The organism is Streptomyces sp. NBC_01267 (assembly GCF_036241575.1).
GTDB lineage: Bacteria > Actinomycetota > Actinomycetes > Streptomycetales > Streptomycetaceae > Streptomyces.
The window spans coordinates 913,819-1,007,500 of the sequence record NZ_CP108455.1 but is presented as its reverse complement, the minus strand read 5'-3'; the positions used below and the strand labels follow the sequence as shown (position 1 = coordinate 1,007,500).

Below are 93,682 nucleotides of genomic sequence, written 5' to 3'. Positions count from 1 at the left end.
GACCTAAGGCGAGGCCGACAGGCGTAGTCGATGGACAACCGGTTGATATTCCGGTACCCGCTTTGAAACGCCCAATACTGAATCAGACGATGCTAAGGCCGTGAAGCCGTCCTGGATCCTTCGGGTGAAGGGGAGTGGTGGAGCCGTCGGACCAGATCTGTACTAGGTAAGCGATGGGGTGACGCAGGAAGGTAGTCCAGCCCGGGCGGTGGTTGTCCCGGGGTAAGGGTGTAGGACGTTACGTAGGCAAATCCGCGTAACACATAGTCTGAGACCTGATGCCGAGCCGATTGTGGTGAAGTGGATGATCCTATGCTGTCGAGAAAAGCCTCTAGCGAGTTTCATGGCGGCCCGTACCCTAAACCGACTCAGGTGGTCAGGTAGAGAATACCGAGGCGTTCGGGTGAACTATGGTTAAGGAACTCGGCAAAATGCCCCCGTAACTTCGGGAGAAGGGGGGCCATTCTTGGTGATCCGATTTACTCGGTGAGCTGGGGGTGGCCGCAGAGACCAGCGAGAAGCGACTGTTTACTAAAAACACAGGTCCGTGCGAAGCCGTAAGGCGATGTATACGGACTGACGCCTGCCCGGTGCTGGAACGTTAAGGGGACCGGTTAGTCACATTTCGGTGTGGCGAAGCTGAGAACTTAAGCGCCAGTAAACGGCGGTGGTAACTATAACCATCCTAAGGTAGCGAAATTCCTTGTCGGGTAAGTTCCGACCTGCACGAATGGCGTAACGACTTCTCGACTGTCTCAACCATAGGCCCGGTGAAATTGCACTACGAGTAAAGATGCTCGTTTCGCGCAGAAGGACGGAAAGACCCCGGGACCTTTACTATAGTTTGATATTGGTGTTCGGTTCGGCTTGTGTAGGATAGGTGGGAGACTTTGAAGCGGTCACGCCAGTGATTGTGGAGTCGTCGTTGAAATACCACTCTGGTCGTGCTGGATGTCTAACCTCGGTCCGTGATCCGGATCAGGGACAGTGTCTGATGGGTAGTTTAACTGGGGCGGTTGCCTCCTAAAGAGTAACGGAGGCGCCCAAAGGTTCCCTCAGCCTGGTTGGCAATCAGGTGTTGAGTGTAAGTGCACAAGGGAGCTTGACTGTGAGACCGACGGGTCGAGCAGGGACGAAAGTCGGGACTAGTGATCCGGCAGTGGCTTGTGGAAGCGCTGTCGCTCAACGGATAAAAGGTACCCCGGGGATAACAGGCTGATCTTCCCCAAGAGTCCATATCGACGGGATGGTTTGGCACCTCGATGTCGGCTCGTCGCATCCTGGGGCTGGAGTCGGTCCCAAGGGTTGGGCTGTTCGCCCATTAAAGCGGTACGCGAGCTGGGTTTAGAACGTCGTGAGACAGTTCGGTCCCTATCCTCTGTGCGCGTAGGAATATTGAGAAGGGCTGTCCCTAGTACGAGAGGACCGGGACGGACGAACCTCTGGTGTGCCAGTTGTCCTGCCAAGGGCATGGCTGGTTGGCTACGTTCGGAAAGGATAACCGCTGAAAGCATCTAAGCGGGAAGCCTGCTTCGAGATGAGTATTCCCACCCCCTTTGAGGGGTTAAGGCTCCCAGTAGACGACTGGGTTGATAGGCCAGATGTGGAAGCCCGGTAACGGGTGGAGCTGACTGGTACTAATAGGCCGAGGGCTTGTCCTCAGTTGCTCGCGTCCACTGTGTTAGTTCTGAAATAACGAACGGCCGTGTTGTTATCCGGTGTTGGTTAATTTCATAGTGTTTCGGTGGTCATAGCGTTAGGGAAACGCCCGGTTACATTCCGAACCCGGAAGCTAAGCCTTTCAGCGCCGATGGTACTGCAGGGGGGACCCTGTGGGAGAGTAGGACGCCGCCGAACAATTTTTAGCCTCAACCCCCGGACTTTGTCCGGGGGTTGAGGCATTTTTGCGTTCAGGCGCTGTTCCTTCAGCAGTCGACCCCTGTGCCCGGCCGGCCGCGGCTGAGGGTAAGGTCAGGGGGCATCGTTCGTACGTTCCTCACAGGAGGCCCCCGGGTGGAGGTCCAGGAGACCCGTGTTCAGACGGACCGGGTACTCACCATCCCCAATATTCTCAGCATGGCTCGCCTGGTTGGCGTCCCCATCTTCCTGTGGCTGATTCTCCGTCCCGAGTTCGGTGGGCCCAAGAGCGATGGCTGGGCATTGTTGGTGCTCATGCTCAGTGGTGTGAGCGATTATCTCGACGGCAAGCTTGCCCGCCGGTGGAACCAGATCAGCAACCTGGGACGGCTGCTCGATCCAGCCGCGGACCGTCTCTTCATTCTCTCCACTCTGGTCGGCCTGACCTGGCGGGAGATCCTGCCGATTTGGTTGACGGCGGCACTATTGGCCCGTGAACTCATGCTGCTGGTCATGGTGGGAATCCTGCGCAGACACGGCTATCCGCCGCCCCAGGTGAACTTTCTGGGCAAGGCGGCTACGTTCAACTTGATGTATGCGTTCCCGTTGCTCTTGCTCAGCGACGGAAGCGGTTGGCTCAACACTCTTGCGTCTGTTTTCGGATGGGCGTTCGCAGGATGGGGTACAACACTCTATTGGTGGGCAGGAATCCTGTATGTGGTACAGGTCCGCCGGATCGTGAAGGCGGACGTAGCAGCCGATTGAACTCGTCGATGCGCGCCGTGCAGCGTGGCCGGACTGCGTATGACGCCCGAGTGTCCTCACCGGACGGGTGAAGTCGGCTGGACTGTCGTCTCTTCAAGGAGGGCGCCCCGACATGAAGGCCGTCGTGATGGCTGGCGGCGAAGGCACTCGCCTTCGCCCAATGACCTCAAGCATGCCCAAGCCGCTCCTGCCCGTGGTCAACCGACCGATCATGGAGCATGTGCTGCGTCTACTGAAGCGGCATGGGCTCAGCGAGACCGTCGTCACCGTGCAGTTCCTCGCCTCACTCGTGAAGAACTACTTCGGCGACGGCGAGGAGCTCGGCATGGAGCTCACGTACGCCAACGAGGAGAAGCCCCTCGGCACCGCCGGAAGCGTCAAGAACGCCGAAGAGGCGCTGAAGGACGATACTTTTCTGGTCATCTCCGGTGACGCGCTGACCGACTTCGACCTGACGGATCTCATCAATTTCCACAAGGAGAAGGGCGCACTCGTCACGGTGTGCCTGACCCGCGTACCGAATCCGCTGGAATTCGGTATCACGATCGTCGACGAAGAGGGAAAGGTCGAGCGCTTCCTGGAGAAGCCGACCTGGGGGCAGGTCTTCTCGGACACGGTGAATACCGGCATCTATGTCATGGAGCCCGAGGTCTTCGACTATGTCGAGGCCGATGTGCCGGTCGACTGGTCGGGCGATGTCTTCCCTCAGCTGATGAAGGAGGGGAAGCGGGTCTACGGCTACATCGCCGAGGGCTACTGGGAGGACGTGGGCACGCACGAGAGCTACGTCAAGGCCCAGGCGGACGTGCTTGAGGGCAAGGTCGACGTGGACATCGACGGCTTCGAGATCTCTCCCGGGGTGTGGGTGGCCGAAGGGGCAGAGGTGCACCCCGACGCCGTGCTCAGAGGGCCGCTGTACATCGGCGACTACGCCAAGGTGGAAGCCGATGTGGAGATCCGGGAACACACCGTTGTGGGTTCCAACGTCGTCGTGAAGTCCGGCGCCTTTCTGCACAAAGCTGTTGTTCACGGCAACGTGTACATCGGGCAGCAGTGCAATCTTCGGGGCTGCGTGATCGGCAAGAACACCGACATCATGCGAGCGGCCCGCATCGAGGACGGCGCCGTGATCGGTGACGAGTGCCTTGTCGGCGAGGAATCCATCATCCAGGGGAATGTGCGGGTCTACCCGTTCAAGACCATCGAGGCGGGTGCGTTCGTCAACACCTCGGTCATCTGGGAATCCCGTGGCCAGGCGCACCTCTTCGGCGCCAGGGGAGTCTCGGGGATCCTCAACGTCGAGATCACGCCGGAACTCGCTGTGCGGCTCGCAGGCGCCTATGCCACCACGCTGAAGAAGGGCTCCACGGTCACCACGGCACGTGACCACTCGCGTGGTGCGCGCGCACTCAAGCGAGCGGTGATCTCCGCCCTTCAGGCCAGCGCGATCGAAGTGCGGGACCTGGAGAACGTGCCCCTGCCGGTGGCGAGGCAGCAGACCGCGCGCGGAAGTGCCGGCGGCATCATGATCCGTACGTCGCCCGGCGTCCCGGACTCCGTCGACATCATGTTCTTCGACGAGCGGGGCGCCGACCTCTCGCAGGGTGGACAGCGCAAGCTGGACCGGGTGTACGCCCGGCAGGAGTACCGCCGGGCGTTCCCCGGCGAGATCGGGGACCTGCACTTCCCGGCGAGCGTCTTCGATTCGTACACCGGCTCTCTGCTCCGTAACGTCGACACCACGGGGATCGCCGAAGCGGGTCTCAAGGTCGTGGTCGACGCGTCCAACGGCAGCGCCGGGCTCGTGCTGCCCAGTCTGCTCGGTCGCCTAGGGGTGGACGCCCTTGTCATCAACCCCGGGCTCGACGAGTCCAGGCCCACCGAGACCGCGGACACCCGTAGATCGGGGCTTGTCCGGCTCGGCGAGATCGTGGCCTCGGCACGGGCCGCGTTCGGGGTGCGTTTCGACCCGGTGGGCGAAAGGCTGTCGCTCGTCGACGAGCGCGGGCGGATCGTCGAGGACGACCGTGCGCTCCTGGTCATGCTCGACCTCATCGCTGCCGAGCGGCGCAGCGGGCGGGTGGCCCTTCCCGTGACCACCACCCGGATTGCGGAGCAGGTGGCCGCCTATCACGGGACCCAGGTGGAGTGGACCACCACTTCCCCCGACGACCTGACGCGGGTGGGCCGCGAGGAATCCACCATCTTCGGCGGCGACGGCCGCGGGGGTTTCATCATTCCCGAGTCCAGCAGCGTCTTCGACGGGGCGGCGGCATTCGTCCGGCTGATCGGGCTGGTCGCACGTACGCAGCTGACTCTGAGCCAGATCGACGCCCGGATCCCCCGCGCCCACGTGCTGCGGCGCGACCTGGCGACCCCGTGGGCCGTGAAGGGGCTGGTGATGCGTCGCGTGGTGGAGGCGGCGGCGGACCGTTCCGTGGACACGACCGATGGCGTACGGGTGGTCGAGCCCGACGGCCGCTGGGTCATGGTGCTGCCGGCCCCGGCCGAGGCTGTCACCCATCTGTGGGCCGAGGGGCCGGACGACGCGTCCGCTCAGGCATTGCTGGACGAGTGGTCGACGATCGTGGACGGCGGAGGCCAGTGAGGCTGTAGCGGGTGTGCCGGACGGCCTGACCCCGGGCTGTCCGGCACACTGACGGGCCCGTTGGGAACCACCTGCTGCGGCGTGCGACGATGTGCGGCATGCCGCAGCAGCCCCCCGTTCGGAGTGCGACCTCTCCGTCCCCGCGCCCCGACGCGTCGATGTCGCTGCTGACCAACGTGATGGACCACAGTCTCGACGACGGCTATGCGGAGGCGACCGCCCGGCGCAGGGCCGAGGGCGGTGCGGGGATGCCCCGTTCGCTGCGGGCCAAGCTGGGTCTCGCCGGCGGGCTGGTGCTTGCGGCGGTCGTCGTGACGGTCGGTGCGGCGCAGGCCCGGGTGACGGCGCCGGTGGTGGCGAAAGAACGCCAGGAGCTCATCGACCGTATCGAGTCCGAGACTTCGTCCGCGGACGCGGAGCAGAAGAAGGTGGACGGGCTCCGTGACGAGGTCGGCGCGCGGCAGCGCAAGGCGCTGCAGAAGCACGGCGGTGACCAGGGCGAGCTGGTGGCGTTGCTCTCCGGCGCGACAGCGGTTCACGGGCCGGGCGTGAAGCTCGTGATCGACGATGCGAAGGGCACCGACCAGGGTGGCGGTGGCGGGCCGCGGGAGAGCACCGGCTTCTCCGACACGGGCCGGGTCCGCGACCGGGACATGCAGCAATTCATCAACGGGCTCTGGCAGTCCGGCGCCGAAGCGATCGCGATCAACGGGCAGCGGCTGACCGCCCTGTCGGCGATCCGTGCGGCAGGTGACGCCATACTGGTGGACAACAGACCGCTGGTGCCTCCGTACACGGTGCTGGCGGTGGGGGACAGGAAGCACTTGATCAGCAAATTCCAGGACAGCGCCGACGGACAGTACCTGAAGGTACTGAAGGACAGCTACGGCATCCGCACCAGCATTTCCGGCCAGGACGACGTGCGCCTTCCTGCCGCCGCGAGCCTGATCGTACGCACAGCACAGCCGAAGGCCGCCGGCAAGGACCAGAGCGCGGCCGACACAGGGAAGGGCACATCGTGATCGCCGTACTTGGCCTCGTCGTCGGAGTCGTGGTCGGACTGTTGGTCAGGCCCGAAGTGCCGGCGATGGTCGAGCCCTATCTGCCGATTGCCGTCGTGGCGGCCCTCGATGCGGTCTTCGGTGGCCTGCGAGCCATGCTCGACGGGATCTTCGTCGACAAGGTCTTCGTGGTCTCCTTCCTGTCGAACGTCGTGGTCGCCGCGCTGATCGTCTTCCTCGGCGACAAGCTCGGTGTCGGGGCGCAACTGTCCACCGGTGTGGTGGTCGTGTTCGGCATCCGCATCTTCTCGAACGCGGCGGCCATTCGCCGGCACGTGTTCCGGGCGTGAGGCCGATGAGCAACGAACCGAACGAGGAGAACCCCGGGAAATCTCCTGAGGAGTTCCCCGAGCAGCCTGCCGGTGAGCAGGGGGCGGAGGAGACTCCGGGACCGCCCGAGGGCATGACCGGTCGTCGGCGAATGATGGCGGCGCTGTGGCCGCCACGCGTCACACGGGCTCAACTCATCGTCGCTGTACTGCTGTTCGTGCTCGGACTGGGTCTTGCCATCCAGGTCCGCTCGAACAGCGACAACAGCCCGCTCCGCGGCGCACGTCAGGAGGACCTGGTGCGCATCCTCGACGAGCTCGACAACCGCACTCAGCGTCTTGAGGACGAGAAGCAGCGTCTGCAGAGCCAGCGCTCCGAGTTGGAGAGCAGTTCGGACCAGGCCGAGGAGGCGCGCAAGCAGACGAGCGAGAAAGCACGTCAACTCGGCATCCTGGCAGGCACGGTGGCAGCACAGGGGCCGGGCATCACCCTCGTCATCAACGACCCGCACCGCACGGTCCAGGCGGACATGCTGCTCGACACGATCCAGGAGCTGCGTGCGGCCGGTGCCGAGGCGATCCAGATCAATGACGTCCGGGTCGTGGGGGATACATACTTCTCCGACGCGGGCGGCGCTGTCAGGGTGGACGGGAAGAAGGTCGGCGCCCCGTACAGCTTCAAGGTGATCGGTAAACCCGCGGATCTTGAGCCCGCGCTGAATATTCCGGGCGGCGTGGTGCAGACTCTGGAGAAGGAGCAGGCCACAGCCACTGTGACACCTGCTGAGAAGATCGTCGTGGACGCCTTGCGACCGGCGAAGCAGCCTGACTACGCTCGGTCCTCCTCGTAGTGGCACGGGGGAGCCTGAGGGCTGCGGGACAAGGGGATGAGGTTGCGGGGGGTCGGCGCACCAGAAGCGGGGTGCGTGGTGGAAACTGTCTGGGGGATACGGACGTTGTAAGGATGTCCGGTTCGGCAGGTGTGTTCATTGAGAGTTCGTCCTGCCCCACGGGCGGGTCTGTTTCAGTCAAGGGGAATCGCCCGTGAAGTTGTTTGGGAAGCTGTTCGGCAAGAGTGCACGTGAGGAAAACGCACGTCACCGCGCCCCACGCCATGTGGAGGGCGAGGACCAGGGCGTGGACCGCCCGCTGTTCCGTGACGAGGTGGGTCAGCCCGGCCGGGACAATTCGGGTGATCAGGGTGCGTCGTCTGTTGACCCTGCCGGTCAGGGGCGCATAGGTTTTGGTGAAGCGTCAACCTCAAGTGCGGGTCGAGGGTTTCCCTCGGATCCGTACGCAACCAATGCCCACGCGGGGCAGTCGCGGCAGGAGGATGCGTCCATGCCGGTGTGTACGAGGTGCGGCCACCAGAATGCCCAGGCCAGTCGGTTCTGCTCCAACTGCGGGGCGCCGCTGCGGGCCGGAGTGCCCGAGCGGCCCTCGGAGACCACTTCGACGATCTCCATCTCCGGACTTGAGGCGTACGAGGCGGAGGTGACGGGGCAGACCGCTTCGCCTTCGCTCTCGCCCGAGGCCCAGGCGGCCGTCGACGCTCTGCCGCCGGGTTCTGCGCTGCTGGTGGTGCGTCGCGGTCCGAATTCCGGTAGCCGCTTCCTGCTGGACGGTGAGCTGACCACAGCGGGCCGTCATCCGCAGAGCGACATCTTCCTCGACGACGTCACCGTCTCAAGGCGCCATGTGGAGTTCCGCAGGGGTGCCGACGGCGGTTTCACCGTCTCGGACGTCGGCAGCCTCAACGGCACGTACGTCAACCGTGAGCGCATCGACGCTGTCGCGCTGGCCAACGGTGACGAGGTGCAGATCGGCAAGTACCGGCTGGTCTTCTACGCGAGCCAGCGGGGCGTGTGACCCCTCAGGGAAGGTCCATGCTGCATTCATCGACAGGCGGTGCCGATCGGGGCACCGCCACCGAGAGCGACCGGCTGGTGAGTATCGGCACGGTGCTCAATCTGCTCAGGGACGAGTTTCCCGAGGTCACGATCTCCAAGATTCGCTTCCTGGAGGCCGAGGGACTGGTCGAGCCGCAGCGCACGTCCTCCGGGTACCGGAAATTCGGTCCGGCGGACGTCGAGCGGCTCGCTCAGGTCCTGAGGATGCAGCGGGACCACTATCTGCCACTGAGGGTCATCCGTGACCATCTCGACGCGCTGGGCCGTGGGGAGCAGATCCAGCTTCCCGCGCCCGGTGCCGCTCTGGCGCGCGCCGACGGGGCGCCGGACGACGGGTCCGGGGGTCCCACGGCCACCCGGGTGGGCCGCGACGAGCTGCTCGCTGCCGCCGGGATCGGGGCGGAGGACCTTGCCGAGTGGGAGTCGTACGGTTTGATCGCGCCGGTGCCCGAGGGCGGTTACGACGCCGAGGCCGTGAACGTGGCCAGGCTTGTGGCCGAACTGGGCCGTTTTGGTTTGGAGCCCCGTCATCTCCGGGCCATGAAGGCCGCGGCCGATCGTGAGTCCGGGCTGATCGAACAGGTCGTGGCCCCGCTCCGGCTGAACCGTAATCCGCAGACCAGAGTGCATGCGGAGACGACCACGAGAGAGCTCGCGGCGCTGACGGTACGGCTGCACGCGGCGCTGGTACAGACCTCTCTCGGGGTCCGGTTGTACTGATCATGGGGGAGCCCGACTACCCAAACCTGCCGGGCACGTCCTAGGGTTGCTGTGTGAACGAGCTCGACGTTGTGGGTGTCCGGGTGGAAATGCCCTCCAACCAACCGATCGTGCTCCTGCGTGAAGTGGGAGGCGACCGGTATCTCCCTATCTGGATCGGCCCTGGGGAAGCGACCGCGATCGCTTTCGCCCAGCAGGGCATGGCTCCAGCCAGGCCGCTGACTCATGACCTCTTCAAGGATGTCCTGGAGGCGGTCGGCCAGGAGCTCACCGAAGTGCGCATCACCGACCTGCGCGACGGGGTCTTCTTCGCGGAGCTGGTCTTCGCGAGCGGGGTCGAGGTGAGTGCCAGGCCGTCCGACGCCATAGCGCTCGCCCTGCGCACCGGGACTCCGATCTACGGCAGCGACGGGGTCCTCGACGATGCGGGAATCGCGATCCCCGACGAGCAGGAGGACGAGGTGGAGAAGTTCCGCGAATTCCTCGACCAGATCTCGCCGGAAGATTTCGGGACCAACAGCCAGTGAGGCTCGGCGGGGGTGCCCGCGCATTCGGCAAGCCTTTCCCCGAAGCGGGGCACGCGAAACCACTCTTAGGGTGATTATCACTCGGCGTGCCGAGTGTGGCGATCGTTGACGCACCTCAAGTGACTGCCTACCGTCGAGAGGGCAGGTCAAGGACGGAGGTCGGCGTGAGAAGCAGCGGCGACGGTACGGCGGCGGGCGGGACGTATCCGCTTCACGGCTCAGCAGCCGAACCCACGACCGACACCGTCGGCTACCGGGGGCCGACCGCATGCGCGGCGGCAGGTATCACCTACCGGCAACTCGACTACTGGGCGCGTACGGGGCTGGTCGAGCCGAGTGTGCGGCCGGCGCACGGGTCCGGCACCCAGCGGCTGTACAGCTTCCGGGATGTCGTCGTTCTCAAGATCGTGAAGCGGTTCCTGGACACAGGCGTCGCCCTTCAGAACATCCGCGCCGCAGTCCACCATCTCCGGGACCGCGGAGCCCTGGATCTCGACCGGGTGACGCTGATGAGCGACGGCGCGACGGTGTACGAGTGCACCTCGCCCGACGAGGTGGTGGGGCTGCTCCAGGGGGGCCAGGGGATCTTCGGTATCGCCGTCGGGGTCGTGTGGCGTGATGTGGAGAGCGCGCTCTCACAGCTGCACGGCGAGCGCGTCGACACCGGCGAGACCCTGATCGGGCACAACCCGGCCGACGAGCTGGCCAGACGGCGCAACCGGGCCGTCTGACCCCGCCCGGACCGCTGTCAGCGGCGCACCGCCCGATTGTCAGTGCCGTGAGGCAGCATCGGTGGTGTGAGAGCCGCGCCCACCATCCTGCATCTGGACATGGATGCCTTCTTCGCCGCCGCGGAACAGGCGGCGAAGCCGAGCCTGCGCGGGAAACCGGTGGTGGTCGGCGGGCTGGGGCCCCGGGGCGTCGTCTCCACTGCTTCGTACGAGGCCAGGCGGTTCGGGGTGCACTCGGCGATGCCGATGGCGCAGGCGCGGCGGCTCTGCCCGAACGCCGCGTACCTCGTGCCTCGCTTCGCCCTGTACCGCGAGGTGAGCAACCAGGTCATGGAGCTGTTGGGGCAGCTCTCCCCGCTGGTGGAGCCGCTGAGCCTGGACGAGGCCTTCGTGGACCTGGAGGCGGGCGGGGTGGCCGATGACAGCAGGTCGGCGCTGCGTACCGGCGAGCAGCTGCGGAGAGACATCCTGGCGGGTACCGGGCTGAGTGGGTCGGTGGGCCTCGCCGGGTCCAAGATGCTGGCCAAGATCGGCTCCGAGCGGGCCAAACCGGACGGCCTGGTCCTGATCGAACCGGGCACGGAGCGGGAGCTGCTCGCACCGCTGACCGTGCGGACGCTGCCGGGCGTCGGTCCTGCCACCGGTGAGCATCTGCGGCGGGCCGGGATGACCACGGTGTCCCATCTGGCCGAGGCCGGTGAGGACGAGCTCGTACGTCTGCTGGGCAAGGCCCACGGCGGTTCCCTCTACCGCATGGCGATCGGGCACGACGACCGGCCGGTGGTCGCCGAGCGGGACACCAAGTCGGTCTCCGTGGAGGACACCTTCGATGTGGATCTGCACGACCGGGTGCGAGTGCGGCTGGAGGTGGTACGGCTGGCCGACCGGTGTGTGGAGCGGCTGCGGGCCGCCGGGCGGTCGGGCAGGACGGTCGTGCTGAAGGTCCGGCGGTACGACTTCTCCACCCTGACGCGTTCCGAGACCCTCCGGGGGCCCACGGACGACCCGGAGGTCGTGCGAGAGGCGGCGGGGCGGCTGCTGGAGTCGGTGGACACCACCGGCGGCGTCAGGCTGCTCGGTGTGGGCGTCACCGGTCTTGCGGACTTCACCCAGGAGGATCTCTTCGCGCAGGCCGCCACCGAGCGGGCTGCCGTGCTGGAGACGTCGGCGACCGACGAGAAGCAAGCGGCGGCGGGCGCGGACACCGTGGAGGTGCCCGGCGCCGGCCCGCAGCCGCCCCCCGAACGTCACTGGCTCGCCGGGCACGACGTCCACCACGGTGTGTACGGGGCCGGGTGGGTGCAGGGGAGCGGGGTGGGACGGGTGACGGTCCGGTTCGAGGAACCTGGTTCGACTGCGCCCGGCCGGGTGCGGACCTTCCGGATCGACGACCCCGAGTTGGAGCCGTCGGACCCGTTGCCGCTGGTGCCGGTCGTCCCGGACGGGGCGTCGGAGCCGACCGGCCAGGACCGTCAGTCGTCGCTCGCGAGCCGCCCGAAGTCCCGGTCCGGGGGAGGGGGCGCGGCGGGGGCCGAGACGTCCAGGCCGTAGTGGTGGTAGAGCTGGAGTTCCTGCTCCGGGGAGAGATGGCGGCCCACGCCGAAGTCCGGGGCGTCCTTGATCAGGGCGCGGTCGAAGGGCACCCGAAGGGTCTCCTGCACCATTTCGCTCGGCTCCAGCGGGACGAAGGCGTCACGGCTGAAGAGGCCGGTGCGTACGGCGGCCCACTCCGGTACCCCGGTGGCGTCGTCGAGGTAGACCTCGTCCACCGTGCCGATCTTGTTGCCATTGCGGTCGAACGCCTTGCGGCCGATCAGGCTGCGCGGATCGATGTCGGTCTGCACGGTCCCTCCAACTGATCGCAACGTCTCTCTGGTCACCGGGGAGGTGATCACCCCTACAGAAGTGCAGATCCGGGGCTTCGGCCACTCGAACGCAGCGCGATCTATCTCGCTGGTAGGCTGGCCATTGGCTACTGACCCCGCGCGGGAGAGTCCTTCGGAGAAGTTCTTCCGAAGGCGCCGAAGGAGCAAATCCTCCCCGGAATCTCTCAGGCACACGTACCGCACGGACGAGGTCACTCTGGAAAGCAGGGCGGGCGCCGGGCGGGCACGTCCGGATCCCTTCCTCACCGACGGTGAAAGTCGGCACGTCGATCGACTGCCGGCGAAACTCTCAGGTTGAGATGACAGAGGGGGAGGCCGTCCGGGTACCCGTGCCGTGGTACCCCTCGCAGGTCGTATCGACCAGGAGGCCTCCGCCATGACCGCCCACCGCATTCCGCTCTCCCAGCTGGAGCGTGGCACCCCCTTCGAGCAGCGCCACATCGGGCCCGACGCCGGCGCCCAGGCCAAGATGCTCGCCCATGTCGGTTACGGCTCTCTGGACGAGCTCACGTCGGCCGCAGTGCCGGACGTGATCAAGAGTGCCGAGTCGCTGAACCTTCCGGAGGCACGTACCGAGGCCGAGGTGCTCGCCGAGCTGCGCTCGCTCGCCGACCGCAACCAGGTGCTCGCCCCGATGATCGGGCTCGGTTACTACGGCACCTTCACGCCCCCGGTGATCCTGCGCAACGTCATGGAGAACCCCGCCTGGTACACGGCGTACACGCCCTACCAGCCGGAGATCTCGCAGGGCCGTCTCGAAGCGCTCCTCAACTTCCAGACCGTCGTCGCCGACCTCACGGGTCTGCCGACCTCGGGCGCCTCGCTGCTCGACGAGGGCACCGCGGCAGCCGAGGCGATGTCGCTCGCGCGCCGGGTCGGCAAGGTCAAGCACGGTGTCTTCCTCGTCGACGCCGACGCGCTGCCACAGACCGTCGCGGTGATCAGGACACGCGCCGAACCGGCCGGTGTCGAGGTCGTCGTCGCCGATCTGAGCGACGGCATCCCGGCCGAGGTGGCCGAGCGCGGCGTCTTCGGCGTGCTCCTCCAGTACCCGGGCGCCTCCGGCCGGGTACAGAACATCGGGCCCGTCATCGAGCAGGCCCACGAGCTCGGCGCGATCGTCACCGTCGCCGCCGATCTGCTGGCGCTGACCCTGCTCACCTCGCCCGGTGAACTCGGCGCCGACATCGCGGTGGGCACCACCCAGCGTTTCGGTGTCCCGATGGGCTTCGGCGGTCCGCACGCCGGGTTCATGGCCGTACAGGACAAGTTCGCGCGCAGCCTGCCGGGGCGGCTGGTCGGTGTCTCGGTGGACGCCGACGGCAACAAGGCCTACCGGCTGGCGCTCCAGACCCGTGAGCAGCACATCCGCCGCGAGAAGGCCACCAGCAACATCTGCACCGCACAGGTGCTCCTCGCGGTGATGGCCGGGATGTACGCGGTCTACCACGGCCCGGACGGCCTTCGCGAGATCGCCCGGCGCACCCACCGCTACGCGGCGATCCTCGCCGAGGGGCTTCGTGCCGCGGGCGTCGACGTCGTGCACGGCGCGTACTTCGACACCCTGACCGTACGGACCGGTGGGAAGTCCGACGAGGTCGTCGCCGCCGCCCGCGCGGCCGGTGTCAACCTGTACCGGGTCGACGCGGATCTGGTGTCCGTCTCCTGCGACGAGACCACGACCCGTACCCAACTGACCGCCGTCTGGTCCGCCTTCGGCGTCGAGGGCGACATAGCGGCGCTCGACGAGCGGACCGCCGACGCGCTGCCGGACGCCCTGCTGCGGCAGGACGCCGTCCTCACCCACCCGGTCTTCCACCAGCACCGTTCCGAGACCGCGATGCTGCGCTACCTGCGCAAGCTCGCGGACCGCGACTACGCGCTGGACCGGGGCATGATCCCGCTGGGCTCCTGCACCATGAAGCTGAACGCCACCACCGAGATGGAACCGGTGACCTGGCCCGAGTTCGGTGCGATCCACCCCTTCGCCCCGGTGGAGCAGGCGCAGGGCTACCTGACGCTCATCCACGAGCTGGAGGACCGGCTCGCCGAGGTCACCGGCTACGACAAGGTCTCGCTGCAGCCCAACGCCGGTTCGCAGGGTGAACTCGCCGGTCTGCTGGCCGTTCGCGCGTACCACCGGGCCAACGGCGACACCGGCCGTACCGTCTGCCTCATCCCGTCCTCCGCGCACGGCACCAACGCCGCCAGCGCCGTGATGGCCGGTATGAAGGTCGTGGTCGTCAAGACCCGCGAGGACGGCGACGTCGACGTCGACGACCTGCACGCCAAGATCGAGAAGTACGGCGACGAACTGTCCGTCCTGATGGTCACCTACCCGTCGACGCACGGCGTCTTCGAGGAGCACATCACCGACATCTGCGCGGCCGTCCACGACGCGGGCGGCCAGGTGTACGTGGACGGTGCCAACCTCAACGCGCTGGTCGGACTCGCCAAGCCCGGCAAATTCGGCTCGGACGTCTCTCACCTCAACCTGCACAAGACCTTCTGCATCCCGCACGGCGGCGGCGGCCCCGGCGTCGGCCCGGTCGGCGTACGGGCCCACCTGGCGCCGTACCTCCCCAACCACCCGCTCCAGCCGACCGCGGGCCCGGAGACGGGCGTGGGCCCGGTCTCGGCCGCACCGTGGGGCTCGGCCGGCATCCTGCCGATCTCGTGGGCGTACGTGCGCCTCATGGGCGGCGAGGGGCTGAAGCGCGCGACTCAGGTCGCCGTGCTGGCCGCCAACTACATCGCCAAGCGGCTGGAGCCGCACTACCCGGTGCTCTACACCGGCCCCGACGGGCTGGTGGCGCACGAGTGCATCGTCGATCTGCGCCCGCTGTCGAAGGCGACCGGGGTGAGCGTCGACGACATCGCCAAGCGCCTCATCGACTACGGCTTCCACGCGCCGACGATGTCGTTCCCGGTGGCGGGGACGCTGATGATCGAGCCGACCGAGAGCGAGGACCTCGCGGAACTCGACCGGTTCTGCGACACGATGATCGCGATCCGTGCCGAGATCGAGAAGGTGGCGTCCGGGGAGTGGGCGGCGGACGACAACCCGCTGTGCAACGCTCCGCACACGGCCGCCGCGCTCGGTGGTGAGTGGAACCACGCGTACAGCAGGGACGAGGCCGTGTTCCCGGCCGGGGTGTCGCCCGCCGACAAGTACTGGCCGCCGGTGCGCCGTATCGACGGAGCCTTCGGCGACCGTAACCTCGTGTGCTCGTGCCCGCCGCTGGACGAGTACGACAGCTGACGGACATGCATGAGGGCCGGTTCGGGGATGTCTCCCGGGCCGGCCCTTCGTCGTCTCCGGTGTGGCTTCGTCGCTTCTGACAGTCGTGCCTGCTCGGTCTCCCCGCGCGGACCGTGCCGCGCCCCGGAGCTCAGGCGGCCGTCGCCAGCCCCGCACCCAGTGGGCGGTGCGGGGCGATGATCTGCCCGTCCGGCAGCAGTTCGCCGGTGTCCTCGAAGACGAGGACGCCGTTGCACAACAGACTCCAGCCCTGCTCCGGGTGGTGCGCCACGAGGATCGCGGCCTCACGGTCGGCGGAGGTGGCTGACGGGCAGGATGGCTGGTGCTGGCACATGGATGCGTTCTTTCGCTGCGTTGTGGTGAGTGTCCTGCGGCTCGATGCGGATTTCATGGCCGCCCCCCGTATCAGTCGATCGGTCCCAGTGTTGCCCTACGGGCGTCGATCCGCAGGGATTTCGCGGCAGCACTTGCTACAGCTTGAGGACGCATCACCCGTGCGGACGGTTCAGGCCAACTCCGCTGACTTCTCGGGTGGTTCGGGGTGGCCGCACCGGGCTAGTCCGGATGGGGGAGGAACCAAGTCGCCCCGTGACCCGACGGGCGGTCACGGGGCGGGCCGACTGGCTCGGGCGGCGTCAGGCGGGAGAGCCCAGCAGCGGCGGAGACAGCCGCAGTGTCATCACCGGAAGCAGGTCGCTCGCCCGGTGCGGGCGGTGCGCGGCGATCCCGGGCGGTGCGGGTGCGAGGGGTACCAGCAGATCCGAAGGGGCGGGCATGGTGCCGGAGACCGAGGCGTCGGCGCCGGTGTCACTGTGCAGCCACAGGGTCAGCATGTAGAGCTCGGGCACGGACAGCAGCCTGGGCTGGAACGGGGTGTTCATCGCCTCGGCCTGACGCAGCGCGTTGCCGGTGGCGGAGATGTACGGACCCTCGAAGAAGTGCGAGAAGGTCCAGCCGTCCGCCGTCAGTTTCGTCTCCGCCGCGGCGACCGCACGATCACCGCTGTGGATCAGGAAGCGCCAGCCGGTGAGCCGGGTGCGTGGGGCTCCACCGTTCGGCATGATCTGGTCCAGTACGTGGACGGGCAGGGCCAGTTCGGGGGTCAGTGGACCCTGAGCGGTGCGAAGGGCCGGCATACGGGCCTCGCGGACGGCAGTGGGGGAACCGAGTGCCGCGAGGACGCTGCGCAGGGCCGGCGCGGGAGCCGGGGGGACATACAGCGGCATAAGTGATTGCCTCTCGCTTCGGAGACACGGTGGTGCGTGGGCGGTGCGGACGGCACTGTCAGCAATGCGGGGGTCAGAGGGGGGCCGTGGGGCTTGGAGGGTGTTGCACTCTCCGGGGGCCGGGGCGCCAACTCTCTGCCTCGTTCGCGGAGTTTATACGACACGTGTTCACAACATGTTTCGGCTAGCTGACACGAATATTGCGAACAAGTCGATATTCGGTCTTTCTCCTGCGGAGATTATCCCGATTTGCTGTGCGTGTAAGTCTCCGGCCTCGAAGCTCTCTGTGCGCGTGGTCGGCCGAAACGCGTCGGCGTCTTTCACCACTTCCACGGAGCCGGTAACTGCTTCAGGCGTCATGCCGAGCGAATGTGCCACGCGACACTTCTGGCCACCCTACTCGTCCTGGGCGCCGAGCGGGGAGTTACCGATCATTGAGTCTGGGCATTATCGACCGTGACGCCGCGGCTGCCGCCGTGACCGGCCACCCGGGAGGGGCACTTCGATGGGGGAAAAGGTCGAGGCAGACGGAGTGGATCCGTCCGGCCGCCAGCAGTACCGGAGGAAGCTCCAGCGGTGTCTGGAGGGACTGGGGAGGCTGTTGGAGGAGAAGAGGTTCGACCGCCCGAAAAATCTCATGGGACTGGAGATCGAACTCAATCTCGCGGGCGCCGACGGCATGCCGCGGATGATGAATGCGGAAGTTCTCGACCGAATCGCGAGCGGGGATTTCCAGACGGAACTCGGCATGTTCAATCTGGAAGTGAACATTGTCCCGCACCGGCTTGGCGGGCGGGTCTTCGACCGGCTGGCCGAGGAGCTCCGCACCGGTCTCGGGTACGCCCACAGAAAAGCCGCGGAAGTCGACGCGGGCATCGTGATGATCGGCATCCTGCCGACGCTCGCCCGACGGGATCTCGTCCCGGCGAACTTTTCGTCCGCCGACCGGTACATGCTCCTCAACGATCAGATGTGCGCCGCCCGCGGTGAGGATTTCGCCCTCGACATCGAGGGCGTGGAGCGGCTGACCTGCACCTCCGGGTCCATCGCCCCGGAAGCCGCCTGTACGTCGGTGCAGTTGCACCTCCAGGTCACCCCCGCGCGCTTCGCGGATGTGTGGAACGCGGCGCAGGCCATCACCCCGGTGCAGGTCGCGCTGGGCGCCAACTCGCCCTTCCTGTTCGGCAAGGAGCTCTGGCGGGAGTCGAGACCTCCGCTCTTCCTGCAGGCCACCGATGTCCGCCCCCCGGAGTTCCGGACCCAGGGCGTGCGGCCCCGTACCTGGTTCGGTGAGCGCTGGGTCGACTCGGCGTACGACCTCTTCGAGGAGAACCTCAGATACTTCCCGCCGCTGCTTCCGCTGTGCGACGAGGAGGACCCGCTCCAGGTGCTCGACGACGGCGGGGTGCCGCGGCTGCGGGAACTCGCACTGCACAACGGCACCGTCTACCGCTGGAACCGGCCGGTCTACGACGTGACCGACGGCGTACCCCATCTGCGGGTGGAGAACAGGGTGCTGCCCGCCGGGCCGACCGTCACCGATGTCATCGCCAACACGGCTTTCTACTACGGCCTGGTGCGGGCGCTCGCCGACGCACCGCGACCGGTGTGGAAGCGGTTGCCCTTCGAAGCCGCCGCGCGCAATTTCGATGCCGCGTGCCGGTACGGCATCGAGGCCGAGCTGGAATGGCCCCGGCAGGGGCGGGCGGGCGGCGTGGCGCGGCTGTCGGCCGTGCAACTCGTCAGGGACGAGCTGCTGCCGCTGGCCGCCGCGGGCCTCGATGCGTGGGGGATCGAGCCCGCCGACCGCGACCACTACCTCGGCGTCATCGAGGGGCGGTGCAGACGGCGGACGAACGGCGCCTCCTGGCAGGTCGACACCTACCACCGGGCGCGGGAGGCCGGACTGGAACGCGAGGCGGCCCTGGCAGCCACCACCCGGCGCTACATCGAGCTGATGGCCCTGGGCGACCCCGTGCATTCCTGGCCGGTCGGGATACCGGCGCACGCCTCCGCGCGCTTGAGGTGACGGGGCGGCGCACGGGGGGCTCCGATGCCGGTCACCGCAGCTACGGGGCCGGCGGCGATGCGGTGTGCCGGGACGGGGGCCGGGTTCCAGGTGTCACAGGTACATCGGGCAAGCTGTGACGTCCCATGCGGTGGTGCGCCTCTCATGAAGAGTGAACAGAAGACGGGCGCGCCATCGAATTGGCGCCCGCCCCCGGCCTGTCGCACACGATCTTCGTATCTGCTTTCGAGACCCTAGCGGCAGGGTGCCGGGGACAGGCGCGATTGGCCAACTGGAGGCAGGTGTGCAGGCGGAGGGCGTGCAGGTGGCTGATTCTCTTCCCACAGGAGGAGTGCCACAGCGGTTCTTGCGGTCCGAAACGGTGCTCGTGCTCGCACTCTCGCTCGGTGCGAGTGGCGTGTCGGCGCTGATCAGTTTTGTCGGAGCACTCACGAAACCGGGAGGACTCAAGCACCAGGCCGCCAACCTCAACGGCTCCTACGCGCCGGGGCGACCATGGCTCGATCTCGCCTGGCAGCTGTTCGGCATCGCGACGGCCCTGGTGCCGGTCGCCCTGGTGGTGCATCTGCTGCTGCGGGAGGGTTCGGGCCTGCGGGCCATCGGTTTCGACCGGAGCAGACCCTGGCCGGACCTCGGCCGTGGAGCGATGGTCGCGGCGGGCATCGGGAGCCTGGGGCTGGCGTTCTACCTGGGGGCGCGGGCGACCGGGTTCAATCTGACGGTGGTGCCCGAATCGCTGCCCGATGTGTGGTGGAAGATTCCGGTGCTGATCCTCTCGGCGGTGCAGAACGCCGTACTGGAGGAAGTCATCGTCGTCGGGTACTTGCTGCGCAGACTGGGGCAGTTCGGGTGGAGTCCGATGGGCGCCCTGGTGGCGAGTGCGGTGCTGCGCGGCTCCTACCACCTCTATCAAGGGGTCGGTGGTTTCCTCGGGAACATGGCGATGGGCGTGGTGTTCGTCCTGCTGTACCGGCGATGGGGGCGGGTGGGGCCGCTGGTCGTGGCGCACTCGTTGCTCGACATCGGGGCCTTCGTCGGGTACGCGCTGCTCGCGGGCAAGGTCGGGTGGCTGCCCACCGGGTGAGCGCAGGGGGCTACGGGGGGCGTACGGCACCGCCGTGCGCCCCCTCCTTGTCGATGGGCCCGTCGGCTGCCGGTCAGGCGAGCAGCTCGCCGTCGATGACGGTCACCGCACCGCCGGTGAGCAGGGTGCGGTCGCCGCGTACCGAGGTGCGTACCAGGCCGGAGCGGGCCGAAGCCTGCAGTCCGGTGAGATCGTTCCGCCCGAGCCTGGCAGACCAGAACGGGGCCAGCGCGGTGTGGGCGCTTCCGGTCACCGGATCCTCGTCGATGCCGACGCCGGGGAAGAAGCAGCGCGAGACGTAGTCGTATCCGCGGGTGGGGTCCTCGGCCGCGGCGGTCGTGATGATGCCCCGCTCGGAGTGGGACACGAGCGCGGCGAGGTCCGGCGAGAGGGAGCGGACCGTCTGTTCGTCGGCGACCTCGACGAGCAGATCCCCGAGGTGCGGTCCGGTGTCCCGGACCGAGACCACCGGGGCACCCAGCGCCTCGGCCAGGCCGTCCGGTACCACTTCAGGGGTGAGCGGCGAGGTGGGGAAGTCCAGCGTGATGGCGCCGTCCTCCCGCGCCGTCGCCGAGAGCAGACCACAGCGCGCCGCGAAGCGCACCGTGCCCGGCACGGCGCCCGTGCCGCTCAGGACACCTGTGGTGTGCAGGACATGCGCGGTGGCCAGGGTGGCATGACCGCACATGTCGACCTCGGTGACCGGGGTGAACCAGCGCAGCGCCCAGTCGGCTTCGCCACCGGCGGGCAGGGGGTGGGCGAAGGCGGTCTCGGAGAGGTTCACCTCCGCCGCCACGTGTCGGAGCCAGCTGTCGTCCGGGAAGGAGTCGAGGAGCAGGACCCCGGCCGGGTTGCCGGTGAAGGGGTGATCGGTGAAGGCGTCGACGATTCGAATCCGCATGCCCCGACCGTAGGTGCGGGGAAACGCTTCGGACCAAGGCCAATTGCCGGGAAGTTGACTGATTTCGGCCCGCTGACGGCGTGAACCGCCTGAACCACCACCCGTCAGACCGGCCGAGGAGCTGGCCGCCGTCTTCCCCGCACGCGCGCTGCGGCGCCGGCGACGGCCAGCACCATGGTGGCGATTCCCGAAACGGCCAGCACCGTCCGGGGGCCCATGGCGGCGGTGAGAGGGCCGCCCAACGCGGTGCCCACCGGCGCGGCGGTGAGAAGGGCGGCGCTTCGGACAGCCAGGACCGTGGTCAGCAGAGCTGCCGGGGTGCGGTCCTGGAACAGGGTGAAGGACAGTGCGGTGAAGGGTCCGTAGACCACACCGCCCAGAGCGAAGCAGACGAGTGAGACACCCGCCGGAACACCCAGGCCGAACGGCACCAGCGTCAGGCCCCAACCGGCGACGATGCCCAGGGTGACCGGCCGGAGCGGGAATCTGCGCAGGGCGCCGGCAGACAGGGCACCGAGAACGGCACCCACTCCGAAGAGCGTCCAGTACAGCCCGAGGAGGTTCGCGCCGGAGTGAAGGTCTTCGGTGACGTGCAACGGGAGTGCGACCTCCACCGGTCCGTAGAGGAAGTTGAAGAACCACGTCAGGGCGAGAATCCCCAGGAGTTCCGGCTGCCCGCGCAGCAGGTTCAGCCCGGCCGCCGATCGGCCGGACCCGATGGGCGCAGCCGTCGCTGTCGTCCCGGCCACGTTGCCCAGCCGGCCGACCTGTACGGCGAGGACGGTGAAGGACACGGCGTCGAGGCCGAGGATCCAGGCCGGGCTGACGGCTGTCGCCAGGAATCCGGCGAGCGCGGGTCCGATGATGACGGACGCGGAGGTGCACGAGCTGACCAGCGCGTTCGCGGGCAGCCGCTGATCCGGGGGGAAGTATCCGGGCGATCAGGGAGTACTTTCCCGCGCTTCCCCAGGCATGCAGCACCGACGAACCGGCGAGGAGCACGAGGTACACCACCGGGTGCAGGACCCCCGTGGCCCAGGCCACGGGCACACAGCCGAGAAGTACCGCGCGAAGCCACGCGTCCGCGGCCAGCAGCCGCTGGGCGGGGAGTCGACGTAGCCAACGGCCGAAGAGCAGCGCTCCAGCGGCCCCGGGAAGGGCGTACGCGGCGACCGCAGCGCCGACGACCAGGCCGGACCGGCCAGGAGGCGCGATCAGAACGGCCAGCCACGCCACGGCGACCACGCTCATCCCGTCACCGAGGTCGGAGGCCGCCAGGGCCGGGAGGAGCCGACGGAACGGAGGATGAGTGAACAGCGGCCGATATGTCCGTGGCAGCAGCCGCGTTGCCGATGAGAGAGTCACCGCGTCAGACTGGTGGTTCAAGCGCGCTTGAAGTCAAGGGGGCACCAGTGCGGAAGCTGGGCATCGGGGACCTCGCACGGCGGGTCAGGATGCAGCCCTCGGCTTTGCGCTACTACGAGAGCGTCGGCCTGCTGACGCCCGCCGAGCGGGTCGGGGGCCGACGCGTCTATCCGGTCGGCACCGTGCGCCGGATCGCGCTGATCAAAATGGCGCAGCGAGCCGGTTTCACCCTGTCCGAGATCCGCCGGCTGCTGGACAGCGCCGCGGACCGTGGTGCCACCCGGCAATGGCGTGCTCTCGCCGAACGCAAGATCCCCGAGCTGGACCAGTTCATCGAGGACACCCAGGCTCTGCGGAACGCGGTCGCCGACTGCCTGGCCTGCGGGTGCATGAACTTCGACAACTGCGGACTCCTCTCCTCCGGTACGGCCGAGGACGACTGAGACCGACCTGGCCGCCCACCGTTCCGCGGCGGTCACACCAAGGTGGCCTCGGGCTTTCAGCGATCCGAACGCACCCAAGTCGGCCAAGAACCGTTGACCTGTGCCAGTGATCGCTGATCGATTGCCACTGAAGGATGATCAACGCTAGTCAGCGCTGTCGCCAGAAGGCATATCGGCGACGGCAGATGACGCTGTCCTGTCCCGAAGGAGAACGTAGGGAAGGCAGAACGGCGGTTGAAGATCGTGAGGCCTATCAGCGGCAGCAGCCATGGAGCGTCACGGACTCCACGTAAGTCTCCAGTCTCCGAAGCTCGATCGACGGTTGCCGAAAGTCATATTCGGTGCGGTCCGGCTCCGTCCTGCCAGCGGTAGAGGTCGCGCAGCAGGGAGATCTCGGCGCCGTGATGGATCAGCTCCCTGTTGACGTGCAGGACCCTGTTCTCCATGGGAAACCGCTCGGGACCCACCGTGGGCGGATTGTCCAGGTCGGCGTCCGAGAGCTCGCGGACCCCCGCGTTCCATCTCCCGTACATCTCATCGAGCTGTTCCAGCGCCTCGTCAGCGGTCCCCGCGTAGGCGAATGTCCGGGAGTCGACGTCCTGGCCGCCGAAGTGCCATCCGACCCGATAGCCCAGGCACGAGACGATGATGTGCGCCAGCCGCCAGGCAATCGTGGTCACCGGTGCCGGCACCGGGGCAGGGGACGCGGAGTCCATCGTCCATTCCTCCGAGCCTTCCAGCATCGGTGCGGCCGACGTGCCACGTGGGCGGATGCTCCAGCAGCCGCGCACCGGCTCCCAGAAGTACTCCTCGTCAGTAAGACCGTCCAGCCGTGGCCGCAGGTTCTTGCGCCAGTACCAATCCAACTGCTCCGCGAGCCGCTCGCTTCTTGTCATTGCCGCACACTACAGACCCGTCGAGCAGAGTGATCGTCGCCGTCTGCGGTCATCCTCCACTGTCACGAACCCCGCAGACAGTCATCCCTGAATGGCACAGAAGTCAATCGATCGGCCTTCGCCGGCAATCGATGAACACCCATTGACACAGGTCACCGACCGTATGCGGTTGTCCTGTGACAGTGAACCTTGACCGATTGCCACTGAAGTTTGACCGCCTGGAGGCGCTTTACCAGCGGACCGCCGAGATCAGTCCGCCGGGCCGCTCCTCGCGCTGCGGCGGGGTGCTGATCGGGCGGCCGTAGGCGGCAGCGCGTTCGCGCAGGGTGTGGCTGCTGGCCTCCCAGCCGTGCCCGGCCAGCCAGCCCACCGGGTCGTCGGGCATCTCCGAGACCCACATGGACGCCGCCGATTCCGGCACGGCGTCCGCGCCGAAGCGCTCGATCACGCCGCGCGAGCCCAACGTCAGCCCCATCCGGCTGCCTGCTGCCGACTGCGCGCTGATCCGGGCCAGCAGCAGCTCCACCGCGTCCTCGGGCAGATAGATCAGCAGTCCTTCGGCGATCCACGCGGTCGGCACCGCCGGGTCGTGCCCTGCGGCGGCCAGCGCGCCTGGCCAGTCCTCCCGCAGATCCACCGCGACGGTGATCCGCTCGCAGTGTGGGACGGCCTGCTCCTGGCGCAGCACCGAAGCCTTGAAGTCCAGTGGCGCGGCGGTGTCGACCTCGAACAGTCGGGTGCCCTCTGGCCAGTCGATCCGGAAGGCCCGGCTGTCCATGCCGGCGCCGAGCAGCACGACCTGCCGGACCCCGGACGCGGAGGCCTGCTGCAACAGGTCGTCGAGGAACTTCGTCCTGATGACGATGGAGAACGCCACGGCCAGTCGACGGCGGCGCGCGGCCTCGTCATCGGGCAGCGGCGGCGAGGAGGGCCATAGGCCGCCGGCGGTGGCGAAGGCCTGTGCCAGTGGGTCGCGGAACAGCGCGTTCTCCCGCTCGGTCTCCAGCGCCCGCACCCGGGCCACCCCCACCGCCGTGGCCCACACTCCCGACGGCTGCACCCGTTTCTGCTCATCAGTCACCGCGCCAGCCTAGGCGGGGCCAGTTGGGCCTTCCGCTGCCGGTATGCCTTCTGGCGGCAGCGCTGTGAGCACGTCCGGCGTTGTTGCTGGCAGGGCCCTGCTGGTAGTGGTTCTCCGCAGGTCTCGCAGGGCCTCGTTGATGCCGTGGGGGCTGGTTCGGGTGGCTGGGGTGGTGGTGCGGGCTGTGGTGTCGGCGATGACACCGGCGGTGGAGAAGGTGGGTTCGCGGGAGGCTGCCTGAGCTGTTGGCGACGTGCTCGCTGGCGGCATCGGTCTGAGCATGTCCGGCGTGCTGCCGAGAACATCGGGCCGTCGCAGACGGGGCAGATGCGCGGTCCGGATGGATCAGCCGGGTCTGCTTCGGCCAACCACTTTTCTTCATGTTTGAGGTAGTTGGCCCGTCGGCAGGCGGATGAACACAGGCGATAACGCTGTCCGGGCTGGATCTTCATGCTCTTGCCGCACTCTCTGCAGGGGGCCTTCTGAACTGGAGCCCGCGGATGCCGTTTCCGGTATGCCTTCTCGCGGCAGGCCTGGGAACAGCGCAGGACCTGGCGGCCGATGACGTCGGAGGGCGGTATCTCCGCGTCGCACTCCAGGCAGCGCCTCGTTTCCAGGGTGGCCACCAGCGTCTCCGGGGCGCGGCCGGTCGCGGCGGCCAGCCGTGTCCAGCTGGGAAGACCGAGATGTTCGGGCGGTTCGCAGAGGTAGGTCCGCAGGTAGCGGGGCGGAAGATGGTTGGCGTGTGCCAGGCGGACGATGAAGGACCGGATGCCTTCGCCGGACCGGGGCCGGACCTGGAAGGGCAGGACGCGGACGTTCTCGTGAGTCATCGGGAGGACCTTGGCCCGCGGAAGTGAGGCGATTCGGCGGCGACGTCCAGTGGGACGGCCTTCAGCCCGGCTTTGGTGATCTTCTCGGTGTCATTGAAAATCGCGTCGATCGCGGCTCCGCGGATCTGGTGGGAGAGGGCGCCGATCATGCCGCCGGTGCGGTCGTGCAGGTAGCGGTCCAGTCTCGCCAGGGTGCCGGGCCGGTGCCGCCGCAGGGCGAGGGTCTTCTCCATGGTGGCGACCAGGCCCCGCCACTCACTGTTGTAAGGGAAGGGGTGGGTGGGGATCAGGGTGAAACGGCCGGCGATCTGGGCCCCGCGGGTGCCGGTCAGCAGGCTGCCGTGCTCGATGTCGATGCCCGCGTAGATGAACGTCGCGGGGATCCGCTCGGAGAAGTACTTGAGGGTGTCGGCGACTTCGGCGCCGTGCTGGGTGGTGAGCGAGATGTTGTGGAGTTCGTCGACCAGGATCATGCCGGTGCGGGCGTCGGTGCAGACACCGACGACGGACTCGATGAGGTCGGTGATGTTCATGCGGGCCATCACCGGCAGCCCGAGGAAACGGGCGAACTCGGCCGCGATCATGCGAGGGGTCGCGGCGGGCGGGACGGTGATGTAGATGACCGGCTTGCGGTCGGTGGCGGTGGGGTGCCGGGCCCGGTCCAGCAGTTCGTGGGACAGACCGAGCTGGGTGATCGCGATGGTCTTCCCGGTGCCGGCGGGGCCGGAGACGATCAGGCCCCGGCGGGCACTGATCGCGTGCCGGTTCAGCACGACCAGGCGGCGTCCGGTGGCGACGGTGTGCCGGACGACGGAGGTGGCGACCACCAGAAGACGGCCGTGATGGTCAAGACGGGCCTCGTCGAAGGCCGCCTGGCCGGCCTCGCCCAGCGCGTCGTACTGAGCGTCGGTCAGCCGGGGCGGCGGACCCGGTGGCCCTTCGACGAAGCGGCGCCAGCCGTCGATCGTGGTCAAGTGCCGCTGGGAGTCCTGGGGCAGCGCGGACGATGCCGTCATGAGCGCTTCCAGGGGTCTTCCAGCGGGTCGAACAGTCCGAGCGGGATCACCTCGGCCACCGACTCCTCGCTCTCGTCCGCTTCGTCCTCTGGCTCCGCCTGAGCACCGGTAACGGATGCCGGGGTGAGCGGGCCTGCGGCTTTCGTGCGGGCCGCCACCCGCCGGTCGCGTTTGCCGGGCCCCGGTCCCTGCTCGGTCTGCGGGCCGCCGTGGGCTCGGGTGAGCAGGGCGGCGACCGCGTCGGCGATCTCCGCCTCGGGTGGCGCGGGGCAGCTGGTGGCTGACGTGGTCCCAGGCCAGGTCGCCGAAGGGAATCGGTGCCCGGTTGAGGAACTTCCAGGTGGCCGGGACCCACTCGTTGTCACCGCGGTGGTTGCGTACCCAGATCCGGGAGACGTCGTAGGGGTCGCGGTGGACCTCCCAGAGGCCGCGTTTCGCCCGGACCCCGGAGTTCTGGCGGCGCATCGGCCCCAACGCCCGGCTGTCGTAGGTGCGGTTCTTGATCCGGATGCCGTAGTCGTTGACCACCCGCCATTCCGCGGGCAGGAGTTCGACGTAGTCGTCGCCGCTGAGTGCGACTGGGACGTAGCCGCAGGCCTCCACCAAGGCGGCGTACTTCTCGTTCGGCGTGAACAGCCGGCCCGGGTGGACCGGATCGCGCAGACCGTCGTGCTTGCGGTTCTGCCACTTCGCGACGATCCACTCGTCCAGCAGCTCCTGCAACTCCAGCAGCGACCACACCCGTTCGCGTTCCAGGTGCCGGCCGCGGTGTTCGACGCTGCGGCCGGTGTAGGTGGGCAGGAACTGTGCGAACAGCGTGGCCACCGAGCCCAGCATCTTCTCGATATGCCCCTTCTCGAAGGGCGAGCACTGATGGGCCGGCTGCACTTCGATCTCCAAGAACCGGCAGGAGGAGATGAAGTTGCGGGAGAGGAAGGCCTTGCCGTGATCACAGACGATGACCGCCGGGACGATCACCGGCCGGGCCGCCGCATGGGCCAGACGCTCGTCCAGGGCCAGGAGCCTGCGGTGCGGCAACACCGAGCGGGACATCCTGAGCGCGTCCGCCCAGCCCGGCCGCATCAGTTCGGGAGTGACGGTGCGGGCCAGCAGCACGCTGGCATCCACGGCTTTCGTGGTCGGCCGCAGCACCGCCGCTGTCAGCGTCCTAGTGGCGACATCGATCATGGCGGTGAGCTCGACTCTGCCCGTGACGCCGTTGTCGAGCAGGACCAGCACATCCAGCGAGGTGGAGTCGATCTGCATGACCTCGCCCGGTGCGAACACGGGCAGTTCACCGTGCGGCGTCGTGGCCCCGTGGGCCCTGGACCTGCGGGTCACCGCCGAGCCGGACGTGTGAGTGCCCGAAGTCAGCTTCGCCAGCAGCCGGTAGAGCGTCCGCTGCGAGGGAAGCCCAACTCCCTGCCCACCAGGTGCTTCCTTGAGGATCTCGCCGGTCCGCCACAAAATGAACGTCCCCGTGCGGGTTGAGGCGTCCACCGCTTCCTTGATCGCCTGCCGCATCGCGGCCACCACCGCATCGTCGACCTCCCCGAACTCGGCCGTCCTGCGGACCGGCCGGTGATCGGCCAGGCCCAGCACCCCGCGTTCCTGGTAGCGACGCCGACGGTGGGCGACCGTACTGGCAGAGACCTTGTGACCAGCGGCAGTCAGCTCAGCGGCCTTTGCCCGCTGCCGGGCGGTCAAGGACCGCTCCGGCCCGTACTCAGGCCGGACCGCCGTACCGGGCTCCGCTCCGGGCGGCAGCCCGTGCAGCACCTCCAGGATGTGGCCCTCCCACCACAGAGCCCTCTCCACCTCCCGGGCGGGAAATGCCTCCAGCAGCGAGGCCGCCGGCAACGGCATCCGAACCGGGCTGTCCACGACCTTGAAATCGGCTGCCGCGAACAACTCGAGCAACGGCACGACCCGATACGGCTCTTCGCCCTCCGCCAGCGTCACCGCCTGGGCGGCAACGGCGAGCACTCCGCGGATCTGGCCCTCGAACCGCACCCGGTCACCGACCGCGACCCGACCCGGCCGCTTCATCCTGCCCATGCCGCCCGCCCTTCTGTCCAGACGAGGCTGTCCGCCCCCAGCACCGCGGACTCCAGGTCCGTGCCCAGCCGTCCGGACCACAGCAGATGAAACAGGACCGGCAGGACCTGCAGCCGATCGCCCACCCTGCCGGCTCCCGACCACAACGGCAGCGGCTCCTCGAAGACCTCCACCAGCGAGGCCGCCACCCCCTCCGGGCGTCCCGAGCGGGTCCGCCGGTAGCGGGCCAGCCAGCGCAAGTTCGCCATGAACACCGGCTCGGGCGTGCCCATCCACGCAAACTCCCAGCCCACCGCCTCACAGGCCCGACGCGTCGCCGCGAACGCCTCTCCGGTTCGTTCGTCCAGCCGGTCCGCGGACCGGACATCGACCACCCTGGCCCGCCCGTCAGCAAGGCGTACGAAGTAGTCAGGCGCATGGCGACGCAGTGCAGGACCGTCCTGCCAGTGCAACCAGAACGGCTGCGAGGCGATCCCGGTAACCCTCGGATCACGGTCCAGCAAGATCAAACAGTCCCGCTCCAGCCACGACTCGTAGCCCACGTGACCGCTGGTCGTCGCCGCGAAGTACCAGCCCGGGAAGCTCTCCCCACCCTTCGCCCACCGGAACTCACGTACCGGCTGAACGCCCTCAAACCGCGTACTCCACAACTGGCCCAACGGCCCGCGACGACGCCCACCAGACTCAAGAAAGTCCAGCTCAAAGGCAGATAACGCCGGATCCCCGTACGCCTGAGCCGATGCCCCCACCACGCCTCCAACCTCAACGGTCAAAGTTCGGTGGCAGGAACGTACCGGTGGTCAAAGTTCAGTGGCAATCGAACGAGATTCGCTGTCACAGGACAGCGGTTTCGAGTGCATTGCTAAAAGAACAGTTCCGATATATCGTTGACGCATCGCGACAGATCAACGATGGAAGGAAGTGAGCGCGATGCGTTCCCATGGACATGGAAACGGCGGCCCCGGCCATCAGGGTCGGGGTGACTTCGAAGGGCGTCGGGGGGCCTTCGGTCCGTTCGGCCCTCCGTTCGGCGGCCCTTTCGGCGGGCGCGGCGGCAGGGGCGGACCCAGGGGCAGGGCGCGCCGCGGTGACGTGCGTGCGTCGATCCTGGCTCTGCTCAAGGACCGGGCCATGCACGGCTACGAAATGATTCAGGAGATCGGCGAGCGCAGTGGCGGGGCCTGGCGCCCCAGTCCCGGTTCCGTCTATCCGACGCTTCAGCTGCTCGAGGACGAGGGGCTGATCACCAGCGAGAGCGAGGGCGGCAAGAAGCTGTTCACGCTCACCGGGTCCGGGCGCACGGCGGCCGACGAGGGGCCCGACGCCCCCTGGGAGGACGCGGCGGGGCGCGGTGGCGACTGGGAGACGATGAACGAGGTCCGGCAGGCCGGATTCGGTCTGATGGAGGCGTTCGGTCAGGTCTGGAGGACCGGTACGCCCGAGCAGCGCAAGAAGGCGATGGCCGTCATCGGGGAGTCCCGGAAGAAGCTCTATCTGATCCTGGCCGACGAGGACTGAATCGGCCGGCCCGGCCCTACCCGGCGGATGCCCGTACGGGGCCGGCCCGGCCCCACCCGGCGGATGCCGGTACGCGGATGGCGCCCCACGGAGATCCGTGGGGCGCCATCCGCCGTGCGGGGTCGAGCGGTCAGGTGACCAGTCCGGCGAGTTTGCGCAGCGACTCGTGGAGCGCGGCGGTCGCCGAATCCTTGAGCTTGCCCGCCATCAGCGACACGGCCGCGCCGGTGAACTCTCCGTCGATGCGGACCAGGGTCGCGTCGCCGTCCGCCGTGAGCGAGTAGCGCATCGCGAGGTTGACGCCCATCGGTCCCTTGCCACGGGTGACCAGCAGCGCCGTGGTTTCCAGCTGGTCGACCGTCCAGTTCACCTCCGCGGGGAAGCCCATCAGTTTCATGTTCTCCTCGTAGGTGGCCCCGACCGCGAGCTCGGCCGGGCCGCCCTTGGGGAAGCTGGTGTGTGTGGCGTTCCACTCGCCGTACGAGCTGAAGTCGGTCAGCTGGGTCCACACCTTCTCGGCCGGTGCTTCGATCCGAGCCTCGGCGCTGACTTCGGCCATGCGACCACCCCTTCTCGTCGGGTTGCGATGTCGCGGAACGTAGCCGCTGGGCCGAGAACATTCAATACTGATGAAGCGTCAGATCTGCCAGATCTCGGCGGAATCGAACCAGTCGGAGGCCCGGGGGCGTGCGCTCTCGTCATGGCAGTGGAAAGCTGCCCAGAAGAGATCGCCGGGCAGCGCGTCGTGCGGGGCGTAGACCCGGTACACGTACTGCATTCCGTCCCTGGCGAGCAGCGCGACCATCCACAGGGGCAAGTTTCCTCCGTCTCGTGGTGGGCCTGGGGTCCTGTCGAAGTGAGACGGATTCGGGCGGGTCGTGGTTGCGAGGGGGAGCGTGGCAAGGCGGCGCGCACCTCTTTGGCGTGAAATCGCCATCTCATCCGTAAGGAGGATGGCTCGGGAGCCCGTGCCCAACTTCTGTCGGATGCCCAAATGCTTCCCGCCGGGGATGTTCCGCGCGGAGGAGTCTGGTGAGCTGGAAGATGTGCATAGCCCTACCCGGCCGGATGACCAGCCCGCCCCGTCCCGTGCCGACATCGAAGCCGGACTCACCGTGGAGCTGGCGACGGTCGTGGCAGGTGCACGTCGACGTGCGCTGCGGGACGGCGACCACCAGATCGACACGGCCCACCTGCTGCATTCGGTGATCGAAACGGATCCCGCGGTGCGGGCCGCCTTCGACGGCGGCCCGCAGGTTGCCAAGGTGCTGGGCTATCTCGTCCAGCGCAGTATTGGTTACGGGCTGCGCTGGCAGGGTTCGGTGGAGGACTCGGGTGCGGTTCCCGTGGTGGCCGAATCCGGTGTGGCGGGGTGGTCGCCCGCAGCGGTCGTGGCGATGGAGGGCGCACTGGAGCGCGCCGGGACGCGTGGGGACCGGCAGGTGAGCGGCCTTGATCTGCTGGCCGCGCTCGCGAGCGACCGGGACTGCCGTGCCGTCGAGGTGCTGGGCCGGGCAGGGGTGGACGCGGAGGTGCTGGCGGGGCGGCTCGGCAAGGGCGAAACCTGACGCCCACATCAAGGGCGAAACCTGACGTCCACATCAAGGGCGGAACCTGACAGGCGCATCGGTGGTGACGCTCCTGACCCCACCTGTCATGATGTGCCGATGCACGCGTCTCAGGGGAAGAGCGTCGGCCTGGGACTCGCCCTGGTGTCGGCCTTCGCATTCGGTGGGTCAGGTGTCGCGGCCAAGCCGCTGATCGAAGCGGGGCTCGACCCGCTGCACGTCGTGTGGCTGCGGGTGGCCGGGGCCGCCCTGGTGATGCTGCCTGTCGCCTGGCGCCGCCGGGATCTCGTACGGCGCAGGCCCGCGTTGCTCCTCGGGTTCGGGCTGTTCGCGGTCGCGGGTGTGCAGGCCTGCTACTTCGCCGCGCTCTCCCGCATCCCGGTGGGTGTCGCCCTGCTCATCGAATACCTTGCGCCCGCCCTCGTGCTGGGCTGGGTCAGGTTCGTCCAGCGCAGGCCGGTGACGCGTGCCGCGGCCGTCGGTGTGGTGCTCGCCGTCGGCGGTCTCGCCTGCGTCGTGGAGGTCTGGTCGGGGCTGAGTTTCGATGCCGTCGGGCTGTTGCTCGCCCTGGGGGCGGCCTGCTGCCAGGTCGGCTACTTCGTGCTGTCCGACCACGGCGGCGACGGCGAGAACCGGGTCGACCCGCTGGGTGTCATCGCCTACGGACTGCTCGTCGGCACCGCCCTGTTGACGGCGGTCGCCCGGCCGTGGCAGATGGACTGGTCGCTGCTCGCGGGCCGTGCGGACATGAACGGCACGGCGGTTCCCGCCTGGCTGCTGCTCGGCTGGATCGTGCTGATCGCCACCGTCGTCGCGTACGTCTTCGGGGTGGTCTCGGTGCGCAGGCTCTCCCCGCAGGTGGCGGGGGTGGTGGCCTGCCTGGAGGCGGTCATCGCGACCGTCCTCGCCTGGGTGCTGCTCGGCGAGCATCTCTCCGCGCCGCAGATCATCGGCGGGGCAGTGGTGCTGTTCGGCGCGTTCATCGCGCAGTCGTCCGCGCCGAAGGCGCCTTCGGGGCCGGTGGCCGGTGGATCTCCTGCGGGGACGACCGAGTTGCCCGTCGGACCGACGGCGTCCCGGACCGACCGGACGTAGAACTACCGGCCGGATCCAGTGGGTCGAAGAGCACTACACTGCCCGCATGCATCTCACCGTCCTTCCGCCCCCCGCCGCTTAGCGCGGGCGGCTGCACTCTCTGACGTAGACCGGGCTCGGGGTGTTCCCGAGCGGTTCGTCGCTGCCCGCGTGCGGAGTTCAGCGACCACCACCCCTGTCTTTCACGTGGAGAAGTACGTGACATCTCGGTCGAATGCTGCTCCCTGCCTGTCCGTCGGGCGGAGCCTCACCTATCTGACCATCGCCGGAGCGGCCTGGGGGACAGCCGGGGCGGCTGCCTCGCTGCTCTACCGGGCCAGCGATCTCGGACCCGTCTCCCTGACCTTCTGGCGCTGCGCGGGCGGGCTCGTGGTGCTGCTCGCCGTGCAGGCGCTGCGCCGCCCGCGCACGGTGACCGGGCCCGCCGAACCACGCGCACGCCTGGTCCTGCGCATCGCGGCCACCGGGACCGCGTTCACGCTCTTCCAGGCCGCCTACTTCGCGGCCGTCCAGGACACCGGACTCGCGGTGGCCACCGTCGTCACACTCGGCGCCGGGCCCGTGCTCATCGCCGTCGGCGCGGGGCTGACGATGGGGGAGCGGCTGGGGGCCGGCGGGATCATCGCCGTCGCGGGCGCGCTGGGCGGCCTCGTGGTGCTGGTCCTGGGCAGCGGAGGCGGGGCCGTGCGCCCGGCCGGTGTCGGCTGGGCCCTGCTCTCGGCCGCCGGATACGCGGTCATGACCCTGCTGACGCGCCGCCTCGGCCGGGACGGCGGCGGTGACCCGCTGTCGACGACCACCTGGTCACTCGCGGTCGGCACGCTCTGCCTGCTGCCGCTCGCCGTGGTCGAGGGGCTGCTGCCGCACACCGTCGAACTGGGCACGGTGGCCGGGCTGCTGGCGTACGTGGCGGTCGTCCCCACGGCTCTCGCCTACGCCCTCTACTTCGCGGGGGCCGCCGTGGTCCGGTCGGCCACCGTCTCGGTGATCATGCTCATCGAGCCGGTGAGCGCGGCGGTGATCGCCGTCTCGCTGCTGGGTGAGCCGCTCACGGCGGCCACCGTGTCCGGCACCCTGCTGCTGCTCGCCGCGGTCGCCGGACTCGCGTACGGGGAGATGCGGGCGGCGTCCCTGGCCCGCCGTCAGTCGTTCCCGGTCTGACGGCATTCCCGAGGAGCGCCCGCGGCTGCGGGAGCGCCCGCGTTCCTACCTGAGGTACCCGGGCAGTGCGACGGCCGGGTCGAGGTCTCCGGACGGGACGGGCGCGCCGTAGCCGCGGGCCAACGGCACCACGCCCGCCCAGTGCGGCAGCGAGAGGTCCGCGGGCTCGTCGTTGGGGTCGCCGGTGCGGATCTTGACCGAGACCTCGTCGAGGTCGAGGCGGACCACGGCGGTCGCGGCGAGTTCCTTCGCGTCGGCCGGGCGTGAGTCGGCGGAGCGGCCGGGGACGACGTGGTCGACGATCGTGTCGAGCGCGGTGCGCTGCTCCTCCGGGTCGGTGACCTGGTAGGCCGTGCCGTGGACCACCACGGAGCGGTAGTTGATCGAGTGGTGGAAGGCGGAGCGCGCCAGTACCAGACCGTCGACATGGGTGACGGTCAGACAGACGGCGAGGCCCGGGTCGGGCGCCCCGGCCGCCCGCAGCGGGCGCGACCCGGTCGAACCGTGGATGTACAGGCGCTCGTCCCGCCGCGCGTACAGCGTGGGCAGTACGACGGGAGCGCCGTCGCGGATGAAGCCGAGGTGGCAGACGTAGCCCTCGTCGAGTACGGAGTGAACCAGTTCGCGGTCGTACGAGGCGCGCTCCCGCGAACGGGTGGGGACGGTGCGCTCGGTGGGCCGGTAGGAGGAAAGCTCCGGCATGACGTTCTCCCTTGCGTTCTTTATTGCACTAGTGCATAGTTGGCTTTGTGCTAGGAGAATATGGGATCGAAGGTCACCGTGCAATGGACATTGCTGCGAGCGTGGAGCGCGCGATCGGTGCCGGTGTGCTCGCTCCGGGCCAACCGCTGCCCCCGCTAAGGGAGTTGGCGACCGATCTCGGGGTGAACCCGAACACCGTCGCCTCGGCGTACCGGCTGCTGCGCGACCGCGGGGTGATCGAGACGGCAGGGCGCCGGGGCAGCCGGGTGCGCCCCCGGCCCGCCAGTACGGCGCGTGAATCGATCCGGATCGAGATCCCTGCCGGGGTGCGGGACGTCGCGGCGGGCAATCCCGACCGGGCTCTGCTCCCCCCGCTCGCCCCGGCCCTGGCGGCAGCGGCGGCGCGCAGCGACCAGGAGCCCGTGCTGTACGGACAGGAGGCCGTCGAGCCGGAGCTGGCACGGCTCGCCCGTGCCGCGTTCGTCGCCGACGGGGTGCCGGACGGCCCGGTCGCCGTACTCTCCGGGTCGCTCGACGCGATCGAGCGCGTCCTGGCCACCCGTCTCAAGCCGGGTGACGCCGTCGCCATCGAGGACCCGGGCTGGGGCGCTCTGCTGGATCTGGTCCCGGCGCTGGGGCTGCGCGCCGTTCCGATGGCCCTCGACGACGACGGCCCGCTGCCCGAGGAGGCGGAACGCGCGCTGCGGGAGGGTGCCCGCGCGATCGTGGTCACCGCCCGCGCGCAGAATCCGACGGGTGCCGCAGTCGGCGCCGCCCGTGCGCGGCAGCTCCGCGCCGTCCTCCGGGACCACCCGGACGTGCTGCTCATCGAGGACGACCACGGCCACGGCATCGTGGACCTGCCGCTGCATCCGCTGGCGGGCTGCACGGACAACTGGGCGTTCGTGCGGTCGACTTCCAAGGCCTACGGTCCCGACCTGCGGCTCGCCGTACTGACCGCGGACCCCGTCACCGTGGACCGGGTGCGGGGCCGCCAGCGGCTCGGCCCGGGGTGGGTCAGCAGGCTGTTGCAGTACGCGGTCGTGCAGCTGTGGACGTCGGGGGCGGTCGATGTCGCCGAGGTCTCCCGGGCGTACGGGCTGCGCAGGGACGCGCTCGTACGGGCGCTGCGCGAGCGGGGCGTCGCGGCGCACGGCCGCAGCGGGATGAATGTGTGGGTGCCGGTACCCGACGAGACCGGGGCGGTGGCCCGGCTGCTGCACGCGGGCTGGGCCGTCGCCCCCGGGGCGCGCTTCCGGATGGCCGCACCTCCCGGAGTGCGTCTCACGGTCTCCACGCTGACTCCGGACGACATCGGCCCGGCCGCCGACGCCGTCGCGTCAGCGGCCGGGACCGCACCCGGCAGGCGTTACGACTGATCCGTGGTGGAGGCCCGGCCGGGCCTGCGCGGGCGGCTCTGGGTGAGTGCCGCTCCCGCGACGACGACGAGGGCGCCGACCGGCGTGTTCCAGCTGAGGCTCTCGCCGAGCAGCACCGCGCCGGCCGCCGTGGCGATCACCGGGATGAAGTAGGTGACCATCTGGGCGGTCGTCGGGCCGACTTCGGCCACCAGGCCGTACTGCAGCAGCAGGGCGACACCCGTGCCGAGCGCCCCGAGCGCCGCCACCGCGAGCAGGGGAGCCACCGGGAACGAGGTCGGCGCCGACGTGAACATCGGGGTGACCACGGCCAGTTGGGCGGTCGCGACGAAGAGCTGGGAGCCGGTGACCGCGAGGTTGGAGCTTCCCGTACCGGCCAGCGTGCGCCGTACGTAGATCCAGCCGATCGGGTAGCAGAGCGAGGCCAGCAGGGCCATCGCGGTGCCCCGGAGATCCAGTCCGGAGAAGCCCTGCCAGACGCCCAGCACGGTCAGCACGCCGAGGAACCCGAGGCCGAGCCCGGCGACCCGGCGCCGGGTGGGACGGTCCTCGGAGAGCGCGACCAGGGACAGTGCCATCCCCCAGAGCGGCGAGGTGGCGTTGCAGATCCCGGCGAGCGTCGAGGGGGCGGTCTGCTCCGCGTAGGCGAAGAGCGAGAACGGTGCGGCGTTGAGCAGGAGCGCGGCCACACCGAGATGCGCCCAGGTGCGCCCGCCGCGGGGCAGCCGTTCGCGCTTGACGACGATGGCCGCGGCGAGCACGGCCGTGCCGAAGAACAGCCGGCCGAAGGTGACCTGGAACGGGGCGTAGCCGTGGGTGCCCACCTTGATCAGCAGGAAACTGAATCCCCAGATGAGCGAGAGCGCGGCGAAGCGGACGCGCCAGTCGACGGCGGGGCGGCGCGTGGCGGAGGGCGGTGCGATGACCGGCGCTGACACGGTCCTGGGCGGAGTCGCGATGCTCATGCGCACCACTCTGGCGCGATCAATTTCTTAGCACAAGCGAGACTGTGTGGAGTGATTCGATTAGCATTGCTTACATGTTGAATCTGGAGCGTTTGCGTACTCTCGATGCCGTGGCCCGGCACGGCTCGGTGAGCGGGGCGGCCGACGGGCTGCACGTGACCACGTCTGCGGTCTCCCAGCAACTGGCCAAGCTGGAGCGGGAGGCCGGGCAGCCGCTGCTCGCCAAGAACGGCCGGGGGGTGCGGCTCACCGACGCGGGGCGGCTCCTGGCCGACCACGCCGCGCGGATCCTGTCCCAGGTGGAGCTCGCTCAGTCCGATCTGGAGGCACAGCGCGGCCGGGTCGTGGGGGAGCTGCGGATCTCCGCCTTCCCCACGGCCGCCCGGGGCCTCCTCCCCGCCGTGCTCACCGCGCTCCGCGACCGGCACCCGCAACTGACCGTCTGCTCGCAGGAGCTGGAGGGTGAGGACGGGGTGCGCGGTGTGGTGCGCGGGGATCTCGACGTGGCCGTGGTCCTCGACTGGTACAACAAACCGACGCCGATGCCGGAGGGGATGGCGAAGCGCGACCTCTTCGACGACATCGCCGACCTCGCGGTCCCCGCCCGCCATCCGCTGGCCGGCTCGGCGGTGGTGGACCTGGAGGAGTTCGCGCAGGACGAGTGGATCACCTGGCCGGAGGGTGAGTTCTGCCGTGAATGGCTGATGCTCACCCTGGGCGGCAAGGGGTTCGAGCCGAAGATCTCCCATGTCGCGGGTGAGCACCCCACCCAGCTGGCGCTGATCGAGGCGGGCCTCGGCGTCGGCGTGGCGCCGAGGCTCGGGCGCGGCCCGTTGCCCGAGGGGGTGCGCGCCGTTCCCGTACGGGACGCGCTGCGGCGGCACGTGTACGCGGTCTGGCGCGCCGACGCCGACCGCAGGCCGTCCATCAGGGCGGCGGTGGACGCGCTGTACGAGGCCGGGCAGGCGCTGGGCGGTCAGCCGAGCTGAGTGAGCTTGCGGAAGTCCCAGGAGACGACGGCGTCCGGGGTCAGCCGCAGCCAGGCGTGCCTTCCGTCGTACGGCATGACGTCCATGCCGAAGTTCTTCCGCGCGAACAGGCGCTCCGGGGCGTCGAGTTCGGAGCACTGCTCGCCCGTGCGGGGTGCCTCGCCGACGAAGACGGCGGTGCCCGAGAGTTCCACGCCGCGCAGTTCGCCGTACTCCTCGCCGTCGTCGACGACGACGGCCAGACGCGGATCGGCCGACAGCTGTGACCAGCGGCGGCTGCGGGTCAGGGAGTACAGCCAGAGCGACGTGCCGTCCCAGAGGAACCAGAGCGCGCCGATGTGCGGCCGTCCGTCGGCCGAGACGGTGGCCACCCGGCAGGTGCGCTGCTCGGCGAGGAAGGTGTCGCGCTCCGCGTCCGTCATCATGATCCGGCGGCCTCTGCGCTGTGCGACGGTCATGGGCGTCTCCTCCGCGTGCCCGGTGCCTGTCCGGCGTCCGAGTCCGGCGCCGGCGTGCCCGGGGTGCTTGTGTCTGACGGTGTGTCAGGAATCATGGAGTCTCTTCCCTCATGACGCAATGGGGGTTAGCCTCACGCGCCCCGGCCCGGTGGGCGGCCGTCACGAGAGACGAGGGACCCATGCCGTCGTTGGAACAGCTCGCGCAGCAGCTCGATCCCGCCACGGCGGTACTGCTCACCGTCGAGTGCCAGGAGGGCGTCGTCGGCCGGGACAGCGCGCTGCCCGAACTGGCCGAGGAGGCAAGGGCGTCGGGAGCCCTGGCGAACGTCGCCCGGCTGGTCGCCCGCGCACACGAGACCGGTGTGCAGGTGATGCACGCGGTGGCGGAGCGGCGTCCCGACGGGCGCGGCGCCAACCGCAACGCCCGCCTCTTCAAGGCGGCCGGACGCCTGCCCGTCCAGCAGCACACGGGCACGAAGGCGGTCCGCGTCGCCGAGCCCGTGGCGGTGGCGGACGAGGACCTCGTCGTACGACGGCTGCACGGCCTGTCGCCGCTCGCCGGTACGGACGTCGACGCGCTGCTGCGGAATCTGGGCTGCCGCACGCTGATCGTCACCGGCGTCTCGGCGAATGTGGCCATCCCCAACGCGGTGTTCGACGCGGTCAATCTCGGTTACACGGTGGTCGTGCCCGCGGACGCCATCGCGGGGGTGCCCGCCGACTACACCCCCGCGATGATCCGCAATACGCTCGCGCTCGTCGCCACGGTCACCTCGACCGAGGACGTACTGGCGAGCTGGAAACAGGCCGGGCCCGCGCCGCGAACCTGACCGCGACCTTGGCGTCCGTCCGCACGGCGCCCGCGACCTTGGCGTTCGTCCGCACGGCGCCCGCGACCTTGGCGTTCGTCCGCGCGGCACCCGCCACCTCTGGTGCTCAGATCTTCAACGACCGCTTGAAGAAGTCGAGTTCCAGCAGCAGGAGCTTGTCCGCCACCCCTTCCCCGGTCACCAGGTGCCCCGTGGGCAGCGGGAGCACGGTGTGCGGCCGGCCGGCGGCGAGCAGCGCGGCGGACAGCCGGAGGGTGTGGGCCGGGGCCACGTTGTCGTCGGCCAGCCCGTGCACCAGCATCAGGGGCCGGGTCAGCCGGTGGGCGTGGGGGAGCAGGGAGGAGCGCTCGTACCCTTCGGGCCGGACGTCCGGATGGCCGAGGTACCGCTCCTCCCAGTACGTGTCGTACAGCCGTCGGTCGACGGGCGGTGCTCCCGCGACCGCCGCGTGGAACACATCGGGCCGGTGCAGCACGGCGCCCGCGGCCAGGTACCCGCTGAACGACCAGCCCCGGATGGCCACTCGCCCCAGGTCCAGCGCGTCGTACCGCTCCGCAGCCGCGTGCAGCGCGTCGATCTGGTCCTCCAGCACGGGCCCCAGCCGGTCCCCGACGATGCCCCGCTCCCACGCGACACCGCGCCCGGGGGTGCCGCGCCCGTCCGTGGCCAGTACGGCGAAGCCCTGCTCCGCGAACCACTGGCCCACGGCGGTGTACCAGGCGCGCGCCCTGGTCACGACCTGCATGCCGGGTCCGGCGTACGGGAAGAGCAGGACCGGCAGCCTGCCGCCCGGCGCGTACCAGGACGGCAGGTGCAGACGGCTGCGCAACTCGCGCTCACCGAGGGCGAGATGGACGGGCTGCGGGGTGACCAGTGGCTCCTCGGTGAGGACGCCGATCCGTCCGGACGGCTGCCCGCCGTGCAACACGGTCACGGTCTGGCCGTCCTCCGTCCTGCTGTCGAGGACGACGGTGTCCCCGCCGACGGCGGCCGTGTGCACGCCCGGTCCCTCACTCAGCCTCACGAAGCCCGGCTCGCGGGAGGGGTCGTAGCACCAGACATGGACCTCCGTAGGGTCCTCGCTCGCTGTGAACCAGACCTGTGCCCCCACCGTGCCCAGCACCTCGCGGACCTGCAGCCCCGCCGGGCTGACGACGCTTCCGATCCGGATCGCCCGGGTATCACCGCACACCTGGGGCAGTACCGGCACCCCGGCGGCGGTGTGCCGGGGCGCGCCCGGCGGGCACGTCACCCAGGCCTCGTCGGTCTGCCGGGCCAGCACGTCGAAGTCGCCGGTCGCGGGTGCGACGGCGACGATCCACAGGGTGCGCTGGTCGCGGGTCTGCAGGCTGACGACCGGGCCGGCGCTCTCCCAGTCCGCGGTGACGACGTACTCGAAGGCGGGAGCGTTCCACGCGCCGGGCACGTCGGCCTCGGGCGCCGCACGCGGCAGCCGGACGGGAGTGTGTTCTCCCGCCACCGTGGTCAGCAGCAGCGTGGTCTCGGCGTTGGGGGTGCCGGCCGCCGGGTAGCGGATGCAGCGGGGCGGCTCCTGCGGGTTCGCGGCATCGGCGATGTACCGGCGCTGCACCATCGAGGCGTCGACGCGGGCGACGAGCAGCGCGTCGCTGTCCGGCGACCACCAGTACCCGCGCGACCGGCCGATGGAAGCCACGGCGGCGTAGTCGGGAAGTCCGTACGTCACATCGGGGCACTCGGGGGCGGCGAGGAGCCGGTCGCCGGTCCCGTCGGTCCCCACGACCCGCAGGGCGCCGCCGGTGACGTAGGCGATCAGGGTTCCGTCCGGGGAGGGCCGGGGAGCGGTCGCCGGGCCCGCGGTGGGGATGCGGCGGGGTGCGCCGCCGCCGGTGTGCACCGTCCACAACTCACCGCCGAGTACGTAGGCCACGACCCGGACCTCCAGGTCCGCCGCGTACGAGGTCACACCCGGGGACGGCGCGGCCGGTTCGGCGAGCGGGCGTTCCTGTCCGTTCTCGTACAGCCAGAGCAGGTTGCGCGGGTCGGAGCCGGAGGCGGAACGCACGAACAGCACGCGCTCGCCGTCCGGGGAGACGGTGAAGTCCCTGGGAACACCCAGGGTGAAGCGGCGGGTTCTGGCGAACTGACGGGGAAATCCGTTGCGGTCCATGGGCTCCGTGTTTCTGTTGTCGTGGTTCCTGCCGCTGATCGCCGTCGAGTGCGGGCGGCGCTGCTGCGGGCATGGGAAGACGGTCGTCGGCGTACTGGTTCCAGGCGTCGACGACCTGTTGCGGGATCTGTTGCGGGTGGAACTGCGCGCGGCGAAGGCCCGTTACGGGAGACTGTCCGGATCGCCGGATCGCCGGATCGGCCGACAGGGCCGCGCGTGACCGCGTCACGAGGCGGTCCGTGCCGCGCACCGGGCCAGGAAAGGTGGGGTGATGCGGCGTTTTTCGAGCCCCGACATCTTAGCCTCGATCCACCGATCCGTGCCTTGTGGATAACGTCTCGGAAAACGAAGAAGTGCCTTGTGACCTGCGATGATGGGAGTTCTTCAGGCTTCCAGCACGCACAATCAGCAAGGCACTTCCGAGATGCAAGTTTCCCACACGCGGGCGGCGGTCTCCGCTGCCTTCGATGACGCGAACCTGATCGCGCATGCCGGGCTGGTTCCGGTGATGCGGCTGGCCGAGCGGTGCGGTCTGCCCCGGCTGGTGAGGGAGAAGGTGAGGCTGACCGGGACGAAGAACGGCGCGGGTGCCTCGGCGGACGCCAAGGTCACCAGCATCGTGGGCGGCATGGCCGCAGGGGTCGAGGCATCATGCCCGCGATCGCCAGACGCGGAGCCCGGCATGGCACAGGACCGTGGGCCTACCGCTGGGCTGTGGAACGGAACGGTCGTATCGCACCGCAAACGCCCTCGTCAGCCTTTGTCGGCGGGCGAGGAGGCCGACAACACCGCATACCGCAAGGGGCGTGCCCGTGTGGAGCATGCAACCGGCCGGATGAAGGGTTTGAGCGTCGGCTTGCGGAACCCTTCCGTGGTGGGCCACGTCTTCTCTGCTGAAGATCATGGTCGTAGGAGAGGATGCAAGGTGAGTGACCGCGAGCGGGGCCAGGACACCGAACCCGCGCCCACCGGAGACGCTCCCTGGTGGGCAGGGCTCGGGCCGACCGGAGGAGTGGTCCTCATCGTGAGTGGGATAGGGCTGCTGCTGTGGCTGATCCTGCGCGGAGGCACTGCTGACGACGACTGGTCCCACTACTACGGGGCCAGCAAAATCCTGGCCATCGGATGCGTCATTGCCGGCACGACACTCCTGGCTCGCCGCCGCGGCTAAGAGGTCCTAACAAAGGCGTTGGACGTGGCGGTGGGTGATGAGGCAGGTGGCGAGGCCGAGGAAGGCTTCGTGGATATCGTCGCGTCGTTCCCAGCGGATGCGGAGGCGTCTGAAGCCGTGGAACCAGGCAATGGTGCGCTCGACGACCCAGCGGTGAACGCCCAGGCCGGAGCCGTGTGGGACTCCACGGCGGGCGATCACCGGTTTGATGCCCAGGGCCCGGACCAGGCGGCGGTACTTGTCGTGGTCGTAGCCGCGGTCGCCGAGCAGGGTGTCAGGCCGTCGGCGGGGTCGTCCGACGAGTCCCGGGACCGATGGGATCTTCGCGAGCAGGGGTATCAGCTGGGTGACGTCGTTGCGGTTCCCGCCGGTCAGGGACACCGCGAGTGGGATGCCCTGACCATCGACGAGGATGTGATGCTTGCTGCCCGGCCGTGCGCGATCGACCGGGCTGGGACCGCTTTTGGGCCCCGCCGCGCGGCCCTCACATGGAAGGAGTCGATCACCGCCCGGGACCAGTCGAGCTGTTTCGCCGCTCGGAGCCTGGCCAGCAACACGACGTGGAGCCGGTCCCAGACTCCGGCCTCGTTCCATGCGGCAAGCCGCCGCCAGCACGTCATGCCCGAACCGAAGCCCAGCTCCTGAGGCAGGTACTCCCACTGGATCCCGGTATGCAGCACGAACAGGATCCCGCACAGCGCCTGCCGGTCCGGCACCCTCGGCCGCCCGGCCACCAGCTTCGGTCCCGACTCCGGTAACAACGGCTCGACCAGCGACCACAGTTCATCCGAAACGATCCACGGACGCGACTCCCTCTTCCCCACGAACAGACCAACGAGCAACCAGGCCGACAGTCACACCATCGAAGACTTCTGTTAGGACCTCTTAGCGGGAGAACGGGGGCTGGGTCCATGGTTCGCAAGGACGCACGGGCCCTGGTCACCACGGCGTACGGATTCCGGTCACCAGGGCCTGCGCCCGCGAGATGATCGCGTCATGACCGAGATCGTTCTGATGTCCGACCCGAAGGTCGCGGCCGTGCCCGTTCAGGAGTGCGGCGAACGGCTCATGGATGTGCGCCGGGGCAGCCAACTGCTGGTCGACGAGCGGAAGTGGCAGGACTCCGCGGGTGCCTTCGCCCACCTTCGGGAAGGGGTACTCGACCGGCTCCTCGCAGCACAGGCACAACTGCCCGGGGGACTACGACTGCTGTACGTCGAGGGATATCGCCCGCCGGCCCTCCAACGCCGCTACTTCGACGAGTACGCGGCCGGACTCCGTGCCGACCACCCGGAATGGGCCGCCGAACAGGTCCACTCGATGGCCAGCCGGTACGTGTCCCCTCCCGGTGTCGCACCGCACAGCGCGGGCGCGGCCGTCGACCTGACGCTCGCCGATGCCGACGGCCGTGAACTCGACCTGGGCACCCGCATGAACGCGACCCCCGAGGAGAGCGCGGGCGCCTGCTACACCCGGGCCGAGCACATCAGCGACGAGGCCCGCTCCCACCGGGCCGTCCTGAGTACCGCGCTCACCGCCGCCGGCCTGGTCAACTACCCCACGGAGTGGTGGCACTGGTCGTACGGAGACCGCTACTGGGCTCTCGGTACCGGAGCGGCAGCCGCGCACTACGGGCCGGTGGAACTCACGTGACCGCTGGGTTGATTAGGCACCCGCACGGATGCCGTTGCCACCGGGACGGCGTGACGACATGGCCGGAACCTGTGATCAGTACGGCAGTCGGTCGCTCAGGTCTGCCGTACCGGCAGTAGGCCGCTCCGGTCAGGACCGACCGGCACGGGCAAGCGCGTCGGCGGCCTGAGCAGCCAGCGCGGCGACAAGTTCGGCTGCGGGTGGCAGATCGGTGACGAGGTCGACCGCCTCGCCCGCCCATACCGGCAACCGGGGCACATCGCCCCGTGCCACATCAGCGCGATAGTCCCGCTGGGCGTCGGCGGACGCCGCGAGTTCCGCCTCGCGGCCCCGCCACCGGTCGAGGTAGGGATGACCGAGGGTGCGGGACGTGTACGCCGACGGCCATGCGGAGCTCCGGGCGATGTCGAGGACGCTGCTGCGCTCGGTGTCCTGCCCGCGCCCCTGGACGATCGCCTCGGCGGTCGACGGGGCGACCAGGGCCTCGGCCGTGGCCTGGAAGCGGGTGCCGATGAGCGCCCCGGCCGCGCCGAGAGCCAGCGCGGCGGCCACGCCGCGGCCGTCGGCGATCCCCCCGGCCGCAAGCACCGGCACCGGCCCCGCCAGATCCACCACGACGGGGACGAACGGCAGCGTGGACCGCCCGTGCCGGGCGCCGTGCCCACCGCTCTCGGTGCCCTGCGCCACGACGACATCGGCGCCCAGGTCCAGCGCCTGCCGGGCCTCCTCCAGATCGGTGACCTGAACGATCACCGCCGCACCGGCCGCACGGATACGTTCGGCGAACGGGCCGGGATCGCCGAAGGACAGCATCACCGCCCCGGGGCCGTACTCCAGCGCCTGCTCGACCCCACGGACATCGGCCGCCCAGCTCAGGAACCCGACACCCCACGGTCTCCCGGCGCGCGCCACGATCGGCAACTCGCGGGCCAGCCAGTCCCGTTCGCCGCCTCCGGCGCCCAGCAGCCCGAACCCGCCGCCGAGGGAGACAGCCGCCGCCAATGCGCCCCCGGCCGATCCGCCCATCGGCGCCGACGCGATCGGGTGCCGCACACCGAACAACCTCGTGAATGCCGTCGACAGTTTCATGCCCTCACCCATCCTCCGTACCGGAACGCGTACACCTCGTCGTCACCGTCCGCCTGCCGTCGTCGCGGTGGAGCCCGCACCGGGGCTCGCGGAGGCGGACGACGGCGGGTAGCTCGGATGGAGCGAGGAGGACAGCGGAGCCAGCGAGCCACACATCGGGGTCGGGAAGGCGGGCTCGCGGCGCTGGACGTCCTGGCAGCCTCCGGCGGCGCCTTCGGCGATCGGCACCCAGCCGGAGCTCTCGGCCCTGAAGAACCAGCGGTCGCCCAGCCGGGACGAGCAGCCGGATCCTTCGGCCTCGCCGCAGACCGGTCCGGTGCGCCAGGAGAACGTGAGCACCAGCCACCTCCCGCGGCAGTCCTCCGCGTCCCGGTACGTGTGTGCGGGCGCGTCGACCGCGATCAGCGCCTGGTCGTAGGAGGCGGCGGTGCAGCCGGTGGCAGGCGGCGTGCACCCCAACTGGCCGCACAGCCGCAGCGCAGGAGGCGTGGCACCGTCCGCGGTGAAGGTCACGTCGTTGTCGACGATCAGCTTGCGGTCGCCCAGCGGGCCGGGCAGCGTGACCCGCGTCGTGGCGGGGCGTTCCTTCGTACAGCCGGAGCGTCTGTCCGACGCAGGCGAGGAGAAGGTGATCTGCACCCACACCGTGTTCGGCACGGAGTCGGTGACCACCGCCTTGAGGTCCCGCTCGCACGCGGGAGCGCCGCTGGGCACCGTGGTGTCGAGGATCAACGTGCGCCGGTCGTCGGTGAGGCGGGCCCCGGTGACCGCGGACGGCTGCGCGGTGGTCCACGGGAACCCGGACGCCGCGTTCGACGGTGACGCCGCTCCCGCCCGGCCGGCCACTTCCGTCCCGCACGCGCCGAGGACCAGCACAGCCACGGCGCACAACACAGCGGCCACTGCCGCTCTGTGCGTTCTGCCTGATGTCACGAGCGCTCAATCCCCCTGTACCGCACCGACGTCGACCGGGCCAATATAGATCCGGCCCCTCGGTGGGGAGGCCGGAACCAGCTGCCCCTGTCCGGGATCCGGGGAGGCGTGGCGCAGGCGTTCCCACCGGCTCCGCGGCCCCAGGGCCCTGCCGGTCCTCGTCCCACCGGACGACCACTGTCTCGAACCGGAGATAGAGACCGGTGCGACCAGTTCCGCCCTGAGCAGCTGCCGCTGGGTTCGTCCGCGCCCATAGCCTTGATCTGTGAAGCGAGACGACGACCGGCTCCTGCCGGTCCTGCTGCTGTGCGCCCAGGCCGCCGTGTGGCCCGGCGCGGCCCTGGTGCGTGGGGCGACCCCGCCCCCGTCGGCCCTTCTGATGGCGCTGCTGGTCGGCGGGACGGTCACGGCCGCGCTCGCCGTCCGCCGGGCCCGGCCGGTGGTGACCCTCGTGCTGGTTGCCGCCGCCTGCGCGCTGGGCGCGGGACCGCTGCCTGTAGGCGCGATGGCGGTACTGGGAACAGCCGGGGTCGGGCTCGCCCTGTTCGCCGTGGCGACCGGGCGCGACACGTTCACCGCTCTGCTGTGCGTCACGGCTCTCGCCCTGTGGCAGCTCGTGCACGGCCTGAGCCTGCACGGTCTCAGCGACCGCGACGGGCTCGACCTCGTCCTCACCGCCCTTCTGTACACGGTCGCGTGCGGCACCGGCCTCCTGGTGCGACGGTCCCGGCACACCCGGCGGACGGCGGAGCTTCGCCTGAAGCGGGCCGAGACCGAGCGCCACCGCCTGCCGGTGGCCGAACGGCGCCGGATGGAGCGCGAACTGCACGACGTCAGTGCCCACCACCTCACCGCCGTGATCGTCTCCGCGGGCGCCGCGCTCGAACTGCGTGACCGGCGTCCCGAACTCACCGACGAGGCCCTGGCGTTCGCCGTCGGGACGGGACGTACGGTCACCAGCGCGCTCGGTGCGGTACGTGCGCCGGCGCCCTCGCAGGACGAATCCGCCTCACCGCAGGAGCGGTTGCGGGAGCTGGTCGACGGCTTCGGCCGACTGGTCCGGCTGGCCGACTGCGCGATCGGTCCACTGCCGGACAGCGCCGTCGCGGAAGCGGCGTTCGGCATCGTGCGTGAGGCGCTGACCAACGTGGCCCGCCACGCCCCGGGCGCCCGTACGAAGGTGGTGTGCCGGTACGGCGACACCCGCACGGACATCACGGTCACCAACGCGCCCCCGCCCGCGGGTTCGACGGCGCACGGCGCCGGTCTCGGCGGCGGACGGGGACAGGGGTTCCTGCGGTCCAGGGCCCGGGAGGCGGGCGGCACGCTGAGCAGCGGACCCACGGCGGACGGCGGCTGGGAGGTACGCGCCGTTCTCCCCGGGCGGACCGCGGCCCCGGTGGAGAGGGCCGCGTCGTCCACGTACCGCCTGGCCCAGGTCGTCGCCGCCGTCGGCCTGTGCGCGCAGCCCCTGCTGCCGACTCTGGTCGTCCACTCCCAGGAACCGTCGAGCGGATGGCAGGTACCGGCGGGCGTGCTGTTCGCGCTGCTCGCCGCCGCCCAGGCGGTCGCCCTGCTGTGGCTGCGCCGGGCGCCGCGCGCCGCTCGAGGAGCCCTGCTCGTCCTGGCCCTGCTCTGGCCGGTCGCGATGAGTGCGTGCCACTACGGTGGCCCGGTCCTGCTGCCGCCCGCCCTGGGCGCCCTCGCCACCTGCGCGGCCCTCGCCGCGGACGCGTCCCGAGCGCGCCCGTCCCGAGCCCTTCCCCTCCTGGCCGTGGTCGTACATGCGACCGCCGCCACCGCTGCCGTACTGGACCGCGGCACGACGGTTCCGGTCTGGGAAGTCGTCGCGGGTACGACCGCCGGGGCCGTTCTGGCCGTCGGCGCGGCTCACCTGGGTGGGATCGTGCGCGGGCGCCGGGAGCGGGCAGCCCGGGGCGCGTACGAGCAGCGCACCGCCGCCTGGACCGAGGCGGCCGTCCGGGACGCGTGGGCCGAACGGCGCCGTATCGCCGCGGGTCTGGAGACCACCGTGCTGTCCCGCACCGCCGAGATGGTCGCGGAGGCCGAGGCGGGCCGCCTCGAAGCGACCGCCGACCGCGCCCGCGCGGCCCTGACCGCGATGCGCGCCCTGCTCGACACCGCCCGCGACGGGGGAGAAGGCGGCACAGCGACCGAGCTGCGTCCCACGCCCACCCTCCAGGCGCTCGACCTGCTCGCACACCAGACCCGCGCGACCGGCCGCGACGTCGAGATCCGGCTCACCTCCCGGGTGCCGGACCGCCTGCCCGCCGCCGTCGACCTGACTGCCTACTACGCCGCCGAGACGCTGCTCGCGGTCGGTGGTGACGCCCCTGCGGTGATCGAGATCGACACGGAGGACGCTGCGTTGAAGCTCACGGCCACCGGTGTGCCACCGGCCGCGCACCCCGCTGTACGGGAACGGCTGGCGGCACGGGTCGCCGCACTCGGCGGCACGCTCATCACCGAATCCACCGAATCCACGGCATCTACCGAATCCACCGGACCACCCGGAACGGCCCGCCTCCTGCTGCCACTCGGCGCCGACGTCGCGTCGGCCCGGGAGCAGGAAGACAAGGAGCGGGACTGATGGGCCTGAGGGTTCTGGTCGTCGACGACCAGGGCATCGTGCGCGCGGGGTTCGCCGCCGTGATCGACGCCGAGGACGACATGACGGTGGTCGGCGAGGCCGCCGACGGCGCCGACGCGGTGCGCCTCGCCGAGGAGTTGGCACCCGACGTCGTCGTGATGGACGTCCGCATGCCCGAACTCGACGGGATCGCCGCCACCCGGATCATCACCGGCAAGGAGAACGCACCGCGCGTCCTCGTACTGACCACCTTCGACCTCGACGCCTACGTCTTCGACGCGCTGAGCGCCGGCGCCTCCGGCTTCCTGCTCAAGGACGTGCACGCAGCCGAACTCCTGCACGGCATCCGGGTGGTGGCGGACGGCGAGAGCGTGCTCGCCCCGTCCGCGACCCGCCGCCTCATCGGCCACTACGCGTCCGGCGCGCTCACCGGCCACCGCCCGGTGAGCGGCCCGCGGGAACTGGAGACCCTGACCGCCCGCGAACGCTACGTACTCGGCCTGATCGCCGCCGGACTCAACAACGCGGAGATCGGCGAGGAACTCGGCATCACCGTCGGCACCGTCAAGTCCCACGTCAACGCGCTGCTGCGCAAACTCGGCCTCCGCGACCGGGTCCAGGCCACGATCCTCGCCTACGACCTGGGCCTCGCCCACCCCAACCACCCCGGCACGCACACCGCGTGACGCGCCCTCCCGCAACCGAAGGACCCGCTTCCGTGACCACCTTCCCGCGCCGCCTGCGCCACCTCCTCGGTGCCCCCGCCGCCCTCGCCTACCTCGCGCTCTGCGCCGCACTGCTGGTGTGGGCGCTCGTGGTGACCGGCATCGACGATTCCGGCGAGTCCATGGCCGGTGTCGTCCCGATCCTCGCCACCGCGCCCTTCAGCCTTGTCTTCCTCGGACTGCCGGACCACGCGGCGTCGTTCGTCGTCGCTGTCGCCCTCGGAGCGCTGCTCAACGGCGGTGTCATCGGCTGGTGCGCGCGCGCCCTGCGCAGGCGGTGACGGGCTCGACGGAGAAGCGGGCCACCCGCATGCGGCACTCCAGCCGACTCCTTGACCACCGATGAGCGCGCCCGTATTTTGTCATGGCAGTGTACAAATCCGCCCTTGGTCCACCTGTACCGGCGTTGTGCGCATACCGCGGAGTTCCAGATCCCACGCCCCTGTTCGTGCACGGGAGTTGATCCACCGTGGTGGCGGGCCTGATCCGCGAAGCCAGGACGACAGCGCCCTCGGCGCCCGGTGCCTCATCAGCCCCGTGACGAAGGAGTCAGATGAAACAGCGCAGCGCCCCGCGACGGCGAGTCCTCCTCGCCGTGCTGTCGTCGATGGTGTGCGTGACGAGCCTGGCCGGTTTCTCAAGACCGGCAGCAACTGCCCCCAGGCCGGTCTACCTGGACACCCACTACTCCTTCGAGGCCCGCGCGGCCGACCTCGTGTCGCGGATGAACTTCGGGGAGAAGGCGGATCAGTTGAATACCAACACCGCGCCGGCGATTCCGCGTCTGGGGGTGCAGGACTACACCTACTGGAGCGAGGGCGCGCACGGGATCAACTACATGGGCGCGGGGTTCAACAACCCCGCAGGTTCGGACCATCCCCCCGCGACGGCCTTCCCCGCGGGCATCGCGGCGACGATGACCTGGGACAAGGACCTGATGTACCAGGAGACCACCGCGATCTCCGACGAGGTCCGCGGGTATCTCGACAAGAGCCTCTTCGGCGTCGCCCCCAACAATATCGGCGGGTCGAAGACCGACTACGGTTCGCTGACGTTCTGGGCGCCGACGGTCAACATGGACCGGGACCCGCGCTGGGGCCGCAACGACGAGGGCTTCGGCGAGGACCCCTACCTGGTGGCGCAGATGGCTGGGGCATTCGTCAACGGGTATCAGGGCAACACGGAGACCGGGCAGTCCGCGAACGGCTATCTGAAGGTCGCCGCCACCGCGAAGCACTTCGCGCTCAACAACGTCGAGGACATGCGCAAGGCCGCCAACTCGGCGGCCACCGATGCCGACATCCGCGACTACTACACCGCGCAGTTCAAGAGCCTGATCGGGAACTCCCACGTCGCGGGTCTGATGACCTCCTACAACGCGGTCAACGGCACTCCGGCGGTGGCGAACACCTACACGGCCAACCAGATCGCGCAGCGCACCTACGGATTCTCCGGCTACACCACCGGAGACTGCGGCGCGGTGGCCACCGTCTACGACCTGCCCACCGCCGACTCCGCTGTCGCCGGACACAACTGGGCGCCGCCGGGCTGGACGACCGACGGCCTGGGGGACAACTCCACCTGGACGAACACCAGTACCGGGGCCAAGATCTCGGCGCAGGCCGGAGCCGAGGCGTACGCGCTGCGTGCGGGCTCCTACCTGAACTGCTACGGCTTCGAGAACTCGGCGGCCAACCTGCGAGCGGCCATCGACGCCGGGATCCTCAGCGAAGGCGTCATCGACACCGCACTGACCCGGACCTTCACCATGCGCATGTCGACCGGTGAATTCGACCCGGCGAGCAGTGTCCCCTACACCTCGGCCACCAAGGCGAACATCGAGAGCCCGGAGCACCAGGCGCTCGCGGAGAAGGTGGCGGCCAACGACCTGGTGCTGCTGAAGAACGACCATGTCGCCGGATCCTCGAAGCCGCTGCTGCCGGCCGATCCGGCAAAGTTGAACAACGTCGTGATCCTGGGCGACATGGCCGACAAGATGACCTACGGCGACTACTGGAATGTTCCGACCCATCAGACCAATGCGGTACAGGGTCTGACCAAGGCGATCAAGGCGGCGAATCCGCACGCGAACATTCTGTTCGACGCGGCCGGCACCTCCAGCACCGCCACCTCGCCGGCCACGCTGAGCGCCTCGACGCGGGCCGCGATCAGGAACGCCGACCTGGTGGTGCCGTTCGTCGGCATGAACACGGACAACGCGGGCGAGAACCACGACCTCACGTCCCTGGCCATGCCGGGTAACTACACCTCGCTGATCAACCAGGTGTCGGCGTTGGGCAATCCGCGGACGGCGCTGGCGATCCAGTCCGCCGGTCCGGTGAAGATCGACGATGTGCAGGGGAAGTTCCCGGCGATCCTGTTCAGCGGCTACAACGGCCAGGCCCAGGGCACGGCCCTGGCCGACGTGATGTTCGGCAAGCAGAACCCGTCGGGCCACCTGGACTTCACCTGGTACAAGGACGAGTCCCAACTGCCCGCCATGGACAACTACGGGCTGGACCCGGCGGCGACCGGCGGGCTCGGGCGCACCTACCAGTACTTCACCGGCACCCCGACCTACCCGTTCGGCTACGGCCTCAGCTACACCGACTTCGCCTACTCGCCGGCCACGGTCGACAAGAGGTCCGTCACGGCCGACGGCACGGTCGATGTGCGTTTCACGGTGCGCAACAAGGGCTCCGTGCCCGGCGCGGCCGTGGCGCAGCTGTACGCGGCGACTCCGCATGTCACCGCCCCCGCCGGAGCGACCGCCGTGCCGCTGCCGGCCAAGCGCCTGGCCGGGTTCCGGAAGACGCGGGTGCTGGCCCCCGGCGAAAGGCAGCAGATCACGCTGCCCGTGAAGATCGCGGACCTGGCGTTCTGGGACTCCACGGCGATGAAGTCGGTGGTCTACGACGGGACTTACCAGTTCCAGGTCGGGACCAGCGCGTCGCACATCACCTCATCGGCCGACGTCTCCGTCACCGGGGCTCTCACCCCCGAGGTGCAGCACGTCACGGTGCAGCCCGAGGCGGTGAACTTCACGGCGGGTGACACGATCGATCTGGCCGGAAAGAATCAGTGGATCAAGGACGACACCGACCCGGCGCAGCAGCTGGACCGGAACATGTCCGTGACGGCGGACGGTGTGGTGGAGGCGGCGAACAGCGATGGGTCGTTCGTGGACCTGTCGAAGGCGAAGGTGCGTTACTCCACCAGTGATGCGTCGGTGGCGACGGTGAACCACAACGGTCTGGTGACCATGGTCGGTTCAGGCGTCGCGACGATCCGGGTCACGGTGAACGGGGTGACGGGGTCAGCGGCGATCACGGTCCACCATCCGCCGGCGGCTACCGGTTCGACAGCCGGAGCCGGTTCTCCGAGGTGACGACGGCCTGCACGGTGTCCGTCCCGGCGGACGTGGAGCCCGGCACCTACGCACGCTCCGGAAGGCCGGCACAACTCGACGAACTCGGCTGCCGGGAAGCGCCCGGATGACGGAACTCGGCGCTCTCGCAGGCGCGCTGAGTGTCCGTCATGGGGGCTCGACCGGAATCCCCGAAGGGCATCAGCGGGCGGCGGTCACCCACGCCTCGACGTCGTCGGCGGCACGCGGCAGCCCCGACGACAGGCAGACGGCGCCGTCCGCGGTGATGAGGAAGTCGTCCTCGATCCGCACGCCGATGCCGCGCAGGTGGGCGGGGATCGTCAGGTCGTCGGGCTGGAAGTACAGGCCGGGCTCGACGGTCAGGACGTGGCCCGGCTCCAGGACACCCTGCAGGTAGGCGCTGTTGCGGGCGTCGGCGCAGTCGTGGCAGTCCAGGCCCAGCATGTGCCCGGTGCCGCAGACGGTGTAACGGCCGTACAGGGACCGGTCGTGGGGGCCGGCGCCGCCCGGGCGCAGGCCCCAGGCGTCCAGGCCCTCGGCGATGACGCGCGCCGCGGCGTCGTGGAAGTCGCCGAACCGTGCGCCGGGCCGCAGCGCGGCGATGCCCGCCGACTGGGCCGCGTACACCAGGTCGTACACCTGCCGCTGCGCATCGGTGAAGCGCCCGCCGACCGGCAGGGTACGGGTCACGTCACCGGTGTAGCAGGTGTCGGTCTCCACGCCGGCGTCCAGCAGGAGGAGTTCGCCGTCGCGGACAGGACCGTCGTTGCGCATCCAGTGCAGGACGCACGCGTGCGCGCCGGCCGCCGCGATCGTCTCGAAGCCGAGGCCGTAACCCTCCAGCCGGGCCCGCCGGTTGAACGTGCCCTCGATCCAGCGCTCGCCGCGCGCGAGCCGCATCGCGGTGGGCAGTTCGCCCGCCACGTCGTGGAAGGCGGCCACGGTGTGATCCACGGCCGCGCGCATCTGCTCGACCTCCCACTCGTCCTTGACCAGCCGCAGCTCCGAGAGGTATGCGAGGAGTTCGGACTCGGCCCCGGCGGCCGGCGGCGCCGCCGCGTCGACCACCGGGTCCTGGCCGCGCACCACCCGGGTCGGGACGTCCGGGGCGAGGGCGCGTGCGAGGTCGTCGCGGGGGAGAGCCGTGAGGCCCAGGGCGTCGGAGGTCTCCGCCAGGGTGCGGCGCCGGCCGGTCCAGAACTCGCCGTAGCGGCGGTCGCGGTAGAACTCGGTGCCGTTCGGCCCGCCGTCGCGCGGGGAGCGCGGCCGGGTGAACACCATGGCGTCGTGGCCGGTGCCCGTCGGCTCCAGGACGAGGACGCTGTCCGGGGCGACGCCGGCGCCCTCGTCCGCGGTGAGGTGGAGGTACGCGGAGTGCGGACGGAAGGTGTAGTCGAAGTCGTTGCTCCGGACCTTGAGGCCGCCGGCCGGGACCACGATTCGCTCCCCAGGGAAGCGTGCGGACAACAGCGTGCGACGTCTGGCCGCGTACGCCGCTCCGGGCAGTACCGGCACCGCGGGAGCCGCCTCGGCCCACCCTCGTGTGAAGCACTCCGCCAGCGTTGGCGGCGCCGCGCGGTCGTGGCTCGCGCCCTCACGCGGCTGTATGTCGTCTCGCGCCACCGTGTGCTCCGTCCGTCGGGAACCCTGTGCGGCGACAGTACTATTTCACATGGTACGGAAACAGGGGTGTCGCACAGGGGATGTCACTCCGCCCGCGCCGCCTGCCGGTACGCCTCTCCCCGCCGGTACATCTCTCCCCGCTGGTACGCCACGACGGCGACCATCAGGTCTGCCCGGCCCGTCCCGCCGGTCGGGCGGCGGCGACCGGCCCCAGGGCGAAGACCCGCTCCACATCGAGGAGTTCGGTCATCGCAGCACGAATCCGGGCAGGAGCGCGTCGCGCGGATCGACGGTGAAGCGGCATGTGCCGACCGCGTGTGCGGTGCCCGTCACCGCCGTGACGACCGCCGGGATCCCGTGGACCGCGGTCTGCTCGGTGATCCGGGCGTGGAACACCGAGCCCACCACGGACTCGTGCCGCAACTCGTCGCCCCGGCGCAGCTGTCCGGCGTCGGCCAGGACCGCGATCCTGGCCGACGTGCCGGAACCGCACGGGGACCGGTCGACCTGGCCGTCCGCGAACACCGTGATGTTGCGCTGCTGCACCAGCCGACTGCCGTCGGCCCGCAGTTCGGTGGGCCCGGTCTCCTCGGTGAAGATGGTCCCGTAGATCCCGGACAGCCGCGGGTCGAGAGGGTGCTCGGCGGCGCGGGCGGCGTTCAGCGTGTCGCGGATCTCCCGCCCGGCGGCGGTGAGTTGGGCGACGTCCTGCGGCCGGACGCGCAGCCCGACGGACGCGGCCGGTACCACCGCGTACATCGCGCCGCCGAACGCGATGTCGACGGTGACCTTCCCGCAGGAGGTCGGCACGTCGACGCCGTGCGCGTGGACGTAGGCGGGCACGTTGGTGAACGTGACGTCCTGGACCTGCCCCTTTCTGGTCCGGACGCGCGCCGTGACGCGCCCGGACGGGACGTCGATCACGACGTCGGTCAGGCCGTCGGCAGGTGCCGGGACCCGGCCCGAGGTGACGGCCCATGCGCCCAGGGCGATCGTTCCGTGCCCGCACGCCGTGGAGAACCCGTCGTTGTGCCAGAAGAGGACACCGAGGTGGGCGCCGGCGTCGTCGGGCGGAACCAGGAATCCGCCGTACATGCCCGCGTGGCCGCGCGGTTCGCCGCACAGCAGCGCCCGGACCCACTGCACGTCCTCACTTCGCGTCGCGACGACCCTGCGCTCGGCAACGGTCGGTCCCTCGCCCGTCACCTCGGCCGGGCCGTCCACGACGATCCGGAACGGTTCGCCGCCGGTGTGCCAGTCGATCGTCTCGATCGGCTGAGTCCTCGTCATCCGCATCTCACTTCCAGGTAGACGTCGACACCCTGCGCGTCGGTGTTATGGGGCAACTGGAAACAGTGCTGGGTCCCGGAGTATTGCCCACGACGTCACCCAGTGCAATGTTACATACCGCCGCCCGCTTCCTCGGGTGGCTTCCCCTTCATTCCCCCCACTGGAGATGCGATGCACTGTCGACCAATCCTGCCCAGGGTTCTGGCCGCCGCTCTGGCGGCCGGAGGGCTCGTCGCCGGCCTGATGAGCACTCAGGCAGCCGCGGTGACCAGCGACACGGGGCATGCCTCGCCACCGGCCGTGTCGGTACCCTCGGCGGCCGTGCGGGCTGCCCAACAGCACGGGAAAGTCACGCCGACCGGAGCCGAGACCGGTCAGTCCCAAGCCGTCGCCACCAGCGCCAAGCCGTTACCCGCGAAACTGCGCGGGGCGCCGGCCGGCCTGGGTTCGGCCAAGCCGTCCAAGCCGCACCTGTCCGCACACGCGGCACGCAACGCGGCGGGTGCCGCCCGGTCTTCCGCCGTCACGTCGTGCACCACGTCGGACTTCTCGGGCCGGTCCGGCAGCGACCTGGTGTCGTACATCAAGACGGTGGACTGGAGCTCCTGCATCAACCCGCTGTTCAACCTGACGGGTTCGGACGCGCACGCCGTGTTCAACCAGTCCCAGATGCTCGCGGTGGCGAACGGCGTCGCCGACGCGGCAGGCTCCTACACCGGTGACGACTCCGGCGGTCTGTACGAGCTGATGTACTTCATGCGGGCCGGCTACTACGTGCAGTACGGCGACCCCCAGGACGTCGGCACGTACGACTCCACGCTCCGCAGCGCCATCGAGAACGGGTTCAACGCGCTGTTCGCCAGCAGTCACGCGAACGACGTCAGCGCGGGCAACGGCAGTGTGCTGGAGCAGGCGTTCGTCCTCACCGACAGCGCCCAGGTGCAGGGGGACTACCTGGACGTCTACGGCCGCTACCTCAACGCCTACACCAGCAGTTCGTGGGACGCCGTCCCGGAGATGGACCGGGCGCTGAACGCGATCTACACCCCGCTGTGGCGCGGCCCGTCGCTGTCGGACTTCGTCACCGCGATCACCGCGAAACCTGCTATTGCCGACACGCTCTACAACTTCACCCTCAACCACCGCGACCTGCTCGGCGGGGACAACGACGTCCTCGACTCGAACGCAGGCAACGACCTGGGCAACCTGATCCAGATACCCGCCCTGCAGAGCAAGATCCGCCCGCTCATCAAGGGTCTGCTGGACGGCTCGTCCATCACCGGTGCCACGGACAACCTGTGGGTGCACGTCGCCTACCGGGCCACCGTCGGGGACCCCGACCAGTGCTCCTACTACGGCGTCTGCGACCTGACGAAGCAGCTCACCTCGGCCGCGCTGCCGATCAACAACGCCTGCAGCAACTTCACCATCATGGCGCAGGCGCTGACGGCGAAGGAGCAGACCGACGTCTGCACGAGCCTGTCGAACGAGGTTGCGTTCTACCAGAATCAAGTCAAGACCACCACGCCCATCCCCGGTGAGTACTTCAACCTGAAGATGGTCATCTTCGGGAGCAGGACCGACTACACGACCTACTCGTGGGCGATCTTCGGCAACGACACCAACAACGGTGGCGAGACGCTGACCGGCACGCCGACCGACCCCGGCAACATCGCCTACTCCATCCTCTACCAGTGGCCGACCGACAACGGGTTCACGGCCAACGCGTGGAACCTCAACCATGAGTTCGCGCACGTCCAGCAGTCCATCTACGACATGAAGGGCGACTTCGGCACCCAGATCACCGTCCCGGACGTCTGGTGGATCGAGGGTCAGGCGGAGTACGTCTCCTACTCCTACCGCAACCTCACCGACGACGGCGCGCTGACCGAGGCCGCCAAGCACACCTACAAGCTCAGCCAGCTCTTCCAGAACACCTACGCCATCGACGACGAGACCCGCACCTACCCGTGGGGTTACCTGGCCGTCCGGTACATGACCGAGAAGCACCCGGACCAGATCCAGGCCATGCTGGCCAAGATGCGGACCGGGGACTACCAGGGTGCCTACGCCGTCTACAACAACATCGGCACCAGCTACGACGCCGATTTCGACGCCTGGCTCGACACCCTGGGCGGTGGCAGCGGCGGCGGCGGCTCGGCCACGGCCTGCACCGACACCAACACGCAGGTGATGGGTCAGAACTGCTTCCGGTCGAACCAGTCCCGGGTCGCCGGTGACACCGACTACCTGTGGGTGTGGCTGCCGGCAGGCACCACCACGCTGAAGGTCACCACCAGCGGCGGCAGCGGCAATGCCGACCTCTACTACGACCCGACGACATGGGCCGGCCCGTCCACCTTCACCGAGAAGTCCACCAACTCCGACAACACCGAGAGCATCACCGTCAACAACACCGAGGCGGGTTACCGGTACATCAGCCTGTACGCGGTGACCGACTTCAGCGGAGTGACCGTCACCACGTCGTTCTGATCCCCACCTGAACGACACCGCTGAAATGACCCGAGGCCGTGGCCCGGTCGACTCCGGTCGGCCTGGCCACGGCCTCGGCGCGTGCCGATGGCGTACGGCCCCGCGAGCCCGGCGTGCTCCACACGAGAAGCCCTAGCTCCGCCGGGCCCCGTAATGCCGGGCGGCCCACGCCCGGAAGTGCGGTGCCCGGGCGATGAGTTCCTCGTAGGCGGCCAGGGCCGCGCCGAAGAGCGTCTCCGTGACCTCGTCGGACACCCGCTCCCGGTGCCACACCAGTACATAGCGGCACCACAGCGGTGTGCCGGTCAGCGGCTTGACGACCACACCCGGGTTCGGCTTGCACGTCGCCTGGACGAGGGAGATCCCCAGCCCGTCGGCGATCATCCGCTGCAACTGGTCCCGGTCACCGAGGTACTCGTGCACGGTGGCGGGTCTGAAGCCGGCCGCCTGGAAGGCGTCGTAGCAGACACCGGGCCAGCCCGCACCGTCGTCGGGTGTCATGAACCATGCGTCCCCGGCCAGATCGAGCAGCGGCACGTCCAGTTGGCCGCTCGCCGGGTGGGCGGCGGGCAGGGCCACGAAGCTGGGCTCGGTGACGATGCAGCGGTGCGCCACGGCTTCCGAATGCCCCAGATCCCGTCCGGGATAGTCGACCGCGACGGCGACGTCCAGCTTGTCGTCCTCGAGCAGCCCGATGATCTCGGCCGAGGAGTACACGCTGCTCACCTGCGTGGTCAGCGCCGGCAGGACGGTGCGCGCCCGCTGCAGGAGCCCCGGCAGGATGGGCGTGTTCGTCGCGGCTACCCGCAGCACCCGACCGGTCTCGCGGCGTTCCGCGGTGGACCGGCGCCCGATCGCGTTCGCCAGCGCCACCACCTCGCGGGCCTGCACCACCACCTCGACCCCGAAGCGCGTCGGTGTCACCCCCGCACTGCCCCGGACGAAGAGGTCCTCGCCCATGAGCCGCTCGATGCGCTTCAGCTGGCTGCTGACCGAGGGCTGTGAGCACCCCAGGACGGTGGCCGTCCGGCCGAGGCTCATCGTGTCGGCGATCGTGCACAGAATCCGCAGGTGTCGGAGTTCGAGTTCCATCAGTACCCGTCCCAGTTCTCTCAGGGTCTCTCAGGAGTGTGCCAACTTTACTTCTGATCTTTGCTTTTTGGGCTCTGGTGCAGGCCGGAGATCTTGGCAGCGGACTCGGGCCCGCACCGCGCGGTGAAGTAGTCCCGGACCAGCGGGACAAGGGTCGGCTTCGCGGACTGGTCGGCCTTCGCCGAACCCGCCTTCGCCTACCCGCCTTCGCCGAACCAGGCTTCGTAGTCCCGGACTTCGCGGGCGCGGTCGGCATCAAGATCTGCGAAGGGACGGCGGCCCCCGATGAGTTGGCGTCCCGCTTCACGTTCACCCGGCAGAAATCCAGGCTCGGGATGGGCGTGGAGGCCGTCGGCCGCGCCGCCATGGAGGTGATCGCGCACGGGCCGGACCTCCGGAGCCTGCTGCCGGTCCCGGTGCACGAGGTGGTGCCCGACTCCGGTCAGCAGCACGGCCGTTACCCGATTCTGCGGCATCGTCCATCACTTCGGTTCCAGGTCTATGCCGTGTGACATTGCATTGGTACCTTCGTTCCACCACCAGTTAAGGAGCTGAGCATGACCAACTCCGCGAGGCCCTGGCACGGAGTCCACGTCGCCACGCCCCTCCCGTTCCGCGATGATCTGTCGGTCGACTACGACGCCTTCGCCGAGCACGTCCGCTTCCTGGCCGCCGGCGGCTGTGACGGCGTGACGCCCAACGGCTCGTTGGGCGAGTACCAGACGCTGACCGTCGAGGAGCGTGCCCGCGTCGTCGAGACCGCAGTCCAGGCCGCCCCCGACGGCTTCGGCGTGATGCCCGGCGTGGCCGCGTACGGTGCCTTCGAGGCCCGCCGCTGGGCCGAGCAGGCCGCCGAGGCCGGCGCCACCTCGCTGCTGCTGCTGCCGCCCAACGCCTACCGGGCGGAGCGGGCGGCGGTCGTGGAGCACTACCGCGAGGTCGCCAAGGTCGGGCTGCCGGTCGTGGCCTACAACAACCCGATCGACACCAAGGTCGACCTCACCCCCGAACTGCTCGCCGAGCTCTTCCAGGAGGGCACGATCGTCGGCGTCAAGGAGTTCACCGGAGACGTCCGCCGGGCCTACCAGATCGGTGAGCTGGCGCCGGGCCTCGACCTCCTCGTCGGCGCCGACGACGTACTGCTCGAACTCGGCATGGCGGGTGCCGTCGGCTGGATCGCCGGCTACCCGAACATGATCCCGCGCAGCACCGTCGAGCTGTACCGGCTGGCCACCTCCGGCGACCCGGCCGACCTGGCCCGCGCGCTGCCCGTCTACCGCGACCTGCACCCGCTGCTGCGCTGGGACTCCAAGACCGAGTTCGTGCAGTCCATCAAGCTGTCGATGGACATCGCCGGGCTCAAGGGCGGCGCCTGCCGGCCGCCGCGGCTGCCGCTGTCGCCCGAGTGGACCGCCCGGATCACCGCCGACACCGAGGCAGTCCTCGCCAAGGGATACAAGTGAGGTCCCGCCGCACCTTCCACGCCGTCGACTCGCACACCGAGGGCATGCCCACCCGGGTCGTCGTCGGCGGTGTGGGCACCATGCCCGGCGCCACGATGGCCGAGCGCAGGCGCTGGTTCATGGAGAACAGCGACGACGTCCGCACACTGCTGATGTACGAGCCGCGCGGACACGGTGCGATGAGCGGCGCGATCCTGCAGCCGCCGACGCACCCGGACGCCGACTTCGGCGTGCTGTTCATCGAGGTGTCCGGTCTGCTGCCGATGTGCGGCCACGGTGCGATCGGCGTGGCCACCGTCCTGGTCGAGACCGGGATGGTGCAGGTCACCGAGCCGGTCACCACCATCCGGCTGGACACCCCCGCCGGACTCGTCGTCGCCTCGGTGGCGGTCGAGGACGGCGCGGCCACCTCCGTCACCCTCGCCAACGTGCCGTCCTACGCCCACGCACTGGACGCCGGCGTCGAGGTGCCCGGGTACGGTGAGGTGCGTTACGACCTCGCCTTCGGCGGCAACTTCTACGCGATCGTCGAACTCGCCGATCTCGGGCTGCCGTTCGACCGGTCCCGGGCCGGCGACCTGCTGTCCGCGGGACTGGCGGTGATGGACGCCGTGAACGCCGCGGATCCGCCCGTCCACCCCGAGCGCGACGACATCGTCGGCTGCCACCACGTCTACCTCAAGGCACCCGGGTCGACCGCCCAGCTGTCGCGGCACGCCATGGCCATCCACCCGGGGTGGTTCGACCGCTCGCCGTGCGGCACCGGCACCAGTGCGCGGATGGCGCAGCTCCACGCCCGCGGTGAACTCGCCGTCGGGCAGGAGTTCGTGAACGAGTCCTTCATCGGCACCCGGTTCACCGGACGCCTTCTCGGCGAGACCACCGTGGGGCCGCACGCCGCGGTGCTGCCCTCCATCACCGGCCGCGCCTGGGTCACCGGGACCTCGCAGTTCCAGCTCGACCCGAGCGACCCCTTCCCTGCGGGGTTCCTGCTGTGAACGTGCCCTCCACCTCCCACCTGCAGAGCCTGGGCCAGCGGCAGACGCTGCGCGAGCGGGTCCGGGACGCGCTGCGGGCCGCGATCATCTCCGGCGAGCTGGAACCGGGCGTGGTCTACTCCGCGCCCACCCTCGGCGCGAGGTTCGGCGTCTCGCCCACGCCGGTCAGGGAGGCCATGCTCGACCTGGCCAAGGAGGGCCTGGTCGTCGCCCAGCCCAACAAGGGCTTCCGGATCACCGAGGTCTCGGATCAGGACCTGGACAACCTCGCCGCGGTGCGCCTGCTCATCGAGCCGCCGACGGTGCGCGCCTGCGTGCCCGTCATCCCGGAGGAGGACTTCCCGACCCTGCGGGCACTGGCGCAGGCCATCGTGGACGCGGTCGAACGCGGTGACCTGGTCGGCTACGTAGGGGCGGACCACGTCTTCCACCTGACCCTGCTCGGCTACAGCGGCAACCGGCAGCTGGTGGACGTCGTGTCCGAACTGCGCACCCAGACCCGGCTGCTGGGCCTGGCCCCACTGCTGCACAGCGGCCGACTGGGCCACTCGGCAGCCGAGCACCACGAGCTGATGGACCTCATCGAGCGCCGTGACGCGCAGGCCGCCGAGAAACTGATGCATCGTCATATCGGCCATGTCCGCGGCCTGTGGGCGAGCGGCCCGGAGGAGTCGTGAGCACGGCGCTGCGCGGCGTCGGCCCGGGGCCCGCGGGCGGCGGGAGCGCGGACCTGGTGATCATCGGCGCGGGCGTCGTCGGTGCGGCAGCCGCGTACTTCGCGGCGCTCGCCGGCCGGCGGGTGGTCGTCGTCGAGCGCGGCGCCATCGCCGGCGGCACGTCCAGCGCGGGGGAGGGCAACCTGCTGGTGTCCGACAAGGAGCCCGGTCCCGAACTCGACCTCGCGCTGTACTCGCAGGCCGTCTGGCGGGAGGACCTCGCCGAGCACGCCGGCCGCTGGGAGTTCGAGTCCAAGGGCGGCCTCGTCGTCGCCGCGACCGCGCAAAGTTTCGCCGCACTGCGGGAGTTGAGCGTCCACCAGCGCGCGAGCGGGGTCGAGGTCCAGGACGTCGGCCAGGACCGGCTGCACGACTACGAGCCGCACCTGGCGAAGGACCTGGCCGGGGCCGCGTTCTACCCGCAGGACGCGCAGGTGCAGCCGATGCTGGTGGTCGCCCACCTGCTGCGCCTCGCCCGGGACAGCGGCGCGCACGTGCACACCGGCACCGAGGTGACCGGCTTCCTGCGCAGCGGGGACCGGGTCACCGGGGTCCGCACCAGCGCGGGCGACATCCCCGCCGCCGCCGTGCTCAACGCGGCGGGCACCTGGGCCGGCGAGGTCGCGGCCCTGGCCCGGGTGTCCGTCCCGGTCCACCCCCGGCGGGGCTTCGTGCTCGTCACCGAACCCATGCCGCCGCGCACCGTCCGGCACAAGGTGTACGCCGCCGAGTACGTCGGCGACGTCGCCAGCTCCGACGCGGCCCTGCAGACCTCGCCGGTGGTGGAGGGCACCGACAGCGGAACGATCCTCATCGGCGCCTCCCGCGAGCGGGTCGGCTTCGACCGCACGGTGTCCGTGCAGGCGATCAGCATGCTCGCGGCCAAGGCCGTCGCGTTGTTCCCGATGCTGCGGCAGGTGCGGCTGATGCGCACCTACCACGGCTTCCGCCCGTACTGCCCCGACCACCTGCCCGTCATCGGCCCCGATCCGCGGGCCCCCGGCCTGTGGCACGCCTGCGGTCACGAGGGCGCCGGCATCGGACTGGCCGCCGGCACCGGCAAGTTGATCGCCCAGGCCATGACCGGCGAGCAGCCGGGCCTCGACCTGGCGCCGTTCGCCCCCGACCGCTTCCCCGACCGGCACGAGGATCTTGCCGAGGGAGTCTCCCCATGACCTACCGGATGACCTTCCGCGGCACCGGAGTCCCCGCCGAGCCCGGCCAGAGCGTCGCCGCGGCCCTGGTCGCCGCCGGGATCACCGAGTGGCGCACCACCCGCAGACAGGGCCTGCCGCGCGGACTGTTCTGCGGCATCGGCGTCTGCTTCGACTGCCTGATCACCATCGACGGCGCGCGCGCCGAGCGCGCCTGCCTGGTCCCCGCGGCCGACGGCATGCGGCTGGGGGACGCGTGGGAGAGCGGCGGCGCGGCGGAGCCAGGGGACGTGCCGGAGGGCGACGGCGATCCGGAGTCCGGCGGCGCGCAGGACACCCGCGACGACGGCCGTGCCGCCCAGCACACCGAGGAGGACAGCGATGGCACACACGCATGACGTGATCGTGGTCGGGGCCGGGCCGGCCGGACTCGCGGCAGCCGTCGAGGCGGCGGAGGCGGGGCTCGACGCGGTCCTGGTGGACGCTGCCGGGCAGCCCGGCGGCCAGTTCTGGCGGCACTTCGACGAGGACCACGCTCGCCCGGAGGACCACCGCGGCCACCACGGCCTGCCCACCTTCACCGGCCTGCGCGACCGGCTGTACGCCCTGAGCGCCGCCGGGCGCGTCCGCTACCTGCCCGGCCACCAGGTGTGGCTCGCCACCCGGGGCAGCGACGGGACGTTCGCCCTACGCGTCACGCCCACCGTGCCGGACCGGAACGCAGACCCCGACGGCCCCGCCGCCGATCCCGTCGAGGCCCGCGCGCTGATCCTGTGCCCCGGCGGATACGACCGCCAACTGCCCGTGCCCGGCTGGGAGCTGCCCGGCGCCATGGCCGTCGGCGGCGTCCAGGCACTGCTCAAGGGCCACCGCACGCTCGCCGGCCGGTGCATCGTGGTCGGTGGCACCGGCCCCTTCCTGCTGCCGGTGGCCGCCGGGCTCGCGCGCGCCGGCGCGCAGGTCGCCGCGGTCGTCGAGGCCAACGCCACGCTCGGCTGGCTGCGCGACCCGGTCGGCACGGTCTCCGCCCCCGGCAAGGGAGTCGAGGCCGCGCAGTACGCCGCGGTGCTCGCCCGGCACCGCATCCCGTACCGGACCAGGACCGTCGTCCGCGCGATCCTCGGCGACGGCAAGGTCGAGGCCGCGCGGATCGCGAAGGTGGACCGCCAGGGCCGGCCGGCCGGACCCGAACGGGAGATCGCCGCCGACCTGGTGGCCCTCGGCTGGGGGTTCACCCCCTCGCTCGAACTCCCGCTCATGCTCGGCGCGGCGACCCGGCAGGACCTCGACGGCTCGCTCGTCGTGACGGTCGACGCGCTGCAGCGCAGCAGCGTCGACGGCGTGTACGTGGCCGGCGAGGCCACCGGCGTGGGCGGCGCCGCCCTGTCCGTCAGCGAGGGGCGGCTGAGCGCCCTCGCGCTGGCCGCCTCGCTCGGCCGCGGGCGGTCCGGTACGACGGCAGGTTCGGGTACGGCCCCGGGCTCCGGCAAGGCAGCAGGTCCCGTGGCCGGTATCCGCCGCCTCCAGGGCCGCATCCGGCGGGCGCGGCGGTTCGCCGCCGCCATGCACCGCACCTACCCCGTGCCGGCCGCCTGGCCGCGGTGGCTGTCGGACTCGACCGTGGTGTGCCGCTGCGAGGAGGCCACCTACGGCGACCTGCGCCATGCCCACGACGACCTGGGCGCGACCGACGCGCGCACCCTGAAGATGCTGGCGCGGCCGGGTATGGGCTGGTGCCAGGGCAGGATCTGCGGATACGCGACCGCGGGCATCGCGGCCTGCCTCGGTGGCCGCACGGTCACCGCGGACGACCTGCGCCCGCTCTCCGGCCGTACCCCCGCGGTCCCGGTGCGCCTCGGCGAACTCGCGGCCCTCGCCGAGGCCGTGACGGCCGGACAGGCCGACGGGGAACCCCGGCCGGACGACGGTCCGTGGATCGCTGGGGAGCAACCTGTATAGCCTGGGAAAATGCTTAAAGAAGTCATTGCGACCCGCTATGTCACGCCTCTCCGGGAGGGTGGGTCGCTGCCCGGGATCGTCGAGGCGGACGACCTGGGCACGTACGTCATGAAGTTCACCGGCGCGGGACAGGGCCGCAAGACCCTCGTCGCCGAGGTCATCTGCGGTCAGCTGGGCCGCAGGCTCGGCCTGCGCGTCCCCGAACTGGTGCAGATGCAGCTCGATCCCGTCATCGGGCTCTCCGAGCCGGACCAGGAGGTCCAGGAACTGCTGAAGGCGAGCGGCGGACTGAACCTCGGAATGGACTACCTGCCCGGATCGCTCGGCTTCGACCCGCTCGCCTACCAGGTGGGCCCGCGGGAAGCCGGGCGGATCGTCTGGTTCGACGCTGTGATCAACAACGTCGACCGTTCCTGGCGCAATCCGAACATGCTGGTCTGGCACGGTGATCTCTGGCTCATCGACCACGGTGCCACCATGATCTGGCACCACAACTGGCCGTCCGCGAAGAACTACGGTTCCAAGGCGTACGACGCGTCCGACCACGTCCTGGCGTCCTTCGCTCCCGATGTCGCCACCGCAGCCGCCGACCTCGCGCCCCTGGTCACCGAGGAACTCCTCACCGAGGTCGCAGCCGACGTCCCCGACGCCTGGCTGGCCGACGAGGCCGGGTTCGACACCACCGACGCGCTGCGCCGGGCCTATGTGGAGGTACTGCTGGAGCGGGCCGCGACCGTCCACACCCGGATCACCCTCGGGCCGCCGACCGCGACCGCACCGTCCCGCGCGCCCGGCTGGCTGAGCGAGCGCCTCGCCCCGCAGCCCCGGTCGGCGCGGCAGGAGGGCGACGCCCGATGAGCGAACGTGATGTCTTCGAGTACGCACTGGTGCGGGTCATGCCGCGGGTCGACCGCGGTGAGGTGTTCAACGCGGGAGTGCTCGTCTACTGCCGTGCCAAGTCCTACGTGGCGGCCCGAACACACCTGGACGAGGCGAAACTGAGGATGCTCGACCCGCGGGCGGACGTCGTCGGAGTCCGGGCGGCGCTGCGCGCGGTCGAGGGTGTCTGTGACGGCGGGGACGCCGCAGGGCAGGCGGCGCCGGACGATGCGGGACGGCGTTTCCGCTGGCTGATCGCCCCGCGCTCGACGGTCGTACAGCCCGGCCCCGTACACACCGGGCTGACCGCGGATCCGGCTGCGGAGGTGGAGCGGCTCCTCGACCTGCTGGTGCGCTGAGAGGGTGGCACCCGGTGTGACGTTCACCGGTGATCCCGTGTGCCGTTGACACCGGGTGCCAGGCCTTCTAGCGTCTCGTGCGGTGAGGTACTAAGCGGTTGCTCAGCGATCGAGGACCGCGATCCGAGGGCGAGGAGAGCCACCATGTCCACCACCGAGCAGCGTGTTGCCATCGTGACCGGGGCGGCGCGCGGCATTGGCGCGGCCACCGCCGTACGTCTGGCGGCCGAGGGCCGCGCCGTCGCCGTACTCGACCTCGACGAGGCGGCCTGCAAGGACACCGTCGAGAAGATCACCTCCGCCGGCGGCAAGGTCATCGCCGTGAGCTGCGACGTCTCCGACAGCGCGCAGGTCGAGACCGCGGTGGCGCGGGTCGTCGCCGAACTCGGCGCCCCGACGATCCTCGTCAACAACGCCGGTGTACTGCGCGACAACCTGCTCTTCAAGATGAGCGAGTCCGACTGGGACCTGGTCATGAACGTGCACCTCAAGGGTGCCTTCCTGATGGCCAAGGCGGTCCAGAAGCACATGGTGGACGCCAAGTTCGGCCGGATCGTCAGCCTGTCCTCCAGCTCCGCGCTGGGCAACCGCGGCCAGGCCAACTACTCCGCGGTCAAGGCCGGTCTCCAGGGCTTCACCAAGACGCTCGCCAAGGAGCTCGGCAAGTTCGGCGTCACCGCCAACGCCGTGGCGCCGGGCTTCATCGTCACCGAGATGACCGCACAGACCGCCGCGCGGGTCGGCATGGGCTTCGAGGAGTTCCAGGCAGCCGCGGCCACCCAGATCCCGGTTCAGCGCGTCGGCCGGCCCGAGGACATCGCCAACGCCATCGCCTTCTTCACGGGTGACGACGCGGGCTTCGTCTCCGGCCAGGTCATGTACGTCGCCGGCGGACCGCTCAACTGAACAGGGAATCAACAGACATGACTGCACAGGACAGCGGGAAGGTCGCGCTGGTCACCGGCGCGAGCCGCGGGATCGGATACGGAATCGCCGAGGCGTTCGTCGCGCGCGGCGACCGTGTCTGCATCACCGGACGCAACGAGGACGCGCTCAACGCGGCGGTGGAGAAGCTCGGCGCCGACCGGGTGATCGGCGTCCCCGGCAAGGCGCACGACGAGGCACACCAGGCGGTGGCCGTCGAGCGCGTGATGGCGGCGTTCGGGCGGGTCGACTTCCTGGTCAACAACGCCGGTACGAACCCGGTGTTCGGCCCGATGGCCGAGCTCGACCTGAACGTCGCCCGCAAGGTGTACGAGACCAACGTCATCTCGGCGCTGGGCTTCGCACAGCAGACCTGGAAGGCCTGGCAGAAGGAGAACGGCGGCGCGATCGTGAACATCGCGTCGGTCGCCGGTGTCTCCGCGTCGCCGTTCATCGGCGCGTACGGCATGAGCAAGGCGGCCATGGTCAATCTGACCCTCCAGCTGGCCCACGAGTTCGCTCCGACGGTACGGGTCAATGCCATCGCACCCGCCGTGGTGAAGACCAAATTCGCCGAGGCGCTGTACGAGGGCCGCGAGGCGGAGGCGGCTGCCGCCTATCCGATGGGCAGGCTGGGGGTGCCCGCGGACATCGGGGGCGCCGCCGCGTTCCTGACGTCCGACCAGGCGGGCTGGGTCACCGGCCAGACGCTGGTCGTCGACGGCGGCATCTTCCTGAACGCGGGCGTCGGCTGAGCCACCCGCTGTCCAGTGACGACGGCAACTGGCAACGGCCCACTCACAACGACCCACTGACAGCGGCCCCGGGCAACCGCCCGGGGCCGCTGTCAGTGGTCACCGGTAGGTTCTGTGACGAGAACGGATCGCACACCGGAGGTTGTTGAAGTGACCGGAACCGACATGCTGCCCGAGTCCTGGAGCGGCGTCCTCGGCGATGAGCTGCAGAAGCCCTATTTCAAGGAGCTCACCGAATTCGTCGAGGAGGAGCGGGCAAAGGGGCCGGTCTACCCGCCGCGCGAGGAAGTCTTCGCGGCCCTGGACGCCACACCGTACGACCGGGTGAAGGTCCTCGTTCTCGGGCAGGACCCGTACCACGGCGAGGGCCAGGGCCACGGCCTCTGCTTCTCCGTGCGTCCCGGCGTCCGGACCCCGCCCTCCCTGCGGAACATCTACAAGGAGATGAAGGAGGAGCTCGGCCACCCGGTCCCGGACAACGGCTATCTGATGCCGTGGGCCGAACAGGGCGTGCTGCTGCTCAACGCGGTGCTCACGGTGCGCGCCTCGGAGGCCAACTCGCACAAGGGCAAGGGCTGGGAGAAGTTCACCGATGCGGTGATCCGCGCGGTGGCCGCACGTCCGGACCCCGCGGTCTTCGTCCTCTGGGGAAACTACGCACAGAAGAAGCTGCCGCTGATCGACGAGGAGCGGCACGTGGTGGTGAAGGGCGCACACCCCTCACCGCTCTCCGCGAAGAAGTTCTTCGGTTCGAGGCCGTTCACCCAGATCAACGAGGCTGTCGCCGCACAGGGACACCAGCCCATCGACTGGCGCATCCCCGACCTGGGCTGACCGGGATCGCCGGTGGCTGCGGCGAGGCGCCGTGCCGGGCGTCCCGGGCCCGGCAAAGATCAACCGGACAGGTCCGGACGCCTCGGCGCAGGGGGCGAACCGGACACGAGGGCTACGGGAGGCAGCGGTGACGGAGTCGCAGCAGGAGACGTCGGGGGACGCCGTCATGTCCAGGATCGGCCAGGTGATCATGCTGCTCCACGGTGGTGACCGGGAGGAGGCCCGTAACCGGTTCGCCGGCCTGTGGACGGAGATCGGCGAGTCCGGGGACGCACTGCACCGCTGCACTCTCGCGCACTACATGGCGGACACCCAGGACGACCCGGAGGACGAACTGTTCTGGGACCTGCGGGCGCTGGCCGCGGCCGACGCTCTGGACGACGAACGGGTCGGCCGCCACGACTCCGCTGTCGCCGTCCGTGGTTTCTATCCCTCGCTGCACCTCAACATCGCGGCCGACTACCTGAAACTGGGCCGCAAGGAAGCGGCGCGCACCCACCTGCGCCGCGCGCGGTCCGCGACCGGGGCACTGGCCGACGACGGATACGGGAACGGTGTCCGCGCGGCGGTCGACCGGCTGGAATGGCGGCTGGGGGAGGAGTGAGCGGGCGGGTGTCGCTGCCTGCAGGGTCAATGTCCGTACGTCTGACGGCAGATGCGGGCCTGCGGGCTGTCGGACGGCCAGCCCCCGTAGCTCCGGCCGAGTGCGCAGACATCCACGGCGTGGCCGGGCGCGGGGGCCGCTCGCTTCGGTGGTGACTTCGGGGCCGGTCCGGCGGTGTGCCGGATCCGGGGCGGCGGCAGCGGTGCCGGAGCGCGCCCGGCCGGTGCCGGTGCGTACCGCTTGGCGGGAGGGCCGGACCGGTGGCTCGGCGACGGGGCCGGGGGCACGGACTCCAGCGTCTCGACAGCCGGGCCCTGCACGATCTGCGGGGTGACGTCCTGCCGCGTGTGGCGGGCGGCCGGCGGGGACGGCTGGGGCGCGGGCCCCGCAGGGACGGACACACAGCCGGAGACGGCCGAGACCGCCGCCCCCAGCAGGGCCATGGTGGTGATCCTCGTTCGGTGCACGCCCCAACTCTGCTTGCCCGGCCAGCGGTTCGGGCGAGCAGCGGGAAGTTTGGCCCACACGGGTGACGCCCGGGACTTGCCGGTGACGCCCGCTACTCGCCGGTGACGCCGTCGATCCGCTCACGGATGAGGTCGGCATGGCCGTTGTGGCGGGCGTACTCCTCGATCATGTGGGTGTAGATCCAGCGCAGGTTGAAATGCCCGCCCCTGCGGGACTCTCCCACCGAGAGCTCGTCCAGCGAGCGGCCCTTCGCGAGCTCCCGGGCGTATGCGATCTCGGCCTGCCAGGTGGTGAACGCCTCGTCCCAGGTGTCCGCCGCGGTGAGATGGAACTCCCCGTCCGGGTCCTCGTCGCTGAAGTAGAGCGGGGGCGTGTCCTCACCGGCCAGCACCTCGCGGAACCAGCCGCGTTCCACCTCGACCATATGCCGTACGAGGCCGAGCAGGGACAGCTCGGAGGGCGGCACCGCGGCTGTGCGCAGCTGCTCGTCGGTCAGCCCGGCGCACTTCATGGCCAGCGTCTCCCGGTGGTAGTCCAGCCAGCCTTCCAGCATGGGGCGTTCATCGGCGGTGATGGAGGGTTCCGTGCGTGCAGGGTTCGTCATGGAAGGCACCCTCACACGGGAACACCGGCGCCGCCAGGCATTATCGGAACAGCATCCCGCAGCGCCCCGGCGAGGACCTGCGGGAGTGGGCAGTTCCACCAGCTCCCCTATGCTGACCAGGCACAGCACCAGGAAGCGACAGCGGCAAAGCGTGAGGGAGACCCTGTGAAGGTCGGCTGTATCGGGCTCGGGGACATCGCACAGAAGGCCTATCTGCCGGTGCTGACCACCCGGCCGGGAATCGAACTGCATCTCCAGACCAGGACCCCGGCCACTCTCGACCGGGTCGCGGCGACGTTCCACATCCCCGCCGACCGCTGCCACACCGATCTGGACGCGCTGCTCGCCCAGGGGCTGGACGCGGCGTTCGTGCACGCGCCGACCGCCGTGCACCCGGAGATCGTGTCCCGGCTGCTGGAAGCGGGCGTGGCCACCTACGTCGACAAGCCGCTCGCCTACGAACTCGCCGCATCGCAGCAGCTGGTGCGCCTCGCGGACGACCGGCAGGTGAGCCTGGCCGTCGGCTTCAACCGCCGACTGGCGCCGGGGTACGCCGAGTGCGCCGAGCTTCCGCGCGATCTGATCCTGATGCAGAAGAACCGCGTCGGCCTCCCCGAGGACCCGCGCACGCTCGTCCTCGACGACTTCATCCATGTCGTCGACACCCTGCGCTTCCTGGCGCCCGGCCCGGTCGAGCACGTGGACGTACGGGCCCGGATCCGCGAAGGCCTGATGCACCATGTGGTGCTGCACCTCTCGGGCGACGGCTTCTCGGCGATCGGCACGATGAACCGGCTGAACGGCTCCACCGAGGAGATCCTCGAGGTCTCCGGCCGCGACACGAAGCGTCAGGTCGTCAATCTCGCCGATGTCGTGGACCACCAGGGGCAGCCGAGCCTGCGCCGCCGTGGCGACTGGGTTCCGGTGGCCCGCCAGCGTGGCATCGAGCAGTCCGTGCTGGGCTTCCTCGAAGCGGTGGCCGCGGGCAAGCTGCTCAGTGCCCAGGACGCCCTGCTGACCCACGAACTGTGTGAGCGTGTGGTGCTGCGGGCTCTGGAGCAGGCCGCCTGATCGAGCGCACGCCCTCGAACGCGCACAGCACGGCGAGGACGGCGAGCGCCCCGTGCACCGGCCAGTCGCCGAACCTGACGTACAGCGTGGTGCCGTGGGCCAGCGGGATGTCGTACACCTCCGACGCGCTGCGGTCGGTACCCAGCCAGGAGCCGACCCGGCGGCCGTCGGGCCCGTACACCGCGCTCACCCCGGTGAGCGTGGCGTGCACCATCGGCCGCCCGCTCTCGGCTGCCCGCAGCGCGGCCAGCGAAGCGTGCTGCTCGGGAGCCCAGCTGTGCTGGAAGGACGAGGTCGACGACTGGTCCACCAGCAGTTGGGTGCCGTCCCGGGTCAGCTGCCGGCTCATGTCGGGGAACGCCGACTCGAAGCAGATCAGCGGACCCAGCCGGAGCCCGTCGGGCAGCGTCATCACCACCTGGTGGGTGCCGCGCTCCCGGTCCTCGCCCGCGGCCCTGCCCACCGAGGTGGCCCAGCCGAGCAGCGAACGGGCCGGGATGTACTCGCCGAACGGGACCAGCCGCATCTTGTCGTAGCGGTCGCCGGTGGGTCCCGCCGGGCCGACAAGTACCGAACTCTTGTAGATGCCCGGAGTGCCGGACCGCTGGGCATCCACGTTGACCAGGATGTCCGCGCCGGTCTCCCGGGAGAGCTTCGCGACCCTGGAGGCCAGGTCCGGGCGCTCGGTGAGGTCGTGGACGACGCTGCTCTCGCCCCACACCACCAGGTCGGCGCCTCGGCCCGCGAGCTGACGGGTGAGGGTCTCACTGCGGGTGAACCGTGCGCCGACGCTCCCGGTAACCCCTGGCTGCACGACCGCGACCCGGGTCCGTCCGCTGTCCTGCGGGCGCGGCGCCCACACCCACACGGCCCCGGTGACGACCGCGCAGGCCACCACCCCGGCCGCCGCGGTGCTCCGCGCGGACTCCGCCACGAGCAGCCCCACCGCTCCGGTGTTGACCGCCACGACCAGCAGGCTCACCAGCCAGACACCGCCCACCGACGCCAGCCGCAGGGCCGGTGCCACCTGCCACTGGCTGGAGCCGAGCAGTCCCCAGGGGCCGCCCAGCCCCTGCCAGGATCTGACCAGCTCGACCATCAGCCAGCCCGAGGGGACGACGACCAGGGACGCCGCGACACGCGAGGCGCTCGCCGTCACGCCGAGCATCCAGCGGACCAGCCATCCCCAGGGCGCCCACAACAACCCCAGCAGCGCGGCCAGCACCACGATGAACACGTTCAGGCTCGGAATCAGCCAGTGGTGCACGGAGATCATGAAGCCGGTGCCGCCGAGCCAGCCGTCCAGTGCCGCCCGCCGCGCGGTGGGCGCCGCGCGCACCAGCAGCATCCAGGGCACCAGCGCCACATACGCGAACCACCACAGGGACGGCGCCGGAAAAGCGAGCGCGGGCAGCGCCCCGGCCAGCAGCGCGGCGGCCCCACGCCACCACGGCGACAGAAGGAGCTGTCGCAGCCGCCCGAGCGGAATCCGCATTCGCGCCTCCTCGTGCTCGCTCCCCGTACACGGTCCTTCCCACAGTGTGAGGGCGTGGGGTGATTTCGGACAGTGGGCCGGTCCGGGCCGGTCGTGTCAGGCGCCGCCCGCGACGGGTCCCCGGGCTCCTGGGGCGCTCCGCCACTTCTCCTGGACGAGGACCGTGCGCAGCCGCCAGCCCTCGTCCGTACGCACCAGGCTGAAGGTGTACCGGCCACCGGACATGAAGTTCGGCTCCGTCGAACCGCCGGCAGCACCGTCCTGCGGGGACCGCAGCCGCATCGGGTTCACGTAGTCGGCCTGCAGCTCCGCCCGGTCTCCCGGATAGCCGCCCAGGTCCTGGATGTGCAGCCGTCGGTTGACGATCAGATGCTGACGCACCGGGAACAGCCGCATCATCTCCGCGAGCCACTCGGCGACCTCGGTGACAGGCCCTTCCACTCCGCCGGCCGTGCGGTAGTCGGCCCTGCCGTCCGGGGCGAACAGGGCGCGGTAGTCCGCCCATGCCCCGTCGTCCACGGCCACCGCGTAGCCGGTGACGAGTTCGTCGATGTCGAGCCGGTCCATCACGGTGGCGAGTTCCACGCGCTGCGTCATCGGCTCAGTCTCCGGCAGCGGTTGCCCGGGGCCAAGGGGTGCGCCGAAACGATCATCAACTCCCCAATGTTCGCTGGCAGTTAGCCGCCATGTCGCTTATCCGCCAGCTCATTCGCCCCACGGCACGATGCTCTGCACCGAGACTCTTCGCAGCGCTCGGGACCACCCCCGTTTTCCCGGGCCGACGGAGAGAGGGGCACCATGACCAGAGCACTTGCGTGGCGAAGAGCAAGGTGGCTGTCCGCCGGACTCACGCTCGTACTGCTCCCGGCAGGTCAGGCACTCGCGGCGGGCGGGACGGGCAAGACCCCCGCCTCGGCGCACGGAGCGTCGGTCACCGCACACGCGGCACACACCGTCACGCTGATCACCGGTGACAAGGTGACGGTCACCGACCTCGGCAGCGGCCACAGCACCGTGTCGGTGGAGCGTCCGAAGGGCGCCACCGGAGCGATCCGCACCCAGACGTCCGGCGGGCGGGTCAGCGTGCTGCCCGACGAGGCGCTGCCGTACCTCACGTCGGGAGCCCTGGACAAGCGGCTGTTCGACGTCACCGGGCTCATCGAGCAGGGGCTCGGCGGCCCGAAGGCCGACGGCCTGCCGCTGATCGTGACGTACGGCAAGGGCGCCCGCAGCGCCGCACCGCGCGGCGCCGAGACCGTCCGCGCCCTGCCGAGTGTGGGAGGCGCCGCCGTGAAGGCCTCCTCCTCCGGCACCTTCTGGAAGACGCTCACCGACTCCCGTACCCGGCAGGCCGGTTCGTTCGCGGACGGTGTCGCGAAGGTGTGGCTGGACGGCAAGGTCAAGGCCGACATGGCCGAGAGCAACGCCCAGATCGGCACCCCCGCGGCCTGGGAGGCCGGACTCACCGGCAAGGGCGTCAAGGTCGCCGTCCTCGATACCGGCATGGACGGCGAGCACCCCGACCTCAAGGGCCGGGTGAGCGAGAGCAAGTCGTTCATCGAGGGCGCGGAGGTCACCGACCGCCACGGCCACGGCACGCACACCCTGTCCACCGTCGGCGGCAGCGGCGCGGCCTCCGACGGCAAGGAGAAGGGTGTCGCCCCCGAGGCCGATCTCGCCGTCGGCAAGGTGCTCTCGGACCAGGGCGAAGGCTCCGATTCGCAGATCATCGCGGGCATGGAGTGGGCCGCCAAGGACATTCACGCCAAGGTCATCAGCATGAGCCTGGGCTCCCAGGAGGCCAGCGACGGCACCGACCCGATGGCGGAGGCGGTGAACACCCTCTCCAAGGACACCGGCGCGCTGTTCGTGATCGCCGCGGGAAACACCGGAACCCCCTCGTCCATAGGCTCGCCCGGCGCCGCCGACTCCGCGCTGACCATCGGTGCGGTGGACTCCGCCGACAAGGCCGCCTACTTCACCAGCCAGGGTCCCCGCCTCGGTGACAACGCGCTCAAGCCCGATCTCTCGGCGCCCGGCGTGGACATCCTCGCCGCCCGCTCGCAGTACTCCCCGGGGACCGGTTCGTACGTCAGGATGAGCGGCACGTCGATGGCGACCCCGCACGTCGCCGGAGTCGCCGCGCTGCTCGCCCAGAAGCACCCCGACTGGACCGGGCAGCAGCTCAAGGACGCCCTGATGTCGACGTCCAAGACGCTCCCCGACTCGGTGTACGCACTGGGCGCGGGTCGGGTCGACGTCCCCGCCGCCACGACCGCGAGCATCACCGCGACCGGCAGCGCCGACCTCGGCTTCTACTCCTGGCCGTACGAGGACAACAAGCCCGTCACCCGCACCCTCACCTACACCAACTCCTCCGACGCACCGGTGACGTTGACGCTCGCCGCGGACGGAGCGGCTGCCGGGGTCGCCAAGCTCGCCGACACGAGCCTGACCGTACCCGCGCACTCCACCGCGCAGACCACGGTCACCGGCGACGGCGCGAAGGCCCCCGTGGGCAACACCTCCGGGCAGATCACCGCGAGCGTCGGCGGCAAGACCGTCGCCCACACCGCGTTCGGTCTGGTCAAGGAGGAGGAGCGCCACAGCCTCACCGTCCACGTCAAGGACCGGGACGGCGCCCCGACCGCCGCGTACCTCGCCGTCCAGAAGCTCGCCGAGGGGGTAGACCCCGAATCCGCGAGGGTCGACGACTCCGGCACCGTCACCCTGCGGCTGACGCCCGGCACGTACGACCTGGAGTCCTTCCTCGACGTGCGCGGCGCCGGCGGCAAGGACTCCCTGGGGGTCGGCTACCTCGGCAGCCCCGAGATCGTGCTCGACCGCGACCGCGAGATCACCCTGGACGGGCGCAAGCTCCGCCAGGTCAAGGCAGAGGTGCCCCAGCGCACCCAGACCCGCCAGCTGGTGTTGGAGACCAACCGCAAGGCGAACGGGGCCGACTTCACCGAAGCGATCCAGGTGCCGATCAAGTACGACAGCATCTTCGCCGCGCCCACCGGGAAGGTCGGCACGGGCTCCTTCGAGTACCGCACCGTCTGGCGCCTCGGAAAGCCGCAGCTGGAAGCGGTCGCGGGCGGCAAGCGCCTCAGCGACACCGTGGTGCAGGTCGGTACGACCCTGGTCGAAGGCCGTCACAAGGTCGCCGTCGCGGACCTCGGAACGGGGACCGCAGCGGAGTACGAGGGCAAGAACGTCCGGGGCAAGGCCGTGCTCGTGCACGCCACCGCCGGTGTCACTCCCCAGCAACTCGTAGGCGCCGCGCAGAAGGCGGGCGCACAGTCGCTGTTCGTCACCGACGACGCACCGGGCCGCCTCAGCGCCTGGTTCGGCGCCGCGGACGGCACGACCGTCCCCTTCCAGGTGGCATCCGTCAACCAGGCCGACGGCGCTCTGCTGGCCGCCACCGCGCGGAAGAACGGCAAGGTCGAACTCACCGGCACCCGCTACACGCCGTACGTCTACGACCTCTCCGAAGGCCACTCCGGCGGGATCCCGGACAGGGACCTGACGTACCGGCCCGGCAAGCGCGACCTCGCCACGCTGAACACCACGTTCTACGCCCCGAAGGCCGTGGACGGCGGCGACTTCCGCTACTCGCTCACCGATACCTTCCCCATGGGGCTGGGTTTCCTGGAGAAGAACGCCTTCCCCGGGAAGCGCACCGACTACGTCAGCACGGGCAAGGGCCAGCTCTGGCACGAGTCGGTCACCGCGGGTCCGCTCTCGATCGAGGAGCGCAGCGGGCTGGTCACCTACAAGGGCGGTACCCGCTCGGCGCTCAACTGGTTCAAGCCGGTACTGCACCCCTGGCTCGGCACCGGACTCGGCTGGGGCCAGCAGCGCGCGGGCAACAACCTGCAGTTCAACACCCCCGGCTGGGGCGACTCCGGCCCCGACCACACCGGATTCGGCGACGTGTGGAACGACACCTCGTTGATCCAGACCACCGATGTGTACGCCAACGGGGTCCTGCTCGGCCACAAGATGGGCTCGGGCAACAACGTCTGGAACGTCGACCCGGCCGAGACCACCTACAAGGTGGTCACCGACCTCAGGCGCGACCCCGACACCTGGGTGCTCGCCACCGAGGGCCACGCCGAGTGGACCTTCCGGTCCGCCGAGACCGCGGCCGACCACTACACCTACCTGCCGCTGCTCAACCTGGGCTTCGACGTGGACACCGACATCGCCGGTAACGTCCGCGCCGGGCAGAAGCTCCCGATCGGGATCAGCGCCGAGTACGTCAAGGGAGCGGTCGGCACCGGGAAGATCAAGTCCGGGACGCTGGAGGTCTCCTACACCATGGGCAAGACCTGGCAGCCCGTCGCGCTGGACGGCGCGCACGGCACGACGGCGTCCTGGAAGGGCACGCTGTCCGTACCGAAGGACGCGGACTACGTCTCGCTCCGCGCCTCCGCCACCGATGACAAGGGCGGCTCCGTGAAGCAGGAGATCATCCGCGCGGTGGGGGTGAAGTAGGCGGGGGTGAAGTAGCCCACGGTTTCGGACCCGGGAGCCCGGTACGGCACCAGCCGTACCGGGCTCCCGCACGACCGAGAGAGGCCAACGTCACAGTGGTTCGGCCAACCGCCCCTTCGGCGCCCTGGCCTAGCATCTGACCATGACGGTCCTGCCCGACAACGGGCTCCCCCTGGCCGCCGAATTCCCGCGTGCGACCCATGAGCAGTGGCAGAGCCTTGTGGAAGGCGTGCTGCGCAAATCGGGTAAGGATGTCTCGGGTTCGGCGGCGGAAGCAGCGCTCTCCACCACGCTGGACGACGGGCTGGTCGTCCAGCCCCTGTACACGGCGGCGGACGGCGGCGGCGATCACGGATTCCCGGGCTTCGCCCCCTTCACCCGGGGCAGCGTGCCGGCCGGCGGCGCCACCGGTGGCTGGGACGTCAGACAGCGGCACAGCAGGCCCGACCCGGCGCGTACCAACGAGGCCGTGCTCGCGGACCTGGAGAACGGTGTCGCCTCGGTATGGCTCGCCGCCGGCGCGGCCGGTGTGCCGGTGTCCGGACTGGGCCGCGCCCTCGAAGGCGTCTATCTCGACCTCGCCGCGGTGGCCCTCGACGCGGGCGCCGAATTCCACGACGCGGCGACGGAGTTGCTCCGCCTCTACGAGGAGCGGGGAGTGGCCCCCGAGGCCGCGCTCGGCAGCCTCGGCGCGGACCCTCTGGGACTCGCCGCCCGCACCGGCCGGTACGACGCACTCGCCGGGCACACGGCGCAGGCCACCGAACTGGCGCAGCTGTGCCACCGTCACCACCCCGGCCTGCGGGCGCTCGTGGTGGACGCGCTGCCGTACCACGAGGCCGGTGCGTCGGCCGCCCAGGAGCTCGGCTGCTCGCTGGCCACCGGCGTGGCGTACCTGCGTGACCTGACCGGAGCGGGGCTGGACGTCGCCGCTGCCTGCGGCCAGCTGGAGTTCCGTTACGCGGCCACCGCCGATCAGTTCCTGACGATCGCGAAGCTGCGCGCGGCCCGCCGGCTCTGGGCGCGGGTCGCCGAGGCCGCCGGAGAGCCGGCCGCGGGGGCGCAGCGCCAGCACGCGGTGACCTCGTCGGTGATGATGGCGCGGCGCGACCCCTGGGTGAACATGCTGCGTACGACGATCGCCTGCCTGGCGGCCGGGACGGGCGGGGCGGACGCGGTGACCGTGCTGCCCTTCGACCACGCACTCGGACTGCCGGACGACTTCGCCCGCCGTATCGCACGCAACACCTCGACGATCCTGGTCGAGGAGTCCCATCTGGCACGGGTGATCGACCCGGCGGGCGGCTCCTGGTACGTGGAGCGGCTGACCGACGAACTGGCCCGGGCGGCCTGGGACTGGTTCCAGGAGATCGAACGCGCCGGAGGCCAGGAGGCAGCCCTGCGGTCCGGACTGATCGGGGAACGGCTGGCCACCACCTGGGAGCGGCGCAGCGCGAAACTCGCCGCGCGGCGTGAACCCGTCACCGGCGTCAGCGAGTTCCCGCAGCTCGCGGAGCGCACCGTCGTACGGGACGAGGCGCCTGCCGCCCCGCACGGCGGTCTGCCCAGGGTGCACCGCGACGACGCCTTCGAGGCGCTCCGCTCGCGTTCGGACGCCCATCTGGCCGCGACCGGCGCCCGGCCCCGGGTGTTCCTGGCGGCGCTGGGCCCGGCCGCCGCACACACCGCCCGCGTCACCTTCGCCGCCAACCTCTTCCAGGCGGGCGGGGTCGAACCCGTCCACGACCCGGTGACCGTGGACCCGGACACGGTGGCCGCGGCATTCGCCGCCTCCGGCGCGACCACGGCCTGCATCTGTTCCAGCGACGCGCTCTACGCCGAGCAGGCCGGGCCCACGGCGGGCGCGCTGAGAGCGGCGGGCGCACGCCGGGTCTTCCTGGCCGGACGCCCCGGGGAACACGAGGACGCCTGGCGGGAGTCGGGCGTCGACGAGTTCGTCTTCGCCGGAGGCGACGTGGTCACCGTCCTGACCTCCGTCCTCGACCGTATGGGAGTGGCGTAATGCAGATCCCGGACTTCTCACAGATCGAGCTGGGGCCCGGTACCCCCGACGGGACCGCCGACGAGCAGTGGCGGGCCGCCGTCAAGGAGAGCACCGGCCGCAGCGTCGACGAGCTGGTGTGGCAGACCCCCGAGGGCATCCCGGTCAAGCCGCTCTACACCGGCCAGGACACGGAGGGTCTCGACTTCCTCGACACACACCCCGGCATCGCCCCGTATCTCCGCGGGCCCTACCCGACGATGTACGTCAACCAGCCCTGGACGATCCGTCAGTACGCCGGATTCTCCACCGCCGAGGAGTCCAACGCCTTCTACCGGCGCAATCTCGCGGCCGGTCAGAAGGGGCTCTCGGTCGCCTTCGACCTGCCCACCCACCGTGGTTACGACAGCGACCACCCGCGGGTGACCGGTGACGTCGGCATGGCGGGCGTCGCGATCGACTCGATCTACGACATGCGGCAGCTCTTCGACGGCATCCCGCTGGACCGGATGACGGTGTCGATGACGATGAACGGCGCGGTGCTGCCCGTGCTGGCCCTGTACATCGTCGCGGCCGAGGAACAGGGTGTGCCGCCGGAGAAGCTCGCCGGGACCATCCAGAACGACATCCTCAAAGAGTTCATGGTCCGCAACACCTACATCTATCCGCCGAAGCCCTCCATGCGGATCATCTCCGACATCTTCGCGTACACCTCGCAGAAGATGCCCCGCTACAACTCCATCTCCATCTCCGGCTACCACATCCAGGAAGCGGGCGCGACGGCCGACCTGGAGCTGGCCTACACGCTGGCCGACGGTGTGGAGTACCTGCGGGCGGGCATCGCCGCCGGGCTCGATGTGGACGCCTTCGCCCCCCGGCTCTCCTTCTTCTGGGCGATCGGCATGAACTTCTTCATGGAGATCGCGAAGATGCGGGCGGCCCGGCTGCTCTGGGCCAGACTGGTCAAGCAGTTCGACCCGAAGAACGCCAAGTCCCTCTCGCTGCGCACCCATTCACAGACCTCCGGCTGGTCGCTCACCGCGCAGGACGTGTTCAACAACGTGACGCGCACCTGCGTCGAGGCGATGGCCGCCACCCAGGGCCACACCCAGTCGCTGCACACCAACGCCCTCGACGAGGCGCTGGCCCTGCCGACCGACTTCTCCGCCCGTATCGCCCGCAACACCCAGCTGCTGCTCCAGCAGGAGTCCGGGACCTGCCGGGTGATCGACCCGTGGGGCGGCAGCGCGTACGTCGAGAAGCTGACCCATGACCTCGCGGAGCGTGCCTGGCAGCACATCGAGGAGGTCGAGGCGGCCGGCGGCATGGCCCAGGCCATCGACGCCGGAATCCCCAAACTCCGGGTGGAGGAGGCCGCCGCCCGCACCCAGGCCCGGATCGACTCGGGCCGTCAGCCGGTCATCGGCGTCAATAAGTACCGGGTGGAGACCGACGAGGAGATCGACGTACTCAAGGTCGACAACTCCTCGGTGCGCACCCAGCAGATCGCCAAGCTGAACCGGCTGCGCGAGGAGCGCGACGAGGCGGCCTGCCAGGAGGCGCTGCGCGCGCTGACCACGGCGGCCGGACGGGATCCGGGCCCCGGCCTGGAGGGCAACCTGCTGGCTCTCGCGGTCGACGCGGCGCGGGCCATGGCCACCGTCGGCGAGATCTCCGACGCCCTGGAGAAGGTCTACGGGCGGCACGCCGGGCAGATCCGTACCATCTCCGGGGTGTACCGGACCGAGGCAGGGGAGTCGCCTTCCGTGGAGCGCACCCGCTCGCTGGTGGAGTCCTTCGAGGAGGCGGAGGGGCGCCGTCCGCGCATCCTCGTCGCCAAGATGGGCCAGGACGGCCACGACCGGGGCCAGAAGGTGATCGCCACCGCCTTCGCCGACCTGGGCTTCGACGTCGACGTGGGCCCGCTGTTCCAGACCCCGGCGGAAGTGGCGAGGCAGGCGGTCGAGGCGGATGTGCACATCGTCGGGGTCTCCTCGCTGGCCGCGGGGCATCTGACGCTGGTGCCCGCGCTGCGTGAGCAGCTGGCGGCCGAGGGACGTGAGGACATCATGATCGTGGTCGGCGGGGTCATCCCGCCGCAGGACGTCCCGACCCTGCACGAAGCCGGGGCCGCCGCGGTCTTCCCGCCGGGGACGGTCATCCCGGACGCCGCGTACGACCTGGTGGTCCGGCTCGCGTCCGCGCTCGGCCACGAGCTCTGAGCCGATGCCGCCGGTGATCGACATCGACAGTTACGTCAAGGGCGTCCTTGACGGGAAGCGTGCCTTCATCGCGCGGGCCATCACCCTGGTGGAGTCCACCAGGGCAGATCACCGCGCGCTCGCCCAGTCGCTGCTGACGGAGCTGCTGCCGCACTCCGGAACGGCCCGCCGGATCGGGATCAGCGGGGTGCCGGGGGTCGGGAAGTCGACGTTCATCGACGCCTTCGGCACCCTGCTCACCGGCCTGGGCCACCGTGTCGCGGTGCTCGCCGTGGACCCCTCGTCCAGCAGGACCGGCGGCTCCATCCTGGGGGACAAGACCCGGATGGAGCGGCTGGCCGTCGACCCGGCGGCCTTCGTCAGGCCCTCGCCGACCTCGGGCACGCTCGGCGGCGTGGCCAGGGCGACCCGGGAGGCCATGGTCGTGGTGGAAGCGGCCGGGTACGACGTCGTCCTGGTGGAGACCGTCGGGGTCGGCCAGTCGGAGACCGCCGTGGCGAACATGGTGGACTCCTTCCTGCTGCTCTCGCTGGCCCGCACGGGTGATCAGCTGCAGGGCATCAAGAAGGGCGTCCTGGAGCTCGCCGATCTCATCGCGGTGAACAAGGCGGACGGCCCGCACGAACGCGACGCACGCGCCGCGGCCCGTGAACTCGCGGGCGCGCTGCGGCTGATGAACACGGCCGACCCCGCCTGGACCCCACCTGTCCTCAGTTGCAGCGCCCGGGAATCCCTCGGCCTCGACACGGTCTGGGAGCGGCTGGAGCAGCACCGTGCGGTCCTCGACTCGTCCGGCAGGCTGGCCGCCAAACGGCGCGAGCAGCAGGTCGACTGGGCGTGGACGATGGTGCGCGAGGGGCTGCTCAAGCAGTTGCGCGACCATCCGGAGGTACGCAGGACCGCGCCGCTGGTCGAACAGGATCTGCGCGACGGGACGTTGACCCCGACGCTCGCGGCGGAGCGGATCCTCGGCGCGTTCCGGGAGACGCCGCAGCCCTGACGTCGTGATGCCGGGCCGGTACGGAGATCCGCACCGGCCGGCATCCTGCCCCAGCCGTTCGGCGGGGATCGCCTCACGTTCCTTGCGCGGCGGGCGGGCCACTTCCGCACGGTCCGGTACCCCTGGTGCGACGGCCGACCCGCCCTCGTCATCACCGTACGCATCCACGGCGCACGGAGGGTGACAGGCCATCCGGCTCGCGGGCGCGTCCGCCGGGCATACGCCTCGTGACCGTCGCTGCGAACGGCCCCGTTCCCGGGCGGATCGGCGGCGCCGCATTTTGGGGCATATGGTGGGTTGCATGGACGACTCGGGCAATAGGGGGTCGTAATGGTGACAGTCCTCTTGACAGTGATAGTCGTGATCCTCTGTGTGGCCGTGGTCTACGGGCTGTCGGCGGCCAGGGTCATCAAGCAGTACGAGCGGGGTGTGGTCTTCCGGTTCGGCCGGCTCCGTGAAGCCGAGCGACTGCCGGGATTCACCACGGTCATTCCGGGTGTGGACCGGCTGCGCAAAGTGAACCTCCAGATCGTGACGATGCCTGTGCCTGCGCAGGAGGGCATCACCCGGGACAACGTGACCGTCCGGGTCGACGCCGTCGTCTACTTCAAGGTGGTCAACGCGGCCAGCGCGCTCATCGCGGTCGAGGACTACCGGTTCGCGGTCTCCCAGATGGCACAGACCTCGCTGCGTTCGATCATCGGTAAGAGCGATCTGGACGACCTGCTGTCCAACCGGGAGAAGCTCAATCAGGGACTTGAGCTGATGATCGACAGTCCGGCGATCGGCTGGGGTGTGCAGATCGACCGGGTCGAGATCAAGGACGTGTCGCTGCCGGAGACGATGAAGCGGTCGATGGCGCGGCAGGCCGAGGCGGACCGTGAGCGGCGGGCCCGGGTGATCAACGCGGACGCCGAGCTCCAGGCATCGAAGAAACTGGCCCAGGCGGCCGAGGCGATGTCCGAGCACCCCGCGGCCCTCCAGCTGCGTCTGCTGCAGACGGTGGTGGAGGTGGCGTCCGAGAAGAACTCGACGCTGGTCCTGCCGTTCCCGGTGGAGCTGCTGCGCTTCCTCGAACGGGCCCAGCGGTTCCCGCAGATGCCGCAGGGACCGGCTCCCGCGACGACGGCCCCTGAACCCGAGGTGGCTGCCGCCGATACCAACGAGGCGGTGGAATCCGTTGATCCCGTGCCGGAGATCGACCCGGGGACAGCGGCTACGGACACCGGGAGCGATGCGGATCCGGACCCGGGGGCAGGGCGCGGGACGGGCGGCACCCCGTAGTCGTCCGCCCGGCGCTCAACCGCCCGCCGGGCCCGCGTCCGGGCTGAGCGCTCCGGTGCCGACGAGGACGAACAGAGCGACGCCGAGCAGGACCCGGTAGACCACGAACGGCATGAAGCTCTTGGACGAGATGAACTTCATGAACCACGCGATGACCGCGTAACCGACGGCGAAGGCGACGACCGTCGCCAGCAGAGTGGGCCCCCAGGCCACCTGACCGTTGCTGCCCGCATCCTTCAACTCGAAGGCCCCCGAGGCCAGGACGGCCGGGATCGCCAGCAGGAACGAGTAACGGGCCGCGGCCTCCCGGGTGTAGCCCATCAGCAGCCCGCCGCTGATCGTCGCGCCCGACCGGGAGACGCCGGGGACCAGGGCCATCGCCTGGCAGAGGCCGTAGACGAGACCGTCCTTGACGCTCATCTCCTGGAGCGACTTGCGCTGCTTCCCCGCACGGTGTCTGCCGCCGCTCTCGTCGCGGGCGGCCAGCCGGTCGGCCGCACCGAGCACGACACCCATCGCGATCAGGGTGCAGGCGATGACGCGCAGATCACGGAACGAGGTGTCGATCTGGTCCTTCAGCAGGATGCCCAGTACCCCGATGGGTATCGTCCCGACGATCACGAGCCAGCCCGCCCGCGCGTCCTGGTCGCCGCGCAGCGAGCGGTCGGTGAGCGAACGGAACCAGGCGGAGACGATCCGGGCGATGTCCCGGCGGAAATAGATGATCACCGCTGCCTCGGTGCCGATCTGGGTGATGGCCGTGAAGGCCGCCCCGGCATCGGGCCAGCCGGCGAAGGCCGAGGTCAGCCGCAGGTGGGCGCTGGACGACACGGGGAGGAACTCGGTCAGCCCCTGCACGAATCCGAGGACGAACGATTCGAACCAAGACATGGGTGTGGGCCGTCCAAGGGATCAAGGGGCTGGTGCGCAGGGGGAACGTAACGTCCAAAGGTGTACGACCGGTGACGCGAGTGCGTACGGTCGGCCAATGCCCCTGGGGCGGTTCCGGCTCACTTCCCGGTGATGCCCCGGCCCGCCGTATCTCCTGCGGACCGCGGCGCTCTCAACGACCGCGCAGCCGGTGGCGTTTACGCCAGGCGAGCCATGCGGCGCCCACCCCCGACACCACGATGAAGCCTGTCGACGCGAGGAAGGCGGGTGAGGTGGGGGACGCCGCCTCGCTGCCCGCCACCACGTAGGCGGCCGTGTTCGGGACCGACCCCAGCGCGGTGGCCACCAGGAACGGCAGCCACCCCATCCGGGACACCGCCGCACAGTAGTTGGCAGCCGCGAACGGCACCCCGGGGAAGAGCCGGAGCGCGAGCATCGAGCGGAATCCGTGCCGGCTCAACTGGCCGTCCGCCGCCGTCAGCCAGCGCCCGCGCAGCAGCGGACGGAGCGCGCCCTGCCCCAGCACCCGGCCGAGACCGAACGAGACGCCCGCCCCGAGCACCGTCCCGGCGACCGCGGCGGCCAGCCCGACCTGACTGCTGAACAGCGCACCCGCCGCGAGATTGAGCAGCGGACGCGGCACGAAGGCTGCGGTGCAGGCGCCGTACGCCACCGAGAACAGGACGACCGCCGTGACACCGCTGAGCTGCGGAGGCCAGCCGTCGGCGAGCAGCCGCTGCGGCTGGAACAGCAGCATCAGGGTCGCGGCGGCCAGCAGAACCACCACGAGCAGGGAGAGCCGGGACCAGGGCGAGACGAGTGCTCTGACACAGCGCGCGGTCAGGCCGGCGTCGGTTCGGGCAGCGGGCTCCAGCATCCCGGGAGACTAACCGACCCGCGCATGTGATCGCCGTGAGGTGCGCCGCACGGCACCGGACCGTCGGCTCGTGTGCGTGCGCCTGCCCGCGTTTTCCCGCGCGGACCTCGGGGCTTCCACGGGTTCCGGAACCCGTGAACTTCCGTACGGGGAAAACCAGTCGACGCGCCCCGGGTGCTGCGGGCAGGATCAACCGCATGTTCCGGTACGCCTTCCTCCTCGCGCCGTCCGCAGTCGCGGACCCGCCGAAGGCTGCCGGTTTCCCCGATCTCACGGCAGCAGCCGCAACCGCAGCAACCGCAGCAGCCGCAACCGCAGCGGCCGTGCCCGCCGCTGCCGAGGCGCCCTTCGGCGGCGCCCGAAGCTGACCCTTCCCGGATCGTCCGGCGGACCCCGCAGGGGGAGGGTCGGCCAGACCAGGGGGGTCCCGCCACGCTTCGACATCCTGAGGAAGAAAGCCATGCCCAAGACGGCATACGTGCGCACCAAGCCCCACCTCAACATCGGCACCATGGGCCACGTCGACCACGGAAAGACGACCCTGACCGCCGCCATCACCAAGGTCCTCAGCGACCGCGCGGGCAGCAGTACCTCCTTCGTCTCCTTCGACCGCATCGACCGGGCCCCGGAGGAGGCGCAGCGCGGCATCACCATCAACATCGCGCACGTGGAGTACGAGACGGACACCCGTCACTACGCCCACGTGGACATGCCGGGCCACGCGGACTACGTCAAGAACATGGTCACCGGCGCGGCGCAGCTGGACGGCGCGATCCTCGTCGTCTCCGCGCTCGACGGGATCATGCCGCAGACCGCCGAGCACGTCCTGCTCGCCCGTCAGGTCGGCGTCGACCACATCGTCGTCGCGCTGAACAAGGCGGACGCGGGCGACGAGGAGCTGACCGACCTGGTCGAACTGGAGGTCCGGGAACTGCTCTCCGCGCACGGGTACGGCGGGGACGCGGCCCCCGTCGTCCGGGTGTCGGGGCTCAAGGCGCTGGACGGCGACCCGCGCTGGATGGCGTCGATCGAGGCGCTCCTCGACGCGGTGGACACCTATGTGCCGATGCCGGTCCGGTACACCGACGCGCCGTTCCTGCTCCCGGTGGAGAACGTCCTGACCATCACCGGTCGCGGCACCGTCGTGACCGGCGCCGTCGAGCGCGGCACGGTACGCGTCGGCGACCGGGTACAGGTGCTGGGCGCCGACCTGGACGGGGGCGGCACCGTCGTCACCGGCCTGGAGACGTTCGGCAAGCCGATGACGGAGGCCGAGGCGGGCGACAACGTGGCGCTGCTGCTGCGCGGTGTGCCCCGGGACGCGGTGCGCCGCGGCCACGTGGTGGCGGCGCCCGACAGCGTCACCCCGCGCCGCCGCTTCACCGCGCAGGTGTACGTGCTGTCGGCGGGGGAGGGCGGCCGTACCACCCCGGTGTCGACCGGGTACCGGCCGCAGTTCTACATCCGTACCGCGGACGTGGTCGGCGATGTCGACCTGGGGGACACGGCCGTCGCCCGCCCCGGTGACACGGTCACCATGACCGTCGAGCTGGGCCGTGACGTACCGCTGGAGACCGGCCTCGGCTTCGCGATCCGCGAGGGCGGGCGCACGGTCGGCGCGGGGACCGTGACCTCGGTCCTCTGAGGGCCCGGAGCCCGCCTCCCGGACCACCGGGAGGCGGGCTCCGCCCGGCGGTACCGGGACGGCACAATGGGACGGTGAACGAGTCGATACCGGTGATCCGGGACGTGGACCAGGGCACCGCCAGGCTGCTGCCCGACATCGACCGGGCCAGGGCCTGGCTGCTCACGGTCGACGGCGCGCCCCAGTCCTACGTGGACCTCGACGATCCGACGTATCTGGAGTTCGAGTACGCCCGCAGGCTGGGCCATGTCGTGGACTGCGCCGCCGACGAGGGCGACCCGCTCGACGTCGTCCACCTCGGCGGCGGGGCGCTCACCCTGCCCCGTTACGTGGCGGCCCTGCGCCCCGGATCGCGGCAGCAGGTGGTGGAGGCGGACCGCGGGCTGCTCGCGCTCGTCGCCGAACAACTGCCGCTGCCCGCCGGGGCGGGGATCACGGTGCACGCCGGGGACGCGCGGGCCTGGCTCGACAGCGTGCCGACGGCCTCCGTGGACGTCCTGATCGCGGACGTGTTCGGCGGCTCACGGGTCCCCGCACACCTCACGTCCGTCGAGTACGCCCGGTCGGCGGCGCGGGTCCTGCGCACCGGCGGTGTCTACGCGGCGAACCTCGCCGACGGCGCCCCCTTCACCTTCCTCCGTGCCCAACTGGCCACCTTCTCGGCGGTGTTCGAGGAGGTCGCGCTCGTCGCGGAGCCGTCCGTGCTGCGTGGCCGACGCTTCGGCAACGCGATTCTGGTCGCCTCGCACACCGGGATCGACACCACCGGACTGGCCCGTCGTACGGCGTCGGACAGCTTTCCCGCCCGGGTCGAGCACGGTGCCGCGCTGACCCGGTTCATGGGCGGGGCGGAACCCGTCACCGACGCGGTGGCGGTCGCCTCACCCGAGCCGCCCGGCGGGACCTTCGGCATCGGCTGACCCCAGCGCCTCCACCGGCCCCGCAGGAGCGGCCACGGTCCGGTCCGCGGTCGCCGTGGCGGGCCTGCGCCGCAGATTCCGTACGTCGGGCACACAGAGCACCGCGGCCGTCAGCAGGACAACCAGCCCCGCGCAGCCCCACAGCGAGGCCGTCCGCCCGAAGGCGTTCTCCGCGGGGCCCGCCAGCGCGGTCGCCAGCGGCAGCATCGCGAGGGAGCCGAGCCAGTCGTAGGCCGAGACCCGGGAGAACTTCTCCTCAGGGATCTCCTGGTGCAGCGCCGTCATCCAGGAGACGCCGAACGTCTCGACCAGGACGCCGCTGAAGAACATCACGCCCACCAGCGCGCCGAACGGCACCGGCACCGCGAGGGCCGCCGAGGGCAGAGCCAGCGAGAAGACGCAGAGCGTGCCGGTGAGCAGCAGCCTGCGCGGTTTCCAGCGGATCATGATCAGCGCACCGCCGACCGTGCCCGCCCCGAAAGCGGCCAGGGCCAGTCCCCACGGGCCCGGCCCGCCCAGCGAGTCCCGCGCGACCAGCGGGCCGTAGACCGCCTCCGCCGCGCCGATGACGGCGTTGACCACGGCGAACTGCAGGACGATGCTCCACAGCCAGGGACGTCCGATGAACTCCTGCCAGCCCTCCCGGAGATCCGCGAGCATCCCGCCGCCCGGCTCGCGCGGCGGTATGTGGCTGACGTCCAGGAAGGCCCGCAGGGATCCGGCCACCGCGAAGGCGGCAGCGTCGACGGCGAGCACCCAGCCGGGGCCGACGGCGGCGATCAGGGCTCCACCGAGCGCGGCGCCGCCGATGCCGGACCCGTTCATCGCCATCCGGTACAGCGCGAAGGCCCGCCCGGCCTCCTCGCCGTCGACGCTGGACAGCAGCATCCCCTCGGAGGCCGGTGAGAAGAACGCCTGCCCCGTACCGCAGAGCGCGGAGAGCAGCATCATCTGCCAGAGCTGCGGGTGGCCGGTCAGGACGAGTACGGCGAAGGCCGCCTGGGAGACACAGTTCAGGGCGTTGGCCGCCACCATCACCCGGTGCCGCGGCAGCCGGTCGGCGAGCGCGCCGCCGATCAGCAGGAAGAGGACGAGCGGCAGCGTACGCGCGGCGGCGACCAGCCCCACGTCACCGCTGTCGCCGCCGGATTCCAGGACCGCGAACGCGGCGGCGATCAGGGCGCCGTTGCTGCCCAGACTCGTCACTACCGCGGACGCGGTCAGCAGGCTGTAGTTGCGTCCGGCCCATGCCGGGCGCCGGATTCGCCGGGAGGCGGCGGCAGGAGACGTCACTCCGGGACTATCGCTGCTGCCGCCCCTCCGTGCCAAACCGATTCTGCGGCGGGATCCGGGTCAGGAACTGGAACCGGCGCTGGGACTGGCGTTGGAGCCGGTGGGCTCGCCGGCCAGCCGGACCGTGCTGAGGATCTTGTCGATCGTCGCCTGGGGAAGTGCGCCCGGGACGCCCGTGCTGTTGTAGAGGGAGAACGCCACGAAGTCGTCGGCCGAGTTCTTGAAGCCGAAGGTGATGGCCTGGCCGTCGGTGGTGCACTTGGACTTCTTCGGCACCCCGGTCGCCCAGGCGCGGGCGAGACTGCCCGTGATCCCGGACTTGGTGGTGTACGGCTTCGACTTGGAGGTCTTCACCAGCTTCTTGTTCGGCTGCGTGTAGGCGCCGTAGACCCACCAGGGCACCTGGTTCTCGGCGACCTGCTGGGTGTCCTTGGCGCCGTCGGCACCCTTGGTGCCCGCGCCGCCGAGCCCGGTGTCCTCGGTGTAGCCGTTCTTGTCCGCGTCGTCCGTGCACCACTTGGACTTGTAGAACGCGGGCGCCGAGTGGCCGATGAGGGTCTTGCCCTTGGCGTCCTCGAAACCGCTGAAGGTACCGGAGGTCGCGACCTCCCAGTCCGGTGGGACGTCGAAGGCCGTTCCCCACTTCGGGTTGACGACGACCTTCCACCCCGCGATGAGCGGCTTGACCTCGCCGCCCGCGCGCGGGTTGGCGGTGGGCGAGCTGTCCTTGCCCTGGTCCCCGGTCGAAGCGGACGGAGACGTCTTTCCGGCCTGGGCCGTGTCGCTCTTGTCGCCGTCGTCCTTGAGCACGACCACCCCGGTGACCACCGCGGCGGCGACGACAGCCGTCGCGGCGACGATCGCGACGACCGTGGTCTTCTTCTTGTCGTTCCCGGGCGGCCGGGGCGCGCCGGGCGGCGAGCCCACCGCGTACTGCGGCACCGTCGGCTGCTGGTACGGATTGGGCTGCTGATACCCCTGCGGAGCCCCCGGCTGGGGCTGCTGGTAAGGGTTCGGCTGCTGGTATCCCGGCTGTTGATAGGGATTCGGGTTCTGGTCCTGCGGGTTCTGCTCGCCCCCGGGCGGCTGCTGTCCTGGCCACATGGCGAGTAACCATAGAGGGGACACGGGCCCCTCGCTACGGCCGCCCCCGCCCGGGGATGGCCAAGCTGTCCTACTCGTGGGTAACATCGCATTTCATGAGCGCAGATCAGATGTCCGTCGGTGAGATGCTCGCCGCCACCGTCCCCATGGCCAGGACCCTCCACCTGGAGTTCGTCGAGACCACGCCGGAGCGGGCAGTCGTCCGGCTGCCGGACCAGCCCGACTTCCACAACCACGTCGGCGGACCGCACGCGGGGGCGATGTTCACGCTCGCCGAGTCCGCGAGCGGTGCGATCGTCATCGCCGCGTTCGGCGACCAGCTGACCCGCGCCGTGCCGCTCGCCGTGCGGGCCGAGATCGACTACAAGAAGCTCGCCATGGGCGCGGTGACCGCGACAGCGACGCTGGGGCGGCCGGTGGCGGACGTCGTCGCCGAGCTGGACGCGGGGGAGCGCCCCGAGTTCCCGGTGCGGATCACGGTGCAGCGGGCGGACGAGGCGGTGACCGGCGAGATGACGGTCGTCTGGACGCTGCGGCCCAACTCCTGAACGTAAGGGCCCCGTACCTGTGTGAAGAGCGCGTAAGGCACCCCGTACCCCGGGGTGCCTTTCCGCTCCCCTCGGCCGCCGCCGGTGAGCAGGTAGGCTTTCCAACAGGCGGCACGGGGGAGTGCGGCCGTCGGAAACGGGCACTTCGAAGGGCAGGGGCCGGCGTTGCATATCCAGGAGTGGCTGGACACCGTTCCGGCGGTCAGCGTCTATCTCCTGGTGGCGGTTGTCATCGGGGTGGAGAGCCTCGGGATTCCGCTACCGGGTGAGATCGTTCTCGTCAGCGCCGCCCTGCTGTCCTCGCAGCAGGGCCATATCGACCCGTTGGTGCTCGGCGCGTGCGCCTCGGCGGGGGCGGTCGTCGGTGACTCGATCGGCTACGCGATCGGACGCAAGGGCGGACGCCCGCTGCTCGCCTGGCTCGGCCTCAAATTCCCCAAACACTTCAGCGGGCCGAACATCGGCATGGCGGAGCGGTCGTTCGAGAAGTGGGGCATGTGGGCGGTCTTCTTCGGCCGCTTCATCGCGCTGCTGCGGATCTTCGCCGGGCCGCTCGCCGGTGTGCTGCACATGCCGTACTGGAAGTTCCTCACCGCCAACATGCTCGGCGGCATCCTGTGGGCGGGCGGCACCACCGCGGCGGTGTACTACGTGGGCGTCGTCGCCGAGTCGTGGTTCAAGAACTTCTCCTACGCCGGGCTGGCGGTCGCCGCACTCATCGGGGTCGGTTCGATGCTCGTCATCAGGAACCGCGCGAAGAAGGCGCACGCGAAGGCCGAGGCGGCTGTGGACACACCGGAGGCCGTGGCCGCCGACTGAGCGGGCTCACGCCCAGAGCGCGTGGGCGGCGGCCACCCCCGCGTAGGTGGCACCGAGCCCGGTGACCACGCCGGCGACGACATTGGCCGTGGCGTAGAACTTCGCCCCGTCCTCAGCCAGCCGCAGCGTCTCGTAGCTGAACGTCGAGTACGTGGAGAGCGCCCCGCAGAACCCGGTGCCGACCAGCAGCTGCACCGACGAGGACGCGGCTCCCGCGCTCACCGCACCAGTCATCACGCCGAGCACCAGGCAGCCCATGACATTGACGAGGAAAGTGCCCCAGGGGAAGACGCTGTCGTGCCTGGTCTGCACGGTTCGGTCGGTCAGATACCGCAGGGGGGCACCGACCATCGCCCCGACCACCACCAGCAGCCAGTTCACCGCTCCACCTCGCGGGCCGTGTACCGGACCACCTCACAGGCGTCGAGGGTCACCAGGCCCTCGGTGACCAGCTCGTCCAGCTGCGGCAGGAACGCCCGGACCTTCTCCTCGGTGTCCACGATCACGATCGCGACCGGCAGGTCCTCGCTGAGCGACAGCAGCCGCTGGGTGTGGATCAGCGAGGAGGCGCCGAATCCCTCGATGCCCCGGAAGACGCTCGCGCCCCCCAGACCCGCGCGGTGCGCGCGGTGCACGATCTCCGAGTACACCGGCTTGTGGTGCCAGAGGTCGGATTCCCCGATGAAGATCGTCGCCCGCAGGGCGCTGCCCGTCAGCCCGGTCATGACTGCCTCCACGCGATTGCGCGGCGGGTCAGCCACACCGCGCTCCACACCGCCGCGAGAGCCGCGAGCAGCGTCAGTCCCAGATACGCCACACCTGTACGGGCATGGCCGCCCTCCAGCAGCCGCCGGATGTCCACCGCGTAGGTGGAGAACGTG

The 93,682-nt window shown here is 70.1% G+C and carries 85 protein-coding genes, 2 rRNA genes, 2 pseudogenes and 1 riboswitch (2 of these 90 running past the window's edge); of the genes and pseudogenes, 56 read left to right on the top strand and 33 right to left on the bottom strand.

Annotated features, from left to right (window positions below; genetic code table 11):
- The 12 genes from OG709_RS04745 to OG709_RS04690 all read left to right on the top strand — a co-directional run.
- A 23S ribosomal RNA gene (locus tag OG709_RS04745) occupies positions 1-1,661 on the top strand (it extends 1,464 nt beyond the left edge of the window).
- Positions 1,662-1,740: 79 nt separating this feature from the next.
- A 5S ribosomal RNA gene (rrf, locus tag OG709_RS04740) occupies positions 1,741-1,857 on the top strand.
- Positions 1,858-2,013: 156 nt separating this feature from the next.
- Complete coding sequence (locus tag OG709_RS04735) at positions 2,014-2,622, top strand: CDP-alcohol phosphatidyltransferase family protein (RefSeq protein WP_250300858.1); 609 nt, start codon at positions 2,014-2,016, stop codon at positions 2,620-2,622.
- Positions 2,623-2,734: 112 nt separating this feature from the next.
- On the top strand, positions 2,735-5,230 hold the full coding sequence (locus OG709_RS04730) for a mannose-1-phosphate guanyltransferase (RefSeq protein WP_266644088.1): 2,496 nt from the start codon (positions 2,735-2,737) through the stop codon (positions 5,228-5,230).
- Positions 5,231-5,328: 98 nt separating this feature from the next.
- Positions 5,329-6,252 (top strand): DUF881 domain-containing protein, encoded by a 924-nt coding sequence (locus tag OG709_RS04725; protein WP_374211260.1) that lies wholly within the window; start codon positions 5,329-5,331, stop codon positions 6,250-6,252.
- Positions 6,249-6,581, top strand: coding sequence for a small basic family protein (locus OG709_RS04720; RefSeq protein WP_164266945.1), 333 nt, complete (start codon positions 6,249-6,251; stop codon positions 6,579-6,581). The genes OG709_RS04725 and OG709_RS04720 overlap by 4 nt, the downstream gene beginning before the upstream one ends.
- Before the next feature lie 5 nt (positions 6,582-6,586).
- Positions 6,587-7,411 carry a DUF881 domain-containing protein gene (locus OG709_RS04715; RefSeq protein WP_266644091.1) on the top strand — a complete coding sequence of 275 codons (825 nt, stop codon included), beginning with the start codon at positions 6,587-6,589 and terminating at the stop codon, positions 7,409-7,411.
- Positions 7,412-7,562: 151 nt separating this feature from the next.
- A complete protein-coding gene (locus tag OG709_RS04710; protein WP_250300878.1) occupies positions 7,563-8,429 on the top strand; it encodes an FHA domain-containing protein in 867 nt (288 codons plus the stop codon).
- A 17-nt stretch (positions 8,430-8,446) separates the two neighbouring features.
- Positions 8,447-9,190 (top strand): transcriptional regulator FtsR, encoded by a 744-nt coding sequence (ftsR, locus tag OG709_RS04705; RefSeq protein WP_250300854.1) that lies wholly within the window; start codon positions 8,447-8,449, stop codon positions 9,188-9,190.
- A 53-nt stretch (positions 9,191-9,243) separates the two neighbouring features.
- Positions 9,244-9,717, top strand: coding sequence for a bifunctional nuclease family protein (locus tag OG709_RS04700; protein WP_164266948.1), 474 nt, complete (start codon positions 9,244-9,246; stop codon positions 9,715-9,717).
- A gap of 164 nt (positions 9,718-9,881) precedes the next feature.
- Positions 9,882-10,448, top strand: coding sequence for a MerR family transcriptional regulator (locus OG709_RS04695; RefSeq protein ID WP_250300853.1), 567 nt, complete (start codon positions 9,882-9,884; stop codon positions 10,446-10,448).
- A 66-nt stretch (positions 10,449-10,514) separates the two neighbouring features.
- A complete protein-coding gene (locus tag OG709_RS04690) occupies positions 10,515-11,999 on the top strand; it encodes a DNA polymerase IV (protein ID WP_250300852.1) in 1,485 nt (494 codons plus the stop codon).
- Here the strand turns inward: OG709_RS04690 and OG709_RS04685 are convergent.
- On the bottom strand, positions 11,921-12,292 hold the full coding sequence (locus tag OG709_RS04685; protein ID WP_250300851.1) for a PRC-barrel domain-containing protein: 372 nt from the start codon (positions 12,290-12,292) through the stop codon (positions 11,921-11,923). The two genes, OG709_RS04690 and OG709_RS04685, sit on opposite strands and share 79 nt — an antisense overlap.
- Before the next feature lie 132 nt (positions 12,293-12,424).
- Positions 12,425-12,524: riboswitch (glycine riboswitch) on the top strand.
- A 186-nt stretch (positions 12,525-12,710) separates the two neighbouring features.
- On the opposite strand from OG709_RS04685, the gene gcvP reads away from it, so the two are divergent.
- On the top strand, positions 12,711-15,596 hold the full coding sequence (gcvP, locus tag OG709_RS04680) for an aminomethyl-transferring glycine dehydrogenase (RefSeq protein ID WP_329164935.1): 2,886 nt from the start codon (positions 12,711-12,713) through the stop codon (positions 15,594-15,596).
- A 130-nt stretch (positions 15,597-15,726) separates the two neighbouring features.
- Here gcvP and OG709_RS04675 read toward each other — a convergent pair whose 3' ends face one another.
- Both OG709_RS04675 and OG709_RS04670 read right to left on the bottom strand, forming a co-directional pair.
- Complete coding sequence (locus OG709_RS04675) at positions 15,727-15,930, bottom strand: DUF5999 family protein (RefSeq protein ID WP_284347922.1); 204 nt, start codon at positions 15,928-15,930, stop codon at positions 15,727-15,729.
- Positions 15,931-16,231: 301 nt separating this feature from the next.
- Entirely contained in the window at positions 16,232-16,822 is a 591-nt protein-coding gene (locus tag OG709_RS04670) for a hypothetical protein (RefSeq protein WP_250300848.1), read from the bottom strand.
- A gap of 505 nt (positions 16,823-17,327) precedes the next feature.
- Here OG709_RS04670 and OG709_RS04665 point away from each other — a divergent pair.
- Both OG709_RS04665 and OG709_RS04660 read left to right on the top strand, forming a co-directional pair.
- The gene (locus OG709_RS04665) at positions 17,328-18,851 is read left to right on the top strand and encodes a glutamate-cysteine ligase family protein (protein WP_250300847.1); all 1,524 of its coding nucleotides are present in this window, start codon (positions 17,328-17,330) and stop codon (positions 18,849-18,851) included.
- Between the two features lie 283 nt (positions 18,852-19,134).
- A complete protein-coding gene (locus OG709_RS04660; protein WP_442815336.1) occupies positions 19,135-19,935 on the top strand; it encodes a CPBP family intramembrane glutamic endopeptidase in 801 nt (266 codons plus the stop codon).
- A gap of 73 nt (positions 19,936-20,008) precedes the next feature.
- Here OG709_RS04660 and OG709_RS04655 read toward each other — a convergent pair whose 3' ends face one another.
- Positions 20,009-20,836, bottom strand: coding sequence for a PhzF family phenazine biosynthesis protein (locus OG709_RS04655; RefSeq protein WP_266644100.1), 828 nt, complete (start codon positions 20,834-20,836; stop codon positions 20,009-20,011).
- Positions 20,837-20,940: 104 nt separating this feature from the next.
- Positions 20,941-21,675 carry an MFS transporter gene (locus tag OG709_RS04650; protein WP_329169057.1) on the bottom strand — a complete coding sequence of 245 codons (735 nt, stop codon included), beginning with the start codon at positions 21,673-21,675 and terminating at the stop codon, positions 20,941-20,943.
- Between OG709_RS04650 and OG709_RS04645 the strand changes: the two genes are divergently transcribed.
- The gene (locus OG709_RS04645; RefSeq protein WP_329164931.1) at positions 21,620-21,754 is read left to right on the top strand and encodes a hypothetical protein; all 135 of its coding nucleotides are present in this window, start codon (positions 21,620-21,622) and stop codon (positions 21,752-21,754) included. The two genes, OG709_RS04650 and OG709_RS04645, sit on opposite strands and share 56 nt — an antisense overlap.
- Positions 21,755-22,248: 494 nt before the next feature.
- Positions 22,249-22,644 carry a MerR family transcriptional regulator gene (locus OG709_RS04640; RefSeq protein ID WP_250300843.1) on the top strand — a complete coding sequence of 132 codons (396 nt, stop codon included), beginning with the start codon at positions 22,249-22,251 and terminating at the stop codon, positions 22,642-22,644.
- 332 nt (positions 22,645-22,976) lie between these two features.
- On the opposite strand, the gene OG709_RS04635 is transcribed toward OG709_RS04640, so the two are convergent.
- The 5 genes and pseudogenes from OG709_RS04635 to OG709_RS04615 all read right to left on the bottom strand — a co-directional run bounded on the left by OG709_RS04635 (position 22,977) and on the right by OG709_RS04615 (position 29,226).
- The gene (locus OG709_RS04635) at positions 22,977-23,540 is read right to left on the bottom strand and encodes a DinB family protein (RefSeq protein WP_266644105.1); all 564 of its coding nucleotides are present in this window, start codon (positions 23,538-23,540) and stop codon (positions 22,977-22,979) included.
- Positions 23,541-23,769: 229 nt separating this feature from the next.
- Entirely contained in the window at positions 23,770-24,585 is an 816-nt protein-coding gene (locus OG709_RS04630; RefSeq protein WP_266645126.1) for a class I SAM-dependent methyltransferase, read from the bottom strand.
- Between the two features lie 865 nt (positions 24,586-25,450).
- Positions 25,451-26,470: an ATP-binding protein gene (locus OG709_RS04625; RefSeq protein ID WP_250300841.1), complete on the bottom strand. Its 1,020-nt coding sequence runs from the start codon at positions 26,468-26,470 to the stop codon at positions 25,451-25,453.
- Positions 26,467-28,528: pseudogene (locus OG709_RS04620) on the bottom strand (Mu transposase C-terminal domain-containing protein). Before OG709_RS04620 ends, OG709_RS04625 begins: the two are co-directional and overlap by 4 nt.
- Positions 28,516-29,226 (bottom strand): TnsA-like heteromeric transposase endonuclease subunit, encoded by a 711-nt coding sequence (locus OG709_RS04615; RefSeq protein WP_266645127.1) that lies wholly within the window; start codon positions 29,224-29,226, stop codon positions 28,516-28,518. The pseudogene OG709_RS04620 and the gene OG709_RS04615 overlap by 13 nt, the downstream one beginning before the upstream one ends.
- Before the next feature lie 232 nt (positions 29,227-29,458).
- Between OG709_RS04615 and OG709_RS04610 the strand changes: the two genes are divergently transcribed.
- Positions 29,459-30,046 carry a PadR family transcriptional regulator gene (locus OG709_RS04610; protein ID WP_250300833.1) on the top strand — a complete coding sequence of 196 codons (588 nt, stop codon included), beginning with the start codon at positions 29,459-29,461 and terminating at the stop codon, positions 30,044-30,046.
- Positions 30,047-30,176: 130 nt separating this feature from the next.
- Here OG709_RS04610 and OG709_RS04605 read toward each other — a convergent pair whose 3' ends face one another.
- Both OG709_RS04605 and OG709_RS04600 read right to left on the bottom strand, forming a co-directional pair.
- The gene (locus tag OG709_RS04605) at positions 30,177-30,605 is read right to left on the bottom strand and encodes a type II toxin-antitoxin system Rv0910 family toxin (RefSeq protein ID WP_250300832.1); all 429 of its coding nucleotides are present in this window, start codon (positions 30,603-30,605) and stop codon (positions 30,177-30,179) included.
- A 78-nt stretch (positions 30,606-30,683) separates the two neighbouring features.
- Entirely contained in the window at positions 30,684-30,863 is a 180-nt protein-coding gene (locus tag OG709_RS04600; protein WP_250300880.1) for a hypothetical protein, read from the bottom strand.
- Positions 30,864-31,056: 193 nt separating this feature from the next.
- Between OG709_RS04600 and OG709_RS04595 the strand changes: the two genes are divergently transcribed.
- From OG709_RS04595 to OG709_RS04585, 3 genes are all read left to right on the top strand, one after another.
- Positions 31,057-31,614, top strand: a complete 558-nt coding sequence (locus OG709_RS04595) for a Clp protease N-terminal domain-containing protein (protein WP_406116469.1) — start codon at positions 31,057-31,059, stop codon at positions 31,612-31,614.
- Between the two features lie 99 nt (positions 31,615-31,713).
- Complete coding sequence (locus OG709_RS04590; RefSeq protein WP_250300830.1) at positions 31,714-32,709, top strand: EamA family transporter; 996 nt, start codon at positions 31,714-31,716, stop codon at positions 32,707-32,709.
- Between the two features lie 198 nt (positions 32,710-32,907).
- Positions 32,908-33,870, top strand: coding sequence for a DMT family transporter (locus OG709_RS04585; protein WP_329164922.1), 963 nt, complete (start codon positions 32,908-32,910; stop codon positions 33,868-33,870).
- Positions 33,871-33,915: 45 nt separating this feature from the next.
- Here the strand turns inward: OG709_RS04585 and OG709_RS04580 are convergent, their stop codons facing one another.
- Positions 33,916-34,572 carry a pyridoxamine 5'-phosphate oxidase family protein gene (locus tag OG709_RS04580; protein ID WP_329164920.1) on the bottom strand — a complete coding sequence of 219 codons (657 nt, stop codon included), beginning with the start codon at positions 34,570-34,572 and terminating at the stop codon, positions 33,916-33,918.
- A gap of 47 nt (positions 34,573-34,619) precedes the next feature.
- On the opposite strand from OG709_RS04580, the gene OG709_RS04575 reads away from it, so the two are divergent.
- Positions 34,620-35,951 (top strand): aminotransferase class I/II-fold pyridoxal phosphate-dependent enzyme, encoded by a 1,332-nt coding sequence (locus tag OG709_RS04575; RefSeq protein WP_326695257.1) that lies wholly within the window; start codon positions 34,620-34,622, stop codon positions 35,949-35,951.
- Here the strand turns inward: OG709_RS04575 and OG709_RS04570 are convergent.
- Positions 35,942-36,916, bottom strand: coding sequence for a DMT family transporter (locus OG709_RS04570; protein ID WP_326695258.1), 975 nt, complete (start codon positions 36,914-36,916; stop codon positions 35,942-35,944). The genes OG709_RS04575 and OG709_RS04570 overlap by 10 nt on opposite strands.
- Positions 36,917-36,990: 74 nt before the next feature.
- Here OG709_RS04570 and OG709_RS04565 point away from each other — a divergent pair, with 74 nt between their 5' ends.
- Positions 36,991-37,905, top strand: coding sequence for a LysR family transcriptional regulator (locus OG709_RS04565; RefSeq protein ID WP_250300825.1), 915 nt, complete (start codon positions 36,991-36,993; stop codon positions 37,903-37,905).
- Here OG709_RS04565 and OG709_RS04560 read toward each other — a convergent pair.
- Complete coding sequence (locus OG709_RS04560; protein WP_266644116.1) at positions 37,893-38,363, bottom strand: pyridoxamine 5'-phosphate oxidase family protein; 471 nt, start codon at positions 38,361-38,363, stop codon at positions 37,893-37,895. The two genes, OG709_RS04565 and OG709_RS04560, sit on opposite strands and share 13 nt — an antisense overlap.
- Positions 38,364-38,542: 179 nt before the next feature.
- Between OG709_RS04560 and OG709_RS04555 the strand changes: the two genes are divergently transcribed.
- On the top strand, positions 38,543-39,193 hold the full coding sequence (locus OG709_RS04555) for a cysteine hydrolase (protein ID WP_326695260.1): 651 nt from the start codon (positions 38,543-38,545) through the stop codon (positions 39,191-39,193).
- Positions 39,194-39,299: 106 nt separating this feature from the next.
- Here OG709_RS04555 and OG709_RS04550 read toward each other — a convergent pair whose 3' ends face one another.
- On the bottom strand, positions 39,300-41,342 hold the full coding sequence (locus tag OG709_RS04550; RefSeq protein WP_329164915.1) for a S9 family peptidase: 2,043 nt from the start codon (positions 41,340-41,342) through the stop codon (positions 39,300-39,302).
- Between OG709_RS04550 and OG709_RS04545 the strand changes: the two genes are divergently transcribed.
- Positions 41,341-41,562: a hypothetical protein gene (locus OG709_RS04545; protein WP_329164913.1), complete on the top strand. Its 222-nt coding sequence runs from the start codon at positions 41,341-41,343 to the stop codon at positions 41,560-41,562. The two genes, OG709_RS04550 and OG709_RS04545, sit on opposite strands and share 2 nt — an antisense overlap.
- A gap of 153 nt (positions 41,563-41,715) precedes the next feature.
- Entirely contained in the window at positions 41,716-42,513 is a 798-nt protein-coding gene (locus OG709_RS04540; protein ID WP_329164911.1) for a hypothetical protein, read from the top strand.
- Between the two features lie 6 nt (positions 42,514-42,519).
- On the opposite strand, the gene OG709_RS04535 is transcribed toward OG709_RS04540, so the two are convergent.
- A protein-coding gene (locus tag OG709_RS04535) for an IS5 family transposase (RefSeq protein WP_405688316.1) occupies positions 42,520-43,337 on the bottom strand; the annotation gives its coding sequence in 2 pieces (ribosomal slippage) (positions 42,520-43,005 and positions 43,008-43,337; 816 coding nt in all).
- Between the two features lie 172 nt (positions 43,338-43,509).
- Between OG709_RS04535 and OG709_RS04530 the strand changes: the two genes are divergently transcribed.
- Positions 43,510-44,166, top strand: coding sequence for a M15 family metallopeptidase (locus OG709_RS04530; protein ID WP_329164909.1), 657 nt, complete (start codon positions 43,510-43,512; stop codon positions 44,164-44,166).
- A 129-nt stretch (positions 44,167-44,295) separates the two neighbouring features.
- On the opposite strand, the gene OG709_RS04525 is transcribed toward OG709_RS04530, so the two are convergent.
- Together OG709_RS04525 and OG709_RS04520 are read right to left on the bottom strand one after the other, a co-directional pair.
- Positions 44,296-45,255, bottom strand: a complete 960-nt coding sequence (locus OG709_RS04525) for an NAD(P)H-dependent flavin oxidoreductase (RefSeq protein ID WP_329164907.1) — start codon at positions 45,253-45,255, stop codon at positions 44,296-44,298.
- Positions 45,256-45,297: 42 nt separating this feature from the next.
- The gene (locus OG709_RS04520; RefSeq protein WP_329169053.1) at positions 45,298-46,131 is read right to left on the bottom strand and encodes a hypothetical protein; all 834 of its coding nucleotides are present in this window, start codon (positions 46,129-46,131) and stop codon (positions 45,298-45,300) included.
- Between the two features lie 322 nt (positions 46,132-46,453).
- Here OG709_RS04520 and OG709_RS04515 point away from each other — a divergent pair, with 322 nt between their 5' ends.
- From OG709_RS04515 to OG709_RS04500, 4 genes are all read left to right on the top strand, one after another.
- The gene (locus OG709_RS04515; RefSeq protein ID WP_329164905.1) at positions 46,454-48,799 is read left to right on the top strand and encodes a sensor histidine kinase; all 2,346 of its coding nucleotides are present in this window, start codon (positions 46,454-46,456) and stop codon (positions 48,797-48,799) included.
- On the top strand, positions 48,799-49,485 hold the full coding sequence (locus tag OG709_RS04510) for a response regulator transcription factor (protein WP_326695266.1): 687 nt from the start codon (positions 48,799-48,801) through the stop codon (positions 49,483-49,485). The genes OG709_RS04515 and OG709_RS04510 overlap by 1 nt, the downstream gene beginning before the upstream one ends.
- A gap of 32 nt (positions 49,486-49,517) precedes the next feature.
- Positions 49,518-49,805, top strand: coding sequence for an SCO4225 family membrane protein (locus tag OG709_RS04505; protein WP_250300810.1), 288 nt, complete (start codon positions 49,518-49,520; stop codon positions 49,803-49,805).
- 272 nt (positions 49,806-50,077) lie between these two features.
- Positions 50,078-52,912, top strand: a complete 2,835-nt coding sequence (locus tag OG709_RS04500; protein WP_326695267.1) for a glycoside hydrolase family 3 C-terminal domain-containing protein — start codon at positions 50,078-50,080, stop codon at positions 52,910-52,912.
- A gap of 180 nt (positions 52,913-53,092) precedes the next feature.
- Here OG709_RS04500 and OG709_RS04495 read toward each other — a convergent pair whose 3' ends face one another.
- Positions 53,093-54,535 (bottom strand): aminopeptidase P family protein, encoded by a 1,443-nt coding sequence (locus OG709_RS04495; RefSeq protein ID WP_401274980.1) that lies wholly within the window; start codon positions 54,533-54,535, stop codon positions 53,093-53,095.
- Positions 54,536-54,781: 246 nt separating this feature from the next.
- On the bottom strand, positions 54,782-55,831 hold the full coding sequence (locus OG709_RS04490; protein WP_329164901.1) for a proline racemase family protein: 1,050 nt from the start codon (positions 55,829-55,831) through the stop codon (positions 54,782-54,784).
- Positions 55,832-55,996: 165 nt separating this feature from the next.
- Here OG709_RS04490 and OG709_RS04485 point away from each other — a divergent pair, with 165 nt between their 5' ends.
- On the top strand, positions 55,997-58,318 hold the full coding sequence (locus OG709_RS04485; RefSeq protein WP_266644131.1) for a M9 family metallopeptidase: 2,322 nt from the start codon (positions 55,997-55,999) through the stop codon (positions 58,316-58,318).
- Between the two features lie 132 nt (positions 58,319-58,450).
- Here OG709_RS04485 and OG709_RS04480 read toward each other — a convergent pair whose 3' ends face one another.
- Positions 58,451-59,410 (bottom strand): LysR family transcriptional regulator, encoded by a 960-nt coding sequence (locus OG709_RS04480; protein ID WP_250300806.1) that lies wholly within the window; start codon positions 59,408-59,410, stop codon positions 58,451-58,453.
- Positions 59,411-59,745: 335 nt separating this feature from the next.
- Between OG709_RS04480 and OG709_RS04475 the strand changes: the two genes are divergently transcribed.
- From OG709_RS04475 to OG709_RS04415, 13 genes and pseudogenes are all read left to right on the top strand, one after another.
- The gene (locus OG709_RS04475) at positions 59,746-59,922 is read left to right on the top strand and encodes a hypothetical protein (protein WP_250300805.1); all 177 of its coding nucleotides are present in this window, start codon (positions 59,746-59,748) and stop codon (positions 59,920-59,922) included.
- A 45-nt stretch (positions 59,923-59,967) separates the two neighbouring features.
- The gene (locus OG709_RS04470; RefSeq protein ID WP_250300804.1) at positions 59,968-60,873 is read left to right on the top strand and encodes a dihydrodipicolinate synthase family protein; all 906 of its coding nucleotides are present in this window, start codon (positions 59,968-59,970) and stop codon (positions 60,871-60,873) included.
- Complete coding sequence (locus OG709_RS04465; protein ID WP_250300802.1) at positions 60,870-61,871, top strand: proline racemase family protein; 1,002 nt, start codon at positions 60,870-60,872, stop codon at positions 61,869-61,871. The genes OG709_RS04470 and OG709_RS04465 overlap by 4 nt, the downstream gene beginning before the upstream one ends.
- Entirely contained in the window at positions 61,868-62,548 is a 681-nt protein-coding gene (locus tag OG709_RS04460; RefSeq protein WP_250300800.1) for a GntR family transcriptional regulator, read from the top strand. The genes OG709_RS04465 and OG709_RS04460 overlap by 4 nt, the downstream gene beginning before the upstream one ends.
- Positions 62,545-63,762, top strand: coding sequence for an NAD(P)/FAD-dependent oxidoreductase (locus OG709_RS04455; protein WP_250300799.1), 1,218 nt, complete (start codon positions 62,545-62,547; stop codon positions 63,760-63,762). Before OG709_RS04460 ends, OG709_RS04455 begins: the two co-directional genes overlap by 4 nt.
- Positions 63,759-63,983, top strand: a pseudogene (locus OG709_RS04450) ((2Fe-2S)-binding protein); the annotation flags it as partial. The gene OG709_RS04455 and the pseudogene OG709_RS04450, both read left to right, overlap by 4 nt.
- A gap of 139 nt (positions 63,984-64,122) precedes the next feature.
- A complete protein-coding gene (locus OG709_RS04445) occupies positions 64,123-65,700 on the top strand; it encodes an FAD/NAD(P)-dependent oxidoreductase (RefSeq protein WP_329164895.1) in 1,578 nt (525 codons plus the stop codon).
- A 9-nt stretch (positions 65,701-65,709) separates the two neighbouring features.
- On the top strand, positions 65,710-66,558 hold the full coding sequence (locus OG709_RS04440) for a HipA family kinase (protein ID WP_250300796.1): 849 nt from the start codon (positions 65,710-65,712) through the stop codon (positions 66,556-66,558).
- Positions 66,555-66,938 (top strand): DUF3037 domain-containing protein, encoded by a 384-nt coding sequence (locus OG709_RS04435; protein WP_250300794.1) that lies wholly within the window; start codon positions 66,555-66,557, stop codon positions 66,936-66,938. Before OG709_RS04440 ends, OG709_RS04435 begins: the two co-directional genes overlap by 4 nt.
- A 144-nt stretch (positions 66,939-67,082) precedes the next feature.
- Positions 67,083-67,844: a 3-oxoacyl-ACP reductase FabG gene (gene fabG, locus OG709_RS04430; RefSeq protein ID WP_329164892.1), complete on the top strand. Its 762-nt coding sequence runs from the start codon at positions 67,083-67,085 to the stop codon at positions 67,842-67,844.
- Between the two features lie 17 nt (positions 67,845-67,861).
- The gene (locus tag OG709_RS04425; RefSeq protein WP_250300791.1) at positions 67,862-68,617 is read left to right on the top strand and encodes an SDR family oxidoreductase; all 756 of its coding nucleotides are present in this window, start codon (positions 67,862-67,864) and stop codon (positions 68,615-68,617) included.
- 150 nt (positions 68,618-68,767) lie between these two features.
- Positions 68,768-69,451, top strand: coding sequence for a uracil-DNA glycosylase (locus OG709_RS04420; protein ID WP_250300790.1), 684 nt, complete (start codon positions 68,768-68,770; stop codon positions 69,449-69,451).
- Between the two features lie 166 nt (positions 69,452-69,617).
- On the top strand, positions 69,618-70,055 hold the full coding sequence (locus OG709_RS04415) for a hypothetical protein (protein WP_250300872.1): 438 nt from the start codon (positions 69,618-69,620) through the stop codon (positions 70,053-70,055).
- Positions 70,056-70,081: 26 nt separating this feature from the next.
- On the opposite strand, the gene OG709_RS04410 is transcribed toward OG709_RS04415, so the two are convergent.
- Positions 70,082-70,522, bottom strand: a complete 441-nt coding sequence (locus OG709_RS04410; protein WP_250300788.1) for a hypothetical protein — start codon at positions 70,520-70,522, stop codon at positions 70,082-70,084.
- A gap of 92 nt (positions 70,523-70,614) precedes the next feature.
- Positions 70,615-71,127 (bottom strand): DinB family protein, encoded by a 513-nt coding sequence (locus OG709_RS04405; RefSeq protein ID WP_250300786.1) that lies wholly within the window; start codon positions 71,125-71,127, stop codon positions 70,615-70,617.
- Positions 71,128-71,292: 165 nt separating this feature from the next.
- Here OG709_RS04405 and OG709_RS04400 point away from each other — a divergent pair, with 165 nt between their 5' ends.
- Positions 71,293-72,198, top strand: a complete 906-nt coding sequence (locus OG709_RS04400; RefSeq protein ID WP_250300785.1) for a Gfo/Idh/MocA family protein — start codon at positions 71,293-71,295, stop codon at positions 72,196-72,198.
- Here OG709_RS04400 and lnt read toward each other — a convergent pair.
- Together lnt and OG709_RS04390 are read right to left on the bottom strand one after the other, a co-directional pair.
- Positions 72,122-73,693, bottom strand: coding sequence for an apolipoprotein N-acyltransferase (gene lnt / locus OG709_RS04395; RefSeq protein ID WP_329164889.1), 1,572 nt, complete (start codon positions 73,691-73,693; stop codon positions 72,122-72,124). The two genes, OG709_RS04400 and lnt, sit on opposite strands and share 77 nt — an antisense overlap.
- Before the next feature lie 96 nt (positions 73,694-73,789).
- Positions 73,790-74,290 (bottom strand): nuclear transport factor 2 family protein, encoded by a 501-nt coding sequence (locus OG709_RS04390; RefSeq protein WP_250300782.1) that lies wholly within the window; start codon positions 74,288-74,290, stop codon positions 73,790-73,792.
- Positions 74,291-74,491: 201 nt separating this feature from the next.
- On the opposite strand from OG709_RS04390, the gene OG709_RS04385 reads away from it, so the two are divergent.
- The 5 genes from OG709_RS04385 to OG709_RS04365 all read left to right on the top strand — a co-directional run bounded on the left by OG709_RS04385 (position 74,492) and on the right by OG709_RS04365 (position 84,704).
- Positions 74,492-78,196, top strand: a complete 3,705-nt coding sequence (locus OG709_RS04385) for a S8 family serine peptidase (RefSeq protein WP_329164886.1) — start codon at positions 74,492-74,494, stop codon at positions 78,194-78,196.
- A gap of 142 nt (positions 78,197-78,338) precedes the next feature.
- Complete coding sequence (locus tag OG709_RS04380) at positions 78,339-80,219, top strand: methylmalonyl-CoA mutase subunit beta (protein ID WP_266644146.1); 1,881 nt, start codon at positions 78,339-78,341, stop codon at positions 80,217-80,219.
- Complete coding sequence (gene scpA, locus OG709_RS04375; RefSeq protein WP_250300777.1) at positions 80,219-82,420, top strand: methylmalonyl-CoA mutase; 2,202 nt, start codon at positions 80,219-80,221, stop codon at positions 82,418-82,420. The genes OG709_RS04380 and scpA overlap by 1 nt, the downstream gene beginning before the upstream one ends.
- A 4-nt stretch (positions 82,421-82,424) precedes the next feature.
- Positions 82,425-83,420, top strand: a complete 996-nt coding sequence (gene meaB, locus OG709_RS04370) for a methylmalonyl Co-A mutase-associated GTPase MeaB (protein ID WP_329164883.1) — start codon at positions 82,425-82,427, stop codon at positions 83,418-83,420.
- Between the two features lie 330 nt (positions 83,421-83,750).
- Positions 83,751-84,704 carry a slipin family protein gene (locus OG709_RS04365; protein WP_250300774.1) on the top strand — a complete coding sequence of 318 codons (954 nt, stop codon included), beginning with the start codon at positions 83,751-83,753 and terminating at the stop codon, positions 84,702-84,704.
- A 15-nt stretch (positions 84,705-84,719) separates the two neighbouring features.
- Here OG709_RS04365 and OG709_RS04360 read toward each other — a convergent pair whose 3' ends face one another.
- Complete coding sequence (locus OG709_RS04360; RefSeq protein ID WP_329164882.1) at positions 84,720-85,595, bottom strand: undecaprenyl-diphosphate phosphatase; 876 nt, start codon at positions 85,593-85,595, stop codon at positions 84,720-84,722.
- Between the two features lie 172 nt (positions 85,596-85,767).
- Positions 85,768-86,472 (bottom strand): TVP38/TMEM64 family protein, encoded by a 705-nt coding sequence (locus OG709_RS04355; protein WP_266644150.1) that lies wholly within the window; start codon positions 86,470-86,472, stop codon positions 85,768-85,770.
- A 197-nt stretch (positions 86,473-86,669) separates the two neighbouring features.
- On the opposite strand from OG709_RS04355, the gene OG709_RS04350 reads away from it, so the two are divergent.
- The 3 genes from OG709_RS04350 to OG709_RS04340 all read left to right on the top strand — a co-directional run bounded on the left by OG709_RS04350 (position 86,670) and on the right by OG709_RS04340 (position 89,037).
- Positions 86,670-86,840: a hypothetical protein gene (locus tag OG709_RS04350; protein ID WP_250300770.1), complete on the top strand. Its 171-nt coding sequence runs from the start codon at positions 86,670-86,672 to the stop codon at positions 86,838-86,840.
- Positions 86,841-86,932: 92 nt separating this feature from the next.
- Positions 86,933-88,117, top strand: a complete 1,185-nt coding sequence (gene tuf / locus OG709_RS04345) for an elongation factor Tu (RefSeq protein ID WP_329164879.1) — start codon at positions 86,933-86,935, stop codon at positions 88,115-88,117.
- A gap of 74 nt (positions 88,118-88,191) precedes the next feature.
- Positions 88,192-89,037, top strand: a complete 846-nt coding sequence (locus tag OG709_RS04340) for a spermidine synthase (RefSeq protein WP_250300767.1) — start codon at positions 88,192-88,194, stop codon at positions 89,035-89,037.
- Here OG709_RS04340 and OG709_RS04335 read toward each other — a convergent pair.
- Both OG709_RS04335 and OG709_RS04330 read right to left on the bottom strand, forming a co-directional pair.
- Positions 88,999-90,330: an MFS transporter gene (locus tag OG709_RS04335; RefSeq protein WP_250300765.1), complete on the bottom strand. Its 1,332-nt coding sequence runs from the start codon at positions 90,328-90,330 to the stop codon at positions 88,999-89,001. The genes OG709_RS04340 and OG709_RS04335 overlap by 39 nt on opposite strands.
- Before the next feature lie 60 nt (positions 90,331-90,390).
- Positions 90,391-91,434, bottom strand: coding sequence for a hypothetical protein (locus OG709_RS04330; RefSeq protein WP_250300764.1), 1,044 nt, complete (start codon positions 91,432-91,434; stop codon positions 90,391-90,393).
- Between the two features lie 110 nt (positions 91,435-91,544).
- On the opposite strand from OG709_RS04330, the gene OG709_RS04325 reads away from it, so the two are divergent.
- The gene (locus tag OG709_RS04325; protein WP_250300871.1) at positions 91,545-91,982 is read left to right on the top strand and encodes a DUF4442 domain-containing protein; all 438 of its coding nucleotides are present in this window, start codon (positions 91,545-91,547) and stop codon (positions 91,980-91,982) included.
- A gap of 165 nt (positions 91,983-92,147) precedes the next feature.
- Positions 92,148-92,801 carry a DedA family protein gene (locus tag OG709_RS04320; protein ID WP_266644155.1) on the top strand — a complete coding sequence of 218 codons (654 nt, stop codon included), beginning with the start codon at positions 92,148-92,150 and terminating at the stop codon, positions 92,799-92,801.
- A gap of 6 nt (positions 92,802-92,807) precedes the next feature.
- On the opposite strand, the gene crcB (OG709_RS04315) is transcribed toward OG709_RS04320, so the two are convergent.
- The 3 genes in view from crcB (OG709_RS04315) to crcB (OG709_RS04305) are tightly spaced (each overlapping or abutting the next) and all read right to left on the bottom strand, a layout consistent with a single transcriptional unit that may run on beyond the window.
- Positions 92,808-93,182, bottom strand: coding sequence for a fluoride efflux transporter CrcB (crcB, locus tag OG709_RS04315; protein WP_266644156.1), 375 nt, complete (start codon positions 93,180-93,182; stop codon positions 92,808-92,810).
- A complete protein-coding gene (locus OG709_RS04310) occupies positions 93,179-93,526 on the bottom strand; it encodes a DUF190 domain-containing protein (protein WP_266644158.1) in 348 nt (115 codons plus the stop codon). The genes crcB (OG709_RS04315) and OG709_RS04310 overlap by 4 nt, the downstream gene beginning before the upstream one ends.
- Positions 93,523-93,682, bottom strand: the end of a protein-coding gene (crcB, locus tag OG709_RS04305; protein ID WP_250300758.1) for a fluoride efflux transporter CrcB. Its footprint extends 332 nt past the window's final position; only the last 160 of its 492 coding nucleotides appear in the window; the start codon falls outside the window, past its right edge — the gene reads right to left on this strand; the stop codon is at positions 93,523-93,525. Before crcB (OG709_RS04305) ends, OG709_RS04310 begins: the two co-directional genes overlap by 4 nt.

Bases quoted from the DNA above. Each gene is read 5' to 3' on its own strand.
- OG709_RS04730 (WP_266644088.1), top strand. From the start codon at position 2,735: ATGAAGGCCGTCGTGATGGCTGGCGGCGAAGGCACTCGCCTTCGCCCA.
- OG709_RS04725 (WP_374211260.1), top strand. From the start codon at position 5,329: ATGCCGCAGCAGCCCCCCGTTCGGAGTGCGACCTCTCCGTCCCCGCGC.
- OG709_RS04715 (WP_266644091.1), top strand. From the start codon at position 6,587: ATGAGCAACGAACCGAACGAGGAGAACCCCGGGAAATCTCCTGAGGAG.
- ftsR (WP_250300854.1), top strand. From the start codon at position 8,447: ATGCTGCATTCATCGACAGGCGGTGCCGATCGGGGCACCGCCACCGAG.
- gcvP (WP_329164935.1), top strand. From the start codon at position 12,711: ATGACCGCCCACCGCATTCCGCTCTCCCAGCTGGAGCGTGGCACCCCC.
- OG709_RS04675 (WP_284347922.1), bottom strand. From the start codon at position 15,930: ATGTGCCAGCACCAGCCATCCTGCCCGTCAGCCACCTCCGCCGACCGT.
- OG709_RS04670 (WP_250300848.1), bottom strand. From the start codon at position 16,822: ATGCCGCTGTATGTCCCCCCGGCTCCCGCGCCGGCCCTGCGCAGCGTC.
- OG709_RS04665 (WP_250300847.1), top strand. From the start codon at position 17,328: ATGGGGGAAAAGGTCGAGGCAGACGGAGTGGATCCGTCCGGCCGCCAG.
- OG709_RS04655 (WP_266644100.1), bottom strand. From the start codon at position 20,836: ATGCGGATTCGAATCGTCGACGCCTTCACCGATCACCCCTTCACCGGC.
- OG709_RS04635 (WP_266644105.1), bottom strand. From the start codon at position 23,540: ATGACAAGAAGCGAGCGGCTCGCGGAGCAGTTGGATTGGTACTGGCGC.
- OG709_RS04625 (WP_250300841.1), bottom strand. From the start codon at position 26,470: ATGACGGCATCGTCCGCGCTGCCCCAGGACTCCCAGCGGCACTTGACC.
- OG709_RS04610 (WP_250300833.1), top strand. From the start codon at position 29,459: ATGCGTTCCCATGGACATGGAAACGGCGGCCCCGGCCATCAGGGTCGG.
- OG709_RS04605 (WP_250300832.1), bottom strand. From the start codon at position 30,605: ATGGCCGAAGTCAGCGCCGAGGCTCGGATCGAAGCACCGGCCGAGAAG.
- OG709_RS04595 (WP_406116469.1), top strand. From the start codon at position 31,057: ATGTTCCGCGCGGAGGAGTCTGGTGAGCTGGAAGATGTGCATAGCCCT.
- OG709_RS04590 (WP_250300830.1), top strand. From the start codon at position 31,714: ATGCACGCGTCTCAGGGGAAGAGCGTCGGCCTGGGACTCGCCCTGGTG.
- OG709_RS04580 (WP_329164920.1), bottom strand. From the start codon at position 34,572: ATGCCGGAGCTTTCCTCCTACCGGCCCACCGAGCGCACCGTCCCCACC.
- OG709_RS04570 (WP_326695258.1), bottom strand. From the start codon at position 36,916: ATGAGCATCGCGACTCCGCCCAGGACCGTGTCAGCGCCGGTCATCGCA.
- OG709_RS04565 (WP_250300825.1), top strand. From the start codon at position 36,991: ATGTTGAATCTGGAGCGTTTGCGTACTCTCGATGCCGTGGCCCGGCAC.
- OG709_RS04560 (WP_266644116.1), bottom strand. From the start codon at position 38,363: ATGACCGTCGCACAGCGCAGAGGCCGCCGGATCATGATGACGGACGCG.
- OG709_RS04555 (WP_326695260.1), top strand. From the start codon at position 38,543: ATGCCGTCGTTGGAACAGCTCGCGCAGCAGCTCGATCCCGCCACGGCG.
- OG709_RS04545 (WP_329164913.1), top strand. From the start codon at position 41,341: ATGGGCTCCGTGTTTCTGTTGTCGTGGTTCCTGCCGCTGATCGCCGTC.
- OG709_RS04550 (WP_329164915.1), bottom strand. From the start codon at position 41,342: ATGGACCGCAACGGATTTCCCCGTCAGTTCGCCAGAACCCGCCGCTTC.
- OG709_RS04540 (WP_329164911.1), top strand. From the start codon at position 41,716: ATGGGAGTTCTTCAGGCTTCCAGCACGCACAATCAGCAAGGCACTTCC.
- OG709_RS04530 (WP_329164909.1), top strand. From the start codon at position 43,510: ATGACCGAGATCGTTCTGATGTCCGACCCGAAGGTCGCGGCCGTGCCC.
- OG709_RS04525 (WP_329164907.1), bottom strand. From the start codon at position 45,255: ATGAAACTGTCGACGGCATTCACGAGGTTGTTCGGTGTGCGGCACCCG.
- OG709_RS04510 (WP_326695266.1), top strand. From the start codon at position 48,799: ATGGGCCTGAGGGTTCTGGTCGTCGACGACCAGGGCATCGTGCGCGCG.
- OG709_RS04500 (WP_326695267.1), top strand. From the start codon at position 50,078: ATGAAACAGCGCAGCGCCCCGCGACGGCGAGTCCTCCTCGCCGTGCTG.
- OG709_RS04490 (WP_329164901.1), bottom strand. From the start codon at position 55,831: ATGCGGATGACGAGGACTCAGCCGATCGAGACGATCGACTGGCACACC.
- OG709_RS04485 (WP_266644131.1), top strand. From the start codon at position 55,997: ATGCACTGTCGACCAATCCTGCCCAGGGTTCTGGCCGCCGCTCTGGCG.
- OG709_RS04480 (WP_250300806.1), bottom strand. From the start codon at position 59,410: ATGGAACTCGAACTCCGACACCTGCGGATTCTGTGCACGATCGCCGAC.
- OG709_RS04475 (WP_250300805.1), top strand. From the start codon at position 59,746: ATGGGCGTGGAGGCCGTCGGCCGCGCCGCCATGGAGGTGATCGCGCAC.
- OG709_RS04470 (WP_250300804.1), top strand. From the start codon at position 59,968: ATGACCAACTCCGCGAGGCCCTGGCACGGAGTCCACGTCGCCACGCCC.
- OG709_RS04445 (WP_329164895.1), top strand. From the start codon at position 64,123: ATGGCACACACGCATGACGTGATCGTGGTCGGGGCCGGGCCGGCCGGA.
- OG709_RS04440 (WP_250300796.1), top strand. From the start codon at position 65,710: ATGCTTAAAGAAGTCATTGCGACCCGCTATGTCACGCCTCTCCGGGAG.
- OG709_RS04435 (WP_250300794.1), top strand. From the start codon at position 66,555: ATGAGCGAACGTGATGTCTTCGAGTACGCACTGGTGCGGGTCATGCCG.
- fabG (WP_329164892.1), top strand. From the start codon at position 67,083: ATGTCCACCACCGAGCAGCGTGTTGCCATCGTGACCGGGGCGGCGCGC.
- OG709_RS04425 (WP_250300791.1), top strand. From the start codon at position 67,862: ATGACTGCACAGGACAGCGGGAAGGTCGCGCTGGTCACCGGCGCGAGC.
- OG709_RS04415 (WP_250300872.1), top strand. From the start codon at position 69,618: ATGTCCAGGATCGGCCAGGTGATCATGCTGCTCCACGGTGGTGACCGG.
- OG709_RS04405 (WP_250300786.1), bottom strand. From the start codon at position 71,127: ATGACGAACCCTGCACGCACGGAACCCTCCATCACCGCCGATGAACGC.
- lnt (WP_329164889.1), bottom strand. From the start codon at position 73,693: ATGCGGATTCCGCTCGGGCGGCTGCGACAGCTCCTTCTGTCGCCGTGG.
- OG709_RS04390 (WP_250300782.1), bottom strand. From the start codon at position 74,290: ATGACGCAGCGCGTGGAACTCGCCACCGTGATGGACCGGCTCGACATC.
- OG709_RS04385 (WP_329164886.1), top strand. From the start codon at position 74,492: ATGACCAGAGCACTTGCGTGGCGAAGAGCAAGGTGGCTGTCCGCCGGA.
- OG709_RS04380 (WP_266644146.1), top strand. From the start codon at position 78,339: ATGACGGTCCTGCCCGACAACGGGCTCCCCCTGGCCGCCGAATTCCCG.
- scpA (WP_250300777.1), top strand. From the start codon at position 80,219: ATGCAGATCCCGGACTTCTCACAGATCGAGCTGGGGCCCGGTACCCCC.
- meaB (WP_329164883.1), top strand. From the start codon at position 82,425: ATGCCGCCGGTGATCGACATCGACAGTTACGTCAAGGGCGTCCTTGAC.
- OG709_RS04365 (WP_250300774.1), top strand. From the start codon at position 83,751: ATGGTGACAGTCCTCTTGACAGTGATAGTCGTGATCCTCTGTGTGGCC.
- OG709_RS04360 (WP_329164882.1), bottom strand. From the start codon at position 85,595: ATGTCTTGGTTCGAATCGTTCGTCCTCGGATTCGTGCAGGGGCTGACC.
- OG709_RS04355 (WP_266644150.1), bottom strand. From the start codon at position 86,472: ATGCTGGAGCCCGCTGCCCGAACCGACGCCGGCCTGACCGCGCGCTGT.
- OG709_RS04350 (WP_250300770.1), top strand. From the start codon at position 86,670: ATGTTCCGGTACGCCTTCCTCCTCGCGCCGTCCGCAGTCGCGGACCCG.
- tuf (WP_329164879.1), top strand. From the start codon at position 86,933: ATGCCCAAGACGGCATACGTGCGCACCAAGCCCCACCTCAACATCGGC.
- OG709_RS04330 (WP_250300764.1), bottom strand. From the start codon at position 91,434: ATGTGGCCAGGACAGCAGCCGCCCGGGGGCGAGCAGAACCCGCAGGAC.
- OG709_RS04325 (WP_250300871.1), top strand. From the start codon at position 91,545: ATGTCCGTCGGTGAGATGCTCGCCGCCACCGTCCCCATGGCCAGGACC.
- OG709_RS04310 (WP_266644158.1), bottom strand. From the start codon at position 93,526: ATGACCGGGCTGACGGGCAGCGCCCTGCGGGCGACGATCTTCATCGGG.